Here is a 111,831-nt window from a genome sequence, read left to right as displayed (position 1 = left end):
CCTGCTGCTGCCCGTTCAGGCTGCCCAGCCATCGCTCTACGCGTTTGGTGGTGCGCTCTGCCCGGGCCCTGGCGGTCTGGTCCTGGTTACCTCCCAGCATTTCCTGTTCAAGCTCAGCCTGATCTTCTGCCATGTTCCTGGCCAGCTCGGTCACCTGATCATCAGACAGGCTGGCCAGAAGATTCACCGCCACTGGTACAGCTCGATCCAATAAATCCGGTACAAAGACCAGAAGTTGTTGTTGGTGATACTCAATGGTGTCGATATCCGGTGCGCCATCGGCTATGTCCGCCTCAAGCTCGTCTAGCCAGGCGCGGTAGCGGGGCAGCTCCGCTGAGCAATGCCACTGGCGCAGGCTATCCAAATCCTGATTCAGCTGCTGTTTCTGTGCTCGGCTAAGGGTTACATAGTCTTCTACCCACCACACCACGCCCCAGTCTGCATATCGATAGGCCATGCGGGTAGAGCTACAGCCAGCCAGTATGAGCAGGGCAGCAAGGGCAAGGGTCGTGAGCTTCAGGGTTCTCGTGTGGTACCGCTGATCCATGGGTCCGGTCTCTCGGTAAAAAGCCGTATGGTAAAACTTTGCATGCTTACTATGATGTTGCGCTAGCCTGTTGGCGCGCTGCGCGCTGATTACCTCAGTCTAGCTACGGATTGAAGAAAGTTTCAGATGTTGTTCGCCCATAATTTCCCAAGAGGTGTCATGTCTTCCCGTAAAATTACACGTGTTCGCCGAGTTGTCTTTTCACTCTACATGTCCGGCATCATGTCATTGATGATGTCTGGCATTATCACCCTTATCAATACAGGGCTGGCGGAGGGTTTCTTCAACCGCTGGGCCGCCTCGTTTGTTGTGGCGTGGGCGGTGGCATTTCCCCTGGTCATCTTCATCGCACCGTTGGCAGGAAAATTGGCGGATGGCACCGTTAGTCATCTGTTGGCGCGCGTAGAAGATCATTCCTGAGTGCCTGTTAGCAGACGAAAAATTGAATTCAGCTCACATTTGTAAACTCAAATGTAAAAATTTGTGAATCCGTTTTTTTGCCCTCCCCGTAGATTGCTTTGTCGCATTAGTCAGGGACTGAACTAGTGCAGGTTCGAACCAACTCAAACTATCGACAAGCGATTCTTTATTGAGGACAGAAAAATGAAAAAGATCATAGCTTTACCGGTAATTTTGGCGGGCAGTGTCATGTTGTCCGGTTGTTGGCTCGATAACGACGATAACGATTCGGCACGCGGCCCAACCCAAAATATTCTGGAAATCGCGGTTGCAAACGAAAATACAACGATCCTTGAGGCCGCTGTTCTTGCGGCAGACTCTTCTATAGCCGAGCTACTCGCCGGCAATGATCAGTTGACGGTGTTTGCGCCGACAGACACAGCCTTCGAAGCTCTACTCGAGGACTTGGGTCTCACGGCAGAAGAGTTGTTGGCTGACACAGAATTGCTGAACACGGTTCTCAGCTACCACGTTCTCGCAACGTCAGTAGGTGAAGTGAAGGCCGAAGCGGCAATCGGCGTCGCTCAAAGCCCAGTCCCACAAAACTTGGTTGAAACGGTGAACGGCAAAGACGTCGCGCTCTCAATTTCACAGGAAAACGGTGAGGACGTGTTGTACGTCAACACCTCTCGAGTAACGGTTACTGATGTAGATGCAATCAACGGCGTTATTCATCTCATCGATAAAGTGCTTCTTCCCCCACCGAGCGCTCTTAGCGACACAGAGTCAACGATTGCAGAGATCGTAACCAAGCTAGCAACCGATGAAGTAAATGCCGAATTTACAATACTACTCGACGCACTTGTGGAAGTGAGTAGTCGAGACGGAGCTCCTGACCTGGTCGCTACCGCTTCGAATCCGGAGGCGACCTTGACGGTGTTCGCGCCAACCGATGCTGCTTTTGAAGCGTTGTTGGCTGATGAAGGGCTGACGGCGGAGCAATTGCTTGCCAACCCGAATTTGCCGGGCATTTTACAGCAACATATTCTTAATATTCGGGTAGATTCACTGACTGCATACGCTTCGAATGGTGACACGGTAACGAACCTGGCGGGCACCACTTTGAACGTCGACATACAAAACAACGCGCTGGTTATCGAGGGAAGCAAGGTTACAGAGGCGGACGTTGAAGCAGCCAACGGCGTGATTCACGTGATCGATAAGGTGATTTTCACGGTCGACTAATTGCCGGAGCGATGCTCTTGCTCGAAACACCCATGATGGGCCGGCTCCCGAAGCCGGCCTTTTTTGTGCCCGGCACGGACTCACTTCAGGAGGCAAGTCCTCCCATTATCCCGCTGTCTATACCTCCAAAGAAATACCAAATTTGATTTTTGCCAAGTTTGCTCTGTTTGACTAGGGTGATGAATACACATACAAAAAAGGTGGGTTTATGGACGACCTCCAACAACTGACGCCGGAGCAGCGAAAAAGCATTGAGTTCCGGCTGTTTATCTTCATCATCGTATTCCTGTTTCCCATCCTGGCCGTTGCTGTTGTCGGTGGTTACGGATTCCTGGTCTGGATGTCCCAGGTGTTCATGGGCCCGCCGGGACCTCCAGGGGGGTAGCGCCTGGTATGGCTGTTAACGAGTCCCGCCGGCTGTTTCTGCGCGGCGGCAGGGCGCCTGCATCCGAGTGGCGGCCACCCTGGACAACCGAAGCAATAACCGATCAGTGCACCCGGTGCGAACAGTGTATCGATGCATGCCCCGAAGATGTGCTGTTTCGCGGTGATGGCGGTTTCCCGCAAATCCGCTTTACCGGCGAAGGGTGCACGCTGTGCGGTGAGTGCGCCCGAGCCTGTCCGGAATCGGTGTTTGACCTCACACGTGAGGCGTTCCCTTGGCGCGCGGTGATTCGGGATAACTGCCTTGCCCAAGCCAATATCCACTGCCAGACCTGCCGAGACGCCTGTGAACCCGCAGCTATACGGTTCCCTCCAAAGCTTGGCCATGTCGCCATCCCTGAGGTCGCCGAAGACGATTGCACCGGTTGCGGTGCCTGTGTCGCGGTGTGCCCTGAAGATGCCATCAACCTGGTTACCCAGGAACAGAGAGAGCAAACCCATGCATGAATCACCGAACGCGGAAATCCACATCGCCAGCTTTCTGGTGCACGTGCGACCGGAGTCGCTCGATGCGGTGCTCGAACTTCTAGAGGCAACCCCGGGGCTGGAGGAGGGTACCCGAGACCCGTTGGGAAAACTGGTGGTGCTGGCGGAAGGCACCAGCCATCAGGACCTGCTGAACGCCATGGAATTGGTAGAAAGCGCACCGGGCGTTCTGGAATGCATTCTGGTTTACCACGAAGTGATGTCTCCGGAAGAAGCGAGACAGCAGTTGATTGCTAAAGGACAGTCAGAAACAGAACAACAGGAAGCAATGTCATGAACCTGACACGACGAGAATTCGCAAAGGCCAACGCGCTGGCTATGGCGGCATCTGCGGCCGGCCTGTCGATACCGGCTGCGGCCAGTAATCTGATTACCAACGCTGAACTCACCGAACTGAGATGGAACAAGGCGCCCTGCCGTTTCTGTGGCACCGGTTGCAGTGTGATGGTTGCAACCAGGGACAATCAGATCGTGGCGACCCATGGGGATACTCAGTCGGAAGTGAACCGTGGTCTGAACTGTGTGAAAGGCTACTTTCTGTCGAAGATACTGTACGGTCGTGACCGGCTTACCAAGCCGTTGCTGCGTAAACGTGACGGCAAATTCCACAAAGAGGGCGATTTCCAGGAGGTCAGTTGGGATGAAGCCCTGGACGTGATGGCAGAAAAGTTCACAACTGCCATCAAGGAGCATGGCCCGGAAAGCGTTGGCATGTTCGGCTCCGGCCAGTGGACCATCTGGGAAGGCTATGCCGCCAGCAAACTGTTCAAGGCCGGTTTTCGCTCCAATAACATCGACCCCAACGCCCGCCATTGCATGGCGTCTGCGGTTGCCGGCTTTATGCGGACATTTGGGTCTGATGAGCCGATGGGTGTCTATGACGATATCGAGAGTGCGGATGCCTTCGTACTCTGGGGCGCCAACATGGCAGAGATGCACCCGATCCTCTGGACCCGGGTAACCGACCGCCGACTGTCGCACCCCAGTACCGAAGTGGCGGTGCTCTCAACCTACGAGCACCGCTGCTTTGACCTGGCGGACCTGCCGATGGTGATGGAGCCCCACGCCGATGTGGCGATTCTGAATTACATTGCCAACTACATTATCCAGAACAATGCGGTGAACCAGGATTTCGTTACCAAACACACCCGGTTTGTGCGCGCTGCAGACGACATCGGCTATGGCCTCCGGCCAGAAGATCCGCGTGAACAGAAGGCCAGGAACGCCGATAACGCCAACGGCTGGGAAGACATGTCATTTGACGATTTCGCACGGCATGTCCGCGAGTTCGATGTGAAAAAGGCCGCCGCGATTTCCGGAGTGTCAGAGGCCCGGCTAGAGCGTCTGGCCAAGTTATACGCCGACCCCGACAAGCGGGTTACCACCTTCTGGACGATGGGCGTTAACCAGCACACCCGCGGGGTTTGGGTGAATAACCTGATCTACAACATTCACCTGCTGACCGGCAAGATAGCAACGCCGGGCAACAGTCCGTTTTCGCTCACTGGTCAACCTTCCGCCTGCGGTACGGCGAGGGAGGTGGGCACCTTTGCTCATCGCCTGCCAGCCGATATGGTGGTGGCCAACCCGGAGCACCGGGCCAAGGCAGAGAAGATCTGGAAACTGCCGGAGGGCACCATTCCGGCCAAGCCGGGTTACCACGCAGTGCTGCAAAGCCGGATGCTGAAAGACAGCAAACTGCGAGTTTACTGGACCCAGGTCACCAACAATATCCAGGCGGGGCCAAACACCATGCAGGAAACCCTGCCGGGCTGGCGCAATCCCGATACCTTTATCATCGTCTCTGATATTTATCCCACGGTCTCGGCACAGGCGGCAGACCTTATTTTGCCGGCGGCCGGCTGGGTTGAAAAAGAAGGGGCTTACGGTAATGCTGAGCGCCGCACCCAGTTCTGGCATCAGCTGGTGAACGCACCGGGTGAAGCCCGCTCAGACCTGTGGCAAACGGTGGCTCTTTCCCAGCGCATCAAAGTGGCCGATGTGTGGCCGGAGGAGCTGATTGCCAAAGCGCCGGAAACGCGAGACAAAACCCTGTTTGATGTGTTGTTCCGAAACGGCAACGTTGACCGTTATCCGCTGGGAGACCTGCATCCGGAATACGGGAACCAGGAGTCGAAAGACTTTGGTTTCTACATCCAGAAGGGCATTTTTGAGGAATATCGGCAGTTTGGTGCCGGTAAGGGCAAAGACCTGGCGGACTTCGATACTTACCATGCCACCCGTGGTTTGAGGTGGCCGGTCGTTGATGGCAAGGAAACCCTATGGCGCTATCGTGAGGGCTCAGACCCATACGTGGCAGAGGGCAGCGGTTTCCAGTTTTATGGCAATCCAGACAATCGCGCGCGAATCTTCGCCGTGCCCCATGAGCCGCCCGCAGAATCTCCGGACGATGAATACCCATTCTGGCTTTGCACTGGCCGGGTATTGGAACACTGGCATACGGGCTCAATGACGCGCCGGGTGTCTGAACTGCACAAGGCGGTTCCGGATGCCTTGTTGTACATGAACGCTGATGATGCCCGTGACAGAGGGTGGCGGCGTGGCAGCGAGGTAAAGGTGATCAGTCGCCGGGGTGAAGTCCGGGTTCGGGTAGAAACCCGTGGTCGTGTTCGTATGCCCAAGGGCATGGTGTATGTGCCGTTCTTCGATGCCGGAAAGCTGATCAACAAGGTCACGCTGGACGCAACGGACCCCATTTCCAAACAGACCGACTTCAAGAAGTGCGCTGTCCGTCTGGAACTGGTTAACCTGGCTTAAGGAGACGTCACCATGAGAACGCTTGTCTTTTTTCTGGCCGCCTCCCTGGCCTTCCTGGCGTATGCCGAGAGTGATCATTTGTCACCCTCTTCACCGGACGGGCTGCGCAAAGGCGGGACTCTGGGGCAGGATCTGCCCGCACCGCCTATCGCCGGTGATCCCAGAGAGGTGAAACGGGAAGTGCGTAATTATCCGGAGCAACCGCCGGTGATTCCCCATGCCATCCGCGACTATCAGGTAGACAAGAACTTCAACCGTTGCCTGGATTGCCACAGCCGCGAGGCAGCCGTGCAGGCGGGTGCCCCCATGGTGAGCGTGACTCATTTTATGGATCGTCACTTCCAGGTGCGGGCTGAGGTAACGCCGGGGCGCTATTTCTGCACCCAGTGCCATGTGCCGCAAACCGACGCTCAGCCGCTGGTGGAGTCAGATTTCAAAGCCGTGGATGAAGTGATCCGTGCCTCCAGCAGAGGAGATCGCTGATGATGAAACGGCTGAAGCTCTACTGGAATCTGTTGCGCAAGCCCAGTGTGCACTACAGCCTCGGTTTCCTGACGCTCAGCGGCTTTATTGCCGGGATCATCTTCTGGGGTGGTTTCAACACGGCGCTGGAAGTGACCAACACCGAGCAGTTCTGCATAGGGTGCCATGAAATGTATAGCAACCCGTATCAGGAGCTGAAAACAACCATCCATTACACTAACCGATCAGGTGTACGTGCCGAATGTTCAGATTGCCACGTGCCCCACGGCTGGACTCATAAGATTGGCCGAAAGATGGAAGCCTCGAAAGAAGTCTGGGGTTGGATATTTGGCTCCATCAACACCCCGGAGAAATTCGAGGCCAAGCGACGTGAGCTGGCGGAGCGGGAGTGGCAGCGGCTGAAAGCGAACGATTCACTGGAGTGTCGTAATTGCCACGAGTTCGATTCGATGGACTTCACCCTGCAAGACCCCAGAGCATCCCAGGCGCACTCGACAGCGCTGGCGGACGGTGAGCAAACCTGCATCGATTGCCACAAGGGTATTGCGCACAAGCTGCCCGACATGGCCGGGGTATCCCGATAGGCTCTGGGTTAGTTTCAGACTTTTATTGGCGGGGCCTTACTGGATGGAAGGCCCTGAGCCATCCGCCGGGGACTGGGACAGGGATGTCCCGACCGGTGGCCGGAAGTGCAGTGAGTAGAGCACGCGGTCAAGCACTGCCTGGCCATTCCAGGCCGGGTTGTTATTAACCATGCCGACGATAGCCCAGGTGGTATTCCTGTCGTCACGAGTAAAGCCGGCAATAGAGCGCACATGCTCAAGGTAGCCGGTTTTAATCCGGCCCTGGCCATCCATGCCGGTATTTCTCAGGCGCCGGGACATGGTGCCATCCATCGCGATGATCGGCATGGAGGCCATTAAATCTGAAGAATAGGGGCTGTTCCAGGCGTGCTGCAGAATCTGGGCGCCCTGGCGTGCGGTAATCCGGCCATGGCGTGTCAGCCCCGCGCCGTTATCGATCACCATGCCTGCCGTGTTGACGCCAAGCCCTTCGAGCCAGTCATAGATGGCGCGAATGCCCGCCACCCGGTCGTCCTGTTCGTCTTCCTTGCGGAACTCGGCGCCAATGGTCAGCAGCATTTGCCGGGCCATCACGTTACTACTCCACTTGTTGATGTCCCGCACCATGGTCACCAGATCCGGGGAGGTGGTCCGCATCACAAGGCGAGCGTCTTCCGGAGTAGTATCAAACCGATCACCACCACTGATGATCACTCCCATTTCTGATAACACTGAGCGAATTAGTGAGGCTGAATAACGCTCGTGGGGCAACAGTGACAGATAGGTGGTGGTGCGACAGCCCTGGGGCAACTCACCGGTCACCTGAACGGTTACCCGGTGATCGTTATGAAACACTGGCTTCCAGTCGAAGCGACTGCGGGCAGGGCAGGGGCCCTCCGGCAGCGCGGTTACCCGGTTATCAATACTGATCTCACCAAGATTGGGAGTGGTCCAGGCCTGGGTGCCCCGCTCATCAGCCCGTACCTGAAAGTGAAGCAGGTTGAGATTGCTCAGATAAGCGGACGGTTCCACCAGGAAAGGCGCGTGGGGGTTGTTGCCGTTGTCTTCAAAGGCCGGGAAACCACCGTCGACCCGGAAATAACTGCCGTCCAGAACCAGATCACCTTCAATCCGGTTAATACCCATGCTGCGTAATTCCCGAAGGGTGCCCCACAGTCGCTCAAGGGTGAGCTTGGGATCGCCACCGAAACGCACGTACAGGTTGCCCTTCAGGGTATCGCCAACCATGATGCCGTCGGTCAGGAAATCGGTGTTCCAGTGATGAGTCGGGCCCAACAACTCCAGGGCCGCATAGGTGGTGACCAACTTCATGATGGAGCCTGGGCTCATCAGTTCGTCAGCGTTCACATACTGCTCAATGCCCGGCCCGTTGAGGGGGATGGCTGCAACACTGAGCGCCTGATCGTTCTTCAGGGACTTATTCGCGTAGTCTTTGATCTGACTGGCCCATAGCCTGGATTCAGCGAAGGCGGCAGCAGCACTGCTGCTTTCCTGGGCCGGGGCCGGCGTACTTGCCATAGCGCAGGCAGCCGCTACGGCCAACACCAGCCGCTTGGGAGAGGTTACACTCCTTGACGCGCAAACCTTCGCCTGTAAACCCTGAATCAGCATCACACCAGCCCATTGTTATATTCACTTTCTACAATAGCTCATCCCACGGGTTTGTACTATGCAGAAAAGCTATACATGACGTTAAAAAATGGCAGTAGAGTCGTTGTTTATATTAGGTTTTTGTGACAGCTCGTAAGTGCCTTTCAGAATCAGTGGGTTAGCTTTGACCGCAACGCAGTGACGCGCAAGCCAATGGGGAGGACTGCGATTGTGAGACAATGCCAGTCTGAGCCCATGAACCAAATACAACGAACAAAGGCAACAATATGCTCAAAGCGATCAGACATCAGGTGAACGTACTGGAATCTGTGGCGACCTCTTCCTTTGCTGCCTGGCGTGGCTGCCTGGTGATCAAGGCTGTCCCGCAGCCAGAAAAACCGATCATTCTTTATGATATGGAAGCCTGCCCTTACTGTCGCCGTGTGCGGGAAGTGCTGACGGCTTTGCACCTGGATGTTGAGATCAGGCCCTGCCCCAAAGGCGGCCGATTCTTCCGCCCGGAAGCCGAGGCTCTGGGCGGCAAGCAGCAGTTCCCGTTGCTGGTGGATCAAAATACCGGCAAGGTGATCTACGAATCCGAGGATATTGTTGCCTACCTGTTTAGTCAGTATGCCGATCGGCCCGTGCCTGGCTACTACCAGTCCAGGGCTTGGCAACCAGCTTTGAACTCGATTGGATCTGCAACCAGTGAACTGCGTGGATTGCGCGCCGTATCCGGTAATCGTCCGGAGCAGGGATTACACCTCTGGAGCTTTGAGGGCAGCCCCTTTTCACGCCTGGTGCGGGAAAAACTGTGCGAGCTGGAGATTCCCTACACATTACACAACCTGGGCAAGGAGCACTGGACCGAAATCGGCCCGGCCAAACAACGTTTAAAGCCAGGCGAGTACAGGCCCATTCCGGGGGGCAAGCGGGACGCCTTTTTCCAGAAACATGGCAGGGTGCAAGTGCCGTATCTGGAAGATCCCAATACCGGTCAGCAGTTGTTTGAATCCGGTCGGATTATGGCTTACCTGAATAAACAGTACGGGGGTTGAGCGCCCGCAGTCGGCGGCCCGGGGCTGGTATTCCGGGCCCGACACGGTATGATCAGCGCCCATAGTCTGCGTGCCAGAATCGGGAGCAAGTGATGTATACCGGCCAGTGTCTTTGTGGCGATGTCCAGTTTGAGTACGATGGCCCTTTGGGTCCGGTCGCCCTGTGCCATTGCAGTCAGTGCCGGCGAGCGCACGGCAGTGCGTTTTCCGCCAGTGCGCCGGTGCAGAAAGTGCGGTTTCGATTTGTTTCTGGCCAGGATCAGGTGAGGGAATTCGAATCCCGGCCCGGCAAATACCGGGCCTTCTGCCCCCGCTGTGGAAGCCAGCTATACAGCCGCCTGGACGCCATCCCCGGCATCCTGAGGCTGCGGGTTGGGGCGATCAACGAGCCCCTGGGAAAGAAGGCCGCCCAGCACGTTTACGTGGGCTCAAAGTCCGACTGGTTTGATATCACTGACAATCTGCCCCAGTACGACAAAACCGAGCGCACCAACGACCCGAATTGATCACTTGGCCGGTACCACCCGGTACACCTTGCCCTGACGCGAGTCGGTCAGCAGCCACAGGGCGCCATCCGGCCCCATGCGCACATCCCGGATACGTTCACCGAGATTGGTAAGCAGATCTTCTTCCTCAACCACTTCTTCATCGTTGAGGGTCAGTCGAACCAGCTTTTGACTCCTCAGCGCACCGACAAACAGATCGCCCTGCCACTGCGGGAACAGGTCGCCGGTATAGAAGGCCATGCCAGAGGGGGCAATGGACGGGTCCCAATAGTGCAGTGGGTCGGTTACGCCCGCCATGGTGGTCTTGTCTGAGATCGGAATGCCAGAGTAGTCGATGCCGTAGGTGACCTTCGGCCAGCCGTAGTCATTACCCGCCCTGATGATGTTGATCTCGTCTCCACCCCGGGGGCCATGTTCATGGCTCCAGACTTCACCGGTGTCCGGGTGTAGGGTCATGCCCTGGATGTTGCGGTTGCCGTAGGTGTAGAAGGTGTTGTTGGTGCGGGAATCGCCGATAAAGGGGTTGTCTGCAATCGCATCACCGTTTGTGGAAATGCGATGCACGCCACCGGCATCGTCCCGATTATCCTGAGCCCTGTCCATTTCGCCTCGGTCACCGACGGCCATGTATAAATGGCCGTTCTGGTCAAACACCATCCTGCCGGCAAAGTGCCTGCCATTTCTCGAACGGGGTAGAGCCTCAAAAATCACTTCGACGTTTTCAAGCGCCTCGCCGTTATAGGTCGCACGGGCAACGCGGGTAGTCATGCCGTCACTGTTACGGTGGGCGTAACTCAGAAACAGGGTCTGGTTGTTGGCGAACTGCGGGTGAAGCACAACATCCAGAAGCCCCCCCTGGCCGGAGGCTACCAGTTCCGGTAACCCTTTAACCGGTTCCCGTACAAGGTTGCCGTTCTCAATCCGGCGAAGCCGACCTTCACGTTCGGTGACCAGCATGGTGCCATCGGGCAGGAAGGCCAGGCTCCATGGATGCTCGAGGTTCTGGGCGACGGTTTCCAGCTGAAATTCGGTTTTGTCGGATGAGAATGTCTGGGCGGCAGCGCCGGTCACTGAAAAGAGTAACAGGCTGCCGGCGACTAGAAGTGGTTTGCCATTAAACATGAAACTCTCCCCCTTGAGTCGGTTTTTCTGCGCGTCTGGCGCTTGTTGTTAGTCAAGAATAGCAGGTGACAGGGCCCTGTTGGGTTTTGGCTAACTACTGGTAATAGGGGAAGAGCGTTATTCTGGATCAATCTTTGTATTTCAAATCAGAATGATTCGCATTAAGATATGTCGACTGTGTTTTGATTTCTTTCATCGACAAAAGTACGGAGATTCTGATGTCCCGATTACCCAAGCCCGCTTTGCGCCGAAACGCTCTGGCCACTGCCGTTTGTCTTGCTTCTGCTCCAATGTTGGCGGCAGCGCAGACTGGCGAGCCCGCCACACTCGAGGTAATTGATGTCTCGGCAGAGCGGGGCACTGCTTCCTCTGAATCCACGGGAAGTTACCTGAGCAGTGCAACCACCACGTCCATGAAAATGGAGCTGACTCACCGTGAAACGCCGCAGGCCGTTACTGTCATTACCCGCGAGCAGATGAACGACTTTGCCCAGAACAATGTTAACGACGTACTGGAAGGCACGACTGGTGTGACCGTGGAGTCCGTTGAGACGGATCGAACCTATTACACGTCTCGTGGTTTTGACATCAATAACTTTCAGTACGATGGCGTGGGCATGCCCGCCGTATACGACAACATTCAGGGCGAGCTGGATACGTCATTTTTCGATAGGGTTGAAGTGGTTCGAGGTGCAAACGGCCTGATGACAGGTTCTGGCAGTCCGGCGGCCACGGTGAATTTCATACGCAAGCGCCCAACAGAAACCACTCAGGCATCCGTCAGGGCTACTGGCGGTTCCTGGGACCAAAAGCGCCTTGTTGGCGATGTTTCAGGTTCGATGACGGATTCCGGAAACGTGCGTGGCAGAGTGGTTGCGGGGTACGAGGACAAGAACTCCTATCTCGATCGCTACAGCAATGAAAAGAAGATGTTCTATGGCGTGCTGGAAGCAGATTTGACGAATACCACGTTACTCACTGCTGGCCATGCGATCCAGACGTCCGACACCGACAGCCCGCTATGGGGCGCATTGCCTCTGTTCTTCACCGACGGAACGGCTACCGAGTTTACACGCTCCACCAGCACCTCCGCGGACTGGTCCTACTGGGATAACACCCTGCATAACAGCTTCGTGGAGCTGCGGCAGCAGCTGGCAAATGGCTGGCGGGCACAAGGCACGGTTTCCCGTTTGGAAAGCGAAAGTGACTCTGAGCTTTTCTATCAGTTCGGTACTCCAGACCCCGATACCGGTGAGGGCTTGATGGCTTACGGCAGTCAGTACGATCTGAACGTTGAACAATGGGTGGTTGATGCCTTTGCAACCGGGCCTTTCACTCTTGGCAATCGCACCCATGAGCTGGTGTTGGGGGCCACCTGGTCCCGGTCTGAGACGGTTGATGAATCCCGCTACGGCCAAGGTATTGGCGATCCGCTGCCGCCCTTGAACGAATGGGATGGTAATTACCCGAAACCCGCTTTCACCAATGGTGCTGCGGGCTCTGACTGGACTGATCGTGAGACCGCAACCTATGCGGCAGCCCGCTGGAGTGTCACTGACAGGCTCACCGCCATTACCGGCCTGCGGATGACCTGGATCGACAGTAAGGGGACCAGTTACGGCAATACCAAAGAAACCCGCTACAACGCTGTTGAAACCCCATACGCAGGCCTGATTTACGACCTCAACAATAACCACTCAGTCTATGCGAGCTACACCGAGATATTCACGCCGCAAACGGAACTGGATATTAACCGCAGCCGGCTTGATCCCATTGACGGGGTAAATTACGAACTGGGCCTGAAGAGCGAGTTTCTTGTTGATCGGGTTAACACCACCGTGGCTGTCTTCCAGACTGAGCAGCAGAATGTGGCGGAAGCGGCTGGTACCTTTGAAGGCACCCAGGATGCCTACTACCGTGCTGTTGATGGCCTTAAGAGTCAGGGTGTTGAGCTGGAGTTTGTGGGCGACGTGACCGACAGAGTTCAGCTCTTTGCCGGGTACACCTATGTGGACATTGAAGACAAAGACGGACGTTCGGCTAAGTCGTTTGTGCCGGAACATCTGGCCCAGCTCCGTGGCACCTGGAAAGTGCCCGGTATCGACGGCCTGAAACTGGGCAGTAAGGTGCGCTGGCAGTCTGCAATCAGTCAGGAGCAGGGTGTTGCCACAACCGGGCCAAACGCCGGTGCCACGATAGTGACCGAGCAAGGTAGCTATGCGGTCATTGATTTAATGGCCAGTTACGATTTCGCCCGCAACTGGAACGCAACCCTGAACGTGAACAACGTGACCGATGAAAAATACATCGAAAGCCTGAAGAAGTTCGGCACGTCTGCCCAGGGCTTTTACGGTGCGCCGGCTAATGCCAGCATGACCGTTTCCTGGGTTTACTGAAGCCATCAGGGGCAGGGCGAAAGTCCTGCCTCCTCCATTCGTTGCTTGCGGTAAATCCCGCAAGTCCCACAGTAGCCTCCATCCGGCAAGAGATACTTCAAGCAGCAGCCTCGCCGTTGAGGCAGTGCACAACGCTGCTGGCTGAACCCGGTCGGTATCCAGTCGATGTATCGGTTTGCGTCACACTCAAACCGGCCAAGCCAGCTGGTGGCCAGGGCGCAGAGCGCTTCCGGGTCCACCTGATTCCACACTGCAGAGAAGGGTGCACCCAGTGCCAGGCCAACACTGCTCCAGTAGGCGCCGGGGCTGACCCCGAAGGACTGCCGGAAGACCGGATACCACGCCTGCATCTGATCAGCGGTTATCTCAATAAATGCCTCGGGTGCCAGCGGCGTATGACCGTCATTCAAGTTAACCCAGCGAGACGGCGCGTCAGCGAGTTCCAGCGGGCACAGGAAAATTCGGTCCGGGTTCAGGGGGGCGCAGACTCCATCCCGGAACAGCTGTAGCATCCGGGGGGCGATGACCTGCAAGGCCAGGCTCTGGTGTAGCATCGACACGCGGGCCTTGTGCATCTTGGGGTGGCCCGCGTCCGGATAATCCTCCAGCAGCTGGTTTTCCAGCAGCTCCGGCCTGGCCAGAACCTGTGCCAGGGAAAACAGCGCAGGGCGTTGCCCGGCGTCTTGAGCCAGTGCGCTGTTCAGGGTGTTCTGTGGGCTCAGACCATGGCCGGTTAACAGTTGGCGATAGCTGGCCAGCCAGTGATCACCACAAACCTCAGTGACGGCCATGGCGGCTCAATCCCCAGAGAAAGTACAGGCCACCCACCAGGGCCGCTAATAGCCCGGATGGCAACTGGTTGGGAAACACGACGACCCGCGCCAGATAATCGGCGATGGCCAGCAGCAGTCCACCTGCCAGCGCCGCAACCACAAGCTGACGCCCCACCGTTTGCTGGCCCAGCACCCTGGCAAGGTGGGGTGCGATCAGCCCAACAAAGCTCAGCGGGCCGATCACCACAGTGGCGGCGGCAGTGAGTACCGAAGCCATCAGCAGCAGCAGAAGCCGGGCCCGCGCGACCGGCAGCCCCAGCGATGATGCGGCCGAATCCCCCAGCGGCAAAAGGGTCAGCGGTCGTATAACCAGCAAAAGCAGTGCTCCAAGCCCCAGCACCAGTGCCAGCAAACCAATGGCTTCCGGTTCAGACACCAGCCAGGTGGAGCCATACATCCAGTTCAGCAATCTCGACGCAACGGTTCCCCCGGAAGCCATTACCAGCCTCAATCCGGCATCCATAAAGACGTAAAGCGCCAGCCCGCCCAACAGCAGTTGGTTGCCGGCAAAGCGATGACGGCGTGCCAGCAGAATCAACAGGCCAAATGCAGCAGCGGCCCCCGCAGTGGCTCCGACCAGTTGGCCGCCGCGGCCGATGTCGAGGCCGGTGAGCACCAGGACCACCATCACCAAAGCCGCTCCACCGCTAATACCCAGCAATTCCGGGCTGCCCATAGGGTTGCCGGTCATGCGCTGTATCAGCGTGCCGGCCATGCCCAGAGCCATGCCGGCAAGAATGGCCGCCATCAGCCGAGGGCCACGCCACACCCAGGCATCGCTCCAGTTCGACACGGGTGTCCAGTTCCAGGAACTCAGGCCGGGCGACCAGGCCATAGACACAGCGATGGTCAGCATCAGCAGCGCCATTAGAATGCCGGCGATCAGAACTGTTGGCTTGCGGGTGGGCATGAACCCGGCCGGGCTCGAATCTGCTCCGGGCATATGGTGAGTGTTTCGAATGCCCTGCAACGCCAACAGGATAATGGGGCCGCCGATCAGGGCGGTGGTGGTGCCGGTGGGCACAATGGAGCCGTTACCCAGAGTTGTTGCCCAGTGCGCCAGGGTGTCTGCCAGCAGCAAGAGCCCGCCGCCAGTAATCGTGCTCCAAAGCAGTCTCTCACCCAGCGTGCGGGCGCCCAGTAGCTTGGCCAGCACCGGGGCGGCCAGCCCCACGAATGCCACCACACCTACCCGGCTGACCACCACGGAACTCATCAGCACCACCAGAATCAGGGCGCCGCCCCGAACCAGCGCAACCTTGGCCCCGAGTGCCGAAGCCGAAGCCTGCCCCAGTTGCAGCAGTGCCAGGGGCCGCATTAACAACAGCATGGCCATCGCGAGTATCAGTACCCGTGGCAACAATTCCAGGAAGGGCCCCCAGTTATTCTGGACCAGCGAGCCGGCACCCCAGATAAACAGGTTACCCAGCCATTCGCCTTTAAGCAGCAGAAAGGCCATGTTCATGGCGCCGAGGAAGAAGGTGATCACCAGCCCCGCCAGAATGACCGTGACTGGAGAGAAACCCAGGCGCCAGGTCAGCGCAATCACCAGGCCAATGGCCAGAAGGCCGCCCGCCACGGCGGCCAGGTCGGGGCTGAAGGCCAGCAAAGCCGGTACAAAAAGCGTAGCAATGGTCACCCCGAACTGCCCGCCGGCTTCCACGCCCAGCGTGGTGGGCGAGGCCAGGGGGTTGCCAAGGATTTGCTGGGTAACGGCGCCTGCCAGGCCCAGTCCGCAGCCGATCAGAACGGCCATTGAGACCCTGGGGGCCCAGCTGTAGTGAGCGAGCACAGACGGGTAATAATCTTCGGTATAGCTCCAGAACGCCGCGAACAGTTCGCCTGGTGTCATCTGGCTCAGCCAGGGAAGGGAGCTGGCCGCCAGGGCGACAAGCCAGAGCAGGGCAATGGCAACCGGAAGTCTTTTGGGGAGGGAAGGGGCGGTCGCAGGTACGCGTGCCGAGTCAGCGAACATTGTTGCGGCCTCCCTCCAACAGGGCATCAGCCAGCAACATCGCCAGGCGTTTTACCGGGTACACCCCGCCGAATGGCCACACCGGCTCAATCTGATACACCTGGTTTCGCTTGACGGGCGGCAGGTAGGTCCAGAAGGGGCTGCCTGCCAGATGATCCGAGAGCCCGGGCAGGGTGGGTGAAATCACAACGATACGACTGTCGTGGTAGGACGCAATGGCCTCCAGGCCAACCACAGAGAATCCCCAATAGTTACCCTCGTGTGGCCAGGCATTGCGCAGCCCCAAGGCTTTGAGGGTGGTCTGATAGAGGCCGTTGTGCGCGTAGATACGAACATGTCGGTCATCCAGAAAGTTGACCAGGGCCACCGGCTGCTGATTCATGCCGGCCTCGGCCAGGCGGGTGCGTTGATTCTCGAGGGTTTGGTCAATATCCGTAAGGATGGCCTCGGCCTGGTGTTCGAGGTTCAGCATCTGGCCAAGCGTGGTCAGCATTTCCCTGGCTTTGGTGAAAGGGGCGGAGCCCTCTTTGTACACGCTGATGACGTAAGTGGGAGCAATGCGTTCCAGTAATTCGGCCGCAGGCGACATTTCTGCACTGGTGACGATCAGGTCTGGCTTCAGCTCTGCAATCGCCTCCAGGCTCGGGGCAACGCGGGTGCCAACATTGGCAACGCCATCGGGTAATTCCGGGTCCTGCACCCAGGCGCTGTAGCCATCCCGATCTGCCACGCCCACAGGTGTAATGCCCAGCAGTAACAAGGCTTCTGTTGCTGCCCAGTTGAGGGCAACGATACGCTCGGGCTGCCGGGGCAGGGTGAGGGCGCCCTTCTCATGGCTCCAGGTACCGGGGTGCGCGGGTTGGCTGATAATGAGTGCAAGGAAGCAGAGATACGCCAGTGGGCGGAAAGCACGTTGTTCAGTGCACATAAGACACCCATTGGCCGGGCGCTCGTTCCATCACGCCCATGGCGACGCCGTAGATGGATTCCAATATGCCGCTGTCCATAATCTCGTTGGGCGTTCCATCCGCCACAACCTGCCCGGCTTTCAGGGCCACGAGGCGGTCGCAGAACCTGGCCGCGAGATCCACATCGTGTAACACCACAATGACGGTCAGTTCCCGCTCTTCGGCAAGGCGGTGGACAAGGCGCAGGGTCTCCACCTGGTGTTTCACATCCAGGGCGGAAATGGGTTCATCCAACAGCAGGCAGCGGGTTTGCTGGGCCAGCAACATGGCTATCCAGGCCCGTTGCCGCTCACCACCCGACAGGGTGTCGACCGCGCGGTCGGCGAATCGTGCCAGGCCGGTGTCATGGATGGCCTGTTCAATCAGTGTCTGGTCGCCCGCAGTGTAACGGCCGAGGGGGCCGCGCCAGGGATAGCGTCCGAGTGCGACCAGCTCTCTCACTGTGAGTCCGTCGGTTGCCGGGGGATGTTGTGGCAGGTAGCCCACGGTTCTTGCGAATGCTCGGGTACCTGTAGCGCGGAACGACTGGCCATTGAGCAGGACTTCGCCGTGGGAGGGCGATATCTGCCGGGCCAGGGTCTTCAACAAGGTGGATTTGCCCGAGCCGTTATGACCGAGCAGCGCCGTTACCTCGCCTTCCTGAAATGCCAGGCTGACATTGTGCAATATGGCGGTGTCACCCAGGCGAACCGCCAGTTGGTCGACTTCAAAAAACGCTGGCACTCAGACTCCCCCTTAGCTTTGGCGGGCAGGATAATCTAAATGCGAATTACTATCAATGTATATCAGGTGTCGGCATTGTTCACCTGGCCGGTTTGAACGCGCCATTGCGCAGCGTAGGCGCCGTTTAGCGCCAGCAGTGTCTTGTGGTCGCCTTGTTCGACCACCAGGCCTCCGTCGATCACCGCGATGTTGTCCGCGTCAACAATGGTCGACAATCGGTGGGCGATCATGATCACCGTTCGGTTGTGGCCAATGCGCCGGAGCGAGCGCTGAATTGCCGCTTCAGTTTCGTTGTCCACGGCGCTGGTGGCTTCATCGAGTACCAGAACCGGAGGATCTTTCAACAGGGCACGGGCCAGAGACAGTCTTTGGCGCTGGCCGCCGGAGAGGCGCACCCCGCGTTCGCCAACCGGAGTATCCAGGCCCTGGGGTAACTGGCTGATGAACGACCAGGCCTCTGCTGTTCGGGCCGCTTCGATAATCTCTTCATCGGTGGCTTCGGGCTTACCGTAGGCCAGATTGTCGCGAATGCTGCCTTCAAACAGGTAGACATCCTGGCTGACCAGTCCGATCGCATCCCGCAGGGATTTCAGGCTTACGTCCCGAATAGCCTGGCCATCCAGGCGGATCTCGCCGTGGGTGGGGTCATAGAATCGCAACAACAGTTTGATCAGGGTTGATTTGCCAGACCCGGTTGCACCCACCAGGGCCAGGGTATTGCCGGCGGGTACCTCCAGGCTGATGCCGTTAACACCGGCACCGCTGCTGGCATAGTGAAAGCTCACCTGTTCAAACGCCACCTTGCCCTGAACCGGCTGTTCCAGGTTTTTCCCTGCCTGGTCCCGAACGTTTACCGGTTCCGCCAGCAGATCCAGAATTCGCCGGGTGCTGGCCATGGCCCGCTCGAACAGATCAATGACTTCCGCAAGGCCCGTCAGGGGCCAGAGCAGGCGCTGAGTCAGGAACACCAGCACGCCATAGGCCCCGACGTTGAGGTCACCGTTTAACGCCATCATGCCGCCGACAGTAAAGGTCGCCAGAAACCCGGCGAGAATGGCCATTCGAATAACCGGGATGAACGCAGAGCTGATCCTTATGGCCTGCCGGTTGGCTTCCACATAGGCCTCACTGGCTTGTTTCAGGCGGTGGGCCTCGCGCAGCTCAGCGGTAAAGCTTTTGATAGTGGCAATGCCGCCCAGGTTGTTGGCAAGGCGGCTGGACAGATCACCGACTTTTTCGCGCACATCCGCATACAGTGGCCCGGCTTTACGCTGGAAATAGAAGGCTCCCCAGATGATCAGGGGAATCGGCGTAAACGCAAGCAGAGCAATCAGTGGGGACAATACAAAGAACACGGCTCCCACCGCGACCACGGTGACCACCACCTGAATCATGGCGTTGGCACCGCCATCGAGGAAACGTTCGAGCTGGTTAACGTCGTCGTTCATGGTCGCGACCAGTTGCCCAGAGCTTCGGGCCTCAAAGAAGCTCATATCCAGACGCTGGGCATGCTCGTAAGCATCTTGTCGCAGGTCTGATTGAAGGCGCTGGGCCAGATTGCGCCAGAGAATCTGGTAAAGGTATTCGAACAGGGATTCTCCTGCCCAGATGAAGAAGGTCAGTACCGCCAGGATGGTAATCTGTTGCTGGGCCGTCTCAAACCCCAGGCGGGCAACAAAGCTCTGTTCCTGGTTCACAACCACATCGATGGCCACACCAATCAGGATCTCGGGGGCGATATCGAACAGTTTGTTGATGACCGAGCAGGTGGTGGCGGCGATGATCCGCCGACGATAACCCCGGGCATAACGTAACAGGCGGCCGAGTGCCGCAAAGCTGCTGGTGTGTTGGCTGCTTGTGGTCATGTTCCGCTTCCTTCTCGCCGTGGCTGATCTCACTGAAGGCGGGAAGGTTAGCGGATTTTTGACTGAGTTAAAATAGAATCATTATCACCTGCGACCGTTGCGTTGCAGCCAGCGGTCCAGTTGATCGGCGAATTCTTTGCGGTCTGCCTGGCCGAAGGGAGCGGGCCCGCCAGTGACTTGCCCGGCGTTGCGCATCTCTTCCATGAAGTTTCTCATGGCCAGGCGCTGGCGGATGTTTTCCTTGGTGAAGGCCTGGCCTCTGGGGTTGAACACGTCGGCGCCTTTTTCGATGGCTTCGGCGGCCAGGGGGATATCCTGGGTGATGACCAGGTCGCCTTTGGTCATCTGGTCCATGATTTCGTTGTCGGCTACGTCAAAGCCCTGGGGTACTTGGCGGCGGCTGATGTAGGGGCTCGGCGGCAGGGTGATGGCGTGGTTGGCAATGAAGGTGGTTTGGATTTGCCAGCGGGTGGCGGCGCGGCACAGTATTTCCCGGATGGGGACGGGGCAGGCGTCGGCGTCGACCCAGATTGGCATGTCGGTTTTCCTCGTTGGTTTGTCGTTGGTGCATTTTAACCTTTCATCGGGTGAGCTTGTTAGTTTTGGCCCGCGTATTTACGTTTATGCCGTCTGGGGTTGGTGTCTGGCATGTTTAGGGATGGCTTCCAAAAAAACGCTACTAGCACATCCATGTGCGCTTCTCTCAGGCCATCCTTGGCCTTCGAAATTTTTTGGAAGCCATCCCTAAACACGCCTATTAACAACATCAGTACCTCCGCGATTATTTTGCTGATTTCGAGGGAAGGGGTATGAGAACCAGATTGGTCTTTTTTCTTATTATTCTTGGATTAGTGCCGGTCAAAGGTGTCGCCTCGGAGGACCAGGCCTGGACCGCCCTCCGCGAGGGCCGGGCGGTGTTGATGATGCGCCATGCTTTGGCGCCAGGCACGGGCGATCCAGGTGGGTTTGACCTGGAGGATTGCAGCACCCAGCGCAATCTCAATTCGGTCGGGCGCGAACAGGCGCGTTCGTGGGGGCCGTTTCTGGCGTCTCGGGGTATTACCGAGGCGAGGGTGTTTTCCAGCCAGTGGTGTCGGTGTATGGATACGGCTCGGGAAATGGATATGGGGGAGGTGACGGAGTGGCCAGCGTTGAATTCGTTTTTCCGGAATCGGGGTGATGGTGATGCCCAAACACGGGAAACGATTGCGCTGGTGAATGAGTTGGAGCCGGGAGCGGCGGTGATTCTGGTGTCGCATCAGGTGAATGTGACGGGGCTGACTGGTGTTTTTCCGGCCTCCAATGAGGGTGTGATTCTGGCGTTGCCGCTGTCGGAGAATCCGACGGTTCTTGCGAGGGTGTCTCCCGGGCGGTAGTGGTATAATCCTGTGCTCATTCAATTAACAGGAAATGATAATGTCTCAGTTGCCCCCTTGCCCCCAGTGCAATTCTGAATACACCTATGAAGACGGCGTTCAGCTGGTTTGCCCCGAGTGCGGGCATGAGTGGAGCGCGGCGGAACAGGCTGAGGCCGAGGCCGGTAAGGTGGTTCGGGATTCCAACGGTAATGAACTTCAGGATGGTGATACGGTCACTGTGATCAAGGACTTGAAGGTTAAAGGGTCCAGTCTGGTGGTTAAGGTAGGCACCAAGGTCAAGAACATTCGCCTGGTGGATGGCGATCACGATATTGATTGCAAGATTGACGGTGTTGGTGCTATGAAACTCAAGTCGGAGTTTGTGAAGAAAGCCTGATTCCCGTCGTCATCGGCAACACAGGAGCGGTGCCATGGTGGATAAAGAAAAGGACGTTTTGCCGGAGCAACCTGCCCGGAAGCATGAGCTTCATCAGGAGCTGCCGATTGATTTCCCCGATCCCTTCTTCCGGGGACTGCACCGGATTATCCGCTTTGCAATAAGAGTGCTTGCGGTATTGATGGTGGCGGTGATTCTGTGGGGCGTGGGTGATGTGGTCTATATCATATACGAGCGCCTGCTGACGCCACCTTTTCTGCTGTTGGATATCAACGATATCTTCTTCACCTTCGGTGCCTTTATGGCGGTGCTGATTGCGGTAGAGATTTTCATCAACATCCGGCTTTATTTGGGCACCAATGTGTTTCCGGTTCAGCTGGTTGTCGCTACAGCACTGATGGCGATTTCCCGGAAGGTCATCGTGCTGGATTTCGACACGCTTACCCCGATGTACCTGCTGGGTATTGCTGCAACCACGCTGGCTCTGGGTATCACATACTGGCTGCTCAGCCGAAAGAATTCCGGTGAACCCTGGCACGATTGAGCCAGTCAGAGGCTTTCCTGTCGCAGTTTGCCCTTCGTGTTTTTATTGTCTAATACTTAATCAGGACATCGGTAGAGATGTCCTGATTAAGATCCCAGGTGTGTAACCCACACCAACAACAAGACGACCACCCCAAGGCTGCCGCTGCCCGCCAAAAGCAGGCTTTCTGTGCAGCCAGGCTTTTACCGCGAGGCCAGGGGACAGGAGGATGGGATGAGACAAATCCACGAATTCCATGTGGATAGCACCCGCTATCTGGATGACCATGGCAAGCCTCCAGGGGAGCTGCCGCCCCAGGCCGGGAACACCATCAGGGTTCTGGCCGCCTACCGCAACATGGTGCTGACGCGCACCTTCGATTCCAAAGCCATTGCCCTGCAACGCACCGGCAAGTGCGGCACCTACCCGTCTGTGCTCGGGCACGAGGTGGTGGGCACGGCCATTGGCCAGGGCATGGCGAAGTCCGATGTGTTTGTGCCCTATTACCGGGACCAGGCGGCCCATCTGCTTCGCGGCGTCAGTCTCACGGAATTGCTGCTGTACTGGGGCGGTGATGAGCGCGGCAGCGCCTGGCAGAATTGCCCGGAAGACTTGCCGATCTCGGTGCCCATTGCCACCCAGTGTTGCCACGCTGTCGGCGTGGCGGCGGCGATGAAGATTCGCGATGAGAATCGGGCCGTGGTGTGCTGTATTGGCGATGGTGGCACCTCCAAGGGCGATTTTCTGGAAAGTATCAATCTGGCTGGCGCCTGGCATTTGCCCGTTGTATTTGTGGTGATCAACAACCAATGGGCGATTTCCACGCCGCGCAGCCTGCAAAGCGGCGCGGAGACCATTGCCCAGAAAGCCATCAGCGCCGGATTGCCGGGCCATATTGTGGACGGCAACGACTATTTCGCTACGGTTGAGGCGCTGGACACCGCCCTGGACCGTGCCCACGGCGGCAAAGGCGCGACGGTGATTGAAGCCGTCACCTATCGCCTGGGCGACCACACCACCGCCGACGATGCCACCCGCTACCGAACCGCCGAAGATCTCAAGCGCGCCTGGGAGAAAGATGGCATCAAACGCCTGCAGAACTGGCTGCATGACAACGGCCATTGGAGCCCGGATAAAGAAAAATCCCTGCAGGCGGAATGCAAGCAAACCGTTGAACGGGCCGTTGAGAAGTACCTGGCCATGGAGGCCGAGCCACCCACCGCCATGCTGGATTACCTGTTTGAAACCCTCCCCGCTGCGCTGCAACCCCAGCGCGAACAGATCGCCAGCAAATACCGGGGAGGTGACCTATGAGCCGGGCAAAGCGATCCATTGAAACCCGAGACGTGACCCTGGTGGAAGCCGTCAATATGGCCTTGCACCGGGCAATGGCAGACGATGCTAACGTGGTGGTGCTGGGCGAAGATATTGCCACCAATGGCGGCGTGTTCCGGGCCACTGTAGGCCTGAAAGAAGCCTTTGGCTTCAAGCGGGTGATGGATACACCCCTGGCGGAAAACCTGATCGCCGGCACGGCCATCGGTATGGCTACGCAAGGCCTGAGGCCCGTGGCGGAATTCCAGTTTATGGGCTTTATCTACGCCGGCATGGAGCAGATTGTAAGCCACGCCGCTCGCATGCGTAATCGCACCCGCGGCCGCCTCCATTGCCCATTGGTGTTTCGGGCACCGTTCGGTGGCGGTATCCATGCGCCCGAGCATCATTCGGAAAGCACCGAAGCCCTGTTTGCCCACATCCCCGGCCTGCGGGTGGTCATTCCCAGCTCCCCGCAACGGGCGTATGGCCTTCTGCTGGCGGCCATCCGCAATCCGGACCCGGTGATCTTCCTGGAGCCCAAGCGTATCTACCGGGCAGTCACCCAGAGCGTGGAGGACAACGGTGAGGCGCTACCGCTGGATACTTGCTTCACCCTGCGCGAAGGCGATGACGTCACCCTGATTACCTGGGGCGCCTGTGTGCAGGAAACCTTGCAGGCTGCCGACAAGCTGGCGGAGCAGGGCGTCAGCTGCGAGGTGATCGACGTCGCCACCGTCAGCCCTCTGGACCGGGAAACCCTGCTGTGCTCGGTGGCTAAAACCGGCCGTGCGGTGATCGTTCACGAAGCCTGCCGCAACGGCGGTGTCGGTGCCGAAGTAGCGGCCTCAATCGCCGAGGGCGCCTTTCTGGATCTCCAGGCCCCGGTGGTGCGAGTCACCGGTTACGACACCATCATGCCTTACTACCGAAACGAGCAGTATTACCTGCCGCAGGTAGAAGACATCGTTAAAGCCGTCGAACAGGTGATCGCGCTCTAGGAGGCTAACCATGAAAAACTTCAAACTCCCAGACCTGGGCGAAGGCCTGCCCGAAGCCGAAATCGTCGAATGGCACATCAAAGTTGGCGATACCGTGGATGTTGACCAGGTACTGGTCAGCGTAGAAACCGCCAAAGCCATCGTTGAAGTGCCGTCCCCCCAGGCCGGCACCATCGCCAAACTCTATGGCGAGCCCGGCGACATCATCCATACCGGCGAACCCCTGCTGGCCTTCGAAGGGGAGGGCGACGACACCGGTACCGTGGTGGGTGAGCTGAAGTCCTCCGGAAAAGGCGATGGCAACGGTGCACAGCAGGACCAGTTTATTGTCGGCGCGGCCCCTTCCAGCAAGCGGGCCCGGGCCAATCGCGCCACCCCCGGCGTGCGGGCACTGGCAGAACGTCTGGGCGTTGGTCTGGAAACCATCAAGGGCAGTGGCCCGGGTGGTCTGATCACCACGGACGATGTGCACAAACAGGCCAGTCACCAGAAACAACTGGGCGACGCCGAACCCCTGCGCGGCACCCGCCGCACCATGGCCAAGAACATGGCGTTGTCCCACGCCCAGGTGGTGCCGGTGTCTATCTTTGAGGACGTGGATATCGGTGACTGGAAAAAGGGCACCGACATCACCATGCGACTGGTGCAGGCTATCGGCAAAGCCTGTCAAGTCGTGCCGGAGCTGAACTGCTGGTTTGATGGCGACAACCTGAGTCGTCAACTTCTCAACGAGGTGCATGTGGGTATCGCTGTGGACACCCCGGAAGGCCTGTTTGTACCAGTGTTGCGGGATATCACCCATCGAAGCCAGAAAGACCTTCGCCAGGGCCTGGAAAACCTGCGCGAGGCAGTGGCCACCCGCAAGATACCGCCGAAAGAGATGCAGGGCGCCACCATTACCCTGTCGAATTTCGGAACCATGACTGGCCAGTACGCCAACCCCATTGTCAGCCCGCCACAGGTGGCCATCGTGGGGGCCGGACGTATTCGGGACAAGGTTGTGCCATACAATGGCACTGCGACCATTCGTCGCATACTGCCGTTGTCATTGACCTTCGACCACCGGGCGGCAACCGGCGGTGAAGCCTCGCGGTTTCTGGGGGCGATGGTCCAGGCCCTGAATAACGCATCGTGACCAGCCAACATTATTTGATGAAAACGGGGCTAAAACACACTTGCCATCACGGCAAGTGATGGCAACACTTACTTCGAAAAGACTTCAAGACCACATAACAACAGAGTTAGTACCCATGAAATGCACACATTTATTCAACGTCGGCTTCCTGTTGGCTGCCGCGACACTGGCTGCTCCTGTCCTGGCTCACGATTACATCCAGGGCGACATTCACATAGAGCACCCCTGGAGCCGACCAACCCCTCCGGGCACGCCCATGGGCGTGGGTTACATGATCATCAGTAACCACGGTAGTCAGGATGTCACTCTTATCAGCGCTCAAACCCCGCGGGCGGGTAGTGTGTCAATCCACGAAACCCGTATGCACGATGGCGTGATGCGCATGAGCCCGGTCAGAGACGGACTGGTGATTCCTGCCGGGGAGACCGTTGAGCTGAAACCCCACAGCTATCACCTTATGCTGGAGCAACTTACCCAGCCATTGGCTGAGGGGGATCTCATCCCTGTGGAACTGGCGTTCGATGGAGCTGAAGACATGGCCGTAGAGCTGGAGGTGCATCCCCTGGACGGCAAGGAAAAAGTAATGGACCACTCCGAAATGCACCACCATTGAGGCTGTAACCCTCGCCCAAGACCCAGAGGCGTAATCAAACATTCTCTCAAAGTTCAGTATAAGCCGAAGGGGGATAGGTATCGCTGGACTTTATAGCTGCATACGATATACAAATTGAGTTGAGGGTTTTTCTTTCTGGTGGTGGTAGTCCCGCTATATTTACGCTGTTATAACGGAGAGTCTTTTGCACGTATTGGTCACCGGTGGCGCCGGCTTTATTGGCTCCCACATTGCAGAGTATCACTTGGCCCGGGGCGATAAGGTACATGTGGTGGATAACCTCAGTACCGGCTCTCGGGAGAACATTAATGGTTTTCTGGGCAATGCCCGCTTTCATTTTGATGAGGCGGATATTGTCACCTGGGAGGGGCTGGACAAAGCCGTTGCCTGGGCTGATCGCATTTATCATATGGCGGCGGTTGTGGGTGTTTACCGGGTACTCCGTGAACCAGTGGGCACCATGGCGACCAACATTGCGGGCACCGAGCGGGTACTGCGGGCTGTAGAGAGCGGCGGCTGGTCGCCACAGGTGGTGCTGGCCTCAAGCTCCGAAGTTTATGGCCCTCACTCTGAACCTCGCCTCAGTGAAGACGACTCTCTCATCATCCAGTCTGGCGCGCCACTGCGGTGGAACTACGCCATCAGCAAGCTGGCGGACGAGGGTTTTGGTCTGGCCTATGCCCGTGAACACAACATCCCGGTGATCATTGCACGATTCTTTAACACTGTGGGGCCCCGACAGACCGGCCGATACGGCATGGTCGTGCCTCGGTTCGTGCAGCGTGCGGTGGCCAATGAGCCGATCACGGTATTCGGTGATGGTGAGCAGTCCCGCTCGTTCTGTGATGTGCGAGACACCGTAGCCATACTCGACCGGCTGGCCTCCATGCCGGATCTCCCCAATGGTGAAATCGTCAACGTAGGCAGCGATCGGGAGATCAGCATCAACGATCTGGCCCGCCTGGTGATCGACGTCGCCCAGAGCCAGTCACCCATCGACCACATCCCCTACAAAGAAGCCTACGGAGCGGAATTTGAAGACATTCGCCACCGCCGCCCCTCGCTCGACAAGCTACGCCGCCTGACGGGCTATGAGCACGAATGGACCCTGGAGTCCACGCTGGCAGACCTGATCCGGCGGGCCCGGGCCCAGAACTCTCAGGGAGAGAACTGACATGGCGACGACGCCTTATTTTGTCATTGGGCCCAGCACGATTTTGTCCTTCATCGGGCTGTTACGCGGGCCGGATAAAACCCCACCGGAGTCCGGGGAAGATCCCAGTAAAGCCATTGTGGATGTGGTGATTCCTGCCCTGAACGAAGAGCAGAACATTCTGCTGGCGCTCAGCTCCATTGCCCGGCAAACCCTGCGTCCTCGCAAAGTGATACTGGTTGATGATGGCAGTACCGACAGAACCGCCGACTACGCCAGAACCTTTGGTGATGCACTCGGGCTTGATCTGGAAGTGATCCGTCGACGGGCACCTATTGGTAAAACGCCGACCCTGAAGCGGGAATCCAGAGAACTGGATGCGGATGTGGAAGTCATCCTGGACGGCGACACCTTTCTTGAGTCCGAGAACTACATCGAGCGCCTGGTGGAGGAGCTTTACAAGGCACCGGGTATTGCCTCCGCATGCGGCATTGTGCAGCCGGCTCGCCAGAAAGACCGGAAAAATGCGTGTGAAACGCCACCGCTGAGAGAATTCCTGGAAACACACCAGGAGCTTGCACCGCAGCCCCACAGTCTTCGCCAGCGGTTTAACCGAGCCATCACCAACTTCTACCGGGGTATTCTCTATACCTTTCTGCAGCGATTTATTTACCGTGGGCAGATGGTGGTGTTCGGCAGCATCATCAACCCCGTTGGCTGTGCCGTAGCCTATCGGCGCAAGTACCTGAAAGAGTTATTCGACTACTACGAGCCCATTCTGGGTGATGATCTGACCAACTCGGAAGACATCTTCATCGGCTTTGCCATGCTGAATGAAGGCTACCGTAACATCCAGCTTCAGGATGTAAGTGTGCGCTCGCTGGAGCCGGAGTTCCCGAGATTGGGCCACCAGCTGTATTACTGGTCCTCGAGTTTTCTTCAGAGCTGCTATTACTTCGATGGCCTGTTGCGCAGCCCGTTCAAGGGCCTTCGCCGTTACAAGCAGAAGCAGGAGGCGAAACACTACGACGAAACCCATCCGGATAGCCCTCGCCATCGCCGCCGCAGTGAGCCTTATCGCCAGCCCTGGGGCCAGGGCCACACCAAGCGCTTTGGGCGGCCCATGGGCTGGGCGGTGTTCATGTCCGCCCTGGAGAAAATTGCGTTCCCCACGGCGCTGCTGATCATGCTGATACTGCAAATGTGGGAGCCTCTGTTGATTACCTTCCTGGCGGAAATGACCCTGGTGATCATCATCCTGATGGCCAATGCGCCGGGCCACCGGTTCCGGGCCTTCTGGGAAGCCATTGCGGTGACGCCGTTGCGCTATGGCAGCCTGTTGTTTGATGCTGTCAATATTGGCCGGTTTGCTACCGACCTCTGGATTACCCGCAACCGGAGATGGCGTAAATGAAGAGAATACTGGCAGGAATGCTAATGTCTGTTTGCGCCGGAACCCTGGCAGCAACGCCCGCTGTGCCAGAACAAGGCTTGAGAGCGGAAATGGCGGGGGAGTGGAACAGCGCCCTGGAGGTTTACCGGGGCGTATTGGCAACGGACCCAGAGCGAGCCGACCTGTGGCTGCGTATGGCGGACATATATCATTACCTGAACCGGGAGGCGGACAAAATCCATGCCCTGGAACAGGCCGCCAGGCTGCGTTCTGATGATGCCTCGGTAGCGTTTCAATTGTCACAGGCCTATGCCATGGCGAATCGCCCGGAAGATGCTGTGCAGCAATGCCTGCGCGCGGCGGAATTGGAACCGGGCAATCTGGACGTACTGCGAGCCTGCCTGCAGCAGGCCAACTGGGCCAACAACCGGGCTGCAGCCGAAACCAGCATCCAGTGGATACTGACAGTCTCTCCCGTTGATCAGCAGGCCATGCTGGGCCAGGCGCAATGGCACAGTTGGTCTGGCGAATATCAGGAAGCCGCCGCAGCCTACGTTGATTACCTGAACCAATATCCGGACGACCACGATGCCACGGTTGCCCACATAGAGGTCTTGCGCTGGGCTGGTGACGACCATGCAGCAGAGCAGGCGCTGCAGGAATACCGAACCCGGTTTGGTAACACCGAACACTACCAACGGGTGCGCGCCAACCTTTTATTGCAGCACGGCGAGTTTTACGCTGCCTCAGACTTGTTGGCTCCACTGGTGGCCGCTAACCCTGATGACTACGATCTGCAGTTTGCCAACGTGCTGGCAACCCGGTCTTCCGGCCAGCCATCCGCTGCGCTGGACAGTGTGGCGGCCATGGAGCGGTTGCAGCCGGACCAATGGGAAACCGCCGAGGTGGCCCGGGTAACGCGGGCACCGTTGCGCTCCCTGGTGGGCGTCTACGGTGACTATCAGTTTGATGCAGACGATATCCGTACTGCCAGTGTTCACGCCCGGGGCGAACTGGCTTTGAGCCCGGAAACCCGGGCCCTGATGGGCTACAACGCCCGCCGCGTCAGTACCCGCCAGAGCTCGGCTTTTATTGCTGACGATGGCGACCGCTCCACCATGGATTATTTCGGATGGCTGGGGGTGCGCCACCAGTTGCATCGGCGGTTCAGTGTCGAGGCAAGAGCAGGTCGGGGTAACGTGGAAGGTGGCGGTGATTACGGCTATTACAAGCTGGAGGGGAATTACTACCCTCGTGATCACTTGATGCTGCAGCTCACCCGTGAGCGGGCCCTGTATGCCATGTCGCCGCTAGCGGTGTCGCGGGAAATCGTTGAAACCCATAACCGCTTGCGCGCAGTCTGGCAGCCCGCACCGCTATACCAGGTGGAAGGTTGGGTCAGCGCATCGGGCTTTTCTGATGGCAATAGCCGCCAGGAAGTGTTCCTTGCACCCAGCCGCAATGTCTATCGAAATGGTCCCTGGGGCGTTAATCTGGGCGCCAGCGCCCAGTGGTTCAGTTTTGATGATGACCTCAACAACGGCTATTACGACCCGGACTATTACCGCCGCTACGCCGGCACCGCCCTGTTCTTCTGGAGCCCCAATGCGGATGACTGGGTGGGCCTGCGCACCAGTCTGGGCTGGCACAAGGACAACACCTTTACCAGTTACGAATTCGGTTCTGATGTCGAACTTGAAGCACTGATTGGTCGCTATCGCGACTGGCAGTTCCACGGCCGCGCCGCCTATGCGGATCGCTTGCTGGAAACCGGCCGCTACTACGGTACGTCGCTCCATCTGGGGGCGCTCAGACGATTCTGAGCGTCATCCCTCCACATCCAACTCAAACAAACGCATAAACCGGGTAAAGCCAATCCGACCACCTTTGACGTATTCAAAATCCGACAGAATGGCCAAAGCGGGGTTGCGGATGCCGGCGAGCATTCGTTTGAAGTTGAGGCTGTCTATACGCACATGGATGTCGGTATCCTCTGATTTGCCGTCCCGAAGTTCTGAGGCGCCGCCTCTCACGGTGAAAGTGAAGCTCTGATCCAGGTCGGGGAATTCAAAGACCACAGACTGATAGATATCCCATGCGGACTCGCCATCCAGGTTGACGCTCATGCCGTTGAAAAAGTTGTTGATGGGAATTCCGTTCAGCATTGTATCGTTCGGGGTAACCGCCATCAGTGGCAAGGTAATCTCGCCGGCGAGTTCGGCGGCGGAGCTGAGGTAATAGTGGCGGGCATTGGGATTGGCTTCGACAGAGGCCAGGGCCCGCAGGGCCTCAATCCGGTGCTTGGTGGCGGCCTGGTGGCTCGGGCTTAGGCGCAGCGCATAGTCAGTCAGTTCCAGCACCCATTGATGGTCTTCGTTACGGGCGGCCTGTTCCGCCGCTGCAATCAGCGCATCTTCACCGCCGGCCAGTTGGGCCATGCGCTCGGCTTTTTCTCTGGGCGGGGTGGGGTGCAGGTTGCTGGGGTTGCCATCGAACCAGCCAATTGTTCCGCCAAAGACCATACGGGCCGACCACTCCGGTTTGCCATAGAACTCCTGCAGGAACGGGGACTCCGCCAGGTGGGGCGGCAGGCGGATTCTATGGGCAATGTCATCAGGTGTTTTGCCGGCATTCATCATTCGGATGGTCTGATCATAGACGTAGCGAATAGCATCCCGGTAATCGGTCAGGTGCTTGCGGATCTCCGCTTTGCCTGTCACCGGGCGTGAGTGGCCGGGTACCAAATATTCCGGCTCCAGATCCCGCATCATTTCCAGGCTGTCAGCCCAGGTTTTCGGGTCTCGGTAGCTGGTGCCGCGAATGGTGTAGAGGTTGGGAAAGGCCCGGTAAAAGTTATCCCCCGGCAGCAGTACCTTTTGCTGCGGCAGCCACACCACCACTTGATCGTCGGTCTCGCCGGGGGCGTGTTTGAGTATCATCTCCACGCCGCCCACGGTGATGTTCAGCTCATCCTGAAAGGTCTGAGTCGGTCGCAGAATCTGCAGCGTACTGTGTTCCTGTAAATCCACAAATGGGCCGATACCTACATTGGTGCGGTCGGCATCGGGCAGGCGGCTGCCGTACATGCGAAAGGAGCGCTGGGTGATGATGGGCTGAAGCACACTCACGGTCTGGTCAACCGCTTTCTCCAGAGAACGGTGAGCATAGATTTCGACCGGATCGCCGTCGTTGATAAAAGCCGGCGCCCCATGGATATGGTCCGGATGCGAATGGGTATAGATGATGGCCCGCACCGGTTTGTCGGTGATTGCGCTGAAGCGTTTGGCGATTCGTTCCGCCGCTTCCAGAGACTCCATGGTATCGACAATCGTGACGGCATCATCCCCTTCGATCATGAAGGAATTGGCGATGCCGAAGCCAACGGCAACGTAAACGCCGTCGGTGACTTCAATCACGTCTTCCCGGAATTCCTCACCATGGCGATCGAGTGCCTCCGGTGACAGGGTTCCTGATACTGGCGGGCTGTCGGTGCCGGACTGGCTGCAGGCGGTGATCAGGAAAACACTCAGTAACAGGCCGGTGATACGGGGCATAACGAGATCCTTGATGTTGTTATTTCTGGTCGCGGGTGTAACTGTTGCACTTGTCGAGACTAATGAATCAGGAGCCTTTGCAGTTGACCCGTGAAGTGATGGAAGAGTATCAGGTCTTTGTCTATCTGATGGCTGTCTGCCTGGGCCTTTTGGCAGGGGTATTGGCGCCCGATCTTGGTGGCCACCTGGAGCCGGTTGTGTGGCCCCTCCTGGGCGTGTTGCTCTACGCAACGTTTACCCAAGTGCCGCTGGTGCGTCTGGGCGATGCCTTTGCAACACCGCGTTACCTGTTGGCGGCAGTGGTTGGCAACTTCATTATACTGCCGTTCATTGTCTGGGGGTTGATGGCTCTTGGCCCGGATATTCCGGCTGTGCAGTTGGGCCTGCTGTTGGTCTTGCTGGTACCGTGTACCGACTGGTTTATCACCTTCACCCATCTGGGTGGCGGTGATACCCGGCACGCCATTGCGTTCACGCCAATCAGTCTTCTCCTGCAACTGCTGCTGTTGCCCTTTTACGTGTGGTTGTTCCTGGGCACGGAAATCACCGCCAGTGTGGTGCAGCGGGAGTTGGTAATGGCGTTCGCCGTGTTAATTGTGGCGCCCCTGATCGCCGCCTTTCTGACGGAAACATGGGTGGGGCGAAAAGCGGGCCGGCAACGCGTTACGGATGCCCTTGGCTGGCTGCCTGTACCCTTGTTGGCCTTGGTGGTGTTTCTCATTGCAGCAGCGCAGGTGAATCTGGTCCTGGGGTCCGTCGGGCTTCTTCCCTGGCTGTTCGTGATTTTCACCGCGTTCTTGCTGATTGCCGGCTTGTTGTCGGTGATCGTCGCCAGGGTTGCGAGGTTGCGGGCGGAGCAGGGCAGGGTGTTGGCATTCAGTTTTGGCAGCCGGAACTCGTTTGTCGTCCTTCCACTGGCGCTGTCGTTGCCGGCCGCTTATGAGTTGGCCGTCGTTGTGGTGGTGTTTCAGTCCCTGGTGGAGCTTTTGGGTATGGCTTTTTTCCTGTGGTGGATTCCCAAGAAGCTCCATCGTTAATTTCCCTGGCCTGAATCAGGCCGGTTTGTCTGAATGCCCGAGCGAATGCTCTGGCGCTATCTGATCTCGTACCAGCTGTTTCAATTGCTTGATATCCGGGAAGCCTCCCTGTTCCTTTCGGGACCAGATACGGGTGTCGTTCACCCAGACTTCGAAGATGCCGCCTGTGCCGGGTTTCAGGGTAAGTTCGTCGATCATGCCGTCGAAGGTGGTGAGCAGTTCCTGGGCCATCCAGGTGGATCTCAGCATCCAGTTGCAGCCGGTGCAGTAATGCAGGGTGATTTTTGTTGTCATTGTTGATTGATCCCTGCCTTCTTCGCTCTGGCTGCGTGCAGCTTTTTATAACTCTCGATCATCTTCAGGTGCCGGTCCAGACCACGCAGGTCCATACCCGTTTCTTCCAGGCCATAGAAACGCACGGTGCCATTAATCGAGCCGACCACGGCATCCATGACCTCGACACCGAACATACGGCGGAAGTTGTAGAGATAGTCGTCCAATGCCAGTTCTTCATTCAGCGTGGCTTCCAGGGCTGCACTCATGGCCTGGTAGAACAGGCCCCGTTCTACGGTGTTGTCGTTAAACTGCAGGAACATGTCCACCAGCTCCTGGGCCTCTTCCAGCTCGCCCAGCGCCAGGTAGATGAGCAGTTTCAGCTCCAGAATGGTGAGTTGGCCCCACACGGTGTTTTCATCGAATTCGATGCCGGTGAGGGTGACGATGGTCATGTACACGTCCAGCTCGGCCTCTTCCAGGCGTTGCACCAGATCGGCCAGTTCGTCTTCATCCAAACGGTGCAGGTTGAGGATGTCCTCCCGGAATGCCAGCGCCATGTTGGTGTTGTCCCACACCAGGTCTTCCACCGGATACACCTCGGAATAGCCCGGCACCAGGATGCGGCACACCGGAGCACCCAGGTCTTCGAACACCGCCATGTAGCATTCCTTACCCATATCGGCGAGGATGCCGAACAGGGTGGCGGCTTCTTCTTCGTTGCTGCCGGAGAAATCCCATTCGACAAAATCGTAGTCGGATCTAGCGCTGAAGAAACGCCAGGACACCACGCCACTGGAATCGATAAAGTGCTCAACGTAGTTGTTGGGCTCGGTCACCGCCATGGAGTTGAACGTAGGGGCGGGCAGGTCGTTCAGGCCTTCAAAGCTGCGGCCCTGCAGAAGTTCGGTCAGGCTCCGCTCCAGTGCTACGTGGAAGCTTGGGTGCGCGCCGAAGGAGGCAAATACACCGCCGGTTTTCGGGTTCATCAGGGTGACGCACATCACCGGGAACTGACCGCCCAGGGAGGCGTCTTTTACCAGCACCGGGAAGCCCTGTTCTTCCAGGGCCTTGATGCCTTCAACAATCTCCGGGTACTTGGCCAGCACGCTCTCCGGCACGTCCGGCAGGGCGATTTCGTTTTCGATGATCTCTTTCTTCACCGCCCGCTCGAAGATTTCCGACAGGCACTGTACCTGGGCTTCCTGCAGGGTGTTGCCGGCGCTCATGCCGTTGCTCAGGTACAGGTTCTCTATCAGGTTGGAGGGGAAGTAAACCGTTTCTCCGTCTGACTGGCGCACATAGGGAATGCTGCAGATACCGCGCTCCGGCGTGCCGGAGTTGGTGTCGAACAGGTGGGTGCCCAGCAGTTCGCCGTCCGGGTTGAAAATCTCCAGGCAGTAGTTGTCGAGAATGCCCTCGGGCAACTCGCCTTCCGGGCCGGGCTGGAACCATTTCTCGTTCGGGTAATGCACGAACTCGCTGTTGGCGATGTCCTGGCCGAAATACTGATCGTTGTAGAAGAAGTTGCAGTTCAGCCGTTCAATGAACTCGCCCAGGGCCGAGCACAGGGCGGCCTCCTTGGTGGCGCCCTTGCCGTTGGTGAAGCACATGTGGGCGGCGGTATCACGCACGTGCAGGGACCACACGTGGGGCACAATGTTGCGCCAGGAGGCAATTTCGATTTTCATACCCAAGTCTGCCAATATGCCGCTCATGTTGGCAATAGTGGTTTCCAGGGGCAGGTCTTTGCCTTCGATGTAGGTGCTGGAGTCGGTGCCCGGTGCAGCGGTGAGCAGGGCCTGAGCGTCTTCGTCCAGGTTTTCGACCACTTCAATCTGGAAGTCCGGGCCGGTTTGCACCACCTTTTTGACCGTGCAGCGGTCGATGGAGCGGATGATGCCCTGGCGGTCCTTGTCGGAGATGTCTTCCGGCAGCTCTACCTGGATCTTGAAAATCTGCTTGTAGCGGTTTTCCGGGTCTACAATGTTGTTTTGCGACAGGCGGATGTTATCTGTGGGAATATCCCGGGCGTTGCAGTAAACCTTTACAAAGTAGGCTGCGCACATGGCGGACGAGGCCAGGAAATAATCGAAGGGGCCGGGTGCCGAGCCATCGCCTTTGTAGCGGACGGGCTGGTCTGAGACGACGGTAAAATCGTCGAATTTGGCCTCAAGCCTCAGGTTGTCGAGATAATTGACTTTGATTTCCATGGGCAGCTTACCGGATTCAGAAATATGAGCAGTTTACGCGGAATAGACGAGGTAATCCCCGATGCGCGGGATGGTCTCACAAAAACCGAAAGGACGATACTTTACGTCCTCAGTGAAACCCAGAAGGAGCTGGGTGGCCGCAATGTGCCTACGGTGATGCTCTACGGCCGGGTGCTGGAATACGTGAACATCAGCGAGCAGGAGCTGCACCTGTATCTGGACCGGCTTGGGGTCAAGGGTGATGGCCGTTAAGGGCGGTGGCTACTGAAGTCACGCGGGTCCAGCCGGTAATAGCCGCACAACGCTTTGTAAACATCCGGCTGAGCTTCGAGCAGGTGTTCGGGCTGTTGAAAGAAGGTTTCGGTCAGTACCGCAAAGAATTCTGCCGGTTCGGTGGCGCCGTAGGGGTCTAGCCAGGGCTTGTGATGGTGTGCCAGGCGGTGTTGCAGGTGGTCCCAGGCCTTGGTCATGGTTTCCTGCCAGTTCCGGGCCTGCTCGCCATAAAGCGGGGGTGCGCCATCGGCGGTGCCGTCCAGGTAGTCCAGCTGGTGGGCGAATTCGTGAAGGATCACGTTATGGGGGCTGTGTGGCTCTTCGATGGCGCTTTCGCACTCGCTCCAGGCCAGTACCACCTGGCCACGGGAGGAGGCTTCGCCGGCGCGGACCTGGTCACTGTGGCTTACCACCAGGCCGTCACTCTCAGTACCCTGGGCCCGGTAGACGTCCGGATACACCAGAATACTCTGCACTTCATCGTAGTCTGAAAACGGCCGTTCCAGAATCAGCAGGCAGGCATGGCCAGCAATGGTTACGCGTACTCTGTCGTCTACCTCAAAGCCATCGCAGCCGTAATAGTCCTTCTCTGAGACAAACAGCTGCACCAGGCGCTCAAGCCGCTTCCTTTGCTGCGGTGCCAACCGTTTGTAGGCGGGCACCTGCTTTTTAAGATAGCTGCGCCAAGGTTTGGGGAAGGGCTGCTGCAGTTCCCGCTTTCGCCGCCAGGTGCGATAGAAAAACAGGTAAAACAACGACCCGGCAAGCAGAGTGGTGGCAAAGACAGCAAAAATGACAGGCGCAGACATCAACAACTTCCCCAGGCGTGTCTGGTCAGTCTACCTCAACGATCAGCGAACCACGAAGACCGAAATGTCGCTGTGTTTTACGATCTCAGCGGCGTTAGAACGCAGCAGGTGCAGCTTATCTCCCAGTCCGGGCGTGTGCGATGCCATCACAACAAGGTCTGCGCCAGTATCTTTGATGGCGCCCAGTAACTTGGAATCCAGTTCCACCGCCGTATCGACAGACTCAAGTACCTTGGCGTCTGTTTTTATGCCGTGAGCTTGGCCTCGCTCATGGGCAAACTCGGCTAGTTTCCCGGCAAGCTCTTTCGGGTTGTGGGCGGCGGCGCCGGGCGTGCTATTGGTGACCGTCACGTAGCACAGGTTTGCCTGATAGTGCTTCGCCATGTCGATGGCGGTGCTCAGGGTTTTGGGAATCTTGTCCATGTGAGAAAGATCCACAGGTACGAGTATTTTTTTGTACATGGTTCAGTCTCCATCGCTCAGAATTTGAACTTATGTCTTCAAGTCTGGACCATGAAACGACAGGTCGGCAAATCAGAGGCAGTTTTATGAAGTATATTTTTGAAGTCACCGTGAAGGACGGCCACACGGCGGAGGATTATGCAGATGCCTGGGTAAGAGCCAGCGAGCTGATTCAGCAGGCCCCCGGGGCTCGCGGCACGGAATTGCACCGGAAGATCGGTGAGCCGAACAAGCTGATTGCCATCGCCAGCTGGGACAGCAAGGCAGACCGGGATGCCATGGACGCAACCAAGGACCCCCGGATTATGGACATCATCAAAAGTGCGGCGCCGTTTGTGGAGATCCGGCCTTTGGGTGAATTTGAAGACCCGGAATGGGTGGTGATGCCGCCCGGGGACAACGGGTAATCAATGGCCATCGAGCTTGTTCAGTTTAAGGTCTTTTTCCAACCGGTATGTATCAAAATCTTTGGCCAGAAACAGGTGACCTCTGTAGTGCTGTAACGCCTCCGCTGCCAATTGATTAATATGGGGCGTGCCACCAGGTACCGACTGGTAGCGTGAGCTGAAATGAGTCAGCACCAGGTTAGGCAGTTTCGCGCTCTGGGCGAATCGGGCTACCTGTTGGGCTGAGCTGTGTTGGGGCCAGGGGCCAACCCGGTCGGCCACGTCCTGTGTATAAGTGGCTTCGTGGATGAGTACATGAGTGCCTTGGCTGGCCTCTTTAAGAAGCTCCGGTGTGTCGTTATCGCCACCCACAATGATGCGCCGGGCGGTTCTGGATATGTGCGTGTAGTCATCGCTCCGCAACAACCGGCCGTCATCCAGCAACACGTCTTTGCCCTTCTGCAGATCGCCCCAGGCCGGGCCGGCCTCTATGCGGTCCGCCGCCAGTTTCTCCTGCTTTAGCTGGCGCTCCAGGTTTCTTTCGGTAAAGACATAGGCCCGGCAGGCCACGCGGTGGGAGAGCGCCACGTTGGTAACGCCCACATGGTCATCTTGCCAGTAGAAATCCGGCGCCTCGGAGTTGATGAAGTTCAGCGGGTAGCTCAGGCTCGAATCACTGTTTTCGATCACGGCATCAATAAAGCGGCGCACCTGTGGCGGCGCAATGATATCCAGTGGTTCTGTGCGGCCGAGCATGGAGGCACTGGTGAGCAGACCGGGCAGGCCGAAAATGTGGTCGCCATGGATGTGAGTGATGAAAATGGCGCGTAGCTGCATCACCGAATACCGGGTGCGCATCAGTTGGTGCTGGGTACCCTCACCGCAGTCGATCAGGTACCAGGGTTTCGGGCCGGAGCGGCTCAGGGCCAGTCCGGTGACATTGCGTGACCGGGTTGGTGTTCCGGCGGATGTGCCCAGGAAAGTAAATTCCATCATGCCTCGTTTCGCGGTAATGTGCCCCCTGATGATACGAAACCTTTTGCCGAGAGGATACGTGCCGCACCATGTCCGACCTGAAAGACCCCCGGGTACTGTTCGCCGCAGAGCGCACTCTACTGGCCTGGAACCGCACCAGCCTTGGGCTTACAGCCTTCGGCTTTCTGGTAGAGCGGGCGGGTTTGCTGCTGGCGGCATTAGCTCCGGAGACGGGCAACATCATGAACCTGGTGGCCATGTATTGGTTGGGAATGCTGTTCATTCTGCTGGGTGCCGCAACAGCGTTTTACGCCACCCGCCAGTTTGCAGCGGTGTTGAAAACCCTGAGCCCGGAAGAATTTCCCAATGGCTATAACGCCCGCTGGGGAATGACCATCAACCTGATCGTGGCGTTCCTCAGCCTGGCACTGGCAGCCGCCCTGTTTGTCAGCCAGTACTAACACAATCCAAGAACGACAGAATCAAAGGAGTCACACCTTGTCTGAACTAGCGAACTACGAAAGCTTCGATATCGAAGTAAAAGACCAGATTGCCCACGTGCAGTTCAGCCGCCCGGAAGCCCTGAACACCATGAACAAGGCATTCTGGCTGGAGCTGCCCCGCTGCGTGCAGGACATCGAAGCCAATACCGATGCCCGAGTGATTGTGATTTCCTCCACCGGCAAACACTTTTCCGCCGGTATGGATCTTGGCGTATTCTCCGATCCGAAATCTGTGCCCATGAGCGGTGATCCGGGCCGGATGGCGGAGAACCTCCGCCGGGTGGTGCTACAGCTGCAGGATACCCTCACGTCGCTGGAGAGAGTGCGTCTGCCGGTGTTGGCAGCGGTTCATGGCGGCTGCATTGGCGGTGCCCTGGATCTGGTGTGTGCGGCAGACAGCCGTTACTGCACCGCGGATGCCTATTTCACCATCAAGGAAACCGAACTGGGCATGACCGCCGATGTGGGCACCCTGCAGCGCCTGCCCAAGCTGATGCCCGAGGGCGTGGTGCGGGAACTGGCCTACACCGGGCGCAAGTTCGGGGCAGAGGAAGCTCACCGCCTTGGTTTCGTGAACACGGTATACGAATCTCAGGAAGCGATGCTGGAAGGTGTCATGGCCATTGCGGCACAGATTGCGGCCAATTCGCCCCTGGCGGTGACCGGTTGCAAGGAAATGATCAACTTCAGCCGCGATCACAGTGTGGAAGACAGCCTCAAGTACATGGCTACCTGGCAGTCTGGCATGTTCCGCCCCACCGATATGATGAAGTCCTTCCAGGCGAAGGCCCAGAAACAGGCGCCTGTCTACGATGACCTGTTCCCGGTCAAGGATCTGTTCTCTAACTGATCCATGCCTGACCGCCGTAGCTCCTCAATCTCAACATCCGCCGCCCTGTTGTTTCAGGGCGGCATTGGTGTGGTTGGCCTTCTGGCCATCTGGCTGTTTGGTATTCCGATACTGTCGGGCGGCCTGAGCCTTGCCGGGGCGGTTTTGTCTGGCGTGATTGGTGCTGCTGTTACCTATCTTTCGTTGCTGTTGCTGACCCAGAACTCCTGGTTGTTCCCCGATGACCTCAGCAGCCAGATGCAAGCGCTCTATGATTTTGTATCCGGTTATCGATGGCCGGTGTTGCTGGCATTGGCTGTGCTCGCTGGCGTCGGTGAAGAACTTCTGTTCAGGGGCGCGATACAGGGCTGGTTACTGCAATACACGGGGCCCTGGACGGCGGTACTGGCGGCCTCGGTGCTGTTCGGCCTGGTGCACTATGTGTCATTCACTTACTTTCTGGTTGCCACTGGCCTGGGCCTGGTGTTGGGGACTGCTTACCAGCTCAGCGGCAGTCTTGAGCTGGTGATGGTGTGGCATGCGGTTTATGACATGTTGGCGATATATTGCCTGCTGAGGTATCCGCACTGGTTTGGTGTCAGGGCCTGACCTGCGTGTGAGGACTTTTCTCAAGTAATCGGTTGTTGGTAAGTGCCTGAGTCAGGCGTTCCAGAGCTTCTCCGCTATGGCGCCAGAAATGCCAGTAGAGTGGCACCTCCAGTGATTGCCCCGGGGCGAGACTGACCAGCTCTCCAGATTTCAGCTCCCGGGTTGCCTGTATCTCCGGGATCATGCCGTATCCCAGGCCCGCGCAGGCGAGCTTCACGAAACCCTCCGATGACGGGCAAAGGTGATGGGGGAAGGCGCCACCGTATCCACATTGCGCAAGAAAACGGTGCTGGAGCAGGTCGTCTGGCCCGAAGACAATTGCCGGGGCTTGTTTCAGGCTTTGAGAATTGATGCCGTCCGGAAAATAACGGCGTGCATAGTCGGGCGTTGCCAGGGCGAGATAGTGCATTGTGCCCAGCGCAACGCATCGAGCGCCGGCAAGGGGTTGTGGGCTACTGCAAAGGCAGGCTGCGACATCACCTTCCCGCATCCGCCGCAGGCCAATATCCTGATCTTCAATCACCAGATCCAGTAACAGTTCGTCATCCCTGCATACGTTGCCGATGACCTCCGCCCACCAGGTCGCCAGGCTGTCCGCGTTCAACGCAATGCGTAATCGGCTGGCTCGTTCGGTCAAAGCTGGCAAAGTTCTGGCCAGGTCTCTTTCCAGTAGTTGTACCTGTTGAACGTGATTGAGCAGCCGCCGGCCGGCGGGGGTTGGCGCGAGCGTGGGACTGCGAACTAACACCGGTTGGCCCAGTCTGATCTCCAGTGTACGAATGCGCTGGGAAACGGCGGACTGAGTGAGCCCCAGGGTGTCACCGGCACGTTCAAATCCGCCGCATTCAACCACGGTTGCCAGTGCTTCCAGCAGCTTGTAATCAATCATAAGTAAAATTAATTCACTATTAGCAGGATGAATTTAAAGTATATAGGTTTGCGGTTAGTCTGGCCCCTCAATCTTCGGAGGAACGGGCGTGCTTGAAAGTTATCTGACCGGCTTGCTGGTGTGTGGCGGTATTATTGTCGCAATTGGTGCACAGAATGCCTACGTGCTGAGCCAAGCGATTCGTCGTGAGCATCATTGGTGGTCTGCGGGTGTGTGCATGACGTCCGATATCCTGCTGTTCACCCTCGGCATGTTTGGCGTAACGGCGGCCTTGATGGCCATGCCAGAGGCACTTGAGGTTTTGCGCTGGCTTGGTGTGGTATTCCTGGGCTGGTTGGCGATTCAGGCGTTCGTGCGGGCCGGACGGGGCAGGGCCGCGCTTGAAGCTGGGGCAGAGGCCCGAAGAGGTCTGAAAGGAGTGCTGTTGACTACTCTGGCGGTCACCCTGCTCAACCCTCAGGTTTACCTGGATACCTTATTGTTGATCCCGGCCGTAGGCGCCCAGCAATCCAGTGCGCCCGGCTTTGTTGCGGGGGCAAGCAGCGCCTCGGTGATCTGGTTTGGTGGGCTGGCCTGGCTGGGCTCTTCGCTGGCACCGTTACTGTCGCGGCCGGGCGCCTGGCGGGTGATTGATGGTGTTATTGGTTTGATGATGCTCGCCATCGCCCTGCAGCTGGCGTTTTCAGGTCTGTGAAATTCAAGTGATCATGCGAAGTCCGTTTTTCTGCCTATACTCACGTCAGTAACAGAGGAATAGCTTTAACAACAACCACTCTGGCGGAGTTAATTTGGGAATCTTCAAGCGCAATCTTTGGATGTTGTTCTGGCTGGTTGTTGCTGTTGGTGTGCTTGTCCTGTCGTTTATCCTGACCAGTATCTGGCAATCCACACTGCGTGCCCAGGAAGCTCACCATCAGTCCCGCGTTGAGCTAATCAGTCAATCTGCCATCAACGTGTTACGTACCCAGGAGTTGATCCTGGACGTAGCCGCCGCTGAGCTTGTGCGCCAGGATCTTGTCAACGCCACTCCAGAGGTGTTGCCTTTTCTCGACAATATCATGGAGGCCAGCCCGGCGCTCGCAGGTTTCGGTATGGCCTTGCCGGATGGGCAATTGGTGAAAGTGACATCCACTGTGGATGTCAGCCTGATGCCGAACCTGTTGGAGCAGGAGGAATCCCGGGACGGCTTCCAGCGGGCTATGAAGTCTGATCGGTTGGTGGTGGCCGCACCTACTATTTGCCGGCGGTCGGGGCCTGGATTATTCCCGCCCGCAAAGCCATCAGGGATGCCAACGGCCAAGTGATTGCGGTGATGTCTGCCGGAATCCGCGCCGATGGCGAAAAAGGGGTGTTCGGGAACAATCTGCACACCGGCGCGGACGACTCTGTGATGATCTTCCGGGAGCACGATGGCTATTTGCAGTTTAAGTCCAGCGAAGGCGTCACGCCGGATATGTACGCCCACATCCAGCGGACACCGGAACAGCGTGAAGAGGACAGGCAAGGCCTGATAGCGGCCAATGATGCGTCTCTTGAGGAACTGAAAGTAAGCCCGGAACCCAGTATCTATTACAGCCATAGAGACGGTGATACGTTCATTGGTGGCGCCTGGTATTCCCCGGACTATGAACTCTGGATTGTTTCGGAATCCAATATTCGTTCGGTCTGGAGTACCTTTCTGGATCGTGCCCTGGTGTTGTTGGCGGTGTTTGTCGCCCTATTCTTCCTGCTCTTCTATCTCGTGCGCCAGATCGAGCGCGCAGAGAAAAAACGCCGCTCGGCCCTGATGTATCAATCTCGTCATGATGACCTGACGTCGTTACTCAACCGGGTAGGCATGATTGACCAGATCCAGCAGCTTGTGAATCGCGACGAGGGCTTTGGCGTTGTCTTGCTTGACATCGATAATTTTCGAGGTATCAACGATCGGTTCGGGCAGGAACACGGTGACAAGGTACTGAGCGAGTTCGCCCGGTGTTTACGTGAGCTGACCAGTGAACAATACGGCGCGTCGCGACTTGGCGGTGATGAGTTCGCAGTGATCAGCCGTATCCGTGAGCCTGAAAAGCTGCTGGCGTTCTGTAGCGATCTGCTGCGAGGGCTGGCCCGCCATATGGCCACCGGACCGCTGGGGCTCCAATTGGGCGCCAGTGTGGGGGCTGCTGCGTTTCCGGACCACGGAGATTCATTCAACAGCGTTATTCGAAGTGCCCACCTGGCGCTATACCAGGCCAAGAGGACCCGCAACGATGTGTGCCTGTACCGGAACGAATTTGAGGCAGGCTATTTGCGGCGCGTGCACATTGAACAGCGACTTCGTGGGGCTATTCACCAGGGCAGGATATTTATGGCGTACCAGCCGCAGCTGGACGCCTGTGGCCGGGTAGTGGGCGTTGAGGCGCTGGCCCGGTGGGATGATGAAGAGCTCGGGTATGTGCCGCCCAATGAATTTGTTGAAGTGGCAGAATCCTGTGGCTTGATGGTGGAGCTCGGCAACTACGTGTTGGGCCGGAGTCTCTCAGACTTCCGGACGATTCTTGACCAGGCGCGAATGCCATTGGAGCTGTCGGTGAACATCTCCGCCATGCAGTTTATGCAGTCAGGCTTTGCCGATCTGGTGTTGTCTGAATTGCAAAAGCATGGCGTGCACCCCCACTACCTGACCCTGGAGATCACCGAAACGGTTTTCATGGCAGGTTTTGACCAGGTCATCCCAGTGCTGGAACACCTTCGGCGCGAAGGCATCAGTTTGTCCATGGACGATTTCGGTACCGGTTATTCGTCCCTGAGCCTGTTGCGCAAGCTGCCGATCGATGAACTGAAGATCGACAAGAGCTTTGTGGATAACATCATTGATGACGAGCCTGCCCGAAACATGGTCGAGAGCATCATTGCCATTGGCAAGAATCATCGCATGCGCCTGGTTGCCGAGGGGGTGGAAGAGCAAGCCCAGTTCTCAACGCTGGTGGCGATGGGCTGCGGGCGCTTCCAGGGTTACCTGTTCAGCCGTCCGGTGCCGGCGAGCGACGTGGCCTCCGTGGTCCGTCAGTGCAACGACAAGGCTGCGCCCCCCGTCTGAGGCAACCTCAGGCGTGTTGCTTCTCCACCTGGCTCAGAAACTCACCGATGTCCTCAAAGGCTTGTTCCGCTTCCGGCAGCAGGGGTGAGAAGATGTGCCATACGTGCACCATGTTCTGCCAGGTGTGAAGTTGCACCGGAGAGCCTTCGGCCCGGGCTTTGGCGGCATATCGGGTGGCGTTGTCCAGTAGCATCTCCGTGCTGCTGGCGTGAATCAGCGTGGGCGGCAAGTCGTTAAGGTTTCCGCGCAGGGGCGACGCCACGGGATTGGTGGGGGAAATGCGAAACGCCGCCAGGGTACCCCACCAGAGTACCGGTAGCGGAATCTTCGACAACCCTCCGAAAACCGGCCCAAGTAAGGGATCGGTACGGATATTTTCCCGGTTGCTGGGGGCGGTCAGGGTGAGGTCTGTGGACGGTGACAGGGCAACAGCTGCATCGGCCTGGCGCACCCCGTTATCCCGAATCCAGGCCAGCAGAGACAGGGTATGGCTTCCACCGGCAGAATCGCCCGCTACCACCATGAACTCCGCCTTCTCTTCGCCATCCGGGCCGTGGTTCAGCAGCCAGGTATAGGCCTGGCGGCAGTCGCGAATGCCGTCCATAAAACGGTGTTCCGGCATCAACCGGTAATCCAACGCAAACACCGCCGCATTGGCCAGTTGTGAGAACCGGTCGGTAATGGCGCGATGACTGCGGGGGCTTCCTGCGGCCCAGGCGCCACCGTGAATGTAGAGCACCCGGCGGCGGGTATCGGCACCCGGTGCAATCACCCATTCGCCCCGGGGTTGATCGTTGTGGCGAATCTCGGATTTAACCTCTACACCTTCACCGAGACTGTCCAGATGATTTCTGAGTGCAATCAGGCGGGCTTTGCCCTTCAGGCCCCGGGACGCTCGCCCCATGTCTTTGATGCGTTCCATCACCTCGTCGTGGGCGGGGTTCGGAGCCACTTCCCGCACCGCCCAGTCACCGCCATCGTAGTGGGAAAGGTCATGCACCCGGAACAGCAAGAAGGTTGAGAGAACGATGAGCGCAACAACAGCGAGCAGAATCCAGAGCATGGGTTTTCCTTTTGGGGCCCTGTAAAAAGGGAACTATGCTGAAACTATATTCGTACCATGGCCAAGCATACAGAGGAAAGTCATCTTGCAAATAGCCTATCGGGCCCGGGATATCACCGAGGCACACATTGTTGCCGGCATGTTGGAGGCCAATGGCATCGACGCCTATGTGGGTGGGCACTACCTGCAGGGTGCGATGGGGGAAATTGGTGCTGCCGGGTTCAGCAATGTTCATGTGGACGATGATGATGTTTACCGAGCCAGAGTTCTGATTGATGAGTACGAATCCGACCGGGCGGTAGCTGCCTCGCAACGCGATGAGCAGGACAAGCCGGATCATTATGCTCGCTGGTTTATTGTTGCAATCGTTGCTTTGGTCTGGTTTCTGTGGCGATTTTGAACTGATCGGATGGTTTGGCGTCTGTTGTTGCGCCCGCACTGGTACTGGGTGCCTCATTTTTGTTATGTTGTAACACTTTTGAGGCCGCACTCATGTCTGATCCCGTCTGTCCTGTTCCTACCAATCTGATCCTTGGTTTTCTTGGTGTAGGCAAAACCACCGCCATCCTTGATTTGCTCCGTCAGAAGCCGGAAGGCGAGGTTTGGGCGGTTCTGGTGAACGAGTTTGGTGAGGTTGGGATCGACGGCGCCATCCTGGAGACCGAGGGAGCCGTGGTAAGGGAAATTCCCGGCGGCTGCATGTGTTGTGTTGCCGGCCTGCCCATGCAGATTGGCCTTAACCAGCTGATTGCCCGGGCCAAGCCCGACCGGCTGTTGATCGAACCCACCGGTCTTGGCCATCCCTCCCAGATTCTGGATACCCTGACGGGCGAGTATTATCAGGACGTCTTGAAACTGGGCCCGGTGATTACCCTGGTTGACCCCCGTAAACTGGAAGACCCCAGGGTGCTGGACAACGTTCAGTTCCGGGACCAAGTGGCGGCGGCGGATATATTGGTCGCGAACAAGACGGACTTGTGCACAGACAACCAGGTGCACGCATTTGATCAATGGGCGGCCCGACTTGCACCGGAAGGCCGTCCGGTGTATCACACCAACCATGGCCACCTTTCGGTTGGCTGGCTTGATGGCTCGGCCGCGTTACCCGAGGTGTCTGAGCCCCATGCGCACCATCACCACCATGGCAAGATCGTGGATACCCCGCCACCGTCAGTTGATGAGAGCCCATGGCAATTGGTCACTAACCGGGGGCAAGGGCACAATAGTATAGGCTGGCGGATTCATCCGGAGTTGATGCTGGAGGAAAATGCGATACTGGCGATGGCCATGGATGACCGGCTGCTGCGCTTCAAGGCCGTTGTTCATACCCGGGATGGCTGGCGTGTTGTGAACGTTGTGGACGGCGCGGTTACTATCCTGCCCGGCGAGCCCAGGGAGCTTTCCCGGGTGGAATTGATTTCAGCCGAGGCACTGGATGCCTCGGAAATGGACCAGCTGCTGCGGGCCGCAGCAGGGCTGACCGACCAGGATTAAGGTATGAGAATTCGGATTACTCACCAGAGAATCACCCTGTTTCTGCAATCCATTCTGTTGCTTGAGGCGGTGCTTGCGATCTGGGGGCAGCGCTGGTTTACCGCTTTCCTGACCAGCATGATCATTGTGATCACGCTGTTTCCGATACTGTTTGAGCGGCGGTTCCGGATTCACATTCCCCCGGAACTGCAGTTGGCGGCCATCGGGTTCGTGTTCGCGTCACTGTTTCTCGGAGAGATTCACGACTACTACAACCGGTTTTGGTGGTGGGACATGGCGCTGCATACCATGTCTGGCTTCCTGCTGGGGATTCTCGGTTTCTTGCTGGTTCACATCATGAACGAGACCGAAAAGATCCATGTTCACATGAAGCCCGGGTTTGTAGCGTTCTTTGCCTTTATGTTCGCGCTGGGCGTTGGCGCCCTGTGGGAGATTTTCGAATTTACCATGGACAGCCTGTTTGGCATGAATATGCAGAAGCCGATGCTGGGCGATCCCTCGGGGCTGACCGATACCATGTGGGATCTGATCGTTGACGCGCTGGGGGCGCTGATTATTTCGATCCTTGGCTGGCGATACCTGAAGAACCCTGAGCGGAACTCGTTCCTGGAGCGCTGGATTGATTCGTTTATCGAGCGTAATCCACGCTTTTTCAGGAAGTGAGGGAAAGCCCGGCAAGCGCCGGGCTTTTGGGTTTTAATGGCCGTAGATGCGCATGGTGGTGTCTTGAACCACCAGGTTGTCCATCATCACCGAGCCGATAGAGGTGCCGCCCACCAGCACCTGGTCAATCGACATATCTGCCGCGAAGGTGTTCAGATCGATGGCCAGGGCGTCGCCGGCCCCACCCAGGCGGGTACCCTTGTACACGTCCATATCAATGGTGGCGCCAAGAGTCAGAACGCCTGGGTTCGCGGCGGAGCCGTCGAGCCGGGTGCCCATGTAGTCAGCGCCGGTCATCTTCAGGCCGCGGATGCCCAAGGCCAGGAAGTCGAAATCAACGTTCAGCTCGGAGATGCCTACCTGAGTATTGAGGTTGAGGGTGTCGGTGGCGGTATCAACGCGGATGCCAACCTTGGTGAAGGCGCCCACCATGTTGAAGTTGCTGGCCAGCAAGGTTGTATCGGTGTGACCTTCAAGGGTCCAGTCACCGGTGCTGATACCGAAATCGATCGGCGCCGCGGTGATCGGGAAGATATTGATCAGTGCGTCACCGTCATCCGCGATGTCGATGTCGATCTTGATGTTGTCGATCAGATCACTGGTCTGACCGAACAGGGCGTCGCGGAAATCCGTGATCTCCTCGAACAGATCTGTACGGTTGGCACCACCAATCTTGATGTCTTTGATGGACAGTGAGCCTTCATCGGTGTACCGGAATTCGCCGATGTCTACCCGGGTTTCCAGCTCAATGGTGACACCGGCCTGACCGGTGATGTTGCCCATATGGGCGTCGTCAAGAGGCTTGAGGTCGGCTTGTGCGGCAAACGGCAAGCCCGCCATGGCCAGCACTAACGCAGTTTTTTTCAGGCTTTTCATTGTATTGTTCCTTTTTGGTTTTGTTATTCGACGTTTCCAACGACGTAGCCACAGCCGGCGATCGCCAGCTGTGGCTGTGTTATCCGGCTAAGCCGGATTTCCTTACTGTTCCGGGGTCAACTCCAGTTCAATGGTGTTGCCGGAACCGGTGAGGAACTGGTTGAGCAGACCGGTCAGCAGTCCGCAGTTCTCCAGCGGTGGCAGATCGTAGACACCGTTGACGGTGCCGCCGGTCGCTGGCGAGAAGTTGGAGCCTTCAACCGAAGCGAGGTCGATGCTGACGGGCTCGCGAGTCATACACTCGGCCCCCCCGCCAACTCGGAGCGGCAGGCCGAAGATCTTGATCGCCACCTTGGGCACTTTCACGTACAGCTGTGAATTGGCGGTGAGCTTGCCGTTGATCAGCGTGCCGGTGGTGACGTCTGCCTGTTCAAATTCAACATTGGCTGAGGCATTCAGCCTGCTGAAAAGCAGTTTGATGGAGAAGTTGCCATACGTTGGGTCCAGTTCCAGGTCGGCTTCGAAGGTGCCCGCCGCCAGATCCAGCAGGGTGGCAATGGAACCGTTCAGGGGCAGGGTGCCGCCCGAGGACTTGATGAAGGTAGAGCCTTCCAGGCCGAGCAGCAGCTCAAGTTCTGAACCGGTTTGCTCAAAGGCCTCTGCGGAGACAGGAACGCTGACTTCCGGTGTTTCCGGGTCGTCTGAACGGATCACCAGGTTGGCGTTGCTGACGCCCACCGCGTTGGCGGTATAGCTCAGCTCAACGGTACAGTTTGCGTTTGCCGCAATGGTTGTACAGTTGTTGGTTTGAACAAAGTCTGCAGCGCCGGCACCTTCAAGTGCAATGCTGTCAATCAGCAGGGTCTCGTTACCGCTGTTGCTGATGGTCACGGCAGCCGATGCGCTCTGGCCCAGCTGTATTCGACCGAGGTCGACAGCGTCTGGATTAACGCCGATTTCGGGTGTCGGAGCCAGTACGCCACGGCCGGTCAGTGCCACATCAACCGCAGGGTTGTCGGCATCGGTCGACTCGATGGTGAGGGTTGCATTGCGAGTGCCTTCGGTACTCGGCGCGAAGGTCACGTTCACGTCACAGGACTCACTCGGAGCCAGGCTTGCGCAGTTGTTGGTCTGCAGGAACGCGTCGGCGTCAGTTCCGCTGATGGTAACGTTGTTGATACCCAGCGCGGCATTACCCGTGTTGGAAACGGTGACGGTTTGCTCTGCCGTCAAACCGGCCTGTACGTTTCCGAAGGCCAGGTCTTCCCGGTTGACGCCAATACGCGGTGCTTCGGACACCTCACCGCTAACCAGAATGGTTTGCAGCAGGTTGTCCTGATCCGGAAGTTGCACGCAGTCGGTGAGAATCTCGCCAATGGGAGCCGGCGCAATATCGCCATTCGGGGTGCGGGCTGTCAGGTCAAGGGTAAGCCCGCCAACGCGAATCTCAGCCTCGCCGATATCGTCTTCGGTAAAGAGCACTTCAGGCGCCAGGCCTGAGGCTGGAACATCGAATTCGCCGCTTACGTTAGGAATGAATGTGGGCGGAATCGTCAGTTCGACAATCTGTTCCAGACTGCGATTGGCGGTTACCACGGTGTTGAAGCTGGTTGCGATGCCTTCGACCGTTTCCGAGCCAACCAGCTTGAGCCCGGTGCGGGCGTCGTCGTTCACCACGGTAATGGCGGTGACTTCAAACTGCGGGGTGGGCTCACCAACGTTGGCTACCGTGGGAATGTCTGCGCTGATCTGGGCGCGGATGGGTTGGGTTCCGATCAGGGGGAACGGGCATTCGAACGCCAGTTCAATGGATACCGGCTCTGCCGCTGCGTTGCTTGCACCACCGGCCAACAAGGCCGCTGCCGCAACGGCCGGGCCGAGCTTGCGGACACTCGTATTGAGGTTCCTGAGTTTCATGAGTTCGTCCTCTGTCTATCTGTAGTTGTTGTAGTTGGGTTGCAGACAACACCGATGACGGACAGCTCAATCGGACTTGCAAAGATCCCTTTGCCACACGTGCAGGGCACGCATGAGTGCAGGGTCATTTAACGGTCTTGGGATGGCGCGGGTCATTGCTTGCCCCGGCAGGGTTTTTGTCCAAAACGGAGAAGAGGGGAGGGATTGCCTAAAGCGTGAACAGCATCAACCTAATAGCTGAACCCTGTTCACTTTTTTTTGCGGGCCTTGCGACGAACGTCGCCGGGCGTATTGCCGGTCCATGACCGGTACGCTTTGGTAAAGCCGGCTTGGTCACTGAAGCCCAGTTTTTCCGCAATCGATTCCAGTGGCACATTGGTGTCTTTCAGGTACAGCGTGGCAAAGCTTTCCCGGATGTCGTTTCTCAGTTCGCGAAACGAGGTGCCTGCGCTGGCCAGGTGTTGCCTGAGTGTCCTGGGGCTGATGTCCAGGCGCCGGGCAATGTTTTCAGTGGTGCAGGGGCGGCCTGGCTGGCTCATGATCAGTTCCCGTACCTGCATGACCGTTTCGTCGGCCTCCAGGGTTTGCTGATTGCGGTCGTGGCGGGTGCGGGCCACCAGGAATTCCAGGCTGGCGTCGTCTTTCCGGATCGGTAGTCCATTGAGCGGCATGGTGACCTGGCTTACGTTGGCATCGAATTCAAACTCGCAGCCTGGCGCCAGCCGTTTCCAGTCCTCTTCGGGTATGACATTGGGGAAGTCGAACTGGAAGTTGAAATGGCTGCACACCTGGCTGGATACCCGGTGAATGCTACCCATGTAAATTTTGGTCAGGCAGGGGCGAAGGTTCCCAAGCCCCCATGTATCTATCAGCCGGATTCGAAAGGTAGAGCCGGTGGAAGCCAGTTCCATATCCATCAACGGCAGCCCCACCCGGAGATACTGCACGATCATGCTGATCAACCGCCTCGGATTCTCCTGGCCAAGTACCGCGAACCCCAGCAGCCCATGGCTTGGGAGATCCAGTTGCTGGCCGAACTCGAAGGCGGCTCGTTCATCGGTCATTAACCAGTCCGCTTTGCCGAGCACCGCCAGAACCTGGTTCATCGACAGGCTGGCCTCCGGACTTTCGAGCATGTCTTCAGTAACGCCGGTATCCTCAAGAATGGTGTGGCGCTTTACGCCCCGGCTTTCCATGAACCGGATGAACCGGTAAGCATAGCGGGCCGACACAATTGGCACTTCCAGGGCAAGACTGTTCAACGTATCCATGTTTTGTCTCTGGGCCGGATTACCCCGGCGTTTCGTCATAAACCATACAGTTGTTATTATTCATGCCTATTACAGGCTGCTTCAGGCGCCAGTATAGGCACCGTAAGGGAGTGGCTTTCCGGCAGCTGGTCACAAACTGGTTTCATGGCCGGATATGACAATGAAACTTTCGACAGGTTGGGAATTGCCAAAATGGTAGAGGGTGATGGCGGCCGGCTCCTGTGCCCGGTGTGTGAATCGGGCACTTTGCAGCCGTTTCGCACGGTTATGGAAAAACGCTACCTGCGCTGTGGGCAATGCCTGGCAACGGTTATGGCCCCTGAGTGTCACCTGACGGCAGATGAGGAGCGCGCCATATACGCGCTGCATAACAATGACACCGGGGACGCCGGCTATCGCCGGTTTCTGTCGAAGCTGTCAGAGCCCCTGTTGGCGAAGCTGGCTGATGGTGCCCGGGGACTGGATTTCGGCTGCGGGCCGGGGCCGGCGCTTACGGACATGATGCGGGAGGCGGGTTTTGACATGGCGCTGTACGATCCGTTCTTCCACCCTGCCACGTCGGCCCTCGAGCAGCAGTACGATTTCATTACCTGTACCGAGGTGGTAGAGCACCTGTACCGCCCTGCTGAGGTGTTCAGGCAACTGGATTCGTTGCTCAAGCCGGGGGGCTGGCTGGGGATTATGACGTGTTTCCAGACCGATGATGATCGGTTTGATCATTGGCACTATCGGCGCGACCCAACTCACGTGGTGTTTTACCGGGAACAGACGTTCGCCTGGCTGGCTGACCGCTACGGTTGGCAGTATGAAGTGCCTCGTAAAGACGTGGTACTGATTCGCAAGCCGGGCTAGCGCTCTATCGTGTCAGCGGGGCAATCCGGTATCGGTGGGCAGGAGCTTCGGCTGCCTCCGGTTGTGCCTTTTGGCAGCTCAGGTGCCTGGCCAAAACGTTCCGGGTTCAGGTTGGCCGCGCAGGCCAGAGCCTTGCTGGCCTGCTCCGGGCAAGACCGGGCGCTGAGGGCATAAGCCAGGTTATTCCAACCCTCCGAGAATCCGGGGAATCGGTTAACGGCGCGCAGGAAGTGTGATGCGGCGCCCTCGGCATTGCCCTGGTCGTACGCCAGGTTACCCTGGGCCATGATCGGTGCGGGTTGGTCTGGCCACTGCTGTTCGGCGGCCTGGTAGGCTTGCTGAGCGGCCCGGGTGTGGCCGGTACTTTCCAGATCGTGGGCCGCTCGCAGGTAGGGCAGGGTTTCCGCTGTTGCGGGCAGTGTGTCTGGCGGCAGAACGACCACCGCCCAACGGTCGGCCCGGTTCCAGGTGGCGTGAAACACTTTGTAGGGCATCCGGTAATGGCGCCGGGTGTCTGTGTTCAGAATCAGGACTTCCTCTTCACTGTCGTAGCCCACCACTACCGCAAAGTGCCACTGTGGCCACCAATTGAACCTCAGATTCTGCATGATCAGAACGGGGTTGCCTGCATTCACCTCGCCAAGCACTGCCTCAAGGTTGGGCTTCAGTGGATACACCACCATGTCGTGGGAGCGGGCGCCGGCGACCATTTCAACTTGTAGTGACCCCTGACGGCCGGGCAGGTAAACCAGTTCTTTCAGGATCTCCGGGTCCGTTGCCAGGCCCTGGGTGTTCAGCATGGTTGCCAATGAGGCCGGCCCACACTGGTACTTTTCCTGGGGGTAGAAAGGGACGTGATCCAGCAACGCCTGGTCCAGCGTTGTGCTGTCCTGTTGCGCAGGGGCTGCAGTCTCTGGCCAGGGCGGTGTACTGGCACAGCCTGCCAGCAGGATCAGCCCCAGAAGGGCTGCAAACCTGCCGGCAAAGCCGGACTTGTTGATGGGGGCGGAAGGTGTCACCGAATGCAATTGATGAAGGAGAACAGGTTCGTGGCACACAGCATGTCGGTGATGATGAATACCAGAAGGAACAGCACGATAACGCCGACAACGCCTTCCCCGGCGGGGGCCTCAGCCAGTTGTTGCTCGAAGTCTGCCAGCTCGGCCGGTGTCAGGTTCTGGATACGTTCGGCAACCTGAGCTTCGCTGACACCCATCTGCGCCAGTTTGTCCTGCACGTTCTGGTCATCGAGCATGTCCAGCAGTTGCTGGCGGTCAAGGTCGGTCTGTTGCTGCTGAATCAGCTCGCCCGTGCCCACCATGCCGGCATGGGCCGAGACGGAGAAGGTGGTTGCGAACGACATCAAGATGACCATGATCAGGGAAAGCTGTTTCATGTGACGTCTCAGGCTGTTCATATCAGACTCCTTGGTTCTTGGGTTATCGAAAAACCTTAGATGGGAATGTGTACTGATTCAACATACAAAACGTTCACGCTTTCATGCTAAAGCTCAGAATGTGGAGAGTCCCGTGGCTTCCATAACCCTGTATTGCCAGTACTTCAGCCTCGAGTGATCGGCCCAAGCTGAATAGGGCAGGCTCAGGGCCTGTTCGTTGTCTGGGCCGTGTGTCCAGTAGTCGTCAAAGAAGGCGTTGGCCTTCTGCGCGACAGGGTCATCCTGTTGTACGGCCAGCCACACGTTGGATTCCAGGTTCAGGTCATCCAGATTACGACGGGTAAAGTTGGCGGAGCCCAGCAGCAGTTCGATTTGCTCATTCTGCCCACGGTAGATGACAAGTTTGCTGTGGCACTGCTCGCCCCGGGTGTTGCACCAGCGCACCGGAATGCCGGCCTCGTGCAGCTCACGGGCAACAGGTCGGTTTGGAATGCCGTTCTTCTCGTGGCCAAAGGCATCCTTGTTGGCATCCAGCAGCAGGCGGATCTCGACGCCCCTGCGCTGTGCTTCCAGCAGCCCGTCGATGATCGGGCGGTGCGACAGATAGAACATGGCCATGTCTAACTGCTCCCCCGGCTGGCTTCGATTGATCATATCCAGAGCGGCGTCCCGGATGGCGGACTCGGTAAGAAGCTTGATGGTGCCCTGTGAAGGGTCGGGCAGCTGGCTGTCTTGAGTCATCCGTTCCAGCCAGTGCTCGAGTGTGCTGCTGTCGGCACCGGACATCCGGATAACAGCCTGTTCGCTTCGGATGACATCCAGAACCGCGGGGCCACTGAAGGCCAGCCCGATATTGCTATGCCGGCTGCTGCCATTGTGGGGGTTTGCAGAGGTGACAACCGCCCGGAACCGGTCGCCTTCGTCGGCCACCAGAAGCTTCCGGTGGTTGGCTTTGAAATTCGGTAGCGCCAGATAGCTTCGGATGGTGGCGGGTTGGTTGCCAAGGGCATTGGGCAGCCAGCCACCATCCGGGTTGTTGCCCAGCCACCGGCAACACAATCGCCATAGGGATGACCAGGCCGGGTTGCTGTCGCGCAGCGGTTCCAGATCCGTGACAACAACCTCAACGCCAGCGGCAGACAGGGTATCAAAGTGAGGTGAGTGGGTGCCCCCGTAAAAGGTGTTCAAGGGGTCTGAAATCAGAACAATATCCATGTCTGGTTGAGCATTCTTTCGCTCAAGCAAAGCCTGGGTGAGCTGTTCGGCCAGGGGGCGAAGGTGGATGTCCTCGGGGCCGGTACTGTTGAACAGGAACATGTCCAGCAAGATGAAGGTTTCTGCCTGTTCGATCAGGCGGAAGATTTCGTCGAATATCTCATGATCCAGCGTTGACTGCCCATCACTGAAATGGCGGGTGGTGTCTGTCAGCAGTTCAGCGTCTTCCAGTGGTGCGGCATCGCCCTGATAACGAATGCCGGGCGGCAGCGGCTTGAAGGAATGCCAGAGGCCAAGGCCGATCAGGCTGAGCAGGACAACGCCGACAATGAACTTGAGGATCATGGTGGGTTCGTTCCATCGAATGGGCATGGGTGCTGGTTCAGTGCTGCTGTTTGATCACCCAGTCGGCGAAAAGCCGGAGCAATTGGCTGGCCGTGGGTGCTGGCTGAACGGAACTCAGCAAGGCGTTTGCGTCCAGGCCTTCGGTCTCAAGATCAGGGTACTGGACTTCCAGGTAGGCTTTCATGATCTGTTCGTTGAACTCCGGGTGGAACTGAACGCCCCAGGCATTCTTGCCAACCCGGAAGGCTTGATGGGGTTCAAAGGTGGAGCGGCCCAAAAGCACAGCGCCCGGAGGCAGTTCTATTACCGACTGTTTGTGAGTCAGCTGGGCCGGGAACTGTTTCGGCAGCTGGCTGAACAGTGGGTCGTCCTGGGCGCTGTCAAACAGGGTTACCGCCTGGGTGCCGGTCTCCCGGCCGTCTGGGTGATAATCCACTTTGCCGCCAAGCGCGTGGGCCAATAATTGATGCCCATAACACACGCCCAGAAGCGGAACGCCCGCTTCAACCGCTTGCCGAACCCACGCTGCCGTCGTTTCACTCCAGGCCGTACGCTCGCTCACCATCGCCGGTGAACCAGTAATGACGATGCCTTGCCAGTCGCCAGGTTGCCCAGGCGGCGGTGCTTGAGTGACGTCTGCAATCGTGAGTTCTAAATGGCTGGAAAGCGCCCGCGAAAACCAGGCATCAAAGTCCCCGAACTGATCCCTGATCTGCGGGTAGGTAGACCCGGTTTTCAGAATCACCACGCGGGCTTTGTGGGGTGTTTGTGTTCCAGCCATAGCCAGCTCCAACTCTTATGACTCTTCCGGGAGTTCCGCGTTGTGGAACACGTTCTGAACGTCGTCCAGATCGTTCAGCATGTCGAGGAACTTCTCGAACATCGGAATATCGTCGCCTTCCACCACGGTGGTGGTTTTGGGCAGGAACTGGATTTCGTCAACATCAAACTCGATGCCTTCAAACGCCGATTCCAGGGCCTGTTTGGCCTTTGCGTATTCGGTGTTGGGGGCAAAGACAGTGATCTTGCCATCTTCGTTTTCGATGTCTGTCACATCGACATCGGCTTCCATCAGTGCTTCCAGAACGGCCTCTTCATCCTGGCCGGAAAAGGCGAAAATGGCGCAATGGTCAAACATGTGTGCCACAACACCAGGGGTGCCGATTTTGCACTTGGTCTTGGTGAAGGCCAGGCGCACATCGCCGAAAGTGCGGTTGGGGTTGTCGGTCAGGCAGTCGACAATCACCATGCAGTTGCCGGGGCCGTAACCCTCATAACGAGCCGGGGAGTAATCTTCGCCCGCGCCACCCTTGGCTTTGTCGATGGCTTTTTCAATCACGTGTGCGGGAACCTGGTCTTTCTTTGCCCGCTCAATGAGCCCGCGAAGCGACAGGTTGGCCTGGGGATCTGTGCCGCCAGACTTGGCGCTCATGTAGATTTCCCGGCCGTACTTGCTGTAGACCTTGGTTTTTGCCGCGGCCGTCTTGGCCATGGATTCTTTGCGGTTCTGGTAGGCTCTGCCCATCTGTGGTGCCTCTTGGGTTTTCTGTAAAAGGTCGGATTTTACTCAACTAGCGGCCTGGGTGACAGCCTATTTTGCCGGCTGGCGGTTCGAAGGTACCAGTTGAATGATGCTTTGGTAGCGGCGACGTGGTGGGCACCGGCTGTTAGCGTGTCATGGTGTATCAGTCTCGGTGGAGTTTCGCTATGAACGTTGTCCGGCCAACGGTTTTACTGGTCATTGCCATGGCTTTGGCACCCGTTACGGGGATCAGTGCCCAGGAAAATGATGAACAAACCCGCATAGCCCGGGATATGGTCAAGGCGTTGCAGGCCTATGCGGTATACAAAATGGGGCAATATGACGAAGCGTTTGACCGTTACTGCGAGCTGGCTGAGCGAGGCAACAGCCAGGGTATGCTGAATGTGGCCAACATGTATGCCGCCGGTCTCGGAACCGAGAAGAACCTGGAAAAGGCGTTCGAGTGGTATCTGGAAGCCGCGGAAGCTGGCGATGCCATCGGCATGGAGGAAGTGGCCAGTGCCTATCGCCAGGGCCTGGGTGTGCCCAGAGACGAAAATCTGGCCGATGAATGGCTGGCACGAGCACAGGCTGCGCGCCAGCCGTGATTCACGGAACCATAAACCGAGCGAATCAGACGTATTCCACCGGCTGTCGGTAGTTATCCTGTGAAACCAGATCAATCCCGCAGTCCATCTCGCTGACCCAGTTCAGGAAGCGGTCGACCATCACCGGCCCCTCGAAACGCTTGCCGTGCTGGGGCACGATCATGGCCACATCCATGCCGCGAACCATATTGGCCCAAAGGCCGCACACCTTCTTGGAGGCGATGTAGCGCCGATGGAAACCGATCATGTTGGGGATGTGCTTGTCGAAATCCTTGACCGGTTCGTGGTCATCTTCACTGCCCATAGAGGCGCCAAGATCACCTGAGAACAGGATCTTGGAGACCGGATCATAGAACTGGAGGTTGCCCACGGAGTGCATGAAGTGCGCAGGCAGGCACTGAAGGTAGCTGTCACCGAACCGGACGTTAGCGCCGCCATCAGGAATGCTGACGATGCGGTCGTAAACGCTTCCGCTGAGCTGATTGGTGACATAGCTGGACACCAGGTGTGGAAGGAATCTGGCCCACAGCTTGGAAGTCACAATCTTGGCGCGGGTGTGAACAATCCAGCGATCGATGGCGCCGATGATGTCTGGGTCCTGGTGAGACGCAAAAACATAATCCATGTCGCGGATGTTCATATACTTCGAGGCGGCTACGGACAGTGGTGTGTAAGTGAGGTCTCCACCGGGATCAATCAGGGCTTCATGTTTGCCATCGACAACCAGGAACTGGTTCGACTGGACGCCTTCGCCAGTCACCAGTGAATCAAACATCAGGCACTTGTGGTGTCCGTTGTCGAAAAGCACAATCGGTTCAGCCGCCATTTCGCTCTCCCGCAGAGGATTGGTTGTGCCATCAGGAAGCCCGTTAGGCCCCTGATGGCCGGATATTGCAAGTTGCGCGGGAGGTTACAGAATTGACAAATGTGAAGTGTTGCCTCAGGTCAATTATCTGATATTCATCAAGTAACGGTTTGTCACGCCGGCTGCCCGGGCCGGGGCCCTTATGGCATCAGGCCAGCTTGGGGACCCGCTTGATTCCTCGGCGCAGGCCCTGCTCCAGAGCGACGCTGACCACTTTCCCGGAAAACGGCACTATGTCTTCAAAGGTGATGGTGTAGTTCAGCTGGGTTTGGCCATCCGGGGTCTCCGAAAAGCGAATCCTGCCAAGATGGTTCTTGATCGGGCTCATGCTGGTGATGGCGTACTCAATCAGCGTATCGGGCTCGAAGTTCAGTACGGTTTCCTCCAGAGAGAGGGGGCCGATGCCGATCTTGCGCACAGAGCCAAGGCCGTTCGGGTCTGCCTGGTCACTGTCTTTGATCCGTTTGACCGGTGCGCCAAGCATTTTTCCGAAACGCTGGTGATCTGCAAACAGGGCGAATACCTTTTTGCGAGGGACATTAAAAGTCTCATTGATTTCAATGGTGTACATAGCCATGGTCGCTCTCTTGTTGTAGGCATTGGGACAAGAGTAACCGTTCACAGAGTTCAACAAAAGTCGCAGATGTGGGCAGATGCAAGGTTGGCCTTACAATCCACACTGGTTATACTCATGCACGCTCAGGACGAGTAAGCAGTTCATCATTAATCTTCAGGGACCGAAGTCATGCCCCAGGCAAGCGGATTGCAGTTCACCGCCCGTGTAGGCGAATTCCCCTCAGATCACTTCGTTGTCGTCAGCTTCGCGCTGACCGAAAGCCTTTCCCAGCTGTTTCAGGGTCGAGTGCATTTGGCCAGTACTGACCCGGACGTGCAGGCGGCGGATATCCTGGAACAACCGGTGGACCTGGTGGTGTGGCAAGACGGCCAACCCCTGCGGCGTTTCACCGGCGTGGTCAATGAATTCGTCCGCGGCAACACCGGCCACCGCCGTACCGCCTACGAAGTGGTGATCCAGCCCCCGGCCTGGCGCCTGGGCCTGATGCACAACAGCCGCATCTTCCAGACCCAGACCACCGATGCCATCGTGCGCACCCTGCTCGAAGAGCGGGGCATCATTGATACGATCTTTGACTTCAAGCGCCCCCCGGAAGAACGGGAATACTGCGTCCAGCACCGGGAAAGCGACCTGCAGTTCATCAACCGCCTGGCCGCCGAAGAAGGCTGGCACTACCGTTACCAGCACGGCAGCGTGGATGGCGAAGAGCAACCAGCGTTAATCATCGCCGACCACCACGGCGACGCCCCCAAACTGGACCCGGTGCCCTGCAACACCCAGGCCGGTGGCAGCAGCAAACAAGCCTGCGTGTTCAGCTTCGCCTACGAAGAGCGCATCAAAGCCGCTTCCGTGGCCATGAAGGACTACACCTTCAAGAACCCTGCCTACGCCCTGATGCACGAACAAAGCGCCGGCAGCCCGAACCACCGCGAAGATTATCAACACTACGATTACCCCGGCCGTTACAAAGCCGATGCTAGTGGCCAGCCCTTCACACAGGCCAGACTGGATGCCCTGAGAAACGACGCCTCTCTGGCCAAGGGCGAAAGCAACCGCCCGGACTTTACCCCCGGCGCCAAAGTGGAACTGCAGGACCACGACAGCCAGAGCCTGAACCGGGAATGGCTGCTGACCGCCATCACCCACACCGGCAAACAGCCCCAGGCCATGGAAGAAGAGGGCGGCAGCGAACCCACCAGCTACCACAACGACTTCACCGCCATCCCGGCCGACAAAACCTGGCGGCCTCTGTGTGAACATAAACCCATGATGGACGGCCCCCAGATGGCCATCGTCACCGGCCCCGAGGGTGAAGAGATCCACTGCGACCAGTACGGCCGGGTGAAAGTAAGATTCCCGTGGGACCGCTACTCCAAGAACGACGAACACTCCAGTGCCTGGCTGCGTGTGGCCCAAGGTTGGGCTGGCGGCCAATACGGCTTTATGGCCCTGCCCAGAATCGGCAATGAAGTAATCGTTTCCTTCCTGGATGGCGACCCGGACCAGCCCATCATCACTGGAAGAACCTACCACGCCACCAACACACCGCCGTACGCGCTGCCGGAACACAAAACCCGGACCACCCTGAAGACCAAAACCCACAAGGGTGAGGGCAGCAACGAGCTACGCTTTGAAGACGAAGCGGGCGAAGAGCAGATCTACGTGCACGCCCAGAAAGACCTGGACCTGCTGACGGAAAACAACCGCACCGAAGTCATCAGGAACGACAGCCACCTGACGGTGGAAAACAACCGCTTCAGCCATACCAAAGGCAACCGCCACCACACCACAGATGGCGAACATCGCGAGAGCATCGGCGCCGACTACAGTCTCACCGTAAACGGCAGCCACCACAGCAAGCAGGGCAAAAACCAGCTGGTGGAAGCCGGCACCGAAATCCACCACAAGGCTGGTATGAAAATTGTGATTGAGGCGGGTGCCGAGGTGACACTTAAAGCGGGTGGCAGCTTTGTGAAGGTAGACCCGAGTGGGGTGACGGTGTCTGGGCCTCTGGTGCGGATGAACTCCGGGGGTGGGCCGGGGAGTGGCAGTGGGGTTGGGGTCACGGGGCCGTTGTTGCCAAATGCATTAACACCTGATGGCTCGATTAGCTCAACAGGGCCCCAAATATCTGATACCGGAGGTCGGCCAGACATTGAGGCTCTGTCGTTAAGGGTGGATGAGGTTAGGCCGATTGAGGCAGACCTGAAGCAGGCCGCGAGCTTTAGAAATGCCGCAAGAAAGGAAGAAGTTTTCTCGGAGGTCTGCTCTGTAAGGTCTGATAAGGAGGCGCTTTCATGATGCTTCAAACCTCAACGATTAGCGAAAGCCTTCAGCCCTTACCACCGGCCGAGCATATGTTCTTGGTTTTTGACGGCGCATGTTCTAAGCATGGGCTGCGAAGCTGGTATGAATTGGGGTTAGATGTATGCCCTCTCATGGTATTGAAGGATGGTGTATATGATGGTGTGTCTGCTTTGGGGCCGATGATTGCGGATCTGAGAGCTAGCACTGTTCTTAAGGCGTTATGGGAAAACAATCATCCCATAATGAGAAGAGCAGCGGTGTATCACACATCTTATGATGAGATGGGTTTATTGGATTTTCTGAGGGCACGAGTGCAAGTGATTATGCCCGGAGAGTTGTTGGCTTGGTTGAGGCTCGGTGATGCCAGGGTAGTTTCAAGATTGGCTGAGGCTGACGGTCATTTCCCTCCGCAATTCTGGTCGGGTGTTGGCTCTATTTTTTTCCAATCTGAAACAGCATCGATCACAAGATACCAACCAACACGGGCCTCGGAGGACAATGCTTCGGATGAGCCGGCGCTCCTCTCACAAAAAGTGGTGCCTCACTTCCATTTCGGCTCAGATCTATTATCTGCACTGGGTTCGTCAAACGATCTAAAACACAGGGAAGTGTTATGACTTATTGTGCAACCTGTCCGCTAATGACAGCTTTTGTGCCCCTTCGATACGCCATTGGTCCTTTGAACTATGAAGGCGATTTGCTAGCTGGATTGGAGTTACCTGACCTGCCAGATCTATTTCCCAACTTTGAGCGGTATACGCGTCTTCAGGATCGAATGCTTGGATTGGTTCCTCGTTTGTTGAGAGACGGCTGGTTATATGTGTGGAGCAGCTATGACGATCGCTTGATCGAGTACTCGGTGACGAACTCCCATATTCAGGAAACGAGCCGGGGCGGAGAGGTTATTGATTCCAGAACGTCGGTTTTTTTAGCGCTTCCCTCGGGAGAGCCGGTCGATATTGCCTGGAGCGAAAACCAGTGGTCTGATGCTCATTTTGATATGATTGTGAATGAGTCTGATCAGCGCGAGAAATTCATGAGGAGAATGGTCCCGGGAAGTGCGCCGCACTGTCAGGGGCTTGATGAACAGACGTTTTATAGCCTGCCGGAAGTCGCTAATATCGAAGACTTCGATTGGTCAGGGTTAACGCCAACGATTCCGCATTGGCCTCAAATCGAACGTGCCACGAGGAGGTTTGATCAGCGGATAATGGGGGTTGTTGATGACCCTTGGGGCGTGACAGAGGATCTGGCCGCTTTGGTTCGGCTCGCCCACGACAATCAGGAGCGGTTGCGAGCTCGGTTCGGTGGGGAGTGGAGCCTTGCCAAGACAATCAGGGATCTATACGAGACGGACAGTCAGCTTGAGGCAAAGCTTCCTGAGCTCGTTGAGCTGCCCAAATTGCAGAGGGCCTGGCGTGAGTCAGATTCGTCTCAATCCCATTTTGAAGAAGTTGTTGGAGGGCTGCTCGATTCCTGGATTCGGTGGATGGAGACGCTCGAATGTGCAAACGGTCCTGAAACACTGGCAAGTTCTTGTGAGAGCCTTGATCTTACCCGAGAAGACCACCACACCATTTTGCAAGAAAAATTTGGTCTTGCTCTGTTAGGCCCATCTTACTTCAGCAAAGGCGCTGGTGCGATTGGTCGTCTGGCCGACATACAGGGCGAGGGTGCCCAGTGGTTCTGGAATGCGCTGCTTGGGGTAAGAGAGCGCCTGTCCCTCGGAGAAATCGAGAAGCTCGTTGAAGTCGGAGATATGGCGAACGACTCCATAGAAGATCTTTCGAAAACGGCAACAGCGCTTGTTGCCGCGATTAATTCCAAGATTTCCGGTCTTGTCGCTAGAGCGCCGACGCCTCCGACACAATTATTATTCAATGCTGTTTCGCCTGTCGCTGCGGTCGAGTTGAGAGGGTTTCCAAACCGAATATCACTTTTAGGAAGCGGGTTCCTGGTTTCGGGGCTAGCTCGAACTGGCCAGACATTGGCGGTGGAGAGCGTGAGTGCTGTTCAGTCTAATCAATGGTTGAGTGAGTCGGCAAAAAATGGCGGAAACTCAGTGTCGCCTCTCAGCCCTCCGGTTGCCGATGCGCGTAAAGTGCCCGTGATCAGGGCAGTATCTGCAAATGCTGGACAGTATTTCAAAGGGAATCCTTATGGACTGGCGGACGCTTTAGAAAAGGCACCGTTGCGTTCGGTTCTGGTTGTTTTGACTGGAATGAACATGGTGTCTGCAATCTCAGATTTTTATACTGATCCTGATAAAGATGTCGGAGGTTTTGCAAAGGCTGCTGGTAGTGTCACAGGGTTCGTAGCAGCGGCTTTATCTCTAGAGCACAAGATGTCTGAGCTTAATTGGAAAGAAGGATTATCCCGTTCAGCTAACCCAGACGCGTATAGCCACGGGGTGGGGGCGTTTGCTGCCGCGTTCACTGCGGTCACTGCGGCTTTTGATATAGTTGTTTTTGGCACTCAAGCGATCGAGTCATACCGTGCGGGGGATTTTGATACGGCTGCAGTTGAAGTCAGTTTGATGGGAGTGTCATCAGGACAACTGGCGCTGAGTGTCAGAGCCTTCAGGGCATATCGTGAGGCAAGGGCGGCGGCACTGGGATTGCAAGTTGCATCTTCAATTCGAGGTTTGTCCAGATTGGGTGGCTACTACACAGCGTTGTCAGTAGGCTTAACTGCATCTTTAATTGGAGGGTTAGTAGCCCGTCACTACTTGCAGAATACTCCGCTCGAGCGCTGGCTTGCAAATACCCGATTTGGCGTGAAGCCCGCTGGGTGGGCCGGGAACTATCGAGATGAGATGGAGCGATTGTACACGGCTATTTTTCCTATCAAACTCAGGTTGGAGAGGGTTCGGAGGTTTAATCCGCATACGGGAATCCATATGCAGGATTGTTGGTTGATTCTTGAGCTTCCGGGGCAAAGCGCCTTGGGCCCTGAAACGATTTACTTTTCAGGAGATGAGTTGAGGAACGGCGTTGGTTACCGGTCTTTGGCGTGGGTAGAGCAGCAATTGCGATCGGTATTTGATGCGGAGGAAAGAGAGCAGATACTTCAGCCAAAGCGAACACCTGTGACTTGGTCTGGCTCTGATTTCACTCGTCATGAAGGGACAAGAATTCATAATGCCGCAGCCACAGCAACATACAGAAAGATTTATGACGATGATGACCAGATCTTTGGGCTTCAGGGTGAGCTGATATATCGTCCCCAACCCGGTCTGGAAATGCCTCCGGTAAAGGTTGATATCTGGTGATTGAAAACGCGAAAAAGCTATTTGACGCGGTAGCTAGTAAATTCGGGACATCATCGAATGTACTGTTACTGAATGGCAAATCAAGTAGTGGCTACGCACCGTCGCAGCCAGGTCTTGTAGAGTCACAGGATTGCGTGTTTCTTTCTTTACGAACAGGCAGTGCAGAAAGCAAAGGCATTCTAACTGGCGTGGGTTTTTTCGTGGGTGCAGTTGGGATACTTCTTGTTTTGCTGCCCAATCTGTTTGGAGCGCCTTATAGCTCCAATCTAGATTGGTGGGTTTTCTTACTCTCAGTTTTAGTTATTTTCGGTCCTGCAATATGGGAGATAAACCGCCCACCATCACTGCCGATAGTTTTTAATCGGCGTACTCAGGAGATTTATTACGACCTTAAGGGTGAACTCTACCATGCAGAATGGAGCGACATAGAGGCTGTTGCCTACGAATACCAAGTGATCAATCAGTATTCAGGTTCCATTGTTCATGGAAATTTGGAAATCATTCTTAAGAAATTTGGTGCCCCTGACGACCGGATAGCGCTGAACTTATCAGGGGTTCCAGCGGGCAAGCGCCTGCGAACCGTGGTCGGTATCTGGGAATATCTAAGATGTTATATGACGATTGGCCCGTGGTTTGACGAGAATGGCAATAGGACCGAGTTTAAGAGTTTATTCATAGACAAAAGCTTGAAGTCTGGCGAACTTTCCTTTTTTGACCTTGTACTTGAGTCAAGAAGAACACTGGGGCAAGAACGTAAAGAGGGCCATGGTGTTTCTGGAACCGCCTTTCTTTCTTGGTTGACTTCTTACATGCTCTTTCTGCCAGCATTCGGAATGGAATGTATACAGAAGATTGATAGAAAAAAAGCCCGACATCGTTGGCCGGAAGTTGTGCAAGAGCGCTTAGATCCAAACGGCCCAACAACCCGCCTGATCGATATCGAAGAAGACTACATGGTACAAAAACAGCAAGAGCTGGATGAGCTTCACGAACGGATGCGTAAAACTCTGCCAAGGTGATTTTTTATCAACAATGTCGGTCTTTTAAAGTTGAGGGAAAGCGTTATTTACGACCTCTGGCGCGGGTAGAGCAGCAATTGCGATCTGTATTTGATGCGGAGGAAAGAGAGCAGGTACTTCAGCCAAATCGGACACCTGTGACTTGGACTGGCGCTGATTTCACCCTTCATGAAGGGACAAGAGTTCATAATGCCGTAGCCACAGCAACATATAGAAAGGTTTATGAGGATGATGACCAGATCTTCGGGCTTCAGGGGGAACTGATATATCGCCCACAACCTGGTCTAGAAATGCCTCCAGTAAAGGTTGATATTTGGTGATTGAAGACGCGAAAAAGCTTCTAGATGTGGTGGTGAAGAAGATCGGAGGGGAGGACAATGCTCTGTTGTTGAACGGGGGGGCAAGTAGCGGGTTTTTGCCATCTCACCCAGGCGTAATAGAGTCACAGGATAGTGTGTGCCTGACATTGCGAACCGCTAGCTCCGAAGCAAAGGGAACGCTCACCGGCTTCGGATTCCTTATTGGTGGGTATGGAATTATTCTTTTCCTTTTTATTGTTTTTTTTGGCGGGGGCGCAAGTGGAAATTGGTGGATTTTATTTATATCAATTTTGATAATCATCATTCCGATGGCATGGGAAATGAGTCGCCCCCCATCACTACCGATCGTCTTTAATCGACGGACTCAAGAAGTCTATTACGACATGAAGGGCGACTTGTACTATGCAACTTGGGATGGCATTGAGGCCGTTGCCTATGAATACAGTATCGTGAATCAATATTCGGGATCAATCGTCCATGGTAATCTGGAAATTATTCTCCGGAAATTTGGAGCTCCCAATAACCGAATAGTACTGAACCTATCAGGCGTTCCCGCGGGAAAACGAATGCCTACGTTGGTGGGTATTTGGGAGTATTTGAGGTGTTTCATGATCATCGGCCCTTGGTTTGATGAGAATGGTAGAAGAACCGAAAACAGAAATTCCTTCATCGAAAAGGGCTTGGCGTCCAGTGCTGTCTCATCTCTTGACCAGTTGCTCGAAGGTAGAAAACTTCTCAGTAAAGAAAGGCAAGAGGGAGAGGGTATTTCTGGGACTGCAATTATTTATTGGTTTGGTTCATATTTCTTCTTTCCTGTTGCCTTTGGTGAGTTTTGCATACAAAAAATCGACAGGACCAGAAGCCTGAAGCACTGGCCAGACGTGGTACAGGAACGCCTGGGTCCTAACGGCCCAACATCCCGACTGATCGATATCGAAGAAGACTACATGGTACAAAAACAGCAAGAACTGGAAGAGCTTCACGAGCGGATGCGGAAAACTCTGCCAAGGTAGTTCTTCTATCAACAAAGTCGATCGTTTGAAGCTGAAAAGTGAAGCAGTTAATTGGTATTTGGGGTGGGTCGATCAGCAAATGAGAACGGTCTTTGATGAAGAAGAAAGAGAACGGATACTTCAACCAAAGCGGAACCCTGTGACTTGGTCTGGTACAGATTTCATCTCTCATGAGGGCACGCGAGTTTATAACACCGCAGCCACGGCAACTTGCAGAAGAGTTTGTCATGATGATGACCAGATCTTTGGGCTTCAGGGGGAACTGATATATCGCCCACAACCTGGTTTGGAAATGCCTCCGGTAAAGGTTGGTATCTGGTGATTGAAAACGCGAAAAAGCTATTTGACGCGGTAGCTAGTAAATTTGGGACATCATCGAATGTGCTGTTACTGAATGGCAAATCAAGTAGTGGCTACGCACCGTCGCAGCCAGGTCTTGTAGAGTCGCAGGATTGCGTGTTTCTTTCTTTACGAACAGGCAGTGCAGAAAGCAAAGGTATTCTAACTGGCGTGGGTTTTTTCGTGGGTGCAGTTGGGATACTTCTTGTTTTGCTGCCCAATCTGTTTGGAGCGCCTTATAGCTCCAATCTAGATTGGTGGGTTTTCTTACTCTCAGTTTTAGTCATTTTCGGTCCTGCAATATGGGAGATAAACCGCCCACCATCACTGCCGATAGTTTTTAATCGGCGTACTCAGGAGATTTATTACGACCTTAAGGGTGAACTCTACCATGCAGAATGGAGCGACATAGAGGCTGTTGCCTACGAATACCAAGTGATCAATCAGTATTCAGGTTCCATTGTTCATGGAAATCTGGAAATCATTCTTAAGAAATTTGGTACCCCCGACGACCGGATAGCGCTGAACTTATCAGGGGTTCCAGCGGGCAAGCGCCTGCGAACCGTGGTCGGTATCTGGGAATATCTAAGATGTTATATGACGATTGGCCCGTGGTTTGACGAGAATGGCAATAGGACCGAGTTTAAGAGTTTATTCATAGACAAAAGCTTGAAGTCTGGCGAACTTTCCTTTTTTGACCTTGTACTTGAGTCAAGAAGAACACTGGGGCAAGAGCGTCAAGAGGGCCATGGTGTTTCTGGAGCCGCCTTTCTTTCTTGGTTGACTTCTTACATGCTCTTTCTGCCAGCATTCGGAATGGAATGCATACAGAAGATTGATAGAAAAAAAGCCCGACATCGTTGGCCGGACGTTGTGCAAAGAGCGCTTAGATCCAAACGGCCCTACAACCCGCCTGATCGATATCGAAGAAGAGTACATGGTACAAAAACAGCAAGAGCTGGATGATCTTCATGAGCGGATGCGTAAAACCCTGCCAAGGTAGTTCTTCTATCAACAAAATGGATATCTCTGAGTCGGCATGCTTGGACCAGAAGGAAAGTTTGATGACAGGGAAGCAAAAACTTTGGGAATAAGGCTTGTCAGCACGATGCTCAGCTTTGCATTAGTCTCCGGTTGTTCATCACCGGAGGCGCCCTCAGAAGTTAAGATTGAAGCGGTGCTCAACAGCGCCAGAAGCAATCTTGTTTTTGTCGAAGGCGGCGAGTTTTGGCTGGGAGATGTTGGAAACGAATCGGGAGTGCCTTTTAATCCAATCTCCGATGACAACAAGCCGCCAAAACTGGTGGAGGTGGAGAGCTTTTCAATTCTCAAGACAGAAGTTACTTGGGGTGAGTTCGTGACGTTTCTGAAGGATGTGGGGCGAGCAGGCGACTATACCATCGAAAAGGGCTTCAAACGCGCTGTGAGGTTGCCAATAACAGCGAACAATGATCCTGCATCTCCGAACTACAAGTACAAGCCTGCACGTAGCCCTAATTTTCAGGAGGCCGAAAACTACTGTCTTTGGCTGGCTGAGAAAACCGGTCTCTCATATTCGTTGCCATCTGAGGCTCAGTGGGAATACGCAGCAAGAAATCGGGGGCAACCGATCGCATTCGCCACAGACACGGGACAAGTGGAAGTAGACAAATATCTTCAGCGTCCATCTCGGTATGTTGACCCGATGGAGCCGGTTTCGGGGAACGTGCTGATACATTCATCTAATCAGGTAGAGCGTCGCCCGGTCGGGTCCTATCCGCCAAGTCCTCTCGGGTTATATGATATGACAGGTAATGTTGCTGAATGGACGAGAGATTGGTTTCACCCTGGTTACGCCCATCTTGCTTCAACTGCCCCAGTGGCACAGAAACCGAATAGCGAACATATAGATAAACGGGTTGTGCGAGATCTGGCTGGCCATGGTGATCATACTGGTGGCTTGGCAACCGTATACGCCCGAAACGGTCGGGGGATGGACTCTCCCTATCAGGGATTTCGTTGCGTGGTAAATAAGCCGGAACCTATTAACTGACCATTACAAGGAAACTCCTCCACATCGCTAAGTGGGGCCTCACTGACTGGGTATCGTATTTGTGAGGGCAAAGGAAGCACGGGAAACTTTTAGTGGAGCAAAACAGGGACGTTACTATTAATGCATTATATTTCAGCCTTTCTCCTCTTACCCTCAACGCTCGTTCTTCTCAGCTATGTGACGACGACACTGGCCGGCGGTTCAGGGTATTCTCTTCTGGAAATCGAGAACGGGATTCTGAACATCGGGTTTCTGATTGTCTTCTTTGTGAGCAGCTTGGCCGGATGGTTGACCGTCGTTTTCAATGTGCCTTTTCGAGATGGAGATCGTATCACTGTCTTGGGTAAAGGCTTGCTGATTGGGCTTCTGGCCTGGCCTTTCGTATTTGTCACCCTTTTTTTCGAAGGTAGGATTGTTCTCGCAAGTTGCTTGCTAATAGGTTGGTTCGGTCTAGCTTTTCAGCTACTTCCCGCGCTGAGTTCAGAATGGAATCGCCGGTTGCCGATGTTTGGCGCTCTTGCCGCTGCACTTGCAATCCCGGTTCTCGTCAACCCGGCCGTGTGGACCAGCTCCAAATCGACTCCGATTCCCGAGGTGCGTATTCCAGACCAAGGTTGCCACTGATTCCAGACGAAGCCTGCCCCCCATTCCACGCGAAAGCTGCCACTGATTCCACGGCAAAGCTGCCACCCTGGCAGGCTGCCTGATTCCCCCATCAAAACGTCCGGCGCGGGATAACTAACGGTACTCTGCTCCTTTTCATCCGGAGAGGGCCAGATGCCAGCGAAGAGGTTATCCATGCGTAAAATCAAAGAAGTCCTTCGCCTCAAGTGGGAGCGAGGGCTTAGCAACCGACAGGTTGCCGCAGCCTGCGGCATCAGTCGCCCCACTGTGAGCGAGTATCTGCGGCGTGCTGCTGAGGCGGAGCTTGGCTGGCCGCTGCCAGAGGATCTGAGTGAAGCCCAGCTGGAGCAACGGCTGTTCCCGCCACCACCGGATCTACCGGCACAGGTCCGAGGCATTCCAGACTGGCAGCGGATCCACGATGAGCTCCGGGGCAAGAACGTCACCCTGTTCCTGCTCTGGCAGGAGTACCGGGAAGCCAATCCGGATGGCTACCAGTACAGCTGGTTCTGCGAGCACTACCGGGCCTGGCAGGGCAAGCTGGATCTGGTGATGCGTCAGGACCACCGAGCCGGTGAAAAGCTGTTCGTGGACTATGCTGGGCACACGGTGCCCGTCATTGATCGCACCACCGGTGAGATCCATGAGGCGCAAGTCTTTGTGGCGGTGATGGGTGCGTCCAATTACACCTACGCCGAGGCCACCTGGAGCCAGACCCTGCCGGACTGGATCGGCTCTCACATCCGGACTTTCGAGTTCTTGGGCGGCGTGCCGGAACTGGTGGTTCCGGATAACCTCCGTTCCGGCGTCAGCAAGGCCCATCGCTACGAGCCGGATCTCAATCCGACCTATCAGGATATGGCTAGCCATTATGGCGTGGCCGTTGTCCCCACACGGGTTCGCAAGCCCCGTGACAAGGCCAAGGTGGAAGGTGGCGTATTGATCGTTGAGCGCTGGATCCTGGCGGCCCTGCGCCACCGTCAGCACTTCTCCCTGGGGCAGCTCAACGCCACCATCCGTGAGCTGTTGGAGAAGCTCAATAGCCGCCCCTTCCGCAAGTTGCCCGGGTGCCGGCTTGATCACTTCAAACAGCTGGACCAGCCGGTTCTACAACCGCTACCCGCCGAGCCGTATGTCTACGCCGAGTGGAAAAAAGCCCGGGTACACATCGACTACCACGTGGCCATCGATGGGCATTACTACTCGGTGCCCTACACCCTGATCAAGAAAGAGGTGGAGGTCCGGATCACCCACAACACCATCGAATGCTTCCACCGAGGCAACCGGATCGCCAGCCACCGGCGTTCGGATCAGAAGGGTCGGCATAGCACCATCGCCGCTCACATGCCGGAGTCCCATCGCCAAGCCGGCGAGTGGACCCCAGAGCGACTGACCGCCTGGGCAGCCAAGACTGGACCGGCAACTGAAAAGCTTATCCGTACCGCGCTGGGGGCAAGAAAGCATCCGCAACAGGCCTATCGGTCCTGTCTGGGCATTCTCCGGCTGGGCCAGAGCTACGGCGAGGCACGATTAGAACGTGCCTGCCAACGCGCCCTGATGCTGGGCAGTTGCCGATACAAGAGCATCGAATCCATCCTCAAGCACCGCCTGGATGAGCAGCCCCTGGAAGAGCAACAAGAACTGGCCTTACCTGACACACACGACAACATCCGCGGCCCTGCCTACTACCACTGAAGGAATCTGACATGTTGAAACATCCCACACTGGATAAGCTCCACGCCCTCAAACTGACCGGCATGGCCGCCGCCCTGGAGGATCAGTCGGCCACCCCCGACATCACCGATCTGAGCTTCGAGGAGCGCCTCGGGCTGCTGGTCGACCGGGAAATGACGGAACGGGACAACCGGCGCATGAGCAGCCGGCTACGCCGGGCCAAACTGCGACACGCCGCCATCCTCGAAGACATTGATTACCGGAACTCACGCGGCCTGGATAAAGGGCTTATCCAGGGCCTAGCCAGCTGCCAGTGGGTGAAGGAACACCTGAACGCGCTGATCACCGGTCCCACCGGGGTCGGGAAAACCTGGCTGGCCTGTGCTCTGGCACACAAAGCCTGCCGGGAGGGGTACACCGCCCAGTACGTCCGCCTGACCCGGCTGCTACGAGAGCTGACCATCGCCAAGGGCGATGGCCAATACTCAAAGCTCCTGACCAGCCTGGCCAAGGTCGACGTGCTGATCCTGGATGACTGGGGGCTGATGAAGCTGAGCGCGGAGAACCGGCGGGACTTGCTGGAGGTGCTGGAAGACCGACATGGCCGGCGCTCCACCATCGCCACTAGCCAATTACCCATCGAGGAATGGCACGGCGTCATCGGTGACGCCACTCTGGCAGATGCCATCCTGGACCGGCTCGTACACAACGCCTACAAGATCAATCTGCGGGGCGAATCCATGCGAAAACAGCAGGCAAAGTTGACGGGCACTGAGACTTCGGAGTAAGAAGAGAAACCCCGCGTCGCTACGCTCCGATGGGTGGCAGCCTTGCTCCGGTCCGGGTGGCAGGCTTCACGTGGAATGGGTGGCAACCTTCAGCGGTTTACGCACCGAGGCTCATTGGGGTGTCTATTACCCAGACTATGCAGTGGAACAGGGAGCAAATTTTGTAGCCCACTATCAGGATCATGAGAGGCGCTTCAACAAACCTGCACGGGTAATTATTTCCAAAACGGGGATGTTCATGGTTAACGTCCTGGGCCGCCCGCTTTCTAACACATTCAACCATTGTGGGGTTGGAGATCGGTTCCACGTATTTGCCAGTAGTTTCGTGGATGGATGTGGTTCGGATAAAGCAGATATTTCAGGACATACCCTTGAAATTGAGTTTTACGCACCGGGCAAGCTGCGTTGCGTTAACTGCCGTGAGTTCGGTAAGCCAGAACATTGGATGTGGATCGAATCTCTGAAGGATTTCTACGATTAGTCTAATCGTGCGAAAGAAGCGGGTCAGGATGCTTGATTCAATCCGATGTTCAACATAGTCGACAATGAGTTTCAAGGAACGAAAAAATGAAAACCCTGAAAATCCTCAAGTACACCTTCACTGTCATCGGCGTAGCCATGCTGTTTGGCGCCTTTGCCAGTTACAACAGCACCTCCGCGTTCATCGACCGGGCGACCGAAACCAGCGGGATAGTGACTGAGCTTGTATATTCCCGCTCCAGCGATTCCACCAGCTACTATCCGGTCGTGGCATTTCAGGATGCCAGTGGCCGAGAGATTGAGTTTCAGTCCCGTTCCGGTTCAAACCCTCCCTCCTTCAGGCGCGGTGAGCGGGTTTCTGTGCTGTATGAGCCCTCGGCGCCGGAGAATGCGCAGATCAACAGCTTCTTTTCCCTGTGGGGGATGTCGTTGATCGTTGGTGGGCTGGGCCTGGTGTTTACGTTGGTCGGTGGCGGGATGGTGCTGTTTGGTGTTCTGAAGGGGCGATCAAAAGCCTACCTGGAACAGCATGGCACCGAAGTGCTCGCAAAGTTTGCGTCGGTTGAGCAGAACACCAGCCTCACGGTTAACGGCCGCAACCCATTCCGCATTGTCTGCCAGTGGCAACACCCGCAAACCGGGGAGCTACATGTGTTTCGAAGCGACAACCTGTGGTTTGATCCCAGCGACCACATTCACCAGGAGACCGTGCCGGTTCTGGTGGATGAATCCAACCTCAAACGTTATTGGGTGAATACGTCATTTCTGCCCAAGTTAGCCGGTTAGTTTTTTCGATCCTGGCGGAGACCAACATGCGGAGAAAAGGCACTACTGACTGGCCGCTTCTAAGGGCAGCAGTCAAAGATAATCTTGATATCTTCTTCATGATGCTGGGCATGGGGCTCGTTTGCGGAGTTGTTGGGGGAGGCGTTTTCTATCTTGGCTTTGGCGAATGGGGCGCCATGATCTTCGGAGCCTTTTTCGCGCTGATCGGTTTGGCCTTGTTCGTTTTCTCATTTGTCGCCACGTACTCAAGCATCGGCTATTACTACGAACAGGCCCTGTTGCGTAAACACGGTGTGGAAGTAGATGGCATTCTGACCAGAAAAGAGGCGGACTGCCAGTTTCATCAGGAGTATGACAAATACAACCGGCCATTGGGCGAGGGACACTACCAGTGCAATCTGTTGGTTGAGTTTGATTTTCAGTTTAACGGCAAAAATTGCAGTGGCGCTTTTTATCTGAATAAGGCTGAGCTATTCGACAAGCTTAAGGAAGGGGATCCGATGCCACTGAAAGTGCTGAGGCTTGACCCTTCCGTTCATACGGTTCGTGAGCGGCGCCTCGCGAATATGCTTAAGGGCCGGGAGCCACAGACGCCGTCTCTGATTCCGGAAGGGGCAGAGATCAGCCAGTTGGCGTAGGTGTACTGTCGCTATACTGGTGGACCCTGCTCATCGCACAAAACTAAAGTAACGCCCGCCAGCCAAAGTAGCTGGCGGGCTTTCTACCTCAAGGGTTCACATTCACCAGCAAATTCGGTGACCCGTTCAGGTTGGTCAGCTGGTTCTGGCTTGCCTGGTTGCGGAGCGTCTGGGCAACCTGTTCCGGTGTCAGCCCTGGGTTCAGGCTGAGCAGCAACGCGGCGGCTCCTGCCACGTGGGGAGAGGCCATAGAGGTGCCGCTGATGGTGTTAAAGGCGGTGTCGCCGGTGTGCCATGCGGCGGTGATGTCGGTGCCTGGCGCCATGATGTCCACGCAGGAACCGTGATTGGAGAAACTGCTGCGACGGTCCTGATTGTCGGTAGAACCTACGGTCACGGCTTCTGCTACACGGTTGGGCGAACCGCTGCAGGCATCGGCGTTGCTGTTACCCGCAGCGACCACCACCGGAATGCCGGAGGCGACGACTTCACGAACAGCGTTGTCCAGTGCTGCTGAATTGCCACCGCCCAGGGACATGTTGGCAACCGCCGGCTTCTCGGCGTTCTCTACCATCCAGTCCAGCGCTTCGATAATGGCACTGGTGGCGCCGGAACCGCTGCAGCCAAGCACGCGCAGGCCGATCACCTGGCTTTCCTTGGCGACACCGAACAGTGAACCGGTTGCGGTAGAGGCAACATGGGTACCGTGGCCGTTACAGTCTTCGGCAGAGTAGGTTGAGATGGTGTCCTCGTCGCCGAAGGAAATCAGCCCGCCCAACAACAGATCGATGATTCCGCCAATCAGCGGCACGCCGCCCAGGCCGCTGTCATCGTGGAAGTTCACGCCGCTGGCCCGGCCCTGAAAGTCGGCATGGGTGGTTCGGATGCCGGTATCCAGAACATAAACGTTGACACCCTGCCCGGCAACGGTGGGGTAGGTAAACTGGGTGTCCAGGGGCAGGGTGGTCTGGTCAATCCGGTCCAGTCCCCAGGTGGCATCCTGTTGGGTTTGCGTGGAGGACGTTGTCATCCAGGTGTCCGGCTCCACTGCGAGGACTCCGGGCAGGGCGGGCAGCAGGTCGGCCTGGCTTTGGGTGAGCTGCACCGTTGCACCGGTCATCACGTTCTCATATAGAAACAGAATGTTCCCGCCGCCAACGGCTGTTAATAGCGCCTGGATACCGGCAGACAGATCACCACCAACGCCCAGAAGCGAGGGCAGGGTTGGGTCGACAGTCACTATGTAGCGTTGGGCAATGGTGTTTTCTGTGCTGGCTGTTGTGCTGGTGGATTCCGTTGTTGAAGATGTCCCGAGCAGTCCTGAGGGAAGGCTGGCATGGGTGTGCAACGGTGCGGTAGAGAGAACGATCGCGGCGGCAAGTGCGCAGGGACCGGAGTTCAGAGAAAAACGCATGGTAGCTCCTTTGGTGACTTTTGTTTTTATCGTAGAGCATAATGCATGCGTTAATATTTCAAGTTCAATGCATAATGCATTAAATACTGGTCACGATGGGCCAACCGAACACGCATACTTCTTTTCGAACCGACGATCTGCCCAGGTTTCATAAACCCGTTTTGCGAGCGGATATAAAACAGGCCACAACAGAGGCTTGAGCAACCAGCCAAACGGCGTGTGAGACCAGGCACGAACATTGGCCGGCAAGCCGATAACCCATTCACCACTCCAGGTCATCAGGTGCAATCGTTTAAGAAGTTCTTCACGTGTTGGCAACTGTGCGTTGTGCGCATTCTGCTCGTGGATATCGGCAAAAATCAGGTCGCCACGTTGTAACTTTCTGAGCGTACGGATTTCCTTGGCGCACAGTGGGCAGCGTCCGTCGTAGAAAAGGGTGTCGTAACGTGGTGGCATCTGGTTCTCCGGTTCAACTCAGGCTTCGTGCCTTTGTATACGCTGTCGGCAATGCCCCCGGTTCAGTTTTGTGCTCGGGCGAATGGTAATTGTTTGATAATGCAAGCAAGATGTTGGAACGCTACACTAGCAAGCTACCTGCAACCCGCTTCTGCGGGCCTAACCGGCGTTGTCGATGACACGGCGCCATCCTGATCTGAAGGTATTGAAACAGCATGGATGATTCCCCAACAGATAACCGCTCTCCCGAAAACCCGTCCGGGAAGAGTGTGCTGGCTGAGCTCTCTACGCCCATCTATGGTCTGTTTATCCTGGGCATCCTGTACACACTCTATCTTGCTCACCAAATTATCCTGCCTATTGTTCTGGCGGTATTGACCAGTTTGCTGCTCTCACCGTTGGTGAAGAAAGCCTACCTGAATTGGCGGTTGCCAAAAGTGGTGAGCTCGCTGGTACTGGTGTTGGTTGTGCTTGCAGGTATCGTGGGTATTGGCGCTGCCGTTGCAACCCCGGCCCTTGAGTGGGCCCAGAAAGCACCGGAGGGCATATCCAGGCTGTTGGTGGGTGACAGTGAAATCATGCGCCAGCTCGATAAGGTAAGCCAGTCAGCGGAGCAGGTTGAAAAGTCCGTGGATGAGCTGTCCGAGAACGACCAGTCGAAGCCCACAACGGTCGTCTTGCAAACGGAATCCTGGCGGAGCCAGCTGATGTCCAAAGCCCGCAACGGAGTAGCAGGCCTGGCGTTGGCACTGGCGTTAACCTATTTCCTGCTGGTGAGCGGTGACAGGTTGATCTTTAACTTCGTCAAACAGTTACCAAGACCGCAGCGCAAGACGGTTCTGAGAATCACCCACGATTCCCAGCAACAAATTGCCCAGTATCTCGCTGTGCTGGGGTTGAGTAACCTATCCGTTGGTGTGCTTACCGGACTCATCTGTTGGGCCATCGGTTTGCCAGACCCGGCGATGTGGGGGCTGATCGCTGGCCTCGCCCGGTTTATACCCTATCTCGGCAATATGCTCACGATTGCGTTGCTGGCGGTGGTTTCCGCCATTACCCTGGATACCCTTTGGATGATGGCCATCGCGCCGCTGAGTTTTATCCTGCTGACCACCATTGTTGGTTTCTTCCTGGAACCCTGGATTCACGGCTTTCGCATGGCCATCAACCCGGTCATCATCTTCGTATCCATCTTCTTCTGGGGCTGGCTCTGGGGCCCGGTCGGCGTTCTGCTGGCGGTGCCGCTGATGACGGTCATTCAGGTCGTCCTCAAACAAATACCCCGGTTGCGCCCAGTGTACAAAGTCATAGCCCGATAACCAGCACACCCCCCTGACACAACCCCATATCTCTCCTATGCTCTGAAGATCACTGAAACCACCAGAACAGGGAGGAGCCAATGTCCGAGATCCCGGCTTCCATGAAAGCCATGGTCCTCACCGGCCATGGCGGCATCGACAAACTTGAATACCAGAACATACCAGTGCCCAAACCGGCTGCCGGCCAGGTACTGGTACAGGTAACCGCCACCGCCAAGAACAACACCGATCGCAAAGCCCGGGAAGGACTTTATCCCACGAAAAAAGGCGAGATGACGTCGTTCCAGATGGGGGGCAAGCCCACGTTGACGTTCCCGCGTATTCAGGGCGCCGACATCGCCGGCAGAGTGGTGGCGGTGGGCGAGGGCGTCAGTGAAACCCGTATCGGAGAGCGGGGCCTCCTGGACTTTAACATCTACGCGAACGAACGCACCGATATCAACCTGACTCCGGACTACTACGGCCATGGCGCCGATGGCGGTTACGCCGAATACGTGGCCCTGCCGTCCGATCAGTTTCACCATATCCCAAACCCGGATCTTGCCGATGCCGAACTGGCGGCCATGGGCATGTGTTCCTACCAGACCGCCTACCACATGCTCACCTCTGCCAACGTGCAGGCGGGTGAGCGGGTTCTGGTGACCGGTGCCAGCGGCGGCGTGGGCACCGCACTGATCCAGCTTTGCCGGATCATCGGCGCTGTCCCTTACGCATTGAGCCAGAAAGACAAGGCCCAAACCCTGCTCGATCTGGGCGCCGAAGCGGTGTTGGATCGTAGCGACATGAGTACCTTTGTAGACCGGGTGAAGAAAGAAACCGGCGGCAAACCCCTGGATGCGGTGATGGATCTGGTGGGCGGCGAAATGACGGACATATTCATAGACGCCATGATCTTTGACATGAACGCCCGCAGTACCTACCCGCGCCTGAGCATTGCCGGGGCCAGCGGTGGCAACATCAGTGAAATCCTCTGGACCCGAATCTACCTGTATCAGGTGCAGATTTTCGGGGTCTCCCACGGCACCCGTGAAGAAGCAAACCAGCTGATGACCTGGATTCGCGACGGCCATCTAAAACCCGTGCTGCACGGCGCCTTCAAACTGTCGGACCTGCACCGGGCCGAGGAATACTTCGTAAACCGTGGCGGCAATTATCTGGGCAAAATCGTCATCGTGCCGGATGCCCAATGGCAGGCGCACGGCCAACCTTTTGCGCTGGAGGCAGGCGGATGAAACCGGAACTCACTATTCAGTTGATGGATACCCACGCCGGCGGCGATGTCAGCCGTATTGTGACCGGTGGCATCACCGCTCTGCCCGGCGATACCGTGCGAGCCCAGATGGAGTATCTGCGGGATGATGCCGACGGCCTGCGCCGGCTGCTGTTGGAAGAACCCTATGGCATCCCCGAAATGTCTGTCGACCTGCTGGTGCCCGCCACTCATCCGGAAGCCGCCGCCGGATATATCATCATGGAAGTCATGGGCTACCCCATCTACTCCGGCTCTAACACCATCTGCACGGCAACGGCGGTTCTGGAAGCCGGTATCGTCCGCAAACAGGAAGGCAAACAACACTTCAAACTGGAATCCCCCGCCGGCCTGGTGAGCATTGAGGCCACCGTACATGACGGCGTGGTGGAAGCCATCACCTGCGAAGGCCTGCCCAGCTATATTCACACCCATAACGCCAGTATCAGCGTGCCCGGCATCGGCAAGGTCAACTACAGCGTGGCCTACAGTGGCGGCTTTTACGCCCTGGTAGATGCTAGATCATTGAGCTTCGACCTGACCCTGGATGAAGAACGCCGGTTAGCGGAAACCGCCCATGCCATTGTCGAAGCCATCCAGGCCGAACGGGGCTTCTCCCATTACACTCTGGGCGACGTAGGCCCACTGCCGTTCCTGCACTTCATGGGCCCGGTAGAACAAGTGGCCGAAGGCTACTACCGCTCCCGCTCAGCCACCTACGTGCACCCCGGCGTCATCTGCCGAAGCACCACCGGCACCGGCACCTCGGCAAGACTGGCACTCATGAACCACGAAGGCCGAATCAAACCCGGCGACAAGTTGGAAACCATCTCCCTGCGGGAAACCGGGTTTATTGGGCAGTTCACGGCGGTCGAACAGGAAGGGGAATATCAGGTGGTCAAAAACAACATAACCGGTAAGGCCTATGTCATCGCCCGTTCTGACATCGTGGTGAACTGTGACGACCCGATGGTGGAGTGTGATGGCCTGAGGCATATCCTGACGAGCTGAGCCCGATTCCGTCACCCCCGTCGGGCCGCCTCTATCGCCGAGATGTCGATCTTGCCCATCTCCATCATCGCTTCGAAGGCACGCCGGGCGGCGGCGCGGTCGGGGTCGGCTATGGCTTCTGTCAACGCCACCGGCGTAATCTGCCAGGAGATCCCCCACTTGTCTTTGCACCATCCGCAAGCGCTTTCTTCGCCACCATTGCCAACGATCGCATTCCAGTACCGATCAGTTTCCTCCTGATCTCTCGTGGCGACCTGAAACGAAAACGCTTCGTTGTGCTGGAAGGCGGGGCCGCCGTTGAGCCCGAGACAGGGAGTGCCGAGTACCGTGAACTTAACGGTCAGCACATCGCCCTGGGCACCGGAGGGAAAATCTCCGGGAGCGTGGAGTATTTCTCCCACCGAGGAGTCGGGGAAGGTTTGCGCGTAGAAACGAGCCGCTTCTTCGGCATCGCCGTTATACCAGAGGCAAATGGTATTCTTGGGATGTTCCATGATGTTACTCCTCCATTCGATATGTCGATCTGCGCTCTGTGTATCCGTATTGATTGTGCTTATCAATATAGATCCCACACGGTGGCGCTCCAGTGGTCTTACTGGCCTTCACTGGTAGGTCGTGTGGCAGGGCTGGGAATCGACAGAGGATGGAAGAAATTTCAGGAGAGCCTTTAGCCCTCCTGAATGAGTTTCGTATCTCGGGGGCGTTAACGGGGCCGCAACCGCCGCTTCTCCGCCCGCCGCATCCAGAACCACGCGATAAACGCGATCACCGAGACCACGGCAATAATGATGGTCGCCAGCGCATTGATCTCCGGCGACACCCCCATCCGCACAGATGAGAACACCACCATCGGCAGAGTCGTCGCCCCGGGCCCGGAGACAAAGCTGGCAATCACCAGGTCATCCAGCGACAGGGTAAACGCCAGCAACCAACCCGACACCAGGGCCGGCGCAATCACCGGCAATGTGATCACAAAGAAGGTTTTCAGCGGCGTACAGCCCAGATCCATGGCGGCTTCTTCGATGGAGCGATCCACTTCCCGAAGCCGCGCGCTCACCACCACTGCCACATAGGCACTGCAGAAAGTGGTATGGGCAATCCAGATGGTGGCCATGCCACGGTCCGTTGGCCAGCCAATCAACTGCGCCATCTGCACAAACAGCAGCAACAGCGACAGGCCCGTGATCACTTCCGGCATCACCAGCGGTGCGGTGATCATGCTGGACAGCAGGGTGCGGCCGCGCATTTTCTTGAACCGGGTGATCACAAACGCGCACAGGGTGCCCAGACACACCGCCATGCTGGCGGAGTAGAAGGCAATGCGAAGGCTCATCCATACCGCAGACAGAAGTTGCTCATTGGCAAACAGCGCACCGTACCATTTGGTGGAAAAACCGGCCCATACCGATACCAACCGGGAGGCGTTGAAAGAATACACGATCAACACCACCATCGGCAGGTACAGGAACAGCATGCCCAGCACCAGCATGGATTTTGAGAAGCCGGGGGCTTTCAGCTTAACCATTCTTTTCCATCTCCCGTGCCTGGAAGCGGTGGAACAGCACAATGGGCACCAGCAGCAGCGCCAGCATCACAATCGCCAGGGCCGAGGCCACTGGCCAGTCGCGGTTGTTGAAGAACTCTTCCCACAGCACCTTGCCGATCATCAGGGTATCCGGCCCGCCCAGCAGTTCCGGAATCACGAATTCGCCCACGGCGGGTATAAATACCAGCATGGAGCCCGCGAGGATTCCGGCCTTGGATAGGGGCAGTGTGATCGCCCAGAAAGTGGTCAGGCTGCGGCAGCCAAGATCCGACGCCGCTTCCAGCAGGCGTATATCCAGCTTCACCAGGTTGGTGTAGATGGGCAGGATCATGAACGGCAGGTAGGCGTACACAATGCCCAGAATCACCGCGAAGTTGGTGTTCAGCATCTTCAGGGGCGAGTCGATCAGCCCCAGCCACATCAGGAACGTGTTCAGCAGGCCCTGGTTGCCGAGAATGCCCATCCAGGCGTATACCCGAATCAGGAATGAGGTCCAGGACGGCAGCATCACCATCAGCAGGAACACCAGTTGCCAGTGCTTGGGTGCCCGGGCGATAGCGTAAGCCATGGGATAACCGATCAGCAGGCAGAACAGGGTCGCCAGGAACGCCGTCTTCAACGAGCCCCAGTAGGCGGCCACGTACAAGCTGTCGGAGGCCAGGAATAGGTAATTGCCAAAGTTCACCACCACCGACAGGGTGTTGTCGACAAAGCGGAACACCGGCTCGTAGGGCGGAATGGCCATCACCGCCGAGGTCAGGCTGATCTTCAATACCAGCGCAAACGGCAGCAGGAAGAACAGCAGCAGCCAGGCGAAGGGTACGCCGAACACCACCCGGCGATGGAACAGCACGGCACGCACCCGCTCCACCACCGGGGCAGGAAACAGCTTTCGATTCATCGCGTCAGTTCCAGAGCAGGATCGGGCTGGAGGCTTCCCAGGACACATAGACCCGGTCGCCCCAGGTGGGCCGTTCACCACGGCGTTCCACGTTGGCCATGGTGGCCTGAACCCGCTTGCCACTGGCCAGCTTCACGTAATAAGACGTGATATCGCCCAGGTAGGCGATGTTGTCGACCGTACCGCAGCTCCAGTTGGTGTCACCTTCCGGTTTCTCTGTGGTCAGGTAGATCTTTTCCGGGCGCAGGGCAATCAGGGTTTCCGTGGTTTCTGCTGGCGTGGTTACGCCCCGGTCAATAAACACCGGTGCATCCAGCAGCTCACTGGTCAGTGAGATGCTGTCGGAGTTGTCTTCCAGGATGTTCGACTCAAAAATATTCACCGAGCCGATAAACTCCGCCGTCATGCGGCTGTTCGGGCTCTCGTAGATATCAATGGGGGACCCCACCTGGGCAATCCGGCCGTGAGACATAATGGCAATGCGACTGGCCATGGTCATGGCCTCTTCCTGGTCGTGGGTGACCATCAGGCAGGTTACGCCCACCTTTTCCAGGATATCCACCAGCTCCAGCTGCATTTCCGTGCGCAGTTTTTTGTCGAGTGCGCCCATGGGCTCATCCAGCAATAACAGCTTGGGGCGTTTGGCCAGGGATCGGGCCAGGGCCACGCGCTGTTGCTGTCCGCCAGACAACTGTTGTGGCCGGCGCTTGCCGTAGGCTTCCATTTTCACCAGTTTGAGCATGGCCGCCACGCGGTCGGCGATTTCGTTTTTCGGCAGCTTGTCCTGTTTCAGGCCCATGGCAATGTTCTGCTCCACCGTCATGTGGGGGAACAGGGCATAGGACTGGAACATCATGTTGGTGGGGCGCAGGTACGGGGGCAGGGCTGTGATGTCCTGGCCGTCCAGCACGATGCGACCGGAATCCGGGGTTTCAAAGCCTGCCAGCATGCGCAGCAGAGTGGATTTGCCGGAACCGGAGCCACCCAGCAGGGCGAAGATCTCACCCTTGTGGATGTCCAGGCTCACGTCGTCCACCGCCAGGGTGCTGTCAAAGCTCTTGGAAATGCCCTTGATGCTGAGAAGCACCTCCGCTTGCGCGGAGGTGCTGTTGGTTACGGCCACCGTCAGCGACCAGACTTCACGCTGGTCCAGGTACGGGTCATCAGGCGCTGGGCGTCCTGTGGCCGACCTTCCATGATGTAGAGATTCTTCATCACCTCATCAGTGGGGTAGATGCTGGTGTCTTCCAGGATCTCCGGGTTCACAAACTCGTCCGCCGCCTTGTTCGGGTTGGCGTACCACACGTAGTTGGTGACGTCTGCGATGATCTCCGGGCGCATCAGGAAGTCCATCAGTTTATGGGCGTTGTCCACGTTCGGCGCGCCGGCCGGAATGGTCATCATGTCAAACCATAGCACCGCACCTTCCTTCGGGATGGTGTAGCGGATGACGTTGCCGTTCTTTGCTTCGTCAGCACGGGCAGCGGCCTGCAGGATGTCGCCGGAATAGCCGGCGGCCACGCACAGGTCACCGTTGGCCAGGTCGCCAATGTAACGGGATGAATGGAAGTAGGTGATGTTCGGGCGCACCGCCTTGATCACTTCACCGCCTTTCTTGATGTCGTCGGCGTTGTTGCTGTTCGGGTCCAGGCCAATGTAGGCCATGGCGGCACGAACCATCTCTTCGCCGGAATCCAGCATGGCAATGCCACAGCCACCGGCGGCCAGCTTGCCCGTTACTTCCGGGTCAAATACCAGGGCCCAGGAGTCCACGGGCGCATCGTCACCCAGGATCTTCTGGATGCGGCCTTCGTTGTAGCCATAGCCGTTGGTGCCCCAGAGGTAAGGCAGGGAGAACTTGCTGCCCGGGTCAACCTTTTCCAGGTCGTCCATCAGGTCCGGGTTCAGGTTGGCCATGTTCGGCAGTTTGCTGTGGTCCAGCGCCACGAACGCCTTGGCAGAAATCTGCTTGGCCACGTAGTGGTTGGAGGGCACCACAAGGTCGTAACCGGAGCGGCCAGACAACAGGGCAGCCTCCAGCACCTCGTTGCTGTCGTACACATCGTAGACAACCTTGATGCCGGTTTCCTGTGTGAACTTCGCCAGGGTGTGCTCGGCGATGTAGTCAGACCAGTTATAAACACGCACTTCTCCGGCGGCAAAAACCGAAGAGGCACCCAGAGACAACGCAACAGCGGCGGCAAGCGCCTGTGGCTTACACAACTTGAACATTGGATGGTGTCCCTCACTGAAAAGGGATGGATACAAAGCGCGCAGGACGCACGCAGTTCTTGGTGGGATTCGAGCGATTTTTAACACGAGAACCCGGCGCGCGCTACAAAAATTTCAATATTGGGATTAGGGGTTGTGCGTACCCTAATCCATGCTGCTCAAGCCCTTGGTTTTGTACGCCTTTACCTGGTCTTTACATGGGTTGACGGACACAGCGCCCGGTCTGCGGGAATATAGATGCAAACAACAGGTCCTGGAGCATAACGATGGAAAAAACGAGCAGGTTGTGGGTAGTGGGGGTGCTGACCCTGGCGGCCGTGACGCTGTCTGGCTGCAAGGTGAGCGCCACATCTGGGGATCGCTACTATGACCGCGATGAGCAACACTTTAGCCGCGGCTATTTCCTGGATGCCCGAGACACCGGGCGCTATTTCCCCGAGGGCCGATGGAGCCTGAATTACGAGACAGAAGTGTGCATTGGCGACACCCTGTATTTTGAAACAGCGGACCGACGGGTGCGTGTCTATGGCTCGCCCGCCTACAGCGAAAACACCTTTCGTGCCGCCGCAACAGAGGTGAGCACTCGCATAGACGGCGTGCTCAACCGGTTCAGAATGAGCTGGCGTGAATTCGTCGATGAGCGCAGCTCAGCCGTGCCGTACCCGGAACAGGTCATCGCCTGCTTGAGCCCGAGAGTCAGCAACAGCAATCTTGCCTCAGGCACCCTGGCCGCCGTGGCCGTCGCCCCCTATCACCGAAGCTGGCCCTACGAGGCCGGGCAGATCTTCACCCATGAACTGGCCCACTACGTTCAGGAAAACCTGAGCCGCTACACTGCCGCCACGTCTTTGCTGCCGTACTGGTTTGCGGAAGGCCAGGCAGCTCTGGTGGCGGGTGACCCCGTAGCACCTGCCTATCGGCATTACGACTATGACCCCCTGCGAGACGCCACCAGAAACGACGCCAGCAATGTCAGCTACCGTTTCGAACATTATGCACTGGCATACCGCTATCTGGAGCGGGCCAACGGCGCTCTGGAGATGACGCTGCTGCTGGATCTGGTCCAGTTTATGGACTGGACGGGTGATTACCGCGGGGTGATCAGCTCGGGTGAATCACGGGCCTTTGTGGAGGCGTTTGATGCCATGGAGCTGGTGGACCATCGGGGGCGGTACCTGAGCTTTGCCCGTTTTCGGGCGGACTACCATTCCCTAGTAGGAGCGGGCGGCTGATTCAGCATTCATCCGGTTGCTGCTGCGTCTTCTTTCTGACATTGCGAGCAGCAGGATGCCCAGCCCAAAAAACAACGAGAGGCCGGACAGGTACGCAATCTCGGAGGTCAGGCTTTGGATTGGGGCCCCCATCTGATTGAGGGACAGGAAGCCCTGAATGCCGGGTTTGGCGGGAATCATCATGGTGAGTGAGTCTAGCCACTCCGGGAGATTAGACGCCGGCCAGGCAAACCCTGCCGTGAAGACGATGGGCAACGACGACAGCAGAACAATAACGGTCGTCAGTTCGGGCCTGGGCAAGAGGTAACCGAGCAGGATTGCAAAGAGTGTTGTTGAAGTGAGAAACAACAGGCTGAAACCGATTAATGCGAACTGCGGTGCAGCGTGCGGGACGCCATAAAGCTGAAAGAAAAAGCCGAAATACAAAAGCGCCAGGATCAGGTAGGCGAACACAAACGTTACTAATCTGATCGGAAGTGCCTGTCGGAGCGGGGTAGTGACAAGCCCTGATAACCGGCGGGCCCGATCCTTGATGGTGACCGTGCCTGCTGCAATCAACAGGGTCTGGTGCAGGATCAGAACAAAGACGGCCGGAACAATGTAGTTGATGTATCCGCCCGTTGGGTTGAACACCCCATGTGGAGACATCCTGAACGGCATGATTTCACCGGGAATGTTGGCGGGGCTGCTGCCTTTTCGGAAGCTGCTGATAATCTGTGTTTCAACGGAAAGCGTGGTTGTTGCCTTCAGCAGACCTTCGACAATATTCCCATAAATCAGAAAATAGCTGGCGTCACCGGCGAACGCGATATTCACCGGGCGCCCGAGATAGACGTCTCGCTCGAAGTTGGCGGGGATGACCAGCAGCCCGTGAACGACATCGTTCTCCAACAGGACGGTTGCCTCACTCATGCTTTGTGGGACGGCCGCCACGCGCAACTGGGGCGTTGCGTCGGCCATGCGTATCAATTGCCGGGCGAGCGCTGAACGGTCCTGATCCAGAACCGCCAGGGCCTGTTGCCCCGGAACGTTCTTCTGGTAGGGCAGCGGGTAAAGCAGTGCGTAGAACAAGATGCCACCGATCATAACCAGCATCACCGATCTGTCGTGGATGATATTCGACAGTTCGGCTTTCCAGGCCCCCCACAGACTGGTGTTACGGATCATTAGCTCACCTGCTCTGCAAGTTTGGGGTCAAGCCTTGCCGGAAGTAGCTTCAGCGCTATTGGCAAGACAAGTAGGAAAAGCAGCAACGCAATCAGTGAGCTGACAATGAGAGGCAGGGAGGCGCCGTGGTCGGCAATGTCCACCTGCAATTTGATGTAGTGAGTGGATGGCATCAAGCCTCCCCAGGCCCATGCGATCACATTCATATCACCTCGGGGGAAGGTAATGCCCATAAATGCAAACGCAGGGGCGAGATACGCAGCGCTAACACTCATTGCTTTTACCCGGTCCCGAACGAGAGCGACAATGAGCACTGCCATGGCCTGAACGCTGAAGATGGTCAGGGCCAAACCAAGAAGAAGCCAGACGATGTTGCCGGATGGCTGCCACCCCAGAAAGAGGCGGAACAATACGAGCATCAGCAACCCCTGGAGCCAGAGGAGCAGGCTGACAGGCGCAAGCGCGGCAGTGATCGCTTTGCTCCGCTCAATCAATGGTGCCGGGATGGTTTGTTTTTCAAGTCGCCAGCTTAACGTCAGAACCGTTGAGATAACGATGATAATTTGCCAGAGAGCCGGCGATATTGACGTCACCAGAAAGCGCGCGTAGCTCATGTTGGGGTTATAGAGCGATGTGACTTGCGGGCGCACTGGCACTGCCGAGGTGATGGCTTCAGGGGCAGTCTGGCCATGGCTGATCTTAAGGCCAACACCCGTGCGCGCGGCCAGATCCATGGAGGCGCTTATTAACGATGAATTGATGAATTTGCCGGACAACAGATATTGATTGTTGTAAAAGGCGGTCACCGTCGGGCTGATCGAAAGCCGAAGGTCTCGGCCAAAGTTTTCCGGAATGATAACAAGGGCAAGGATTTCAGATTGTTGAAGGGCAGCTGCGCCAGCGGACGCTGAGGCGTATGACCTTAACAGGCTCAGCCCCGGGCTCGCGTCCAACTGACGTTCAACCGTGTAGGATTCATGGCTATGGTCCAGATTGACGACACCTACGGGAAGAGATTGCGGTGTTCCAATCCGGAAGATACTGATCAACAACACGAACAGAACCGGCGGCAGCCAAACGACCACCGCAAGCAGCCAGGGCTGCTCCCGCAGAGCTTTCCAGCCAGTCAGATGCTCACGACCCATCGGGCTCTCCGGTCCGTTGCCGAGCTTACGGTGCCATCTCAAGAAGAACGCTCATGCCCGCCCTTAATCCAGTGATTGGCTCTACAGGTTGCATTTCTACCTCGAACGTTCTCATGTCGAATCCGCGCCCCGGCGTTGTTGCGCGCCATGTTGCGTAGTCCCCGAGCACAGAAATATGGCTGACACGGAATCGTGCGGATTGATCAAGGGCAGGGATTTTCAGGTCAAATTCACTGCCTTCTGTGACTCGGCTGAGCAAATCTTCCCTGACGTTGAACAATGCCCACGAATCATCAAGATCGGTGACAATGATGACCGGGAAACCCTGGGGGGCAAGCTCTCCCTCGTTCAACAGCACATTACTGACAATGCCACCTCTGTGGGCCCGCGCCACAGTATCATCCAGCAGTTCAGCAACTTCGTCTCTCAAACTTGAGGTGGCTGCTTCACCGGCTTGCGCCGCGGTGCGGGCTTCCTGCCGTGGGCCTGCTTCGGCCAGCTTCAATATCTCAGATGCCGTAACCCGTGTTTTCTCGGCCACCTTCCACAGTGTGAACGTATCGTCGGCTCTTTGCCTGGCAACCAGACCCTCATCTGCAAGCGCACGAATACGTTCAAAGGTGGTTTTTGCCAGTGCCTCGGCGGCCAGTGCTTTTTCATACTCGCTGCGAGCTGCGGCGATACGTTCTTCACGCGTTCCACCCTCAACGGCTTGAGCGAGAGATTGGCTTATGGTTTCAAGCGCTTCTATCTGAGTCAGTTTGGCCTCAAGCTCCGGGCTGTCGATGCGGAAAACCTCAGTGCCTGCCTCTACGCGATCCCCACGGCGGACGCTAATGTCTGCAACCCGCCCCGGAATTTTGGACGCCACCATATGTTGCCTGGCCTCAATCTGCCCCTGTAACTGGATGGGGGCAGGTGCGTAGGCTTTCCAGAAGACGATGACAATACCCAACAGGATGACAACAACGATAAGAGGAATGGCAATTCGTTTCGCAGTCACTGAATTTCATCTCCTTCAAGCACGTAGGAAAACAGGCTTTCATAGTCGCCGCTCAGGGTCAGTAACTGAGTAAATGCCAGCACGAAACGGAGAGCCGCTGCATCACGACGGGTCTGTGTGGTCGCCAGGAAGGTTTGGGCATCGATGACATCAAGCGAGCGCCCGAGCCCTTCAGCAAATGCGCGTTCCTGCAATCTTAGCGTCTGCTCTGCCAGGGCCACGGTCGATGCCAGGTCCCGGTGCTCAGCAAGGGCCTGCCGGGCTTCACGGTAGTTCCGGTCGAGTAGCAACTCCAGCCTTCGTTGAGTGGCCTTTTGCAGTGAATCGACCTCACGAACGGTGTTGTCGGCTGCGCCTACCTTGCCGTTGCGGCCACTACGATCCACCAGCGCGATTCGGACGCCCACGCCAACCAGCCAATCCGGCGTGAGATCGCTCGCCAAAGAATCGTTCTCATACACGTTGTAGCTGCCGAACAGAAAAACGTCCGGGCGATACAGGCCCCGGCTCGCTTGGGCAATGTTCTTCGCCTGCTCATGCTTGGTGGACAGAATCCGCAGGCTCGGGTGTTCGCTTAACCCTGCCTCGAACGTATCCCGCGGAGGTAATTGCGGGAGGGTGAACAGAGGCGTTGTTGGATCCAGCCGGCGCGATTCAACCCGGTGCCCGTTATCCTGGAAATCCATATGTATCAACGACGCAAACGCGTTGTGCGCCGTGTCTCGTTGTTCCTCAACCGCTCGGGTGGTAATCCTGGCTCTGTCATAAGCGGCTTCCGCAGCCAGGCGCTCCACGCCGGAAATCTGTGCCTGATCCTCCAGGGCTGTTGCCACATGCAGATGCCTGGCAAGAGCGCTTTCTACCTGTTGCTGAGTGTTCAACGCGCGCTCCGCCATTACCAAACCGAAGTAGGTCGCAACCAGCTCCGTAAACCGGGCCCGCCGGACTTCCTCCAGGACATGTGATGCTTCGGTCTGCTCGAGTTGAAGCAGATTTTTCTTGGCCGTGATTTTTCCGCCGGTATAAATCGGCCACAGAGTGTTTATTGAGCTTCGAGTTATGTTGCGGCTTGTGACGGGTGTCTGGAAAGCTCCGGGGCCGCCAATCAAGTCGATCAGCAATTGCCCTGGTATGGTTTCCGATGCGCTGTTGAGGGGGTTCAGAGACAGCGCATCCAGTTCTATCTGGGAGTCGAGCCGCGTGTAAGACCCCACCAGGTCAACTTGGGGCAGATACAAGCTGTTCGCCGTTGATGCCAAGGCTTCCGCCCGAAGACTGGCTGACTGATTTGCGGACAGCAGATCGTCGTTTTCGAGAAGTGCTTGCCAGGAGTTGAGCAGGGTTAGCGAAGCAGGCTCTTCGTAACCTTGTGCGGTAGCGGAAAAAACGACGGCCATAGTGAACGAGAGAAGCTTGGTCATACGCTGCACGCTGGGCCTTTCTCCAGTTGCGCCAGATTCGGCTCGCGTCGTATCACGGCCAAAGGTTATAAGTTCAAATTATTAGAAAAAAACGGGATTTACAACTTTTTACCTACTTCGCTCGTGAGTTCTTTGGTGCCGGGCTTAGTTAAAAATGATTGGCATAATATGTGTTATGCTATAAATTTAGTGTGTGATGGATAAATTCTGACCAGTTGGTCAGTGACCAAAACAACAAATCCAAACACGATGGAGCAACCCACATGATCACAACTAAGCGTGCCATGCTGCTGGCGGCGCTGGTGGCTGGTACAACCGGCTGCCTGAGTTCTGGCGGCGGCAATTCCGCATCGGATAATCTCACAGGCCCCGCGGCAGATGCCCCCGGGCTTGATCGCTACCGCGCGACCGTTACCCGGACTTCTTTCGGTATTCCTCATATTGAAGCGCCAGACTTCGCCAGCATGGGCTATGCCTACGGCTATGTTCAGGCGGAGGACAACCTATGCCTGTTGGCTGAGGACACCCTGACGGTTCGGGGCCTGCGCGCGCGTTACCTGGGTGGGGAAGGGCAATACACCATTCCTGCCAACGGTGCCGTGGCCAGCAATGTGGATGCCGATTTCTTCTGGCGTACCGCCATCACCGATACCGCTCTGGAATCGCAGCACAGTAACAGTGACCCAGAAGTGATCGAGGCATCCCAGGGCTATGTAGATGGCTTCAATCGCTACGTTGATGAGATCCGTCGTGGCGAGCACCCGGGGCGGCACCAGGCATGCCGTGATTCAGACTGGCTGTTGCCGTTAACTCTGGATGACATGTTCCGGCGCTACTTCCGGCTTGCGGTCCTGGCCAGTTCGTCGGTGTTTGTTGAGGGCGTTGCCAATGCCCAACCTCCGGCCCTGGATATCATTGGTGGCGACGAGCCGGATGAGGGGTTGATTGATACTCTACTAAACACCCTCGAAGGGCCTCTGCCTTTCCCGCTCTCACGGGAGTTGAACATCGGCAGCAACATGTATGCGTTTGGTTCCGAGACTACCCGCGATGGACAGTCCCTGTTGTTCGGCAACCCCCATTTCCCGTGGGAGAAGACCGAACGACTGTACCTCGCTCATCTCAAAGTGGGTGATCAGGCGGAAATCATGGGCGCTGCCCTGTACGGCTTGCCGGCGGTGCTCATCGGTTTCAACGAGCACTTCGCCTGGAGCCACACGGTGTCTACCGCTTTCCGTTTCTCGTTCTACGAGCTGACTCTGAACCCGGCAGACCCCACGCAATACCTGTTTGACGGCGAATTTGTAGACATGACCTCTGAGGACATTACCGTGGAGGTGCTTGAAGCGGATGGGTCGGTTTCCGAGCAAACCCGCACGCTCTACCACTCGCACTATGGCCCCATGCTGGAGTTTGCCGTGTCCGGTGTGCCGGTCTTGTCCTGGTCGCCGTTGAAGGCGTATACCCTGCGTGATGCCAACGCCGAGAACGACCGCTTGCTGAACCAGTTCTTCCGGTGGAACCAGGCGTCCAGCTTTGAGGAGTTTGTAGAGCTTCATGGTAGTGTGCTGGGTGTGCCCTGGGTGAACACCATTGCTACCGGCCCGGGCAAGCCCGCCTATTACGGTGACTTGACCGTGGTTCCCAACGTAACGGATGAACTGGCCATGCAATGTCCCACCGCGCTCACACCGGTTCTTGGCCAACTGATGCCGGGACTGCCGATACTGGACGGTAGCAGGTCCGCGTGTGACTGGGGGACAGATTCCGATGCCCCGGCGCCGGGCGTGTTTGGCCCTGGCAACCTGCCCACCTTGTCCCGGAACGATTGGGTGCACAACTGCAACGACAGCTATTGGCTGACCAACCCCGATGAACCGCTGACCGGTTTTGCCAGCATCATCGGGGATGAGGGCACAGCAAGAACGTTGCGTACCCGGTTGTGCATTGCGCATGTAGAGGAACGGTTGGACGGCACTGATGGCCGTTCCGGCAGCGTTGGGTTCGATATGGACAACCTGCAGGATGTGGTTCTGGAAAGCAGCCTGATGTCGGAACGGCTGGCCAGAGAATCGGTTGTCACGGCCTACTGTAATCCAGTGTCTGATCTGCTCAGCGGCGTGACCCAAACCGGGATTGCCGAGGCCTGTGACGCGCTCGAAGCATGGGATGGCACCTATAACCTTGATTCACGGGGCGGCCATATCTGGCGGGAATTCTGGGCACGTTTGAATCCGCTGCCGGTTCCATTGCCCCTGCAGTGGCTGGTGCCATTTGATGCTAACGATCCGGTAAATACACCCAGAATGTTGAACGTGGCGGACCCGCTAACCATTCAGGCTTTCGTAGGGGCCGTTCAGGCGATCCAGTCTGCCGGCATTCCGTTCGATGCCAGAATGGGCGACCTGCAGCGTTCCGGGATTCACGAGGGTACCGCCATTCCGGTATTTGGCGGTGAAAGCACTGAGGGGGCGTTTACTATCGCGTCCAGCCGAGACTCCACTCTGGAGGATGCCCAGGGCTACTCTGTGACCTATGGCAACAGCTACATCCAGACCGTGACTTGGGGCGACGATGGCAACCCGATTGCCGAGGGATTCGTAACCTATTCCCAGTCCACAGACCCTGCATCGCCTTACTACCGTGATATGACCGAAGCCTATTCCAACAAACAGTGGATTCGGTTCCCTTACACCGAGCAGGAGATCCGACAGGACCCGGCACGGGTGGTGGTTCGGCTGAATGAGCCAGCAACGCCGTGATGGTAAATGTCTCAAGGTGAAATGAAAAAGCCCCCGTTAGCGAAAACTGTCGGGGGCTTTTCTTCAGGCCTTATCGGAACGTAAGCGAAGACCTGAATCCGTTATTTCGCAGTAATCACGGTCATTACCAGCTTGCCATCCCGGCGAATCGGGCCATCTTCCTTGGCACCCAGAGTGTACTCAAAAATACCGGTCTTGCTGCCGCCTTCCTCGTTGTGAATCATCAGCATCAGCTTGTCGCCGCTGGCCACTTCCTCGGTCAGGATGGCCGCGACATCCATATTCTTGCCTTTTTTCAGAGGCGCGTGGCCTACAACCGGGCCAGGCTTCATGGCTTCGTCAGTGCGGTGCACTACCAGCCAGCCGTTCTCCTCGGTCACCACTTTCTTGGCGGTTACTGTGCCTTCGGATACAGATTGGTCATCGCCCCAGACACCCACCTTGTCGCCGTGATTCATCGCCAATGCTGAACCGGAGGCGAATGCGCCGGAAATCAGAGTGGCCGCCAGGAATGCAGTGGTTTTGATGTGCTTCTTCATTGTGTGCTCCTTAGGTTCGGTTGTACCCATCCATCAGATGGTTTTTGATGGGAGTACAAGCAGCTACGGAGCGGCGCCTGAAAAGTTTCAGGCGCCATCACAATCTAGTTGCGACCTTTGCCTTGGTCGGCAGAGGTGGGGTAGAGGAAGCCGTGAATGGCCGGGCCAGTCGGTTGTCCGGTGGGTGAACCGCCCTTTGGCTCCAGGCTGATACCAAACGTGGCGCCCCGCAGAGTCTCCGGGTCGTAATCACGCAGTGCTGCCTGGTCCAGAGTGAAGTTGTCGCCGATCACGCCCACCGATCGTGGGTTGGGGCCATACTCCTCCGCCACCATCCAGAGCTGGTAAGATTTGTCTTGCTGAGGTTCGGCGGTTACCGGTTGGATATTCAGCTGACGGCTGGTCAGATCCACCGTTAACAGGAACGCAGGCTGTTCATCGTTGTGCTGAAACACCGCCACAAAGGATTGCGCTTGTGGCTCCGGCTCCGGTTGGGTGGCCAACACCGCAACCAGTACCAGCGCCGCTGCCGAGGCAACGGCGGTGCTCCAGCGCCAGCGGGTCAGCTGTTTGCGAAGGCTGACGACGTTGTCTGGTGCTGCGCTCCGCGCTTCTGGCACAGCGTGTTGCTGGTCAGTTTGCTGGTCGATCGTTCGCTGAATTCTGGAAAACAGCTCCGGGCCGGGCGCTATAGGTTCAACCCCATCAAGCATGCCAGCCAGCCGGGCCTCCCATTGCTGAATCAACGCTTCCAGCTCAGGTTCGCGGGCACGGCGAGCCTGTAAGGCATCCCGCTCTACTTGTGGCAGAGTTCCCAGAACAAACTCCGCAACCATCATATCCAGGTCGTCGCGTTCGCTCATGGTTCAAGACACCTTTTGATTTGTTTCAGGGCTCGGTGCAACCAGGTTTTCACAGTGTTGATCGGCTGGTCAAAATGCATCGCCAGCTGATCCCGGGACCAACCATTCAGGTACGCAAGACGAACCATGTCTTGGCGATCTTTCTCAAGCTGGTCAATGCAATGGTTCAAGTGCTTTACCGTTTGTTGATCTGAGATTTCTTCATGGGCCGCGGGCGCGTGGTCCGCAATATTGTCGAGTTCGTTGCTTGCGGTCTCTCGCCTTGCGGGATGCCGCCGTAATTCGTCGATAGCGCCGTGCCGGGCAATGGCTGCAAGCCAGGTGATCGGTGAGGAACGCTCTGCATCGAACTGGTCCGCCTTTTGCCAAACTTTGATATAGGTATCGTGAATCACATCATCTGCCCAGCTTCTGTCCTTAAGGATACGAAGCACGGTGGCCATAAGTTTCGGGGCGGTGGCTTCGTATAATTCGGCAAACGCTTTTCTATCCTGCTGGGCAACCCGATGGAGGAGCCGGGTGATACCGGAGCTGCCCTCCTGATCAGTGCTCAGGTAGTCAGTGGCGCCGGGAGACGCGTCTGGCTGATGTGAATCAGAGTACATGCACGCCTCAGTCGGTCTGTTGCGGGGAGCGGGCGCCGGTCCCGATGTACAGATACACAGAGTGGCGGCGGTGGTCTTCTACCCTGTGCAAAGAAACCGCGGGTGCTGAGGCCTGTCCGCTTGTAAACCGGGTCACTTCGCCTGCTGGCTGGCCATCGCGCTCGCGTACCCCTTGTTCCGATTGCCATTCAGGCCCCAGGCATTCAGACAACTCGTTTGCCGCTCGGGCGTGCAAGGTTTCTGCAACCGCTTTATCCGGGGCAGATACGGTGCAAGTGTAGGCCGAGTCTCCGTTGCCCCAGGCCCAGATCTCGCAATGGCCCTTGATCAGTTGCTCTTTTGCCCGGTAGATGGTCACGGAATTGAAGTTGCTGCTGCTTCCACGGTAATCGGCAAAGCCGGTAGGGTAATCCGTTACAATGTTATGTAGGGTGGCGCAGGGGTCTTCGGTACCGCTGCTGAGAGGCTGAAAATTGCTGCAGCCGGCAAGTGCCGCGCTCGCCAGGGTAACAATGAGCGCTGCGGTTGGGTTTCTGGCCATCAATCGGTTCCTTCGCTGAATTGGGGGGCGGCAAAGATCATTTGTGTTTTACTGTAGAAGCGATGCCACAGCCAGACAAGCAAGATCAAAGTTGTTGGCGCGAGATGCCTTGCCGCACCCGGATAATATCGGCCATCACTGCCAGGGCAATTTCTGCGGGCGTTTTACTACCGATATTCAAACCTACGGGCATATGAATCCTGCGGATCTGTTGCTCGGTCAGCCCGCCAATGCGAGCCAGCCGTTCCCGCCGCTTTTCCGAGGTTTTCATGGACCCCATCACGCCGATGTAAAACGCCTCGGTTTTTACCGCCTCCATCATGGCGGTGTCGTCAATGCGCGGGTCATGGGTGAGAGCGACCACTGCGGTAGCGCGATGGCAGCCCTCACGGGCGATGTATACCGAGGGCAGCTCCTGTTGGAGTGTCACGTCCGCCAGGTTGAAGTGCCGAACTTCCTCGGGCCTTGGGTCGCACACAATCACCTCAAAGCCCAGGCTGTGAGCGAAGCTCGCGCAGGCGGTGGCAACCGGTGACAGCCCGGAAATGACCAGTCGCGAGACGGGGCCAACACGCAATCTTAGGCGGGCCTGGTCCGCCTCCTCGGTAACCCGGGCGCCTAGCTCGCTCTCCGGCTCCAGGTGAATGTCTCCGGTTTCCAGCGAGACCACACGGGCAACCGGGCCCTCGCCCGATAGCGCTGCTTGGAGCGCCAGGAAATGTTCACGGGTAACGGAGGATGCTGGCCAGTGCTCAATCAGAACATCCAGGATTCCGCCGCAGGGGAGAGTGACGCGGGCATTATCCGGGCCGTCCGGAGCGCCGTAGCGAATACGATTAATACGCCCCTTGAAGACGTTTTCCTGTAAACGGGCCAGGAAATCCTCTTCCACACACCCGCCAGAGAGCGAGCCACAATGGGCACCATCCTGCCGGGCGATCAACCAGGAGCCCGGCGCTCGGGGTGAGGAGCCAAAGGTACTCACCACCGTACAAAACCAGAAATCATGCCCCTCATGACACCAGTGCAGGGCTTGTTCAACTACTTTACTATCCAGTGGCTGCATGCTGAGATCGCTGTGTTGATGGATTCAAAGGCGGCCGGGCCGGCTCGCAGCATAGCCCAGATTGTCTATAATCGGGTACTCATCACAAGGAGTTGTCTGATGCCCGCCTTACCCCATGCTTTCGAACTTCATCCTTTAAATCATCACCATGCCCACGGCGGCTGCCAGTGCGGTTCGCCGCTATTATCCCGGTTTCATGAGCGCATGATGGCGGATGTAAGCCGCCGGCAGTTTATCGGGGGTATGGCCGGCGTTATGGCGATGTTTGCGGCATTGCATGCCCCGAGCGTTCTTAGCCAGCAGCCAAAGGATGATAATCGCCCGATACTGCTGAAGAACCTCAGGCTGTTTGATGGCAGCGGCGGGCCACTGCGAGACGGCGTAGCCATTCGCATTGAGGGTGGCCGTATTCAGGCGCTGCTAACCAACGGTGCAGACGCCGGTGATGCAGAGGTTATTGATTGCGGTGGCCGTGTTGTCATGCCGGGGCTGATTGACGCTCACTGGCACACCACGCTGGCGGGCATCAGCCAGCTGGAGGCCATGACCGCAGACCCGGGCTACGTGCATCTGGTTGCAGCCAAAGAGGCCGAGCGCACGTTGATGCGCGGCGTTACTTCGGTTCGAGACGTGGGCGGGCCTTCCTTTGCCCTCAAACGCGCCATCGACAAGGGCATTGTGGATGGCCCGCGAATTTTTCCAGCCGGTGCCATGATTTCCCAGACCTCCGGCCATGGCGATTTCCGCATGCGGCATGAAGTGCCAAGGGGCAACGCCTCGCCCCTGAGTGAGCAGGAAAAACAGGGCGTTGCCGTAATTGCCGATGGCGAAGCCGAGGTGCTCCGGCGCACCCGTGAACAGCTGATGCTGGGTGCCTCGCAAATCAAACTGATGGCGGGCGGTGGCGTGGCCTCCACCTACGACCCGCTGGACAGCACCCAGTTTTCCGAGCGGGAACTGCACGCCGCGGTTGAGGCGGCAGAGGATTGGGGCACTTATGTGGCTGTGCATGTATACACATCCAAGGGTATTCAGCGATCCCTGCGGGCGGGCGTAAAGTCCATCGAGCATGGCCAGCTGGCCGATGAGGAAAGTGTGCGGATGATGGCCGGTGAGGGCGCTTGGTGGAGCCTGCAGCCCTTCCTGCAGGATGAAGATTCTAACGTCTACCCGGATGCCGCGCGTCGCGAGTCACAACGCATGGTGGCCGAGGGCACCGTGCGGGCTTACGAGATGGCTCAACGTTTTGACGTTAAAACTGCCTGGGGCACCGATATCCTGTTCAGCCCACAGAACACCCACAATCAGCTGCGCCATCTGACCAAACTCACGCGCTTCTACGACTCGCTCACTACGCTGGCCATGGCAACTGGCCGCAATGGCGAACTACTCGCCATGTCTGGCCCAAGAAGCCCCTATCAGGGCAAACTCGGCACCCTGGAGCCGGAGGCTCTGGCAGACCTGTTGGTGGTGGATGGCAATCCGGAGCAGGGGCTGGAATTTCTGAATGATCCGAATACCAATCTGCGCCTGATCATGAAGGGCGGGCGAGTCCACAAAAACACCCTGTAAGGGCCATCTCCCCAGTGACGGTCAATGCCGTGCTGTATGCCGATAGTCACTGGGGGACTTTCCCATCACCTTCTTGAACAACCGGGAAAAGTAATAGGCATCGTCATAACCCAGCTGGCGGCTGATGTCGGCAAAGCTCTGGCTGGTAGTGTCCAGAAGCTGGCAGGCCCGCTCTACCTTCAGGTGCAGAAAGTGCTGGATTGGCGAGGTGCCGGTTTGTTCCCGGTAACGGGTGGCAAAGTGCGCGGGCGACAGGCCAGACAGCTCCGCCAGTTGCTGCAGAGTCAGCCGTTCCTCAAGATGTTCCCGCATGTAGTTATGGATGGTCTCCAGCTCCGCCTGTTGTGCCAGGCCGGTTTCGTCTGCATTCAGGGGCACGGCGGCCAGCAGTTGTCGCAAACGGTTGCTGGCGTGAATCAGCCCCCGGGCGCGAAAGCCGGTCTGGCGAACCGACAACAGGCCGTTGAAATCCACCAGCAGTCGCGGTTGTTGGCCCAGATGGCGAACGTGGTTGTTGCCATCAAACCCCATGTAGTTTCTGAACTCCTCGGCCAGCGGCCCAGTGTAGTGCACCCAGTGAATGGTCCATGGGTTGTCCGGTGCGGCGGTGTAGCGATGGCTGGCGCCGGCCGGAAGCAGCAGGAGATCGCCTGCCTGCACCGTCAGGGGCTCGCCTGCCACATTCAGGAAGGCCTTTCCCTCGGTGCAATAGATCAAAAGATTGTCACGATGGTGTTCCCGGTGCATGTGATGGCCAGCGGCCCTGCGGTAGTGCCCGAAGGCCAGTGGATACAGCTCGCGGGTCAGCGGATGGTGTGCCAATAGCCGAACAATGGGTTCGGGCACCACATAGCGCACGCTGTCTGGCGGTACGGGCCACTGCGAGGTTTGTGTGGTTTTGGGGAGCCTGGAATCGTTAGTCATCGAAAAATAATCCATCATGGGCGAAATTTAGTCAATCACCCTTTGCCAAACCCCGTGCTACGCTCATTTCATATCGTGCCGCTTCCAGATGGGAAACGGCGTGCCCGCATAACAACAAACAGGGATTATCAGCATGAAGAAGATACCTCAGTACATCGCCGGTGAGTTTGCCCAGAGCCAGACCGAAAACTGGATCGACGTCACCAACCCTGCCACCAACGAAGTGATCGCCCAGGTGCCCTGTGCCACCGAAGCGGAAATGCGCCAAGCCATCGATAACGCCGGGGAAGTGTTCAAAAGCTGGAAAGAGACTCCGGTCTCCGAACGTGCCAGGGTGATGCTGCGTTACCAGGCGCTGCTAAAAGAACATCACGACGAGATTGCCGAAATCCTGTCCCAGGAAACCGGCAAGACCTTTGATGACGCCAAGGGCGATGTCTGGCGCGGTATTGAAGTGGTGGAGCACGCCGCTAACGTAGCCTCCATGATGATGGGGGAGACCGTTGAAAACGTCGCCCGGGAAGTAGACACCCATTCCTGGATTCAGCCCCTGGGCGTGTGCGCGGGCATCACCCCGTTTAACTTCCCGGCGATGATCCCGCTGTGGATGTTCCCCATGGCCATCGCCTGCGGTAACACCTTTATCCTGAAGCCCTCCGAGCAAGACCCGATGACCCCCATGCGCCTGGCCGAACTGTTCGAGCAGGCTGGTGCGCCGAAGGGCGTTCTGCAGGTAGTGCATGGCGCAAAAGAGCAGGTAGATACCCTGCTTACTGACCCGGCCATCAAAGCCATCTCCTTCGTCGGTTCGGTGCCGGTAGGGCGCTACATTTATGAAACCGGCACCAGCCACATGAAGCGTGTGCAGAGCTTTGCCGGCGCCAAGAATCACATGGTGATCATGCCGGATGCCGACAAACAGCAAGTGATCAACGCCCTGGTAGGCGCCTCCGTGGGTGCCGCCGGCCAGCGTTGCATGGCGATTTCCGTCGCGGTGTTTGTGGGCGCGGCCCAGGAGTGGATTCCGGAACTGAGAGAGGCCATGGCCAAAGTACGCCCCGGTGCCTGGAACGATTCCGGTGCCAGCTACGGCCCGGTCATCAGCCCCAAGGCCAAGGAGCGCATTGAACAACTGATTGCCACCGGCGAAAAACAGGGTGCGGAACTTCTGCTGGACGGCCGGAACTGCACCGTGGATGGCCTGCCCGACGGCAACTGGGTTGGGCCAACCCTGTTCGGCAACGTGACTCCGCAGATGGATATCTACAAGGAAGAAATCTTCGGGCCGGTTCTTACCTGCATGAACGCCAACGACCTGGGCGAAGCCATCGCGCTGATCAACAACAGCCCCTACGGCAACGGTACCTCCATCTTTACCAACCACGGTGGCGCCGCACGCCGGTTCCAGCATGAGATCGACGTAGGCCAGGTGGGTGTAAACGTGCCCATCCCGGTGCCCCTGCCGTTTTTCTCCTTCACCGGTTGGAAAGGTTCGTTCTACGGCGATCAGCATGCCTACGGCAAGCAGGCGGTGCGCTTCTACACCGAAACCAAAACCGTGACATCCCGGTGGTTCTCCAGCGAGGCCACCTCATCCGAGGCGAACTTCTCAATTCAGCTTCGCTAACGGAGGAGCCGGGTAATGGACTTCAATCTGACCGAAGACCAGCTGGCATTCCGGGATGCCGCCCGTGCCTTCGCCGAGAAATCCATGGCACCGCACGCGGCCCAATGGGATGCCGAACACATCTTCCCTGTAGAGGTGATGAAGCAGGCCGGCGAGATGGGCTTTATGGGCATGTACACGCCCGAAGCCCTGGGCGGGATGGGGCTGTCTCGCCTCGACACCTCGGTGATTGTGGAAGAGCTGGCCATGGCTTGCCCCTCTACCGCCGCGTTTATCACTATCCACAACATGGCCACCTGGATGGTGGCCAGCTTTGCCTCGGATGATCTGAAGCAGGCGTTTGTGCCCAAACTGGCCAGCGGTGAATGGCTGGCCAGCTACTGCCTGACCGAACCGGGTGCCGGTTCCGATGCCGCCCGCCTGCGTACCCGCGCGGTGCGAGACGGTGACAGCTACGTGATCAACGGCAGCAAGATGTTTATCTCCGGCGCCGGTGCCACCGATGTGCTGGTGCTGATGGCCCGCACCGGCGATGCCGACAGCGGCGCCAAAGGAATCTCGACCTTTGTGATCCCGGCCAATGCCGACGGCATCTCCTACGGCAAGAACGAAGAAAAAATGGGCTGGCATAGCCAACCGACCCGCATGGTCACCCTGGAAGACGTGCGCATTCCCGTGAATAACAGGGTAGGCGAGGAGGGCGACGGCTTTGCCATTGCCATGAAGGGGCTGGACGGTGGCCGCCTGAACATTGCCACCTGCTCCCTGGGTGGTGCCCAGGCGGCCCTGTTGCGGGCCCGCAATTACATGCATGAGCGCCAGCAGTTCGGTAAACCGTTAGCGGCCTTTCAGGCCTTGCAGTTCAAGCTGGCGGATATGGCCACCAACCTGGTAGCGGCCCGGCAAATGGTACGGCTGGGTGCGTTCAAGCTGGACAGCAACGACCCGGAAGCCACCCTTCATTGCGCCATGGCCAAACGCTTCGCCACCGACGCCTGTTTCGAGGTGGCCAACGAAGCCCTGCAGCTGCACGGCGGCTATGGTTACATCCGGGAGTACCCGCTGGAACGTTACCTGCGGGATTTGCGGGTGCACCAGATCCTGGAAGGCACCAACGAAATCATGCGCCTGATTATCGCCCGCCGGCTGCTGGAGGATGGCGTGGTAGACGCCATCCAGTAACCGGCCAGAGAGAAAACAAGGAACCGATCATGAGTGACCTGATTCAACTTGAGAAACGCGACCACATTGCCATCCTGACCATCGCCAACCCGCCGGCCAACACCTGGACGGCGGATTCGCTGGCAGCACTGGCGAAACTGGTGGAAGAACTCAACCAGGACCGCAACATCTTTGCCCTGGTGGTTACCGGCCAGGGCGAAAAGTTCTTCTCCGCCGGGGCGGACCTGAAAACCTTCGCCGACGGTGACCGCGCACGGGCCAACGACATGGCCCAGCGCTTTGGTGAAGCCTTCGCCGCGCTCACCGCGTTCCGGGGCGTTTCTATCGCAGCGATCAATGGCTACGCGATGGGCGGTGGCCTGGAATGCGCGTTGTCCTGCGATATTCGCATTGCCGAGGAGCACGCCCAGATGGCGCTGCCGGAAGCCAGCGTTGGCCTGTTGCCGTGCGCTGGCGGTACCCAGAACCTGCCCTGGCTGGTGGGTGAAGGCTGGGCCAAGCGCATGATCCTGTGCGGCGAACGGGTGGATGCTCAGAAAGCCCTGCAGATTGGCCTGGTGGAAGAAGTCGTGCCCTCCGGTGAGGGGCTGGCAGCCGCCCTGAAGCTGGCGGAAGGTGCCTGCAAGCAGAGCCCGTCGTCCATTGCCCGCTGCAAACAGCTGGTGATGAGTGCCCGGGATGGTCGCAGCCACAGCGACGGCTGGCGGATGGAGCGGGAACTGTTCGTAGAGCTGTTCCACACCGAAGACCAGAAAGAAGGCGTGAATGCCTTCCTCGAGAAGCGCAAACCGGCCTGGAAGAACCAATAACCGTCGAGACTGCTATGAGTGAGCAACCCATTATTTTTGAAGAGTGGACAACCAGCGGTGATGAGCTGATTGCCGTCGCGCGGCTGAACACACCGCGCAACCTCAATTCGCTGTCGATGGAGATGATCCGCCTGCTCAAACCCCAACTGACCCGCTGGGCAGAAGACGAAAGGGTGTGCGCGGTCTGGCTGGAAGCCGAGGGTGACAAGGCCTTCTGCGCCGGCGGCGACATCGTGTCTTTGTACCGCAGCATGACCGAGCCGGGAAAACTCGTCGAGGGCGACCAGTTCTTCACCGAGGAATACGAACTGGACTACCAGATTCACACCTTCCCGAAACCGGTGATCTGCTGGGGCAATGGCATTGTGATGGGCGGCGGCATCGGCCTGATGGTGGGCGCTTCCCACCGGGTGGTTACCGAGCATTCCAAGCTGGCCATGCCGGAAGTGAGTATCGGCCTTTACCCGGACATTGGCGCCGGCTGGTTCCTCAATCGCATGCCCGGGCGAACCGGCCTGTTCCTGGGCCTGACCGGCGCTCGGATGAACGCGGCTGATGCCTTGTTCACCGGCATGGCGGACCGGTTCGTGAAGCAGGAACTGAAAGCACAGGTGGTCGACACCCTGGTTGCGGCCGACTGGCAGGGTTCCAATAGCCACGCCGTGGTCAGTCAGGTACTGCGCAGATACGAGCAGCAAAGCCAGGACGCTGCGCTGGAGTCACCGGTGCGGCAGCATCATGACGAGATCCAGCAAGCCACCGATGCCGACTCCCTGGAACAGGTGGTTAGTCGCCTGCAGGAATTCGGCGGCCGCAACGACTGGCTGGGCAAATCCGTGAAAGGCCTGGCCGCGGCCAGTCCGACATCCCTGGCGCTGCATTGGCAGCATTACCACCGCAGCCGTTTGCAAAGTCTGGCTCAGGTACTGGACAACGAACTGGTCATGGCCAAGCAATGCCTTAGAAAAGGCGAGTTTGCCGAGGGCATCCGCGCCCTGCTGATTGATAAAGACATGCAACCCCGCTGGCGCTACGCCGCGCTGGGGGAAATCGACAACAGCTGGGTAGACGAGTTTTTCAGCCAGGAAGCCGAGGGCTAACCACTGCCCCTTGGTTTCACTACAACAACAAGGAGAAGCAACATGGCGAAGATTACCTTTATCGGTTTGGGCAACATGGGCGCGCCCATGGCCGCTAACCTGCTCAAGGCCGGGCATGATGTGACTGTATTCGATCTGTCACAGCCCGCCGTTGAGGCGCTGGTGGCCGAAGGCGCCAGCACTGCGGATTCCGGCAAGGCGGCGGCTGAGGGTGCGGAATGCATCATTACCATGCTGCCGGCCGGCAAACATGTGGAAGCGGTGTACCTGGGCGACGACGGCCTGCTTTCCGCCCTGCCCGAAGGCACCCTGGTGATTGATTCCTCCACCATTGCCCCGGAGACTGCCCGCGCCGTGGCGGAAGCCGCTGCAGCCCGGAACCTGGCGTTCATCGATGCCCCGGTGTCTGGTGGGGTGGGCGGCGCCAAAGCTGGCACGCTCACCTTTATCTGCGGCGGTGAAGAAGGCACCTTCAACCGCGCCAAACCCATCCTCGAAGGCATGGGCAAGAACATCTTCCACGCCGGCCCCCACGGTGCCGGCCAGGTGGCCAAGATCTGCAACAACCTGATGCTGGCCATCCTGATGGCAGGCACCAGCGAGGCCCTGGCACTGGGCGCCAAGAACGGCCTGGACCCAGCGGTACTGTCGGAAATCATGAAGCAGAGCTCTGGCGGCAACTGGGCGCTGAACGTGTATAACCCCTGGCCGGGTGTGATGGAGGGCGTGCCGGCATCGCGGGACTACCAGGGTGGCTTCCTGGTGAACCTGATGACAAAAGACCTGGGCCTGGCGTTTGATAACGCGGTGAAGAACCAGGCGTCTATCCCCATGGGCTCGCTGGCACGCAACCTGTTCCAGTTGCATGCGGGGCAGGGTAATGGGGAACTGGACTTTTCCAGCATCCTCCGGCTCTACAAGGCAGACTGAGGGGGTCAGCTTTGTAAGTCGGCGCTGTAAAGATCCGGTTATCGTCCTGGCTGCGGATGCACTCGTAACAGCCAGGACGCTGCCGCAACTCCGAGCAGACCAATCAGGGCGCCCGGCAATGCGCCCAGGGCAAGGCTTACGACCAGCCCGGCCATCAGCGAGAAGCCGCCGGCTAGGATGATTCGGGGCCTCGAGGTTGTTACAACGCCTTGCTTGCGCCGCATTTCAAAAGCCACCACCAGCGCGATCACTGGCACCACCATCAGGCTGCAGAGCACAATCCACCAGAACCGCCCCATCCAGAAGCCGGGTTCACCGGGTAACCCGGCGTCTACAGGCAACCCGAAACGATCACCCAGCCAGGCGGCTGGTAGTTCTGCCAGTTTGTGCCAGAGGTACAGCGGCATGCTCAAGGCGCTGAGCATGGTCACAGTACCGCTGATTCTGCGCCTGTCCAGCAGCCAACGCCCCGGCCGCTCGAAGAACAGAACCGCGCCAACCTGAAGCCACATCACGCCCACCAGCGCCAGGGTGGGGGGCAGCATGTTGCTGTCGCCGTGAAAATCCCGGCCTACCATGCCAATGGGATAACCGCTAGCCAGGGCAGCCACCAGCCAGAAGCCGCCCAGCACCAGGAAAAACAGACCTGTCCACGCACCCCTGAAGCGGCCCCGCTTCCAGGCGATGCCCAACTGCTGTGGCAACAGCCACACCAGAACCGCATTGATCCACCCGATGCCGTCTGCCGAATCCGTTACCCGTTGGCCAAGGCGCAGAATATCTCCGGGTGAGCCGGGCATGGCCCGCACAACATCCACCACCGCAGCTGCCACCACCAGCCCAACGACTGCCCCCAAGCCCCAGCGCCTGTCGGCCTCCACGCTCAGGGGCAACAGTGCCTGCACCGCCAACAGCATGATCAGAAACCATAAATGTATGGTGAGCGACTGGTTAAACGGCCCCAACACCCGGCCGCCGGTATAGAGTGAAAGCAGGGCAATCAGGGTAATGGCGGCAAGATACGTCACCGTAGGCCGTGCCAGGGCCAGGGCTCTCCCTGCCCACCAATGCATCTGCCGGTGCCCCTGAGCCATCCGGTGCGCCACACCATCGGCACTGACGGTGGCAGATACAAACACGAACAGCGGCACCACCTGCACAAACCAGGTGATAAACCCTGACGGCTCCCAGATCTTTAGCAGGTGTTCTGTTTGAATTTCCAGGCCACCATCAAATCGGGGCAGGGTGGCTATCCAGTGCCCGAATACCACCACCAGCAAGGCACCGGCACGCAGGGCATCCAGGTACAGGTCCCGCTCGGAAGGTGAATTGGTGTGTTTATCGGATGACGGCGTGGATTGTGTTGCCATGAAACTCCTAAGGAAGGGCTGCCAGTGCTTCCGCGATGTAACGGTAACCTTTCGCCCCGGGATGATAGCCATCACTGGCCAGCAATTCCGGGTCTGAAATTACAGGGTAGTGAGCGTACGAGAATCGCGCTGGCGCCTCGCTGGCGAGTTTCTTGTACAGGTTATCCAACAACCGCGCCCGCCATCCGATTACCTGCCGCAACGGCGCGGGCAGGGCGGTAAACAGATGCATGGGCGGAACACTCAGCAGCACCAACGGCGCCGGGTAACGTGTACCGAGTAATTCCTGTAACTTCAGTAACTGCTGGCGGAAGCGATACCTTGGGGTAAACCCGGTGGTGTCGTTCACTCCCATGCTCAGGATCACCAGGTCTGCCTCTGGCAGGTCCGCCTTTGCGAGCTGCTTGTTCAAGGCGCCCAGGCGAATACCGTTCACCCCAAAGGTGTGCCATGCAATGGTTTGGCCGGTACGCTCATGGATCTGCTTTGCCAACTGGCTGGCCAGCCCTTGCTCATGTTTGTCAACGCCTACTCCGGCGGCTGTGGATTCTCCGATCACCAGAACGCGCCTGGCGGGCTCGCCCTCGCCATACTGCCCACACGGAGAGCCAGAGGCTTCCGGTAATCGGGGTGTGGTACGCCGGGTGCGTTTCCCCTGGTACAGCAATACCGGAAACAATAGGGCCGTTGTCAGCCAGAATGGAAGATGCATTGCGTGGGTCTCAGCTCTAATAAACCAACTTGGGGCTAACGTTAATCTCACCAGACTAGCACGAAACACAAATGGCTGATCACCCGCCCCAAAGTGGTGGCCACTGGCCATGGCTTTTGATGTACTGCTCAATCGGCTCGCTGCGGTAACCGCCGCTGTAGCGCGTTTTAACGCTGGGGTGTACGTAGGTCAGGTTGGCCTCAGGTACGGGAATGGTGCGAACCAGTTTGCCCAGCAGCCGGTACTTGCCCTTGTATTCATTGTGCTGCTCGGCCGTTGCATGGATTTGGGAGGGCAGATTGTTATTGAACACCAGCTTCTGCTTCTTCGCCTCGTCTGCCATCCAGAGTAGCGGAATGTCTGCCAGAATCTGATTCGCCTTGTCCGGGCCGTAGCCGCCACCCACATCCGAGTGCGCCCCGGCAAACCACACCTGCTGAATGTCTGTGCCTTCCCTCGGCTCCCACAGCGTCGGTTCAAAGTCCTCCCGCTGCTCGTCCAGAGACAACGCATGCCGGGCAGTTGCGATGTTGCTGCCAATCTCCCTGTCATAAAACAGGTCTTTATCCTTAATCAGCCCGAAAAACGTAAACGGCAGCCCCAGGGCGCCCACGGTATCCCACACGCCCACAAACTTGATGGGAGTGCGCAGCTCCACCGAATGCGTCTTCTTCCAGGCCATGGCATGTTCGCCATTGGCAGAGTGTTTTTTGGTTTTGTAGAGCCGAAATGCGTTTTCAATCTGATTGGCGTGAACCTTCTTAAGAATGCTGCAGTTATTGATCATGCCGCACAGGCTGCGGGCGGTGTAGGCACCGCGACTGAAACCAAACAGAAAGATCTCATCACCCGGCTCGTAGTTGTGGACCAGAAACCGGTAGCCATCCATCACATTCTTCTCCAGCCCTTTGCCCGTGGCGCCGGCCCGAAGCTGATCGTGATAGGAGCCAATGCCCCAGTCGTAAAACACCACCTGCTCCACGCCCTGGTCATCCGTAGGCCGAATAGCTCGGGCAAACTGCAGAACATTGGTGGGGAAATCCTCGCCGATGTTTTCCTCTGGCCGGTTCCAGGTGCCGTCGAAGCAAATGGCGATGCGCTTCATGGTAATGACCTCCTGTCATGCCCACACCTTGCTGACATACACCAGAGCTAAAACTCCGGCAGGCAAGTACCGCCTGGCTGTTGTGAATGAGTAACTCAGATAATTAAAGCCGATGGGGGCGGCCTGCGCCAGCGCCTGCTGGCGGTTTGCCACAGTGCTGTTCGGCCTGAACGCGTAAACGCTATCCGCCTGGGAGGCGGAGTTATACGAACGCGTTCGCAAAACTCCAGGAAAATGCACGGGAAATACTGCTAACCTTCTGATATGGTTGAAAAGTAGGATTTTGATGGGCGGAGTTATACGCCCTGGGATAGGAGCAGGGGGTGGCTCGAAAGAGGGCGTATAACTCCGGCGGTAGCTGTGGTGATTACTGTTAATCTTCTGTTTTTGTTAGGAAAAGTATGAAATTTTGGGCGCGTTTTGGGTGGAGTTATACGGACGCGGGATATACGAACGTGTTCGTATAATTCACTGTTAATGGCCCTGGCCTTCTTCATTTTTGGCGGGCTCAGTGCAAGGGCCTTGGCATCGGGCTTTGCTGCAAAGCCGCCTGTGTTGGTGATGGCCAAGGCCGGAAAAGTTGCCGTCGGGGTTGGGTGCCAAATTCATCGGCGGCATGGTTATTCACGGCGTGCTCCAGTTATGGGGCCGTCCAGTTTAAACGGTAATCGGGTTGGTGTTGTTTGCGCTCTGGTTCCTTTCGCCATCCGTTGCGTTGGTGCAAGCTGTTCGGGAGAGGGCATGCAGCGTTGGTTGCCAGGGGAGACCTTGGTGGTAACCGGCCACTAACCAGGCGGTCAACCGGACGCCAAAAGCGTACCGCTTTTGGTTCCCTCCGCTGGCGCTCCGGCGCCGGTTACCTTCGCGTTAGGCAGAGTAAAAATGAAGCTATCTTCTGTTGATTCGCAAGATTCGATATCTTTCGACGTTGGTATCTCTGGGTATTGGGATGACGATCAGTACGTCAAGGAAATTAGGGTTTCAGCTTCGTTGACGAGCTTGCCAGTCTCTGGCTCTATCCGCTTTCTTGGCTATTTACAGAGCGGCTCGGGCGATGAAGTAGTTGAGTTCCTTTCTCAAATTGAAGCGCTTCTTGAAAAGCGCGAGGGCAAAGCTGAGCTGAGTTTGAAAGGGCTAGAAGAAGAAACAGTAGAGGAGCGCAGTTTGAAACTCTCTTTCTTTCCGCTTGATTCGCTTGGTCACCTTGCAGTCGAGGCTCAACTTACTGGTTCAACTCGCTACAGCGACAAAAAGCAATTGGAGTTCGGTTCAAGAGTGGCATTTGAGATCGAGCCAACTTCCGTCGAAGCAGTCTTTCGAGACATAAAATCAGCGTATGGCGATGCCGGTAAGTTTGCCTAACCAAGCGGTCAACGGGACCGCTTTTCCGCGCCGCCTTTGGCTCTGCTCCAAAGCGGCCCGTTACCAGCGGCGTTAGTGGCTATGGCTTCGGTCCTTTTGGGCTGCGGTGTGCCAGGGGCCTTGGTGCCGTGCTTGGTTGCCAAACCCGCGTAATTTGGTGAGCACCAAGGCCGTCAGAATCCGTGTTCGGTTTGGTTGCATCAGCAAGCAAGAGTCTTGGCGGGAAATTCAGTGCTCACCGTTTGGGGCCGTCCGCCGAAAATTGGGTCTGGATCTGCTACCTTTGGGTTCAGGTTCATTCACCGCATCATTGGCGGTGTTTCAAACAGAGTGCATCGGCTCATGTCGGTGCCGGGTTACGGAGTAGGCCGTCAAGGTCAGTGCCAGGGAGCCGGCAGTGTCATTACCTGCCACTAACCAGTCGCTGTAGTACGCGGCCGATGGCCGCCGGACGCCCTTTCCATTGCGGCTTCGCCTCCATTACAAGGGCGCCGCTAAGCTTCGCGTTATTGGCCCGGCATTCGTGAGTTTTTGGCAGGTGGGGTGCAAAGGCCTTGGCACCGGGATTGGTTGTAAGCCCGCTCACTCTGGTGATCGCCAAGGCCGGAAAATGCGCTGTCTGGTTTGGTTGCCACAATGGCCAGCAGTGTTGGTATTCATGACGTGCCCCAGTCGTGGGGCCGTCCGTCTCAAATGGTAATCGGTCGGGTAGCGTTTGCGTTCTGGTTCCTTTCTCCATCCGTCGAGTTGGTGCAAGCTTTCCGGGAGAGGGCATGCGGTCTGGGTTTCCAGGCTCAACCACGGTGGTGAACGGCCATTAACCAGGCGGTCAACCGGACGCCAAAAGCGTACCGCTTTGGGTTCCCTCCGCTGCGCTTCGGCGCCGGTTACCTCAGCGTTATAAGCCAAGAGGGTTCGGGAGATGATCTCAAAGGAAGAGATGTTCAAACCAATTTTGGCCGTTTCTGATGGTTTCAGGCCGATTTGGAATGAGTTCGTCAGCGAATGGGAAGATGAGGCAGAGCTTCCTCAATACTTGGCGTTATCAGATTTGGCCACGTATATATCGGGGCTCGTTACAGAATCTCGAACTCGAGAGCTATCCGACATTTTCGAGGTAATTGAGCGCTGGCTCATTGAGGGTGATGGTTATGTAAGGGAAGCTGCCATCGTTGGCATCTTGGAGGATCTACAAAACACAAACGTCGTCGGGTCGGATGTTCCAGATAAGGTGCAAGAATTGTTGCCGCCAGAGTCTCAGAAGCAGTGGGCAAAAATCATTGAGTTCTGGGACACAGGTAGGATCACCAGTGAGTAGCAAGCTTATAACCAGGCCAGTCACGGCGACGTCTACTACATTGCGGCTTCGCCTCCATTTCGCAGCCGCGCGTGCTGAGCGGCGTTATGGGGCTCTCGTATGAGAGATGACATTCCGAAAACTCACACTGAAGTTCTGGCTGCACTCAGTGGTCGTGGAAGTTTGTCATTCGAAATGCCTGCAGCCCGAAAAAAGCAGTTTGCCTTAAACATTCAGAGACAGAAAAAGTCTCTGATCATGCTTAGGCAAAACACTGGTTGGCTCGGGAAAAAATGGGCACTCATTTACAGTTTTTACGCCGAAATTTCCCTAATGTGGGCCTCCCGAGGTGTCCCCAGCATGGGGCATGCCTTTTTGGTATATCAGACAGCACACCGTGCAATCGAGACCATTGAGGGTGAAGATATTGACGGCGGAATTATCAGGGTTACCTTTGTTGGCCGCCCATAACAAGGCCAGGCACGCGACGCCTACTGCATTGCGGCTTCGCCTCCATTCCGTAGCCGCGCATGCTGGCTGGCGTTATACCTCATGGAGGAGCATATGAGAAAACTGGTAAGTTCAGGCTCTCCTTTGGAAGAACCGATTGGGTTTTCCAGAGCATGCAGAGTTG

Annotated in this window: 109 protein-coding genes (1 of these 109 only partly in view); 62 read left to right on the top strand and 47 right to left on the bottom strand. The window is 57.1% G+C overall.

Features of this window, described 5'->3' with window-relative positions:
• Positions 1-547, bottom strand: the 5' portion of a protein-coding gene (locus ABIE59_RS13430) for a DUF6279 family lipoprotein (protein ID WP_354447632.1). The gene continues 320 nt to the left of window position 1, outside the view; 547 of the gene's 867 nt are visible here — the first part of the coding sequence; it begins with the start codon at positions 545-547; its stop codon lies beyond the left edge, outside the window.
• A 159-nt stretch (positions 548-706) separates the two neighbouring features.
• Between ABIE59_RS13430 and ABIE59_RS13425 the strand changes: the two genes are divergently transcribed.
• From ABIE59_RS13425 to ABIE59_RS13390, 8 genes are all read left to right on the top strand, one after another.
• A complete protein-coding gene (locus ABIE59_RS13425; RefSeq protein WP_354447630.1) occupies positions 707-967 on the top strand; it encodes a DUF2798 domain-containing protein in 261 nt (86 codons plus the stop codon).
• A 183-nt stretch (positions 968-1,150) separates the two neighbouring features.
• Positions 1,151-2,191 (top strand): fasciclin domain-containing protein, encoded by a 1,041-nt coding sequence (locus tag ABIE59_RS13420; protein ID WP_354447628.1) that lies wholly within the window; start codon positions 1,151-1,153, stop codon positions 2,189-2,191.
• Positions 2,192-2,399: 208 nt separating this feature from the next.
• On the top strand, positions 2,400-2,576 hold the full coding sequence (locus ABIE59_RS13415) for a periplasmic nitrate reductase, NapE protein (RefSeq protein ID WP_354447626.1): 177 nt from the start codon (positions 2,400-2,402) through the stop codon (positions 2,574-2,576).
• 8 nt (positions 2,577-2,584) lie between these two features.
• Entirely contained in the window at positions 2,585-3,082 is a 498-nt protein-coding gene (gene napF, locus ABIE59_RS13410; protein ID WP_354447624.1) for a ferredoxin-type protein NapF, read from the top strand.
• A complete protein-coding gene (locus tag ABIE59_RS13405) occupies positions 3,075-3,398 on the top strand; it encodes a chaperone NapD (protein WP_354447622.1) in 324 nt (107 codons plus the stop codon). Before napF ends, ABIE59_RS13405 begins: the two co-directional genes overlap by 8 nt.
• Positions 3,395-5,899 carry a nitrate reductase catalytic subunit NapA gene (gene napA, locus ABIE59_RS13400; RefSeq protein ID WP_354447620.1) on the top strand — a complete coding sequence of 835 codons (2,505 nt, stop codon included), beginning with the start codon at positions 3,395-3,397 and terminating at the stop codon, positions 5,897-5,899. The genes ABIE59_RS13405 and napA overlap by 4 nt, the downstream gene beginning before the upstream one ends.
• A gap of 12 nt (positions 5,900-5,911) precedes the next feature.
• Positions 5,912-6,382, top strand: coding sequence for a nitrate reductase cytochrome c-type subunit (locus ABIE59_RS13395; protein ID WP_354447618.1), 471 nt, complete (start codon positions 5,912-5,914; stop codon positions 6,380-6,382).
• A complete protein-coding gene (locus ABIE59_RS13390; RefSeq protein ID WP_072677850.1) occupies positions 6,382-6,966 on the top strand; it encodes a NapC/NirT family cytochrome c in 585 nt (194 codons plus the stop codon). The genes ABIE59_RS13395 and ABIE59_RS13390 overlap by 1 nt, the downstream gene beginning before the upstream one ends.
• A 36-nt stretch (positions 6,967-7,002) precedes the next feature.
• On the opposite strand, the gene dacB is transcribed toward ABIE59_RS13390, so the two are convergent.
• Positions 7,003-8,577, bottom strand: a complete 1,575-nt coding sequence (gene dacB, locus ABIE59_RS13385; RefSeq protein ID WP_502915365.1) for a D-alanyl-D-alanine carboxypeptidase/D-alanyl-D-alanine endopeptidase — start codon at positions 8,575-8,577, stop codon at positions 7,003-7,005.
• A gap of 266 nt (positions 8,578-8,843) precedes the next feature.
• Here dacB and ABIE59_RS13380 point away from each other — a divergent pair, with 266 nt between their 5' ends.
• Both ABIE59_RS13380 and ABIE59_RS13375 read left to right on the top strand, forming a co-directional pair.
• Positions 8,844-9,614, top strand: coding sequence for a glutathione S-transferase N-terminal domain-containing protein (locus tag ABIE59_RS13380; RefSeq protein WP_354447615.1), 771 nt, complete (start codon positions 8,844-8,846; stop codon positions 9,612-9,614).
• 92 nt (positions 9,615-9,706) lie between these two features.
• Entirely contained in the window at positions 9,707-10,120 is a 414-nt protein-coding gene (locus tag ABIE59_RS13375; protein ID WP_354447614.1) for a GFA family protein, read from the top strand.
• Here the strand turns inward: ABIE59_RS13375 and ABIE59_RS13370 are convergent, their stop codons facing one another.
• Complete coding sequence (locus ABIE59_RS13370; protein WP_354447612.1) at positions 10,121-11,242, bottom strand: PQQ-dependent sugar dehydrogenase; 1,122 nt, start codon at positions 11,240-11,242, stop codon at positions 10,121-10,123.
• Between the two features lie 218 nt (positions 11,243-11,460).
• On the opposite strand from ABIE59_RS13370, the gene ABIE59_RS13365 reads away from it, so the two are divergent.
• Entirely contained in the window at positions 11,461-13,638 is a 2,178-nt protein-coding gene (locus ABIE59_RS13365) for a TonB-dependent siderophore receptor (protein WP_354447610.1), read from the top strand.
• Positions 13,639-13,643: 5 nt separating this feature from the next.
• Here ABIE59_RS13365 and ABIE59_RS13360 read toward each other — a convergent pair whose 3' ends face one another.
• The 6 genes from ABIE59_RS13360 to ABIE59_RS13335 all read right to left on the bottom strand — a co-directional run bounded on the left by ABIE59_RS13360 (position 13,644) and on the right by ABIE59_RS13335 (position 20,539).
• Positions 13,644-14,429 carry a (2Fe-2S)-binding protein gene (locus ABIE59_RS13360; protein ID WP_354447608.1) on the bottom strand — a complete coding sequence of 262 codons (786 nt, stop codon included), beginning with the start codon at positions 14,427-14,429 and terminating at the stop codon, positions 13,644-13,646.
• A complete protein-coding gene (fhuB, locus tag ABIE59_RS13355) occupies positions 14,416-16,446 on the bottom strand; it encodes a Fe(3+)-hydroxamate ABC transporter permease FhuB (RefSeq protein ID WP_354447606.1) in 2,031 nt (676 codons plus the stop codon). The genes ABIE59_RS13360 and fhuB overlap by 14 nt, the downstream gene beginning before the upstream one ends.
• On the bottom strand, positions 16,436-17,374 hold the full coding sequence (locus ABIE59_RS13350; protein ID WP_354447604.1) for an ABC transporter substrate-binding protein: 939 nt from the start codon (positions 17,372-17,374) through the stop codon (positions 16,436-16,438). The genes fhuB and ABIE59_RS13350 overlap by 11 nt, the downstream gene beginning before the upstream one ends.
• Positions 17,364-18,137 carry an ABC transporter ATP-binding protein gene (locus ABIE59_RS13345; RefSeq protein ID WP_152437518.1) on the bottom strand — a complete coding sequence of 258 codons (774 nt, stop codon included), beginning with the start codon at positions 18,135-18,137 and terminating at the stop codon, positions 17,364-17,366. Before ABIE59_RS13345 ends, ABIE59_RS13350 begins: the two co-directional genes overlap by 11 nt.
• Positions 18,138-18,199: 62 nt before the next feature.
• Positions 18,200-20,002: an ABC transporter ATP-binding protein gene (locus ABIE59_RS13340; RefSeq protein ID WP_354447602.1), complete on the bottom strand. Its 1,803-nt coding sequence runs from the start codon at positions 20,000-20,002 to the stop codon at positions 18,200-18,202.
• A gap of 84 nt (positions 20,003-20,086) precedes the next feature.
• Complete coding sequence (locus tag ABIE59_RS13335) at positions 20,087-20,539, bottom strand: YaiI/YqxD family protein (RefSeq protein WP_106693594.1); 453 nt, start codon at positions 20,537-20,539, stop codon at positions 20,087-20,089.
• 272 nt (positions 20,540-20,811) lie between these two features.
• Here ABIE59_RS13335 and ABIE59_RS13330 point away from each other — a divergent pair, with 272 nt between their 5' ends.
• The 10 genes from ABIE59_RS13330 (at position 20,812) to ABIE59_RS13285 (ending at position 30,712) form a co-directional block, all read left to right on the top strand.
• Positions 20,812-21,378: a histidine phosphatase family protein gene (locus ABIE59_RS13330; RefSeq protein WP_354447600.1), complete on the top strand. Its 567-nt coding sequence runs from the start codon at positions 20,812-20,814 to the stop codon at positions 21,376-21,378.
• 40 nt (positions 21,379-21,418) lie between these two features.
• Complete coding sequence (locus ABIE59_RS13325) at positions 21,419-21,757, top strand: zinc ribbon domain-containing protein YjdM (protein ID WP_138437723.1); 339 nt, start codon at positions 21,419-21,421, stop codon at positions 21,755-21,757.
• A 34-nt stretch (positions 21,758-21,791) separates the two neighbouring features.
• Entirely contained in the window at positions 21,792-22,301 is a 510-nt protein-coding gene (locus ABIE59_RS13320) for a phosphate-starvation-inducible PsiE family protein (RefSeq protein ID WP_354447598.1), read from the top strand.
• A gap of 213 nt (positions 22,302-22,514) precedes the next feature.
• Positions 22,515-23,594: a pyruvate dehydrogenase (acetyl-transferring) E1 component subunit alpha gene (gene pdhA / locus ABIE59_RS13315; protein WP_354447596.1), complete on the top strand. Its 1,080-nt coding sequence runs from the start codon at positions 22,515-22,517 to the stop codon at positions 23,592-23,594.
• Positions 23,591-24,595 (top strand): alpha-ketoacid dehydrogenase subunit beta, encoded by a 1,005-nt coding sequence (locus ABIE59_RS13310; protein WP_354447594.1) that lies wholly within the window; start codon positions 23,591-23,593, stop codon positions 24,593-24,595. Before pdhA ends, ABIE59_RS13310 begins: the two co-directional genes overlap by 4 nt.
• Before the next feature lie 10 nt (positions 24,596-24,605).
• Positions 24,606-25,730 (top strand): dihydrolipoamide acetyltransferase family protein, encoded by a 1,125-nt coding sequence (locus ABIE59_RS13305; protein WP_354447592.1) that lies wholly within the window; start codon positions 24,606-24,608, stop codon positions 25,728-25,730.
• A gap of 115 nt (positions 25,731-25,845) precedes the next feature.
• Positions 25,846-26,343 carry a copper chaperone PCu(A)C gene (locus ABIE59_RS13300; protein ID WP_354447590.1) on the top strand — a complete coding sequence of 166 codons (498 nt, stop codon included), beginning with the start codon at positions 25,846-25,848 and terminating at the stop codon, positions 26,341-26,343.
• A gap of 184 nt (positions 26,344-26,527) precedes the next feature.
• The gene (locus tag ABIE59_RS13295) at positions 26,528-27,517 is read left to right on the top strand and encodes an NAD-dependent epimerase/dehydratase family protein (RefSeq protein WP_354447588.1); all 990 of its coding nucleotides are present in this window, start codon (positions 26,528-26,530) and stop codon (positions 27,515-27,517) included.
• Between the two features lies 1 nt (position 27,518).
• A complete protein-coding gene (locus ABIE59_RS13290) occupies positions 27,519-28,910 on the top strand; it encodes a glycosyltransferase family 2 protein (RefSeq protein WP_354447586.1) in 1,392 nt (463 codons plus the stop codon).
• Positions 28,907-30,712: a tetratricopeptide repeat protein gene (locus tag ABIE59_RS13285; protein ID WP_354447584.1), complete on the top strand. Its 1,806-nt coding sequence runs from the start codon at positions 28,907-28,909 to the stop codon at positions 30,710-30,712. Before ABIE59_RS13290 ends, ABIE59_RS13285 begins: the two co-directional genes overlap by 4 nt.
• 3 nt (positions 30,713-30,715) lie before the next feature.
• On the opposite strand, the gene ABIE59_RS13280 is transcribed toward ABIE59_RS13285, so the two are convergent.
• Positions 30,716-32,443 carry an alkyl sulfatase dimerization domain-containing protein gene (locus ABIE59_RS13280; RefSeq protein WP_354447582.1) on the bottom strand — a complete coding sequence of 576 codons (1,728 nt, stop codon included), beginning with the start codon at positions 32,441-32,443 and terminating at the stop codon, positions 30,716-30,718.
• A 62-nt stretch (positions 32,444-32,505) separates the two neighbouring features.
• Here ABIE59_RS13280 and ABIE59_RS13275 point away from each other — a divergent pair, with 62 nt between their 5' ends.
• Positions 32,506-33,480, top strand: a complete 975-nt coding sequence (locus ABIE59_RS13275; protein WP_354447580.1) for an arsenic resistance protein — start codon at positions 32,506-32,508, stop codon at positions 33,478-33,480.
• Between the two features lie 15 nt (positions 33,481-33,495).
• Here ABIE59_RS13275 and ABIE59_RS13270 read toward each other — a convergent pair whose 3' ends face one another.
• On the bottom strand, positions 33,496-33,774 hold the full coding sequence (locus ABIE59_RS13270) for an Rdx family protein (RefSeq protein WP_354447578.1): 279 nt from the start codon (positions 33,772-33,774) through the stop codon (positions 33,496-33,498).
• Positions 33,771-35,966, bottom strand: a complete 2,196-nt coding sequence (locus ABIE59_RS13265) for an OsmC domain/YcaO domain-containing protein (protein ID WP_354447576.1) — start codon at positions 35,964-35,966, stop codon at positions 33,771-33,773. Before ABIE59_RS13265 ends, ABIE59_RS13270 begins: the two co-directional genes overlap by 4 nt.
• Before the next feature lie 24 nt (positions 35,967-35,990).
• On the opposite strand from ABIE59_RS13265, the gene ABIE59_RS13260 reads away from it, so the two are divergent.
• Positions 35,991-36,218 carry a hypothetical protein gene (locus ABIE59_RS13260; protein ID WP_072677829.1) on the top strand — a complete coding sequence of 76 codons (228 nt, stop codon included), beginning with the start codon at positions 35,991-35,993 and terminating at the stop codon, positions 36,216-36,218.
• On the opposite strand, the gene ABIE59_RS13255 is transcribed toward ABIE59_RS13260, so the two are convergent.
• The gene (locus tag ABIE59_RS13255; RefSeq protein WP_354447574.1) at positions 36,215-37,048 is read right to left on the bottom strand and encodes a M90 family metallopeptidase; all 834 of its coding nucleotides are present in this window, start codon (positions 37,046-37,048) and stop codon (positions 36,215-36,217) included. The two genes, ABIE59_RS13260 and ABIE59_RS13255, sit on opposite strands and share 4 nt — an antisense overlap.
• Positions 37,049-37,090: 42 nt before the next feature.
• A complete protein-coding gene (locus ABIE59_RS13250; RefSeq protein ID WP_354447572.1) occupies positions 37,091-37,510 on the bottom strand; it encodes a universal stress protein in 420 nt (139 codons plus the stop codon).
• Positions 37,511-37,596: 86 nt separating this feature from the next.
• On the opposite strand from ABIE59_RS13250, the gene ABIE59_RS13245 reads away from it, so the two are divergent.
• Positions 37,597-37,917, top strand: a complete 321-nt coding sequence (locus tag ABIE59_RS13245) for an antibiotic biosynthesis monooxygenase family protein (RefSeq protein WP_152437535.1) — start codon at positions 37,597-37,599, stop codon at positions 37,915-37,917.
• Here ABIE59_RS13245 and ABIE59_RS13240 read toward each other — a convergent pair whose 3' ends face one another.
• On the bottom strand, positions 37,918-38,889 hold the full coding sequence (locus tag ABIE59_RS13240; RefSeq protein WP_354447666.1) for a ribonuclease Z: 972 nt from the start codon (positions 38,887-38,889) through the stop codon (positions 37,918-37,920).
• A 71-nt stretch (positions 38,890-38,960) separates the two neighbouring features.
• Between ABIE59_RS13240 and ABIE59_RS13235 the strand changes: the two genes are divergently transcribed.
• From ABIE59_RS13235 to ABIE59_RS13225, 3 genes are read left to right on the top strand one after another with little or no spacing between them, the layout of a single operon-like run.
• Complete coding sequence (locus ABIE59_RS13235; RefSeq protein ID WP_354447570.1) at positions 38,961-39,332, top strand: YidH family protein; 372 nt, start codon at positions 38,961-38,963, stop codon at positions 39,330-39,332.
• A 37-nt stretch (positions 39,333-39,369) separates the two neighbouring features.
• Positions 39,370-40,224, top strand: coding sequence for a crotonase/enoyl-CoA hydratase family protein (locus ABIE59_RS13230; protein ID WP_152437536.1), 855 nt, complete (start codon positions 39,370-39,372; stop codon positions 40,222-40,224).
• Positions 40,225-40,227: 3 nt separating this feature from the next.
• Positions 40,228-40,812, top strand: a complete 585-nt coding sequence (locus tag ABIE59_RS13225) for a CPBP family intramembrane glutamic endopeptidase (protein ID WP_152437537.1) — start codon at positions 40,228-40,230, stop codon at positions 40,810-40,812.
• On the opposite strand, the gene ABIE59_RS13220 is transcribed toward ABIE59_RS13225, so the two are convergent.
• Positions 40,802-41,701, bottom strand: a complete 900-nt coding sequence (locus ABIE59_RS13220; protein WP_354447568.1) for a LysR family transcriptional regulator ArgP — start codon at positions 41,699-41,701, stop codon at positions 40,802-40,804. The two genes, ABIE59_RS13225 and ABIE59_RS13220, sit on opposite strands and share 11 nt — an antisense overlap.
• Before the next feature lie 88 nt (positions 41,702-41,789).
• Here ABIE59_RS13220 and ABIE59_RS13215 point away from each other — a divergent pair, with 88 nt between their 5' ends.
• From ABIE59_RS13215 to ABIE59_RS13205, 3 genes are all read left to right on the top strand, one after another.
• Positions 41,790-42,395, top strand: coding sequence for a LysE/ArgO family amino acid transporter (locus ABIE59_RS13215; protein WP_354447566.1), 606 nt, complete (start codon positions 41,790-41,792; stop codon positions 42,393-42,395).
• Between the two features lie 94 nt (positions 42,396-42,489).
• Positions 42,490-43,005: a PDC sensor domain-containing protein gene (locus ABIE59_RS13210; RefSeq protein ID WP_354447565.1), complete on the top strand. Its 516-nt coding sequence runs from the start codon at positions 42,490-42,492 to the stop codon at positions 43,003-43,005.
• An 8-nt stretch (positions 43,006-43,013) separates the two neighbouring features.
• Positions 43,014-44,780: a putative bifunctional diguanylate cyclase/phosphodiesterase gene (locus ABIE59_RS13205; RefSeq protein WP_354447563.1), complete on the top strand. Its 1,767-nt coding sequence runs from the start codon at positions 43,014-43,016 to the stop codon at positions 44,778-44,780.
• Positions 44,781-44,787: 7 nt separating this feature from the next.
• Here ABIE59_RS13205 and ABIE59_RS13200 read toward each other — a convergent pair whose 3' ends face one another.
• Positions 44,788-45,843, bottom strand: a complete 1,056-nt coding sequence (locus ABIE59_RS13200; protein WP_106693626.1) for an alpha/beta hydrolase — start codon at positions 45,841-45,843, stop codon at positions 44,788-44,790.
• An 85-nt stretch (positions 45,844-45,928) separates the two neighbouring features.
• Here ABIE59_RS13200 and ABIE59_RS13195 point away from each other — a divergent pair, with 85 nt between their 5' ends.
• From ABIE59_RS13195 to ABIE59_RS13185, 3 genes are all read left to right on the top strand, one after another.
• Complete coding sequence (locus ABIE59_RS13195) at positions 45,929-46,243, top strand: putative signal transducing protein (RefSeq protein WP_152437540.1); 315 nt, start codon at positions 45,929-45,931, stop codon at positions 46,241-46,243.
• Positions 46,244-46,335: 92 nt separating this feature from the next.
• Positions 46,336-47,337, top strand: a complete 1,002-nt coding sequence (locus ABIE59_RS13190; protein ID WP_354447560.1) for a CobW family GTP-binding protein — start codon at positions 46,336-46,338, stop codon at positions 47,335-47,337.
• Between the two features lie 3 nt (positions 47,338-47,340).
• Positions 47,341-48,000 carry a DUF2238 domain-containing protein gene (locus ABIE59_RS13185; protein WP_072677818.1) on the top strand — a complete coding sequence of 220 codons (660 nt, stop codon included), beginning with the start codon at positions 47,341-47,343 and terminating at the stop codon, positions 47,998-48,000.
• A 33-nt stretch (positions 48,001-48,033) separates the two neighbouring features.
• Here the strand turns inward: ABIE59_RS13185 and ABIE59_RS13180 are convergent, their stop codons facing one another.
• The 3 genes from ABIE59_RS13180 to ABIE59_RS13170 all read right to left on the bottom strand — a co-directional run bounded on the left by ABIE59_RS13180 (position 48,034) and on the right by ABIE59_RS13170 (position 52,064).
• Complete coding sequence (locus tag ABIE59_RS13180) at positions 48,034-48,876, bottom strand: DUF6160 family protein (RefSeq protein ID WP_058090600.1); 843 nt, start codon at positions 48,874-48,876, stop codon at positions 48,034-48,036.
• A gap of 102 nt (positions 48,877-48,978) precedes the next feature.
• Positions 48,979-50,793, bottom strand: coding sequence for a choice-of-anchor D domain-containing protein (locus ABIE59_RS13175; protein ID WP_354447558.1), 1,815 nt, complete (start codon positions 50,791-50,793; stop codon positions 48,979-48,981).
• Positions 50,794-51,041: 248 nt separating this feature from the next.
• Entirely contained in the window at positions 51,042-52,064 is a 1,023-nt protein-coding gene (locus tag ABIE59_RS13170) for a helix-turn-helix transcriptional regulator (RefSeq protein ID WP_354447556.1), read from the bottom strand.
• A 192-nt stretch (positions 52,065-52,256) separates the two neighbouring features.
• On the opposite strand from ABIE59_RS13170, the gene ABIE59_RS13165 reads away from it, so the two are divergent.
• On the top strand, positions 52,257-52,916 hold the full coding sequence (locus ABIE59_RS13165) for a class I SAM-dependent methyltransferase (protein WP_354447554.1): 660 nt from the start codon (positions 52,257-52,259) through the stop codon (positions 52,914-52,916).
• On the opposite strand, the gene ABIE59_RS13160 is transcribed toward ABIE59_RS13165, so the two are convergent.
• The 5 genes from ABIE59_RS13160 to ABIE59_RS13140 all read right to left on the bottom strand — a co-directional run bounded on the left by ABIE59_RS13160 (position 52,913) and on the right by ABIE59_RS13140 (position 57,397).
• Positions 52,913-53,935 carry a PA2778 family cysteine peptidase gene (locus ABIE59_RS13160; protein WP_354447552.1) on the bottom strand — a complete coding sequence of 341 codons (1,023 nt, stop codon included), beginning with the start codon at positions 53,933-53,935 and terminating at the stop codon, positions 52,913-52,915. The two genes, ABIE59_RS13165 and ABIE59_RS13160, sit on opposite strands and share 4 nt — an antisense overlap.
• Positions 53,932-54,291, bottom strand: a complete 360-nt coding sequence (locus ABIE59_RS13155) for a PA2779 family protein (RefSeq protein WP_228704057.1) — start codon at positions 54,289-54,291, stop codon at positions 53,932-53,934. Before ABIE59_RS13155 ends, ABIE59_RS13160 begins: the two co-directional genes overlap by 4 nt.
• Before the next feature lie 135 nt (positions 54,292-54,426).
• On the bottom strand, positions 54,427-55,899 hold the full coding sequence (locus ABIE59_RS13150; protein ID WP_354447550.1) for a phospholipase D family protein: 1,473 nt from the start codon (positions 55,897-55,899) through the stop codon (positions 54,427-54,429).
• 10 nt (positions 55,900-55,909) lie between these two features.
• A complete protein-coding gene (locus ABIE59_RS13145; RefSeq protein ID WP_354447548.1) occupies positions 55,910-56,653 on the bottom strand; it encodes a glutamine amidotransferase in 744 nt (247 codons plus the stop codon).
• Between the two features lie 15 nt (positions 56,654-56,668).
• Positions 56,669-57,397 carry a YebC/PmpR family DNA-binding transcriptional regulator gene (locus tag ABIE59_RS13140; protein ID WP_058091693.1) on the bottom strand — a complete coding sequence of 243 codons (729 nt, stop codon included), beginning with the start codon at positions 57,395-57,397 and terminating at the stop codon, positions 56,669-56,671.
• A 182-nt stretch (positions 57,398-57,579) separates the two neighbouring features.
• On the opposite strand from ABIE59_RS13140, the gene ABIE59_RS13135 reads away from it, so the two are divergent.
• The gene (locus tag ABIE59_RS13135; protein ID WP_354447546.1) at positions 57,580-58,002 is read left to right on the top strand and encodes a tetratricopeptide repeat protein; all 423 of its coding nucleotides are present in this window, start codon (positions 57,580-57,582) and stop codon (positions 58,000-58,002) included.
• Positions 58,003-58,027: 25 nt separating this feature from the next.
• Here ABIE59_RS13135 and ABIE59_RS13130 read toward each other — a convergent pair whose 3' ends face one another.
• Both ABIE59_RS13130 and ABIE59_RS13125 read right to left on the bottom strand, forming a co-directional pair.
• Complete coding sequence (locus tag ABIE59_RS13130; RefSeq protein ID WP_106693643.1) at positions 58,028-58,828, bottom strand: oxygen-binding di-iron domain-containing protein; 801 nt, start codon at positions 58,826-58,828, stop codon at positions 58,028-58,030.
• A gap of 187 nt (positions 58,829-59,015) precedes the next feature.
• A complete protein-coding gene (locus ABIE59_RS13125; RefSeq protein ID WP_058091690.1) occupies positions 59,016-59,444 on the bottom strand; it encodes an SRPBCC family protein in 429 nt (142 codons plus the stop codon).
• 168 nt (positions 59,445-59,612) lie between these two features.
• Here ABIE59_RS13125 and ABIE59_RS13120 point away from each other — a divergent pair, with 168 nt between their 5' ends.
• The 13 genes from ABIE59_RS13120 to ABIE59_RS13060 all read left to right on the top strand — a co-directional run bounded on the left by ABIE59_RS13120 (position 59,613) and on the right by ABIE59_RS13060 (position 74,735).
• Positions 59,613-61,745, top strand: a complete 2,133-nt coding sequence (locus ABIE59_RS13120) for a type VI secretion system Vgr family protein (protein ID WP_354447543.1) — start codon at positions 59,613-59,615, stop codon at positions 61,743-61,745.
• The gene (locus tag ABIE59_RS13115) at positions 61,742-62,368 is read left to right on the top strand and encodes a DUF4123 domain-containing protein (RefSeq protein WP_023011534.1); all 627 of its coding nucleotides are present in this window, start codon (positions 61,742-61,744) and stop codon (positions 62,366-62,368) included. The genes ABIE59_RS13120 and ABIE59_RS13115 overlap by 4 nt, the downstream gene beginning before the upstream one ends.
• Positions 62,365-65,022 (top strand): toxin VasX, encoded by a 2,658-nt coding sequence (locus ABIE59_RS13110; protein WP_023011533.1) that lies wholly within the window; start codon positions 62,365-62,367, stop codon positions 65,020-65,022. Before ABIE59_RS13115 ends, ABIE59_RS13110 begins: the two co-directional genes overlap by 4 nt.
• A complete protein-coding gene (locus tag ABIE59_RS13105; RefSeq protein WP_023011532.1) occupies positions 65,019-66,041 on the top strand; it encodes a hypothetical protein in 1,023 nt (340 codons plus the stop codon). The genes ABIE59_RS13110 and ABIE59_RS13105 overlap by 4 nt, the downstream gene beginning before the upstream one ends.
• Before the next feature lie 316 nt (positions 66,042-66,357).
• Positions 66,358-67,374, top strand: coding sequence for a DUF6708 domain-containing protein (locus ABIE59_RS13100; RefSeq protein WP_354447540.1), 1,017 nt, complete (start codon positions 66,358-66,360; stop codon positions 67,372-67,374).
• Between the two features lie 318 nt (positions 67,375-67,692).
• On the top strand, positions 67,693-68,679 hold the full coding sequence (locus ABIE59_RS13095; protein ID WP_354447538.1) for a DUF6708 domain-containing protein: 987 nt from the start codon (positions 67,693-67,695) through the stop codon (positions 68,677-68,679).
• Between the two features lie 73 nt (positions 68,680-68,752).
• Positions 68,753-69,745 (top strand): formylglycine-generating enzyme family protein, encoded by a 993-nt coding sequence (locus tag ABIE59_RS13090; protein WP_354447536.1) that lies wholly within the window; start codon positions 68,753-68,755, stop codon positions 69,743-69,745.
• A gap of 120 nt (positions 69,746-69,865) precedes the next feature.
• Positions 69,866-70,369, top strand: a complete 504-nt coding sequence (locus tag ABIE59_RS13085; RefSeq protein ID WP_354447534.1) for a hypothetical protein — start codon at positions 69,866-69,868, stop codon at positions 70,367-70,369.
• 153 nt (positions 70,370-70,522) lie between these two features.
• On the top strand, positions 70,523-72,064 hold the full coding sequence (istA, locus tag ABIE59_RS13080; RefSeq protein WP_011783372.1) for an IS21-like element ISSpu5 family transposase: 1,542 nt from the start codon (positions 70,523-70,525) through the stop codon (positions 72,062-72,064).
• A gap of 11 nt (positions 72,065-72,075) precedes the next feature.
• On the top strand, positions 72,076-72,831 hold the full coding sequence (istB, locus tag ABIE59_RS13075) for an IS21-like element ISSpu5 family helper ATPase IstB (protein ID WP_219496319.1): 756 nt from the start codon (positions 72,076-72,078) through the stop codon (positions 72,829-72,831).
• Between the two features lie 70 nt (positions 72,832-72,901).
• Positions 72,902-73,312: a hypothetical protein gene (locus ABIE59_RS13070; RefSeq protein ID WP_354447531.1), complete on the top strand. Its 411-nt coding sequence runs from the start codon at positions 72,902-72,904 to the stop codon at positions 73,310-73,312.
• Between the two features lie 86 nt (positions 73,313-73,398).
• The gene (locus tag ABIE59_RS13065) at positions 73,399-74,097 is read left to right on the top strand and encodes a DUF3592 domain-containing protein (protein WP_354447529.1); all 699 of its coding nucleotides are present in this window, start codon (positions 73,399-73,401) and stop codon (positions 74,095-74,097) included.
• A complete protein-coding gene (locus ABIE59_RS13060) occupies positions 74,058-74,735 on the top strand; it encodes a DUF3592 domain-containing protein (protein ID WP_354447527.1) in 678 nt (225 codons plus the stop codon). Before ABIE59_RS13065 ends, ABIE59_RS13060 begins: the two co-directional genes overlap by 40 nt.
• 88 nt (positions 74,736-74,823) lie before the next feature.
• Here ABIE59_RS13060 and ABIE59_RS13055 read toward each other — a convergent pair whose 3' ends face one another.
• Together ABIE59_RS13055 and ABIE59_RS13050 are read right to left on the bottom strand one after the other, a co-directional pair.
• Positions 74,824-76,149, bottom strand: coding sequence for a S8 family peptidase (locus ABIE59_RS13055; protein WP_354447525.1), 1,326 nt, complete (start codon positions 76,147-76,149; stop codon positions 74,824-74,826).
• Between the two features lie 90 nt (positions 76,150-76,239).
• Positions 76,240-76,605 carry a thiol-disulfide oxidoreductase DCC family protein gene (locus ABIE59_RS13050; RefSeq protein WP_061333315.1) on the bottom strand — a complete coding sequence of 122 codons (366 nt, stop codon included), beginning with the start codon at positions 76,603-76,605 and terminating at the stop codon, positions 76,240-76,242.
• Positions 76,606-76,820: 215 nt separating this feature from the next.
• Between ABIE59_RS13050 and ABIE59_RS13045 the strand changes: the two genes are divergently transcribed.
• The 3 genes from ABIE59_RS13045 to ABIE59_RS13035 all read left to right on the top strand — a co-directional run bounded on the left by ABIE59_RS13045 (position 76,821) and on the right by ABIE59_RS13035 (position 80,184).
• Positions 76,821-77,924 carry an AI-2E family transporter gene (locus ABIE59_RS13045; RefSeq protein ID WP_106695197.1) on the top strand — a complete coding sequence of 368 codons (1,104 nt, stop codon included), beginning with the start codon at positions 76,821-76,823 and terminating at the stop codon, positions 77,922-77,924.
• Between the two features lie 80 nt (positions 77,925-78,004).
• Positions 78,005-79,156: an alcohol dehydrogenase catalytic domain-containing protein gene (locus tag ABIE59_RS13040; RefSeq protein WP_354447523.1), complete on the top strand. Its 1,152-nt coding sequence runs from the start codon at positions 78,005-78,007 to the stop codon at positions 79,154-79,156.
• A complete protein-coding gene (locus ABIE59_RS13035; protein ID WP_354447521.1) occupies positions 79,153-80,184 on the top strand; it encodes a proline racemase family protein in 1,032 nt (343 codons plus the stop codon). Before ABIE59_RS13040 ends, ABIE59_RS13035 begins: the two co-directional genes overlap by 4 nt.
• A gap of 11 nt (positions 80,185-80,195) precedes the next feature.
• Here ABIE59_RS13035 and ABIE59_RS13030 read toward each other — a convergent pair whose 3' ends face one another.
• The 5 genes from ABIE59_RS13030 to ABIE59_RS13010 form a co-directional block, all read right to left on the bottom strand.
• Positions 80,196-80,678: a VOC family protein gene (locus ABIE59_RS13030; protein ID WP_354447519.1), complete on the bottom strand. Its 483-nt coding sequence runs from the start codon at positions 80,676-80,678 to the stop codon at positions 80,196-80,198.
• Between the two features lie 209 nt (positions 80,679-80,887).
• Entirely contained in the window at positions 80,888-81,709 is an 822-nt protein-coding gene (locus ABIE59_RS13025) for an ABC transporter permease subunit (protein ID WP_354447517.1), read from the bottom strand.
• Entirely contained in the window at positions 81,702-82,631 is a 930-nt protein-coding gene (locus ABIE59_RS13020; RefSeq protein WP_354447515.1) for an ABC transporter permease subunit, read from the bottom strand. The genes ABIE59_RS13025 and ABIE59_RS13020 overlap by 8 nt, the downstream gene beginning before the upstream one ends.
• A 4-nt stretch (positions 82,632-82,635) precedes the next feature.
• Positions 82,636-83,718 carry a polyamine ABC transporter ATP-binding protein gene (gene potA, locus ABIE59_RS13015; protein ID WP_374787662.1) on the bottom strand — a complete coding sequence of 361 codons (1,083 nt, stop codon included), beginning with the start codon at positions 83,716-83,718 and terminating at the stop codon, positions 82,636-82,638.
• Between the two features lie 38 nt (positions 83,719-83,756).
• Positions 83,757-84,863: a polyamine ABC transporter substrate-binding protein gene (locus ABIE59_RS13010; RefSeq protein ID WP_354447513.1), complete on the bottom strand. Its 1,107-nt coding sequence runs from the start codon at positions 84,861-84,863 to the stop codon at positions 83,757-83,759.
• Between the two features lie 266 nt (positions 84,864-85,129).
• Between ABIE59_RS13010 and ABIE59_RS13005 the strand changes: the two genes are divergently transcribed.
• Complete coding sequence (locus ABIE59_RS13005) at positions 85,130-86,095, top strand: hypothetical protein (RefSeq protein ID WP_354447511.1); 966 nt, start codon at positions 85,130-85,132, stop codon at positions 86,093-86,095.
• Here the strand turns inward: ABIE59_RS13005 and ABIE59_RS13000 are convergent.
• The 4 genes from ABIE59_RS13000 to ABIE59_RS12985 form a co-directional block, all read right to left on the bottom strand.
• Positions 86,075-87,181 (bottom strand): ABC transporter permease, encoded by a 1,107-nt coding sequence (locus ABIE59_RS13000; protein WP_354447664.1) that lies wholly within the window; start codon positions 87,179-87,181, stop codon positions 86,075-86,077. The two genes, ABIE59_RS13005 and ABIE59_RS13000, sit on opposite strands and share 21 nt — an antisense overlap.
• 80 nt (positions 87,182-87,261) lie before the next feature.
• The gene (locus ABIE59_RS12995; RefSeq protein WP_354447509.1) at positions 87,262-88,407 is read right to left on the bottom strand and encodes an ABC transporter permease; all 1,146 of its coding nucleotides are present in this window, start codon (positions 88,405-88,407) and stop codon (positions 87,262-87,264) included.
• A gap of 25 nt (positions 88,408-88,432) precedes the next feature.
• A complete protein-coding gene (locus ABIE59_RS12990; RefSeq protein WP_354447507.1) occupies positions 88,433-89,410 on the bottom strand; it encodes an HlyD family secretion protein in 978 nt (325 codons plus the stop codon).
• On the bottom strand, positions 89,407-90,831 hold the full coding sequence (locus ABIE59_RS12985; RefSeq protein WP_354447662.1) for a TolC family protein: 1,425 nt from the start codon (positions 90,829-90,831) through the stop codon (positions 89,407-89,409). Before ABIE59_RS12985 ends, ABIE59_RS12990 begins: the two co-directional genes overlap by 4 nt.
• Before the next feature lie 263 nt (positions 90,832-91,094).
• Between ABIE59_RS12985 and ABIE59_RS12980 the strand changes: the two genes are divergently transcribed.
• Positions 91,095-93,593: a penicillin acylase family protein gene (locus ABIE59_RS12980; RefSeq protein ID WP_354447505.1), complete on the top strand. Its 2,499-nt coding sequence runs from the start codon at positions 91,095-91,097 to the stop codon at positions 93,591-93,593.
• A gap of 101 nt (positions 93,594-93,694) precedes the next feature.
• Here ABIE59_RS12980 and ABIE59_RS12975 read toward each other — a convergent pair whose 3' ends face one another.
• The 5 genes from ABIE59_RS12975 to ABIE59_RS12955 all read right to left on the bottom strand — a co-directional run bounded on the left by ABIE59_RS12975 (position 93,695) and on the right by ABIE59_RS12955 (position 97,207).
• Positions 93,695-94,132, bottom strand: a complete 438-nt coding sequence (locus ABIE59_RS12975) for a DUF7282 domain-containing protein (RefSeq protein ID WP_354447503.1) — start codon at positions 94,130-94,132, stop codon at positions 93,695-93,697.
• 104 nt (positions 94,133-94,236) lie between these two features.
• Positions 94,237-94,995 (bottom strand): anti-sigma factor, encoded by a 759-nt coding sequence (locus ABIE59_RS12970; RefSeq protein ID WP_354447501.1) that lies wholly within the window; start codon positions 94,993-94,995, stop codon positions 94,237-94,239.
• Positions 94,992-95,600, bottom strand: a complete 609-nt coding sequence (locus ABIE59_RS12965) for a sigma-70 family RNA polymerase sigma factor (protein ID WP_354447499.1) — start codon at positions 95,598-95,600, stop codon at positions 94,992-94,994. Before ABIE59_RS12965 ends, ABIE59_RS12970 begins: the two co-directional genes overlap by 4 nt.
• A 7-nt stretch (positions 95,601-95,607) precedes the next feature.
• Entirely contained in the window at positions 95,608-96,141 is a 534-nt protein-coding gene (locus ABIE59_RS12960) for a hypothetical protein (protein ID WP_354447497.1), read from the bottom strand.
• An 85-nt stretch (positions 96,142-96,226) separates the two neighbouring features.
• Positions 96,227-97,207 (bottom strand): XdhC family protein, encoded by a 981-nt coding sequence (locus ABIE59_RS12955; protein ID WP_354447495.1) that lies wholly within the window; start codon positions 97,205-97,207, stop codon positions 96,227-96,229.
• Positions 97,208-97,306: 99 nt separating this feature from the next.
• Between ABIE59_RS12955 and ABIE59_RS12950 the strand changes: the two genes are divergently transcribed.
• Entirely contained in the window at positions 97,307-98,779 is a 1,473-nt protein-coding gene (locus tag ABIE59_RS12950) for a metal-dependent hydrolase family protein (RefSeq protein WP_354447493.1), read from the top strand.
• Between the two features lie 21 nt (positions 98,780-98,800).
• Here ABIE59_RS12950 and ABIE59_RS12945 read toward each other — a convergent pair whose 3' ends face one another.
• A complete protein-coding gene (locus ABIE59_RS12945; RefSeq protein WP_354447491.1) occupies positions 98,801-99,721 on the bottom strand; it encodes an AraC family transcriptional regulator in 921 nt (306 codons plus the stop codon).
• A gap of 115 nt (positions 99,722-99,836) precedes the next feature.
• Between ABIE59_RS12945 and ABIE59_RS12940 the strand changes: the two genes are divergently transcribed.
• From ABIE59_RS12940 to mmsB, 5 genes are read left to right on the top strand one after another with little or no spacing between them, the layout of a single operon-like run.
• Complete coding sequence (locus ABIE59_RS12940; RefSeq protein WP_354447489.1) at positions 99,837-101,330, top strand: CoA-acylating methylmalonate-semialdehyde dehydrogenase; 1,494 nt, start codon at positions 99,837-99,839, stop codon at positions 101,328-101,330.
• Positions 101,331-101,345: 15 nt separating this feature from the next.
• Positions 101,346-102,512: an acyl-CoA dehydrogenase family protein gene (locus ABIE59_RS12935; protein ID WP_354447487.1), complete on the top strand. Its 1,167-nt coding sequence runs from the start codon at positions 101,346-101,348 to the stop codon at positions 102,510-102,512.
• Positions 102,513-102,541: 29 nt separating this feature from the next.
• Positions 102,542-103,321, top strand: a complete 780-nt coding sequence (locus ABIE59_RS12930) for an enoyl-CoA hydratase (RefSeq protein ID WP_354447485.1) — start codon at positions 102,542-102,544, stop codon at positions 103,319-103,321.
• 14 nt (positions 103,322-103,335) lie between these two features.
• Positions 103,336-104,421, top strand: coding sequence for an enoyl-CoA hydratase/isomerase family protein (locus ABIE59_RS12925; protein WP_354447483.1), 1,086 nt, complete (start codon positions 103,336-103,338; stop codon positions 104,419-104,421).
• A gap of 42 nt (positions 104,422-104,463) precedes the next feature.
• Positions 104,464-105,351, top strand: coding sequence for a 3-hydroxyisobutyrate dehydrogenase (gene mmsB, locus ABIE59_RS12920; protein ID WP_354447481.1), 888 nt, complete (start codon positions 104,464-104,466; stop codon positions 105,349-105,351).
• Between the two features lie 38 nt (positions 105,352-105,389).
• On the opposite strand, the gene ABIE59_RS12915 is transcribed toward mmsB, so the two are convergent.
• From ABIE59_RS12915 to ABIE59_RS12905, 3 genes are all read right to left on the bottom strand, one after another.
• The gene (locus ABIE59_RS12915) at positions 105,390-106,721 is read right to left on the bottom strand and encodes an acyltransferase family protein (protein WP_354447479.1); all 1,332 of its coding nucleotides are present in this window, start codon (positions 106,719-106,721) and stop codon (positions 105,390-105,392) included.
• A 7-nt stretch (positions 106,722-106,728) separates the two neighbouring features.
• Positions 106,729-107,433: an SGNH/GDSL hydrolase family protein gene (locus tag ABIE59_RS12910; RefSeq protein ID WP_354447477.1), complete on the bottom strand. Its 705-nt coding sequence runs from the start codon at positions 107,431-107,433 to the stop codon at positions 106,729-106,731.
• A gap of 79 nt (positions 107,434-107,512) precedes the next feature.
• Positions 107,513-108,538: a T6SS phospholipase effector Tle1-like catalytic domain-containing protein gene (locus ABIE59_RS12905; RefSeq protein WP_354447475.1), complete on the bottom strand. Its 1,026-nt coding sequence runs from the start codon at positions 108,536-108,538 to the stop codon at positions 107,513-107,515.
• A gap of 882 nt (positions 108,539-109,420) precedes the next feature.
• Between ABIE59_RS12905 and ABIE59_RS12900 the strand changes: the two genes are divergently transcribed.
• From ABIE59_RS12900 to ABIE59_RS12890, 3 genes are all read left to right on the top strand, one after another.
• On the top strand, positions 109,421-109,900 hold the full coding sequence (locus ABIE59_RS12900; RefSeq protein ID WP_354447473.1) for a hypothetical protein: 480 nt from the start codon (positions 109,421-109,423) through the stop codon (positions 109,898-109,900).
• Positions 109,901-110,822: 922 nt separating this feature from the next.
• Positions 110,823-111,218: a DUF7674 family protein gene (locus ABIE59_RS12895; RefSeq protein ID WP_354447471.1), complete on the top strand. Its 396-nt coding sequence runs from the start codon at positions 110,823-110,825 to the stop codon at positions 111,216-111,218.
• A 99-nt stretch (positions 111,219-111,317) separates the two neighbouring features.
• On the top strand, positions 111,318-111,668 hold the full coding sequence (locus ABIE59_RS12890; RefSeq protein ID WP_354447469.1) for an RNA recognition motif domain-containing protein: 351 nt from the start codon (positions 111,318-111,320) through the stop codon (positions 111,666-111,668).
• Positions 111,669-111,831: the final 163 nt, after the last annotated feature.

Origin of the sequence: Marinobacter sp. MBR-99, assembly GCF_040547575.1 — a bacterium.
GTDB lineage: Bacteria > Pseudomonadota > Gammaproteobacteria > Pseudomonadales > Oleiphilaceae > Marinobacter.
Note: the sequence above shows the minus strand (reverse complement) of the source record. Positions and strands in the feature narration are given on the sequence as shown.

What these genes read in the sequence shown, in the direction of transcription:
- ABIE59_RS13425 (WP_354447630.1), top strand. Translation starts at nt 707, where the DNA reads ATGTCTTCCCGTAAAATTACACGTGTTCGCCGAGTTGTCTTTTCACTC.
- ABIE59_RS13420 (WP_354447628.1), top strand. Translation starts at nt 1,151, where the DNA reads ATGAAAAAGATCATAGCTTTACCGGTAATTTTGGCGGGCAGTGTCATG.
- ABIE59_RS13415 (WP_354447626.1), top strand. Translation starts at nt 2,400, where the DNA reads ATGGACGACCTCCAACAACTGACGCCGGAGCAGCGAAAAAGCATTGAG.
- napF (WP_354447624.1), top strand. Translation starts at nt 2,585, where the DNA reads ATGGCTGTTAACGAGTCCCGCCGGCTGTTTCTGCGCGGCGGCAGGGCG.
- ABIE59_RS13405 (WP_354447622.1), top strand. Translation starts at nt 3,075, where the DNA reads ATGCATGAATCACCGAACGCGGAAATCCACATCGCCAGCTTTCTGGTG.
- napA (WP_354447620.1), top strand. Translation starts at nt 3,395, where the DNA reads ATGAACCTGACACGACGAGAATTCGCAAAGGCCAACGCGCTGGCTATG.
- ABIE59_RS13395 (WP_354447618.1), top strand. Translation starts at nt 5,912, where the DNA reads ATGAGAACGCTTGTCTTTTTTCTGGCCGCCTCCCTGGCCTTCCTGGCG.
- ABIE59_RS13390 (WP_072677850.1), top strand. Translation starts at nt 6,382, where the DNA reads ATGATGAAACGGCTGAAGCTCTACTGGAATCTGTTGCGCAAGCCCAGT.
- dacB (WP_502915365.1), bottom strand. Translation starts at nt 8,577, where the DNA reads ATGCTGATTCAGGGTTTACAGGCGAAGGTTTGCGCGTCAAGGAGTGTA.
- ABIE59_RS13380 (WP_354447615.1), top strand. Translation starts at nt 8,844, where the DNA reads ATGCTCAAAGCGATCAGACATCAGGTGAACGTACTGGAATCTGTGGCG.
- ABIE59_RS13375 (WP_354447614.1), top strand. Translation starts at nt 9,707, where the DNA reads ATGTATACCGGCCAGTGTCTTTGTGGCGATGTCCAGTTTGAGTACGAT.
- ABIE59_RS13370 (WP_354447612.1), bottom strand. Translation starts at nt 11,242, where the DNA reads ATGTTTAATGGCAAACCACTTCTAGTCGCCGGCAGCCTGTTACTCTTT.
- ABIE59_RS13365 (WP_354447610.1), top strand. Translation starts at nt 11,461, where the DNA reads ATGTCCCGATTACCCAAGCCCGCTTTGCGCCGAAACGCTCTGGCCACT.
- ABIE59_RS13360 (WP_354447608.1), bottom strand. Translation starts at nt 14,429, where the DNA reads ATGGCCGTCACTGAGGTTTGTGGTGATCACTGGCTGGCCAGCTATCGC.
- fhuB (WP_354447606.1), bottom strand. Translation starts at nt 16,446, where the DNA reads ATGTTCGCTGACTCGGCACGCGTACCTGCGACCGCCCCTTCCCTCCCC.
- ABIE59_RS13350 (WP_354447604.1), bottom strand. Translation starts at nt 17,374, where the DNA reads ATGTGCACTGAACAACGTGCTTTCCGCCCACTGGCGTATCTCTGCTTC.
- ABIE59_RS13340 (WP_354447602.1), bottom strand. Translation starts at nt 20,002, where the DNA reads ATGACCACAAGCAGCCAACACACCAGCAGCTTTGCGGCACTCGGCCGC.
- ABIE59_RS13335 (WP_106693594.1), bottom strand. Translation starts at nt 20,539, where the DNA reads ATGCCAATCTGGGTCGACGCCGACGCCTGCCCCGTCCCCATCCGGGAA.
- ABIE59_RS13330 (WP_354447600.1), top strand. Translation starts at nt 20,812, where the DNA reads ATGAGAACCAGATTGGTCTTTTTTCTTATTATTCTTGGATTAGTGCCG.
- ABIE59_RS13325 (WP_138437723.1), top strand. Translation starts at nt 21,419, where the DNA reads ATGTCTCAGTTGCCCCCTTGCCCCCAGTGCAATTCTGAATACACCTAT.
- ABIE59_RS13320 (WP_354447598.1), top strand. Translation starts at nt 21,792, where the DNA reads ATGGTGGATAAAGAAAAGGACGTTTTGCCGGAGCAACCTGCCCGGAAG.
- pdhA (WP_354447596.1), top strand. Translation starts at nt 22,515, where the DNA reads ATGAGACAAATCCACGAATTCCATGTGGATAGCACCCGCTATCTGGAT.
- ABIE59_RS13310 (WP_354447594.1), top strand. Translation starts at nt 23,591, where the DNA reads ATGAGCCGGGCAAAGCGATCCATTGAAACCCGAGACGTGACCCTGGTG.
- ABIE59_RS13305 (WP_354447592.1), top strand. Translation starts at nt 24,606, where the DNA reads ATGAAAAACTTCAAACTCCCAGACCTGGGCGAAGGCCTGCCCGAAGCC.
- ABIE59_RS13300 (WP_354447590.1), top strand. Translation starts at nt 25,846, where the DNA reads ATGAAATGCACACATTTATTCAACGTCGGCTTCCTGTTGGCTGCCGCG.
- ABIE59_RS13290 (WP_354447586.1), top strand. Translation starts at nt 27,519, where the DNA reads ATGGCGACGACGCCTTATTTTGTCATTGGGCCCAGCACGATTTTGTCC.
- ABIE59_RS13285 (WP_354447584.1), top strand. Translation starts at nt 28,907, where the DNA reads ATGAAGAGAATACTGGCAGGAATGCTAATGTCTGTTTGCGCCGGAACC.
- ABIE59_RS13280 (WP_354447582.1), bottom strand. Translation starts at nt 32,443, where the DNA reads ATGCCCCGTATCACCGGCCTGTTACTGAGTGTTTTCCTGATCACCGCC.
- ABIE59_RS13275 (WP_354447580.1), top strand. Translation starts at nt 32,506, where the DNA reads ATGAATCAGGAGCCTTTGCAGTTGACCCGTGAAGTGATGGAAGAGTAT.
- ABIE59_RS13270 (WP_354447578.1), bottom strand. Translation starts at nt 33,774, where the DNA reads ATGACAACAAAAATCACCCTGCATTACTGCACCGGCTGCAACTGGATG.
- ABIE59_RS13265 (WP_354447576.1), bottom strand. Translation starts at nt 35,966, where the DNA reads ATGGAAATCAAAGTCAATTATCTCGACAACCTGAGGCTTGAGGCCAAA.
- ABIE59_RS13260 (WP_072677829.1), top strand. Translation starts at nt 35,991, where the DNA reads ATGAGCAGTTTACGCGGAATAGACGAGGTAATCCCCGATGCGCGGGAT.
- ABIE59_RS13255 (WP_354447574.1), bottom strand. Translation starts at nt 37,048, where the DNA reads ATGTCTGCGCCTGTCATTTTTGCTGTCTTTGCCACCACTCTGCTTGCC.
- ABIE59_RS13250 (WP_354447572.1), bottom strand. Translation starts at nt 37,510, where the DNA reads ATGTACAAAAAAATACTCGTACCTGTGGATCTTTCTCACATGGACAAG.
- ABIE59_RS13245 (WP_152437535.1), top strand. Translation starts at nt 37,597, where the DNA reads ATGAAGTATATTTTTGAAGTCACCGTGAAGGACGGCCACACGGCGGAG.
- ABIE59_RS13240 (WP_354447666.1), bottom strand. Translation starts at nt 38,889, where the DNA reads ATGGAATTTACTTTCCTGGGCACATCCGCCGGAACACCAACCCGGTCA.
- ABIE59_RS13235 (WP_354447570.1), top strand. Translation starts at nt 38,961, where the DNA reads ATGTCCGACCTGAAAGACCCCCGGGTACTGTTCGCCGCAGAGCGCACT.
- ABIE59_RS13225 (WP_152437537.1), top strand. Translation starts at nt 40,228, where the DNA reads ATGCCTGACCGCCGTAGCTCCTCAATCTCAACATCCGCCGCCCTGTTG.
- ABIE59_RS13220 (WP_354447568.1), bottom strand. Translation starts at nt 41,701, where the DNA reads ATGATTGATTACAAGCTGCTGGAAGCACTGGCAACCGTGGTTGAATGC.
- ABIE59_RS13205 (WP_354447563.1), top strand. Translation starts at nt 43,014, where the DNA reads ATGTCTGCCGGAATCCGCGCCGATGGCGAAAAAGGGGTGTTCGGGAAC.
- ABIE59_RS13200 (WP_106693626.1), bottom strand. Translation starts at nt 45,843, where the DNA reads ATGCTCTGGATTCTGCTCGCTGTTGTTGCGCTCATCGTTCTCTCAACC.
- ABIE59_RS13190 (WP_354447560.1), top strand. Translation starts at nt 46,336, where the DNA reads ATGTCTGATCCCGTCTGTCCTGTTCCTACCAATCTGATCCTTGGTTTT.
- ABIE59_RS13185 (WP_072677818.1), top strand. Translation starts at nt 47,341, where the DNA reads ATGAGAATTCGGATTACTCACCAGAGAATCACCCTGTTTCTGCAATCC.
- ABIE59_RS13180 (WP_058090600.1), bottom strand. Translation starts at nt 48,876, where the DNA reads ATGAAAAGCCTGAAAAAAACTGCGTTAGTGCTGGCCATGGCGGGCTTG.
- ABIE59_RS13175 (WP_354447558.1), bottom strand. Translation starts at nt 50,793, where the DNA reads ATGAAACTCAGGAACCTCAATACGAGTGTCCGCAAGCTCGGCCCGGCC.
- ABIE59_RS13170 (WP_354447556.1), bottom strand. Translation starts at nt 52,064, where the DNA reads ATGGATACGTTGAACAGTCTTGCCCTGGAAGTGCCAATTGTGTCGGCC.
- ABIE59_RS13165 (WP_354447554.1), top strand. Translation starts at nt 52,257, where the DNA reads ATGGTAGAGGGTGATGGCGGCCGGCTCCTGTGCCCGGTGTGTGAATCG.
- ABIE59_RS13155 (WP_228704057.1), bottom strand. Translation starts at nt 54,291, where the DNA reads ATGGTCATCTTGATGTCGTTCGCAACCACCTTCTCCGTCTCGGCCCAT.
- ABIE59_RS13150 (WP_354447550.1), bottom strand. Translation starts at nt 55,899, where the DNA reads ATGCCCATTCGATGGAACGAACCCACCATGATCCTCAAGTTCATTGTC.
- ABIE59_RS13145 (WP_354447548.1), bottom strand. Translation starts at nt 56,653, where the DNA reads ATGGCTGGAACACAAACACCCCACAAAGCCCGCGTGGTGATTCTGAAA.
- ABIE59_RS13140 (WP_058091693.1), bottom strand. Translation starts at nt 57,397, where the DNA reads ATGGGCAGAGCCTACCAGAACCGCAAAGAATCCATGGCCAAGACGGCC.
- ABIE59_RS13135 (WP_354447546.1), top strand. Translation starts at nt 57,580, where the DNA reads ATGAACGTTGTCCGGCCAACGGTTTTACTGGTCATTGCCATGGCTTTG.
- ABIE59_RS13130 (WP_106693643.1), bottom strand. Translation starts at nt 58,828, where the DNA reads ATGGCGGCTGAACCGATTGTGCTTTTCGACAACGGACACCACAAGTGC.
- ABIE59_RS13125 (WP_058091690.1), bottom strand. Translation starts at nt 59,444, where the DNA reads ATGGCTATGTACACCATTGAAATCAATGAGACTTTTAATGTCCCTCGC.
- ABIE59_RS13120 (WP_354447543.1), top strand. Translation starts at nt 59,613, where the DNA reads ATGCCCCAGGCAAGCGGATTGCAGTTCACCGCCCGTGTAGGCGAATTC.
- ABIE59_RS13115 (WP_023011534.1), top strand. Translation starts at nt 61,742, where the DNA reads ATGATGCTTCAAACCTCAACGATTAGCGAAAGCCTTCAGCCCTTACCA.
- ABIE59_RS13110 (WP_023011533.1), top strand. Translation starts at nt 62,365, where the DNA reads ATGACTTATTGTGCAACCTGTCCGCTAATGACAGCTTTTGTGCCCCTT.
- ABIE59_RS13090 (WP_354447536.1), top strand. Translation starts at nt 68,753, where the DNA reads ATGCTTGGACCAGAAGGAAAGTTTGATGACAGGGAAGCAAAAACTTTG.
- ABIE59_RS13085 (WP_354447534.1), top strand. Translation starts at nt 69,866, where the DNA reads ATGCATTATATTTCAGCCTTTCTCCTCTTACCCTCAACGCTCGTTCTT.
- istA (WP_011783372.1), top strand. Translation starts at nt 70,523, where the DNA reads ATGCCAGCGAAGAGGTTATCCATGCGTAAAATCAAAGAAGTCCTTCGC.
- istB (WP_219496319.1), top strand. Translation starts at nt 72,076, where the DNA reads ATGTTGAAACATCCCACACTGGATAAGCTCCACGCCCTCAAACTGACC.
- ABIE59_RS13065 (WP_354447529.1), top strand. Translation starts at nt 73,399, where the DNA reads ATGAAAACCCTGAAAATCCTCAAGTACACCTTCACTGTCATCGGCGTA.
- ABIE59_RS13055 (WP_354447525.1), bottom strand. Translation starts at nt 76,149, where the DNA reads ATGCGTTTTTCTCTGAACTCCGGTCCCTGCGCACTTGCCGCCGCGATC.
- ABIE59_RS13050 (WP_061333315.1), bottom strand. Translation starts at nt 76,605, where the DNA reads ATGCCACCACGTTACGACACCCTTTTCTACGACGGACGCTGCCCACTG.
- ABIE59_RS13045 (WP_106695197.1), top strand. Translation starts at nt 76,821, where the DNA reads ATGGATGATTCCCCAACAGATAACCGCTCTCCCGAAAACCCGTCCGGG.
- ABIE59_RS13040 (WP_354447523.1), top strand. Translation starts at nt 78,005, where the DNA reads ATGTCCGAGATCCCGGCTTCCATGAAAGCCATGGTCCTCACCGGCCAT.
- ABIE59_RS13035 (WP_354447521.1), top strand. Translation starts at nt 79,153, where the DNA reads ATGAAACCGGAACTCACTATTCAGTTGATGGATACCCACGCCGGCGGC.
- ABIE59_RS13030 (WP_354447519.1), bottom strand. Translation starts at nt 80,678, where the DNA reads ATGGAACATCCCAAGAATACCATTTGCCTCTGGTATAACGGCGATGCC.
- ABIE59_RS13025 (WP_354447517.1), bottom strand. Translation starts at nt 81,709, where the DNA reads ATGGTTAAGCTGAAAGCCCCCGGCTTCTCAAAATCCATGCTGGTGCTG.
- ABIE59_RS13020 (WP_354447515.1), bottom strand. Translation starts at nt 82,631, where the DNA reads ATGAATCGAAAGCTGTTTCCTGCCCCGGTGGTGGAGCGGGTGCGTGCC.
- ABIE59_RS13010 (WP_354447513.1), bottom strand. Translation starts at nt 84,863, where the DNA reads ATGTTCAAGTTGTGTAAGCCACAGGCGCTTGCCGCCGCTGTTGCGTTG.
- ABIE59_RS13005 (WP_354447511.1), top strand. Translation starts at nt 85,130, where the DNA reads ATGGAAAAAACGAGCAGGTTGTGGGTAGTGGGGGTGCTGACCCTGGCG.
- ABIE59_RS13000 (WP_354447664.1), bottom strand. Translation starts at nt 87,181, where the DNA reads ATGATCGGTGGCATCTTGTTCTACGCACTGCTTTACCCGCTGCCCTAC.
- ABIE59_RS12995 (WP_354447509.1), bottom strand. Translation starts at nt 88,407, where the DNA reads ATGGGTCGTGAGCATCTGACTGGCTGGAAAGCTCTGCGGGAGCAGCCC.
- ABIE59_RS12985 (WP_354447662.1), bottom strand. Translation starts at nt 90,831, where the DNA reads ATGACCAAGCTTCTCTCGTTCACTATGGCCGTCGTTTTTTCCGCTACC.
- ABIE59_RS12980 (WP_354447505.1), top strand. Translation starts at nt 91,095, where the DNA reads ATGATCACAACTAAGCGTGCCATGCTGCTGGCGGCGCTGGTGGCTGGT.
- ABIE59_RS12975 (WP_354447503.1), bottom strand. Translation starts at nt 94,132, where the DNA reads ATGAAGAAGCACATCAAAACCACTGCATTCCTGGCGGCCACTCTGATT.
- ABIE59_RS12970 (WP_354447501.1), bottom strand. Translation starts at nt 94,995, where the DNA reads ATGAGCGAACGCGACGACCTGGATATGATGGTTGCGGAGTTTGTTCTG.
- ABIE59_RS12965 (WP_354447499.1), bottom strand. Translation starts at nt 95,600, where the DNA reads ATGTACTCTGATTCACATCAGCCAGACGCGTCTCCCGGCGCCACTGAC.
- ABIE59_RS12960 (WP_354447497.1), bottom strand. Translation starts at nt 96,141, where the DNA reads ATGGCCAGAAACCCAACCGCAGCGCTCATTGTTACCCTGGCGAGCGCG.
- ABIE59_RS12955 (WP_354447495.1), bottom strand. Translation starts at nt 97,207, where the DNA reads ATGCAGCCACTGGATAGTAAAGTAGTTGAACAAGCCCTGCACTGGTGT.
- ABIE59_RS12950 (WP_354447493.1), top strand. Translation starts at nt 97,307, where the DNA reads ATGCCCGCCTTACCCCATGCTTTCGAACTTCATCCTTTAAATCATCAC.
- ABIE59_RS12945 (WP_354447491.1), bottom strand. Translation starts at nt 99,721, where the DNA reads ATGATGGATTATTTTTCGATGACTAACGATTCCAGGCTCCCCAAAACC.
- ABIE59_RS12940 (WP_354447489.1), top strand. Translation starts at nt 99,837, where the DNA reads ATGAAGAAGATACCTCAGTACATCGCCGGTGAGTTTGCCCAGAGCCAG.
- ABIE59_RS12935 (WP_354447487.1), top strand. Translation starts at nt 101,346, where the DNA reads ATGGACTTCAATCTGACCGAAGACCAGCTGGCATTCCGGGATGCCGCC.
- ABIE59_RS12930 (WP_354447485.1), top strand. Translation starts at nt 102,542, where the DNA reads ATGAGTGACCTGATTCAACTTGAGAAACGCGACCACATTGCCATCCTG.
- ABIE59_RS12925 (WP_354447483.1), top strand. Translation starts at nt 103,336, where the DNA reads ATGAGTGAGCAACCCATTATTTTTGAAGAGTGGACAACCAGCGGTGAT.
- mmsB (WP_354447481.1), top strand. Translation starts at nt 104,464, where the DNA reads ATGGCGAAGATTACCTTTATCGGTTTGGGCAACATGGGCGCGCCCATG.
- ABIE59_RS12915 (WP_354447479.1), bottom strand. Translation starts at nt 106,721, where the DNA reads ATGGCAACACAATCCACGCCGTCATCCGATAAACACACCAATTCACCT.
- ABIE59_RS12910 (WP_354447477.1), bottom strand. Translation starts at nt 107,433, where the DNA reads ATGCATCTTCCATTCTGGCTGACAACGGCCCTATTGTTTCCGGTATTG.
- ABIE59_RS12905 (WP_354447475.1), bottom strand. Translation starts at nt 108,538, where the DNA reads ATGAAGCGCATCGCCATTTGCTTCGACGGCACCTGGAACCGGCCAGAG.
- ABIE59_RS12900 (WP_354447473.1), top strand. Translation starts at nt 109,421, where the DNA reads ATGAAGCTATCTTCTGTTGATTCGCAAGATTCGATATCTTTCGACGTT.
- ABIE59_RS12895 (WP_354447471.1), top strand. Translation starts at nt 110,823, where the DNA reads ATGATCTCAAAGGAAGAGATGTTCAAACCAATTTTGGCCGTTTCTGAT.
- ABIE59_RS12890 (WP_354447469.1), top strand. Translation starts at nt 111,318, where the DNA reads ATGAGAGATGACATTCCGAAAACTCACACTGAAGTTCTGGCTGCACTC.